Here is a 112,530-nt window from a genome sequence, read left to right on the forward strand (position 1 = left end):
CAGCGACTGGAGGGCGGCGGCCAGGCCGTCGCGCTGCAGCATCTCCGGGTAGGTGCGCCACGCGACGTCGCGCAGGTCGTCGAGGATGTGCTGCGTCTCGTCGCGCGCCGTCCGCAGCAGGGGAGCGCCGTCGGACGCGCCGGAGCGCTCGACGCGGGCGAGCAGGATCGAGAGCGCGACGACCCGCTGCTGCACCCCGTCGTGGATGTCGCGCTCGATGCGACGTCGCTCGGCGTCGACGGCATCCACGACCTCGTCGAGTGTGGCGTGCAGGCGCACGACCTCCTGCGAGAGCTCGCCGGCTCCTGGGCGCTGGAACGCGTCCCACATCCGGCGTTCGAGCCAGGCGATGCCGCCGAGGCCCGAGAGCGCGAGGAACAGCAGCACGAGACCCGGCACGACGAACAGGCCGATGGTCGCCCAGGTCACACGCCCCGGCCGGGCGCTGAACAGATCGACGGGACCACCCGTGGCCGCCGCGACGAGCATCTGCACGCCCACCACGACGCCGGCGCCGATCAGCAGCAGGATGCAGAGCACGACCAGCTGCAGCAGGGCGGACACCGCGAGCAGTCCGCGGGTGCGTCGCGCTCTCGGAGGCGTGCGGCGGGGGATGCCGTCGATCCGCGTCAGCCGTGCGGCGAGGGCATCCAGCACGCGAGGGGCCGGCGGGCGCGGGGTCGTGGCGACCGCGACGAGAGCGGCGGGCAGCATCAGGATCCCGGAGGCGGTTCCGCCCAGCATCCGCAGCACGTCCCGCACGAGGGGGCGGGGGTGGGGCGCGGCGTCAGCGGACGTCATACTGCCATTCTGCCGGTCAGGCCGTGGGAGTGCCCTGCACGCGCGCCCGCACCCGCATCACGACGAACACCGACACGGCGGCGATCACGGCCGCCACGACCACGAGCTGCAGGCCGTCGGCGTACTGCTCGATGCGGTGCCACTGCTCGCCGAGCAGGTAGCCGGCCATCACGAAGACCGTGTTCCAGATCGCGCTGCCCGCGGTCGTGAGCAGGGTGAAGCGGAGCAGCGGCATGCGCTGGATGCCCGCGGGGATCGAGATCAGGCTGCGGAAGATGGGGATCATCCGCCCGAAGAACACGGCCTTCGACCCGTGCTTCGCGAACCACGCCTCGGCGCGATCGACGTCGCTGACCTTCATGAGCGGCACCCGGTCGACGATCCGCCGCAGGCGCGCAGGTCCGAGCCAGGCGCCGAGACCGTACAGGGCGAGCGCGCCGACGACCGAACCGACCGTGGTCCAGAGGAGCACCTCCCACAGCACGATCGATCCCTGGCTGGCGGTGAAGCCGGCGAGCGGCAGGATGACCTCGCTGGGGATCGGCGGGAACAGGTTCTCGATCGCCACCGCGACGCCCGCCCCGATGCTGCCGAGCGTCTCCATGAGGGCGATCGCCCAGTCCGCGAACAGGCCCAAACCCTCAGAAGTGTCCATGTTCTCGACGCTACGCACGCGGACGGATGCCGTCACTGCGGCTGCCCCTCGACCGAGGTGCGGAAAACCGGAAGAGCGAGGCGGCCCGCTCGCCTCGGGGTCGCGACGCGGGCGTAGGGTCGAAGCATGGCCACGGTTGCAGAGAACATCGTCAGGACACTGGGCGCCAACGGGATCGAGCGGGTCTACGGACTTCCGGGCGACTCGCTCAACGGCTTCACCGACGCGCTGCGCAAGGACGGGAGCATCCGCTGGGTGCACGTGCGGCACGAGGAGTCGGCGGCGTTCGCCGCGGCGGCGGATGCTGCGCTCACGGGCGACCTCGCTGTCGTCGCAGGCTCCTGCGGGCCGGGCAACCTGCACCTCATCAACGGCCTCTATGACGCCAACCGCTCGCGCGTGCCCGTGCTCGCGATCGCCGCGCACATCCCGACGAACGAGATCGGCACGGGGTACTTCCAGGAGACGCATCCGCAGGAGCTGTTCCGGGAGTGCAGCGTGTACGTCGAGTACGTCGCCGACCCGAAGCAGATGCCCCGTCTGCTGGAGATCGCGATGCGCGCGGCGATCGAGCAGCGCGGCGTCGCGGTGCTCGTGATCCCCGGCGACGTCGCGCTCGCCGACATCGCAGACGACCGCGCCGTGGTGATCGAGCGCACGCGTCCCGTGGTGGTGCCGAGCGGTGACGAGCTCGAGCGTGCGGCGACTCTGCTGAACGCATCCCGCAAGACGACGATCCTCGCCGGCGCGGGCGTCGAGGGCGCGCACGACGAGGTGGTCGCCCTCGCCGACCGTCTGGGTGCCCCGATCGTGCACGCCCTGCGCGGCAAGGAGTTCATCGAGTACGACAACCCCTTCGACGTGGGGATGACGGGACTGCTCGGCTTCGCGTCCGGGTATCGGGCGATGGAGGCGGCGGACACCCTGCTCGTGCTCGGCAGCGACTTCCCGTACGAGCAGTTCTACCCCGAGCACGCCACGACGATCCAGGTCGACATCCGCGGCTCGCAGCTCGGCAAGCGGCATCCGCTCGATCTGGGTCTCGTGGGCGATGTCCGGGCGACCGTCGATGCGCTGCTTCCGCGGCTCGCCGAGACGTCCGACCGCGGACACCTCGACGACGCGACAGCGCACTACCGCAAGACCCGCGCGAAGCTCGACGACCTCGCGACCCCGACGAAGAAGGGGAGGCCGATTCACCCGCAGTACCTCGCCCGGCTCCTCGACGAGCAGGCGGCGGATGACGCGATCTTCACGGCCGACGTCGGATCGCCCACCGTCTGGGCGGCGCGCTACCTGTCGATGACGGAGGGACGCCGGCTCATCGGGTCGTTCACGCACGGCTCCATGGCGAACGCGCTGCTGCACGGCATCGGCGCACAGGTCTCGCACCCCGACCGACAGGTGGTGGCGCTCGCCGGAGACGGCGGCCTCGCGATGATGCTGGGCGAGCTGCTCACGCTCACGCAGAACCGACTGCCCGTGAAGTCGATCGTCGTGAACAACTCCTCGCTGAACTTCGTCGAGTTGGAGATGAAGGCCGCGGGTTTCGTGAACTTCGGCACCGGTCTCGACAACCCGAGCTTCGCGGCGATCGCCGAGGCCATGGGCATCTTCGCCCGGCGCGTGGAGAACAGCGAGGACCTGCCGGCCGCGCTCGCTGAAGTGCTCGCGCACGACGGACCCGCCCTGCTCGACGTCGTCACCGAGCGTCAGGAGCTGTCGATGCCGCCCGCCGTCGAGGCGGCGCAGGTCAAGGGTTTCGCGCTGTACGCGATCCGCACGGTCATGTCGGGCCGCGGCGACGAGCTGCTCGACCTCGCTCGGGCGAACTGGCGCCAACTGCTCTGAGGCAGTGCGGCGGCCTCGGCGCGAACCGGGCCTCAGCTGTCGAGCGGCGCCCGCACCTCCGCGGCGTCGCCGTGGCGGCCGAGCGCCTCGAGCACATCGCCGAGCTCCAGAGCCGCGACCTGCCGCAGGGGCGGATGCTCGGCGGCGTGCTCGATCGCGCTGCGATAGACCGGTACGGCATCCGACGGACGCTCGTTCGCCGCGAGCAGCCGGGCCGCGAACAGCTCCGAGCCTCCGGCCGAGTCCGCATCCCCGATCCCGGCGAACGCGTCCGCGGCGGTGAGGGCCGCGGCGACGGCCTCGTCGATCCGGCCGAACGACGCGAGCGCGCGTCCACGGGAGTCCTGCACGTCGGCCGCCAGCCACCCGGCCTCGTGCTCCTGCGCCAGCTGGGCGACCTCGTCGAGCAGCGCGAAGGCCCGCTCGTCCTGGCGCGCGCCATAGGCCTGCGCGAGGTTGTGCAGCACGTCGGCGCGAGCTCCGACGGCATCCGGGGCGGTGCGGACGATCTCCGAGGCCGCCTCCAGTGTCGCGATCGCCTCGTCGTGCTCCTCGAAGCGCGCCAGGATCTTGGCCCGCTCCGTGAGCACCACGGCCTGGTCTGCGGGCTCCCCGCCCTCGCCGAACAGCTCCGCCGCATAGCCGAACGCGCCGACCGCCTGCCCGAACTCCCCGGATGCCGCGAGAGCGCGTGCGAGCATCGACGCGGTCATCGCACGCGATGCCGCGGGCACCTCGTCCTCCTCCTCGCGCTGCAGCACCGTGCCGAACAGCTCGGCCGCTTCCTCGGCGTCGCCCTGCGCGAGCATGGCGCGCGCGAGACGGAAGTCCGCTCCGGCCCGGTCGCCGCCCTCCTGCGCGACGAATCGCGCAGTCACGCGGTAGCGCGACACGGCCTTCTCCGCATCGCCCGCGTCCTCCCACAACGCGCCGGCGAGCAGGTGCGCCGCGCCGAGCGCCGTCGTGGCGCCGAGGCCGGCGAGCAGGCGGCAGGCCTCGTCGGCATCCGTGGCGCCGCCCGCGAAGTCATCGCGCCCGCCGCGCACCCGGGCGCGCGTCTGCAGCGCCTGCGCGCGGTGTCCCTCGCTGAGGTCGTCCTGTGAGAGGAAGCGGTCGAGCAGCGCCGACGCCGCCTCGATGTCGCCCTTCTGCAGCACGGCGGTGATCGCGATCAGCGTGGTGGTGTTCGACAGGCGCGCATCCTCGGCCTCGGCGAAGGCGCGGGCCGCGATCTCGGCCATGTCGAGCGCGGCATCCGGCTCTTCGGCGTGCATGTGCATCGACGCACGGCTGATCGCCAGGTCGCCGCGCGACCACGCCGGGAGGGATGCCGCGGCGGCGAGTTCGTCTTCGAGCGCCGCGGCCGTCTCGGGCGTGCGCAGGCCGAAGGTCGCGAGCCCCAGGCGCTGCTCGAGGTCGGCCTGCTCGGGCTTCCCCGCGGCGCGGAGCGCCTCGATGCGGGCGGGGAGGATCTCGCGAGCCTCGTCGGCCCGGTCCAGCGCGATGAGGATGCCGATGCGCATCGACAGGAGCTGCGACAGCTTGGCGGGGTCCTCGACCTCGAGCGCCTTCGGCAGAGCCTCGAGCGTCTCGTGCTCGGCGCCGAACTGCGCGAGGTTCATGGCCCGCTCGAACCAGCCGTCGGCGTCGGTGGGTGTCGTCGCGTCGGTCGTAGCGACGAACGCGTCCGAGCGGATCGGCACGTCGTAGCTCGTGTCCTCCAGCGCACGGAGCCGCGCGAGGCTGCGGGCATGGCCGTCGGTGCCGTCGCGGCGGTCGAACTCGGCTCCGATGCGCTCGGCCGCCGCCCACGCCGCTGCCGCGAGCGAGGCCGCATCCCACACGCCCTCGTGGGCGCCGAAGAACGCCGCGAGAGCGGGGGCATCGGCGCCTCGCACGGGCGTCTCCCCGTGCCCGACAGCGGTGACCCGGTCGAGCGCGACGGCGATCGCACCGAGGGCGGCGAAGTGCGCGTCGACGTTCAGCCCGTCATGTGCGAGCCAGGCGATGTGACGCTCGACCATCGCGAGGGCGCGCGCCTCGTTGCCGGTGACGGCTGCGAACACGATGTTGTTCGCGACGATGCGCAGGTTGTCGGCGTTGTCCTTCGCGAGACGGTAGCTGCGCAGATGCGCGCTCTTCGCCTCGTCCAGCCGGCCGGCGCGCAGGTAGGGGAGGAGCGCGCGCGACAGGGCGTGCTCGGGCTCCTCGCCGCAGGAGAAGCCGCCCTCGAGCATCTCCTCCACGAGGCGGATCGCGTCGGCGTCCCTGTCGGTCTCCGCGAAGAATCCGGCGAACTGGCTGCGTCCGCACGCGTCGCAGTGGCTGTGCTCGTCGCGGGGCGTCGCCTCCAGCTGCACGCGCAGCGCCTCGGCGTCGTCCAGGCGTCCGGCATCCCAGGCGTCCTCGAAGCGTGCCGTCAGGACGCCGCTCTGCCCGAGGCCCGCCGCGCGGTAGTGCGACTCCATGTCGTCGAGCACGGCAGCGATCTGCTCGACCGAGAACGCCGGCGAGGAGCGCAGCGCCGAGGCCATCCACTTGAACTGCCACATGAGGTCGGCGCCGCCGTACTCGAGGTCGGCGGGGAAGCGCTGCGGATCGGCATCGTGCCGGGCGAGGCACCACGCGAAGGAGTTCAGCATCACATCGGTGGCGCCGTTCATGTTCGCGGACGCGGTCTGCCGCATGCGCGCCTCGTACTCGAGACGCTCGTCGCCGAGCTCGACCGCCAACGCCACGGCATCCGCCACCAGAGCCTGCTCCGCGGGGCCCCACGGCGTGCGGTCGATCTCCTCGATCAGCTGCGCGAAGCGCTTCTTCGGACGTGCCATGCGTGGTCCCTTCGGAGGATGCGGGTCAGACGGCGTCGCCGAAGGAGACCGCGTCCCCCTCGATGCCGGCCGAGAGCGAGACGAGGTCGGTGAGCGCCGAGGTCATGAGCGCACGGTCGGCATCGGTGAGCGGATGGTGTCCTGCGAGGAGCGCCTGGATGTAGAGCAGCTGCACGGTGCGGGAGAACACCGCGTCGTCCTGCACGCGGACGAGCGCCCGGACGACGCGGTTCGCCCAGTTGAGGCACAGGCGCGCGCTGAGGTCGTCGTCGCGCGAGGCGGAGATCGTCGCGTCGATGCGGTCGAGCACGCCGCCCCACAGCGACCCCGTGATGCCCTTGGTGCGTCCGCGGTCGATGCGCCGGAGCACCTCGGGGTCTGCGACGTACAGGGCGGCGAGCTCGGGCTGGTCGATCGAGCGCACGGTGACGGCGCAACCGGATGCCGCGAGCACGGCGCCCGCCCGCGACTCGAGAGCCACCGCGGCGTCGCGGTCGTCGAGAGGTGGCGGGTCGAGCCGGTCGAGCTCTCCGGTCACGTCGACCGCCTCGACCGTGACCTGCGGGTAGAGCTCTGGCAGCATCCGCACGAGGTCGGAGTCGTACAGGTAGCCGCCGTTCACCAGCACCTCGGATGCCGGGGAGATGCCGGCCACCTGCCGGAACTCGTCCACGGTCTGCGCGAACCGCACGTGGGGGTAGCGCTCGACGAGGTCGCCGATCCGCATCGTGCCGTGCGTGGTCTCGAGCGTGAGCCATCGCGTGATGAACCGCGCGAGCTCCTCGTCGTGGCGCACGAGGGACTTCAGCCCGACCTCGTGGATCGCGACGAACTGCGCGAGTCGGTGCGGTTCGCGCAGCCCGAGCTCGAGAACCCAGCGGCGGATGCCGGCGCCGAGCTGTTCGCGCACCCGTTCGAGCGAGGCGTCCTCGACGAGCGACTCTCGGCTCGCGGTGGGGGAGAGGCCCGTCGAGTCGATCACGGCGCGCACGAAGAACGCCCAATCGGGGAGCACGTCGTCGACGCGCTCGCCCAGCAGCATCCGTCCGAGGTACATCCGGGTGGCCTGCCGCGCGCCGGGTGGGGGAGCGAAGGGGAGCACGTAGGCGAGGCCGCGTGTGCCGGTCGCCGGCTCGCTCAGCTCGATCACATCGAGCGGGGAGGCGCCGAGCAGGTCGCGCCCGTACTGCACGGCGGCATCCGGGTCGTCGCCGGGGTCGAGGAAGGGCGCGGTCCGCGTGAGGTCGACGTCGCCGCCCTGAGCGTCCAGCGTGACCCGCACCGGCAGGAACTCCGCGAAGGTCGTGGCGAGCTCGCGCACCGCGGGCGCGCGGAGCAGCTCGTCGGCGTCGAAGCGCGGCACCAGGTGCACGCTCGTTCCGATCGGGAGGTCGTCGTCGATCTCGGTCACACGGAACGTGCCGTCCGCGCTCCCGGACCACTCGACGGCCGGGCCGCCGCGGGCGCTGCGGGAGCGGATGACGATCGTGTCCGCCACCATGAAGCAGCTGAGCAGTCCGATGCCGAACTGGCCGAGGTAGTCGCTGCGGGGCAGGTCGAAGATGTCGCGCTTGGAGCTGCGTCCGACGGTCGCGAGCAGATCGGCGACCTCGGACGCGGTGAGGCCGACGCCGTCGTCGCGGAGCACGAACTCCCCCGTGGCCTCGGAGAGGGGCGTGATGCGGATGCGACCGCCCTGGCCGTCGAGCTCGCGCCGCGCCGTGATCGCGTCCCGCGCGTTCTGCAGGAGTTCGCGGAGGTAGACGCGAGGGCTGGAGTAGATGTGCCGGCTGAGCAGATCGACGACCCCGCGCAGATCCACCTGGAACTGCTGCACCTCAGCGCTCACCGGCATCCCTCCTGTTGCTCCGCCCGCCGAGCCTAGCAACTGTGCCGATGGCGCCGCCGGTTCGGCAGGGCGCGACGGATGCCGTATGCTGGACCAGCAGTTGTTGTCTGCATTCTTTCGCCGTGCCCCGGATCTCAGGACTCGGAACGGTGGCAGGATGGGACGACACCCCGAGGCCTCCAGGTCTCTAGGGCGGTAGCTCAATTGGCAGAGCAGCGGTCTCCAAAACCGCAGGTTGCAGGTTCGATTCCTGTCCGCCCTGCGCGTCAGTGCAACGCTGGCACACGAAAGGTACATTCAGGATGGATCAGGACGAACCGCGCGGCGAGGTCGTCGCGGCCGGCGCCACCCGCGAGAAGAGCGGCAACGCCTTCTCCCGGTTCTTCGGGGGCATCGCCCTGTTCTTCCGCCAGGTCATCGCAGAGCTTCGCAAGGTCGTCACGCCGACTCGCAAGGAGCTGGTCAAGTTCACCGCGGTGGTGCTCGTCTTCGTCATCATCGTCATGGGCATCGTCTACGGACTCGACACTCTGTTCGCATGGGTGACGCACATCGTGTTCGGGGTCCCCGACGCGTGATGCCCTGCGGCCCTGGCTGCAGTGATTGGAAAGAGACAACGTGTCTGAACGATATTCCGACGACGCCGACTGGGCGACCGCCGCAGAGCAGTCCAGCGAGGAGGACGAGGCCCAGGAGGGCAACGTCCTCGCCGCTGAAGAGCGCTCCGTGACGTCCGCCGAGCACGTCGCCCTCCACGTGGAGGACGAGGACGGCAGCGACGACGCCGGCGCAGACGACGACACCGACATCGAGATCGACGACCCGGAGGCTGACGCGATCGTGAACGACGCCCTCAACCTGGACGAAGCAGCGGAGTCCGAGGCTGCCGCAGAGGTCCTCAACGACGCCGTGGCGGAAGACACCGCGGAGCAGGCAGCCGAGGCGGCCGACGAGGTCACCCCGTACGACGGCCCGGACGTGAACGGCGAGGACGACCGTCCCGCGGCCGAGTCCGACGAGGACGCCGACGAGTCCGAGGAGGACCCGTACGAGGCATTCCGCATGGACCTGCGGATGCTGCCGGGCAAGTGGTACGTCATCCACTCGTACGCGGGCTTCGAGCGCAAGGTCAAGGCGAACATCGAGCAGCGCAAGTCGACGCTCGAGGTCGAGGACGAGATCTACCAGATCGAGGTCCCGATGGAGGACGTCGTCGAGATCAAGAACGGCCAGCGCAAGATGGTCACCCGCGTGCGCATCCCCGGCTACGTGCTGGTGCGCATGGAGCTCACCGAGGACACCTGGTCGGTCGTCCGCCACACGCCCGGCGTCACCGGCTTCGTGGGCAACGCCCACAACCCGACGCCGCTGCGCTTCGAAGAGGCCTTCAACATGCTGAAGTCGCTCGTCGAGGTCAAGGACGTGCCGACCGCCAAGAACATCGCGGCCAAGGGCGGCGTCGCCGTCGCCCGTCCGCTGCCCGCCGAGGTCGACTTCGAGATCGGCGAGACCATCACGATCAAGGAGGGTTCGTTCGCGGGTCTTCCCGGTTCGATCAGCGAGATCAAGCCCGAGAGCGGCAAGCTCACGGTGCTCGTCTCCCTGTTCGAGCGCGAGACCCCCGTCGAGCTGTCGTTCGACCAGGTCACCAAGATGATCTGACGCTCCGCGTCGCACGAAGAGGCCGTCCCGTCGGGGCGGCCTCTTCGCGTTCCCGGGCGCACGGGAGATGGAAAACGTCGCGGAAAGCATCCGTTCCCGAGCGTTTTCCATCCATCGTCGCATCGGGTAGACTGTTGTGGTTTGTGCGCCGCTTTTGCGTGCGCTCAGACGACCACGGTCCGGAGATGCCGGCTCTGTGGGAGAAGCGGATGCTCCGGCATCCGATTCGACGAAAGGAAAGAGAATGGCACCGAAGAAGAAGGTGACCGGCCTGATCAAGCTTCAGATCAACGCCGGTGCAGCCAACCCGGCGCCGCCGATCGGCCCCGCGCTCGGTCAGCATGGCGTCAACATCATGGAGTTCTGCAAGGCGTACAACGCCGCGACCGAGTCGCAGCGCGGCAACGTCATCCCCGTGGAGATCACCGTCTACGAGGACCGCAGCTTCACGTTCATCCTGAAGACCCCGCCGGCTGCGGAGCTCATCAAGAAGGCCGCCGGCGTGCCCAAGGGCTCGTCGACCCCGCACACCGTCAAGGTCGCGAAGATCACCAAGGACCAGGTCCGTCAGATCGCCGAGCAGAAGCAGGCCGACCTGAACGCGAACGACATCGAGGCCGCCTCGAAGATCATCGCCGGCACCGCCCGTTCCATGGGCATCACGGTCGAGGGCTGAGGAGAATAATCATGGCTACCAAGTCCAAGGCTTACAAGGCTGCCGCCGAGAAGATCGAGGCAGACCGTTTCTACACCCCGACCGAGGCTGTGACCCTCGCGAAGGAGACCGGCTCGTCGAAGTTCGACGCCACCGTCGAGGTCGCGCTCAAGCTCTCCGTCGACCCGCGCAAGGCGGACCAGATGGTGCGCGGCACCGTCATCCTCCCGCACGGCACCGGCAAGACCGCCCGCGTCATCGTGTTCGCCACCGGCCCCGCGGCCGAGGCAGCGATCGCCGCAGGTGCAGATGAGGTCGGCGGCGCCGAGCTCATCGAGAAGGTCGCCGGCGGCTGGACCGCGTTCGACGCGGCCGTCTCCACCCCGGAGCTCATGGGCCAGGTCGGTCGTCTCGGCAAGGTGCTCGGCCCGCGTGGTCTGATGCCGAACCCGAAGACCGGCACGGTGACCCCGAATACGGCGAAGGCCGTCGAGGACATCAAGGGCGGAAAGATCGAGTTCCGCGTCGACAAGCACGCCAACGTGCACTTCGTCGTCGGCAAGGCGTCGTTCTCGGCCGAGCAGCTCGACGAGAACATCAAGGCCGCTCTCGAGGAGATCGTCCGCCTGAAGCCGTCGAGCTCGAAGGGCCGTTACATCCAGAAGGGCGCCGTGTCGACCACGTTCGGCCCCGGCATCCCGCTGGACGTCAACGCCATCTGAGCATGACCCTGGAAAGGCCCCCGCGCATCGCGCGGGGGCCTTTCTCGTGCCTCGGCCCGCTCGCTGCGACATGCGACGTCATCTCGACTGGGATGCCGGTGCACAACGCGCGTAGGGTGAGGGAGTCCCGCGCGTCACAGCATCCGCGCCACCGCACCCCAGGAGGGTAACCCCATGTCCCGTCGTCTCATCGCCGTCACCGCTCTCGTCCTCGGCGCCGCCGCCCTCACCGCGTGCAGCGGCAGCACGGCTCCGGCGGAGTCCGAATCCTCGCAGGAGGCCGGCGACGACTACGGGCTCGTGACGGGCGGCACGCTCACGGTCGCCACCGAGGGCACCTACCGCCCCTTCAGCTTCCACGACGACAACGGCACCGGCCCGCTCACCGGGTTCGACGTCGAGATCATCCAGGCCGTCGCCGACAAGCTGGACCTGAAGGTCGATTTCCAGGAGACGCAGTGGGACGCGATCTTCGCCGGACTGGATGCCGGCCGCTTCGACGTGATCGCGAACCAGGTCAGCATCAACGACGAGCGTGAGGAGAAGTACCTGTTCAGCACGCCGTACACGGTCTCGCCCGGCGTCATCGTCGTGAACGAGGACGACGACTCGATCTCGTCCTTCGCGGACCTCGCCGGCAAGACGACCGCGCAGTCGCTCACGAGCAACTGGTACGACCTCGCGACCGAGTCCGGTGCGAAGGTCGAGGGCGTCGAAGGGTGGGCGCAGGCCGTCGAGCTGCTGCGTCAGGGCCGTGTCGACGCGACCGTCAACGACAAGCTCACGTTCCTCGACTACGAGACGACCAACAAGGACTCGGGTCTGAAGATCGCCGCCGAGACGGACGAGGCCGGCGAGCAGGCGTTCGTGTTCACGAAGGACAAGACCGCGCTCGTCGAGGCCGTCGACAAGGCCCTCGAGGAGCTGCGCGCCGACGGCACTCTCGCGAAGATCAGCGACAAGTACTTCGGCGAGGACGTCACCCAGTAACCGGGCGACGCCGCGACCCATGGACACTCCCTGGCAGCTGTTCCTCGACTCCCTCGGGCCGATCGCCCTGGCGGGGCTGACAGCGACCGTGCCGCTCGCGTTCGTGTCGTTCGCGCTCGGGCTCGTGATCGCGATCGTGGTCGCGCTGATGCGCATCTCGGTCAACCCGATCGTGTCGAACGTCGCCCGGTTCTACATCTCGGTGATCCGCGGCACGCCGATGCTCGTGCAGCTGTTCGTGATCTTCTACGGGCTGCCGTCGATCGGACTCAAGCTCGACCCCTGGCCGAGCGCCATCATCGCGCTGTCGCTCAACGTCGGCGGCTACGCGGCGGAGGTCGTGCGCGCCGCGATCCTCTCGGTGCCGAAGGGTCAGTGGGAGGCTGCCTACACCGTGGGCATGAACCGTACGCACACGCTGACGCGCATCATCCTGCCGCAGGCTGCGCGCGTGTCGGTGCCGCCGCTGTCGAACACGTTCATCTCGCTGGTGAAGGACACGTCGCTCGTCTCCCTCATCCTTGTGACCGAGCTTTTCAAGGTGGCGCAGCAGATCGCGGCGACGACCCTGCAGTTCATGACGATCTACCTCGCGGCCGCGCTCGTGTACTGGGTGTTCTGTCTCGTGCTGTCGTTCGGGCAGAGCGCCTTGGAGAGGAGGCTGGACCGCCATGTCGCCCACTGACCCCCGACCCGCAGGTGAGGCGCTGCTCACCGCCCGCGGCCTGCGCAAGAGCTTCGGCGACAACGAGGTGCTCCGCGGCATCGACGTGACCCTGCACCGCGGCGAGGTGGTGGTGCTGATCGGGCCCAGCGGTTCGGGCAAGACCACGGTGCTGCGCTCGCTCAACGGACTCGAGACGCCGGATGCCGGGACGCTGGAGGTATCCGGTGGGCCTGCGATCGACTTCGCCTCGGCGGGGAGGGGGAGTGCCCGCGAGCAGAAGCAGAAGCGCTACGCGCTGCGCGACCGCTCAGCGATGGTGTTCCAGCAGAACAACCTGTTCCCGAACCTCACGGTGTTGGAGAACGTGATCGAGGGGCCGTGGCGGGTGCAGAAGCGCCCGAAGGCCGAGGTCGTCGCCGAGGCGCGCACGCTGCTCGCCCGGGTCGGCCTCGCCGACAAGGAGGGCGCCCGCCCGCACGAGCTCTCGGGCGGACAGCAGCAGCGCGTCGGTATCGTGCGCGCACTCGCGTTGCGCCCCGATCTGCTCCTGTTCGACGAGCCGACCAGTGCGCTCGACCCCGAACTCGTCGGAGAGGTGCTGCTCGTGATCAAGGAGCTCGCCGACGAGGGGTGGAGCATGGTCGTCGTGACCCATGAGCTGAGCTTCGCGCGCGAGGCCGCCGACCGGGTGCTGTTCCTGGACGGCGGTGTGGTCGTCGAGGAGGGCCCGCCCGCGGAGATCTTCGGCGCACCGCGTCACGAGCGCACGCAGCGCTTCCTCACCCGCATCCTGCGCCCGCTCGACGGCGACTGACGGCGGCCCGGCCCGGTCACCAGGGGCGACCATGCAGGTCCACATCCCCTTCGGGCCATTCGGACGCATCCCGTGACGCGGAGCAGATCATGATCGGCGAGTCGTCGCGCTCCCGCACCCGTCGTCCGGCGAGGTCGTCGTGGTACTCAGTCGGGCTGATGCGCACCCAGCCCGCGCGCTCGTAGAACGGCACGACGCTCGGGGCGCATCCGAGGTAGCCGAACTCGGCGTCGGCGTCGATCATCGCGGCTCGGAGCTCGCGCAGCACCCGTTCGCCGCGTCGGGCACCGCGAGCCGACGGTGCGACGAGCATCCCGCCCGTTCCTCCGACGACGACCGTGCGGTCACCGACGGTGATCGCACGCCTCTGGAATCCGACGTGGGCTAGAACGGGGTCGTCGCCGTCGATCACGTGCACATCCGCCGGGGCGTAACCATAGGGCGCATCCGGATCCCACTCGCCGTGCGAGCGACGGTACTCCGCGTCGAAGAGTGTGCGGAGACCGGAGACGTCGCTCGGGGACAGGTGGTCGTGAGGGATGCAGCGAGGGTCGGACATTGTCGTCGTATCGTATCCGCCGCGCGGACTGGTTGTACGTCAGGCGAGGACCGGCAGCACGAGACTGATCGCGAGCGCGATCATGACGACCGCGATGATGCCGTCGAGCATGCGCCAGGAGCGCTCGGTGCGCAGCCAGCGACCGAGGAAGCGCGCCCCGAAGCCGAGGGCCGTGAACCACAGGATGCTCGCGGTGACCGCTCCCGCCGCGAACAGCCAGCGCTCCTCGCCGTGCGTCGCGGCGATCGAACCGAGCATCAGCACGGTGTCGAGGTACACGTGCGGGTTGAGCCAGGTGAGGGCGAGCACCGTGAGGAGCACGGGGGCCAGGCGACTGCTGGTGCGCGTCGCTGCGGAGATCCCGCCGCCGGACTGGTCGACCGGCTCCTCATCGGCAGCCTCCACGCGCAGCTCCTCGCCGCCGCGCCACGCCCTGCGGGCCGCCAGCACGCCGTAGGTCGCCAGGAACAGCGCACCCGCCCAGCGGGCGACGACCACGAGCCAGGGCGCGGCCGAGATCACGAAGCCGAGTCCCGCGACGCCTGCGACGATCAGTACGGCGTCGGACAGCGCGCAGACGATCACGACGGGCAGCACGTGCTCGCGGCGGATCCCCTGGCGCAGCACGAAGACGTTCTGCGCGCCGATGGCGACGATGAGGGAGAGTCCGAGTCCGAGACCCGAGAAGACCGAGAGCATGCCTCCACGCTAGGCATCGGTGAGCATGAGCGCCAGCGAGGATTCCTGATGAACCATTAGCATCGCTCATGTGAAGATCGATCCGGAACTCGCGGCCACGGTCGCCGCCGTCGCCGACGAGGGCACGCTCGACGCGGCCTCCCGCGTGCTCCGCATCACGCCCTCGGCCGTGAGTCAGCGTCTCAAGGCGCTCGAGCAGCAGCTCGGGCGCGTGCTCGTCGTCCGCAGCAAGCCGGCACGGCTCACCGAGGCCGGCGAGGCCGTGGTGCGGCTCGCACGTCAGATCGCCCTCCTCGAGCACGATGCGCTGGGCGGGCTCGGGCTCGACGGCGAGACGCCGCGCCCCCGCATCCCGCTGGCCGTGAACGCCGACTCGATGGCCACCTGGTTCCTCGCGCCGCTCGCCCGGCTGTCCGTCGCGCACGGCATCGATGTCGACCTGCACCGCGACGACCAGAACTTCACGGCGCGGCTGCTCGAATCGGGCACGGTCATGGCGGCGGTGACGAGCGAGGCGACGCCCGTCGCCGGATGCTCCGTGTCGCCGCTCGGCGTGCTCGAGTACCGCGCGATGGCCGAGGCCGGTTACGCCGAGCGCTGGTTCGCGGGCGGTGTGACCCCCGAGGCGCTCGCGCTCGCGCCGTTCGTGGACTTCGACCGCCGGGACACGCTGCAGCACGAGTGGCTCGCGACGAGGGGCATCGCGGCACAGGGGATCCCGCGGCACTACGTCCCGGCTTCCCACGATTACGCTCTCGCGGTGCGGCTCGGCCTCGGCTGGGGGATGGTGCCCCGGCTGCAGGACGACGGCGACCTCGTCGACCTCGGCGGCCCGCCACTGCGCGTCGCCCTGTTCTGGCAGCAGTGGAACCTGCGCTCGGAGCTCCTCGACGCGATCGCGGCCGAGGTCGCCGATGAGGCGCGCAGGGTGCTGGCGGTCTAGTCCTCGCGGCCCGGCGTCGCCCCCGAGCTCAGTGCGTGCAGCAGCCGGGTCAGGCTGTCGATGTCCGCAACGCTCCAGTCCGCGAGGTTGCGCATCAGCATCCCCTCCTGCGGCTCCCGGGCTTCGAGCAGCTTCGCCTCGCCGTGCGGGGTGAGGCTCAGAAGAGAGGAGCGGCCGTCGCTCGGATCGGGGGAGCGGCGGATGAGGTCGAGCTCCTCGAGGTCGCGCACGGTGCGGCTCAGTTGGCCCTTGTCGACAAGCATCCGCTCCGCCAACGCAGACGAGGTGACGCTGCCGCAGCGCGCGATCGTCGTGAACGTCTTATAGGCGCCGGGGAGCATGCCGGGGCTCACGCGGTTCGCGTTGTCCATGATGAGGCGGCGGAAGTGGGTGATGAGCTCGCTGAACTCCGCCTCAAGCGCGCGGACCGCAGCGGTCCGCGCCCCCTCGGACGCTTCGACGTCAGCGGCCATCGGAGTCGTCCGCCGCGCGGCGCACCACCGTCACCGAGCCGGTGCGCGGGGCGCCCGACAGTGCTTCGGCGTCGGAGAGCGCCACGTCAGCGGCATCCTCCACCGAGCCTCGATCCTTCGCGGCATCCGCCGTCGCGCGTTCGCTCGTCGTCATGCGCGTGAGCGGCTTGTTCGGCAGGAACAGGATCGCGATCAGGCTGATGATCGCGAGCGGGATGCCGATGAGGAACGCGTGCGAGATCGCCTGGGCGTAGAAGTCCTCGATGATCGAGCGCACGGGCTCGGGGAGCAGGCGCACCTCGGGCAGCGTTCCGCTGGAGAGCTGCGCCGCGACCTCGGCGCCCTTGTCGCCGAGCTGGGCGATCGCGGCGCCGAGCTTCTCCTTGCCGTCGGCGAAGAGGTTGGTCAGGGAGTTCGCGAGGACCGCGCCCATGACGGAGACGCCGACCGTGCCGCCCAGGCTGCGGAAGAACGTGACGCCGGAGCTCGCGACACCCATCTCCGCGGGCTTCGCGACGTTCTGCACGATGAGCACGAGGTTCTGCATGGTCATGCCGACGCCCGCGCCCGTGAGGAACATGTAGATCGAGACGAGCACGAAGTCCGTGTCGTAGTGCAGCGTCGACAGAAGGGTCGAGCCGGCGATCAGCAGCACGGATCCGAGGATGAGGTAGCCCTTCCACTTGCCGAAGCGCGTGACGAGCTGGCCGACGACCATCGACGAGATGAGGAGCCCGGCCATCATCGGCAGCGTCATGAGGCCGGCCTCGGTCGGCGAGGCGCCGCGGGACAGCTGCATGTACTGCGCGAGGTACACCGAGGTGCCGAACATCGCGACGCCGATCGAGATCGACGCGACGACCGACAGGGTGAAGGTGCGTCCGCGGAACAGCGAGAGCGGGATGAGCGGCTCGCGCACCTTGAGCTCGACGACGATGAACGCGATGGTCGCGAGGATCGCTCCGCCGACCATGAGCGCGGTCTCGGTGCTCCACCAGTCGAAGTTCGACCCGGCGTTCGTGACCCAGATCAGCAGCAGCGAGACTGCGGAGGACAGCAGGACGATGCCGAGGTAGTCGATCGACGCCTTGCGGGTGCGCTCGGTGCTGATGTGCAGGGTCTTCTGCAGGATGATCAGTGCCGCCACCGCGAACGGCAGCGCGACGAAGAAGTTCCAGCGCCAGTTGATCGTGTCGGTGACCCAGCCGCCGAGCAGCGGGCCGCCGACCGTCGCGACGGCCATGACGGCGCCGAACAGTCCCATGTAGCGGCCGCGCTCGCGCGGGCTGATGATGTCGGCCATGATGACCTGGCTGAGGGCTGCGAGCCCGCCGCCGCCGAGGCCCTGGATCGCGCGGAACAGGATGAGCATGTTCGTGTCCTGCGCGAAGCCGGCCGCGGCCGTCGCCCCCACGAAGATGATGATCGCGAGCTGGATGAGCAGCTTGCGGTTGAAGAGGTCGGCGAGCTTGCCCCAGATCGGGGTGGAGATGGCGGTCGTCAGCAGGGTGGAGGTGATGACCCAGGTGTACGCGGCCTGGTCGCCGCCGAGGTCGTGCACGATGACGGGCATCGACGTCGAGACGACCGTCGTCGCGATCATGGAGACGAACATGCCGAGCAGGAGGCCGGTCAGGGCCTCCAGCACCTGGCGGTGCGTCATCCGGGCGGGGGAGTCCGTGGTCATGCGGAGCCTTTCGTGATTCGCAGGAAGGGATGCTGCGACAGCTCTGGCGCATGCGAAGTAGTTGAACTTCGTCAACCATACGCCTGTGGTTGATTTCCGTCAACTAGTTCTGGTGTTCGGTCGTGGAGCGTCTAGAGCGTGAAGAGGCTGAAGGGGCGTTCAATCGTTATGCCCGCACCTCTTGTGGCGTGGGAGCGCTTCCGCAAAGATTGCCGGAACGCATGGGAGCGCACCCACAGGGATCGCAGACCGGATGCGCCCGTGCGACCGACAACGCATCCTGAGGGGGTTGCAGCATGGTTACGAAAGATCGGAAGCGGAAGACTCTGGCGGTTCTCGCCGGCGGACTGGTCCTCGGAGTGGGCGTCGCGGTCACTCTCGCCGCCTGGAACGACTCGGAGTTCGCGCAGGGCACGTTCACGTCCGGCTCGTTCAATCTGCAGGGCTCGGTGGCCGGCGACGTGGACGCCAGCTACAGCGACCACAACGTCGACACCGGCGGCACGGCCGCCACGCTCGCCTTCACCCTGCCCACCGGACTCGTCGGCAACATGTCACCGGGCGACGCGGTCTACGCCGGCTTCTGGGTGCGCCTCGCAGCCGGCACGACCACCGGTGCGAGCCTCTCGGCCAACGGCACGACGGCCGACCCCGCAGCGAGCTCCAACACCGGCAACCTCTCGTACCAGGTGTACCAATTGGCTCCGGGCGCCACATGCAACGCGGCATCCGCGACCGGCACCCCCGTCGCGAGCGGCGCCACCCTCGATGTGCAGACGGGCGTGACGCCGATGACCCTGACGAAGGGCGCGAACGCCACGACCGCCGGCACCGCGGTGCAGCTGTGCTTCAAGGTCACGGCCGGCGCAGCGCTCAAGCAGGGCCTCGCCACGACCGCGACCTGGAAGTTCACGGCGACGTCGACGACCTGAGTCCGACATGCAGACCCGCAGAGCCATGCGGGAGGCGAAGCGGCTCCGCTCCCGCCGGATCCGAGCCCTCCTCGCAGGAGGACTCGTGCTCGGCGTGGGGGCCGCGATGACCCTGGCCGCATGGAACGACTCCGAGTACGGGACGGCGACGTTCACCGCCGGGCGCTTCGACATCGTCGGTGCCACCGACGGCGCGACGTTCTCGAGTCACGCCACGGCCGGTGCCGCCGCAGCGCTCAGCTTCACGGTCGCGCCCACCGCGATGGTGCCGGGTACGACGACGTACGCGCTGTTCAGCGTGAAGACCGCGAACCCGTCCGCCGCCGGCACCCTCCAGCTGACGGCGGGGACGCCCGGAGGCACCGGACTCGCTTCGTACCTGACCTACGGTGTGCGGCTCGTCCCCACCGCCGCGACGCCGAGTCTGTCGTGCACTGCCGTGACCTACGCCGCCGCGTCGGCATCCACCAGCGTCGTCGTCGCCGACGGCTCGGCACTCACGGTGAGCGGCGCGCCCACCACGACCGTCCCGCAGGCGGTCACGGCGAACGGCGGCACCCAACTCAACTACTGTGTCGCCGTCACACTCCCCACGACCGCGGCCAACGGAGCGCAGGGGCTCACCATGACGCAGACGTGGCAGATCCAGGGGACCTCGTCGTAGCGGCGGTGGGAACCGGAGAGGGGGACGCGATGAGCACGCCGACGACGCGACGCAGCCTCAGGGAGCGCATGGATGCCGACGCCGCTCCGGCGACGGCATCCGCCCCGGCGATGCCCCGGCGCGGCCGGGGCATCGGGCGGATGCTCGGCGACGTGCTGCTGTGGATCGCGGCGCTCGGCGGGGTCGTTTGTATCGTGCTCGTGATCCTCGCGTTCACGGCGCACATCACCCTCATCATGTTCTCCACCGGATCGATGTCGCCCACGATCCCCGCGGGCTCCGTCGCGGTGGTGCAGCGCGTGCCGGCTGCCGAGGTCGAGGTCGGGGACGTGGTCACGGTCGACCGCGCGGGGGAGCTGCCCATCACCCACCGCGTCACGTCGATCTCCGGCGGCGAGTCGTCGGCCGAGCGCGTGATCACGATGCGGGGGGACGCGAACGCCGCCGACGACCCGTTCCCGTACTCGGTGACCTCGGTGCGGATCGTGCTGTTCTCGGTCCCGGGCATCGCGACCGTGATCGCCGGGATGGGGAACCCTCTCGTGCTCGGCGGTCTGACCGCTGCGGCGACCGTGCTCGTCGTGTGGGCGTTCTGGCCGCGCTCGCCCCGACGAGGAGAGGCCGGAGTCACATGAAGGCCCCCCGACTGCTCGTCTGCGCCACCGCCCTCGCTGTCGGGCTCGTCGCCGTCTCAGTCGGTGCCTCTCCGGCCTGGGCGGCGCCGACGACAGAGGTGGTCCAGGGGCGGATCCTGCGGCTGGTGTCGGTCGCGGACTGGGATGCCGCCTCGAGCCTCCTCCCCGGGGCGCGCGTGCGGTGGGACGTCGCGGTCAGTGCGGACGCTCCCGATCCCGGCCGGGTCACGCTCGCGGTGAGTGCGAGCGGAGATGCGCCCATACTCGTCGACGCCGAGCTGTGCATGCAGCCGTGGGAGGGGAGCGGATGCCCGGGCGGAGCCACCGCGCTCGAGTCGGCATGGGACATCCCGCGCGACGGCTCCGAGATCGCGCTGGCGGAGTTCGCCTCGGAGGAGACCGCGTACCTGCGACTGTGGGTTGCATTGGATCCGGCGGGTCCGAGCGACGACGGCACGATCACGGACATCCGCGTCCACGCGCGCGGCGCGGGGGAGAGCGTGGTCGCCGGATCCGACGGGCTGCTCCCCGCGACCGGTGGCACCGCGACGCCGTGGGCGATCGGAGCCGGAGCCGCGCTCGCCGCGATCGGCGCCGGTCTGTTCGCCCTGCGCTCGCGTGGCGCGCGGGCGAGCGCGACTGACACGCAGGGCACGTCGCGGGCTAGGGGCCGGCCGTGAGCGCCTCTCGGGCCCCGGCGGTTCCGGTGCGCAGGAGGCTGCTCGTCGGCATCCTCGGGCTGTCGCTGTTCGCCGGGATCGGGCTGCTCGGCTCCGCGAGGGTGACCGAGGCGCGTTTCACCGACGTCGAGTTCACGTCGTCGGGCACGTTCACGGCGTTCACGGTGCCGGTGCCGACGATCACGGGATGCACGGTCGCGCTCAACGGGTTGGGCATCTTCCAGAGCGTCACGCTCGTGTGGACCTCGCCGTATCCCGCGAACGGTGTCCGCCTCACACTCACGCAGGGCACGACGAGCGCGGTGGTCCCGGCCGCGAACATCACGACGACGGGCCCGGCGGGCGGCCTCTACACGCACACCGCCGTGCTCTCGCAGGGGCTGCTCGCGAGCCTGATCGCGAACCTGCTCGGCAGCACCACGACCATGACGGTGAACAACCTGTTGTCCGGCACGTCGTGGATCTCGACGGGAGCGACGAGGCAGCTCGCCGTCGGAGCGCTCGGGATCGGAGGGTCCTGCACCTGAGGACGCCTGTGCGGGCGGATCGCGCGCGTGGATGGTGCGCGCGGGAATCAGTCCGCGAGGGCGAGCGCGCGGAAGGCGTCGCGCTCGCGGAGGTGCTCGCGACGGCTCGTCACGGCCGACGGCATCCGGGAGGGGATCTGCTGGCCGGTCGTGCGCCGGTACAGCTCGTCGATCAGGTCGGTGGCGAGACCGACGAGCTTCGCGATCTCGCGCTCGTCGCGGTCGATCCACACGCAGCGCGGCTCGTCGTGCACGGGGGCGAAGTCGACGTGCTCCTCCCACACGAACAGGGTGCGCTCGGCGCCGAGCACGTGCTGCTGCCACCACACCTGACGCAGGTAGGTGCGGGGGATGCCGCGGAACGCCTTGTTCGTGGTCTTGATCTCGGCGAGCTGCACGCGTCCGCCCGCGTCGACCGCGATGCCGTCGGGGGTCGCGAGGTGCCGGTGCTCGACCTCGGCCCGGAACAGCGCCGACGAGGGCATGATGCCGTGCGTGGCGGCCACCCAGGCGGCGATCTCGGGTTCGCGGCGTCGACCGTGATCCGTGTAGGCGTTGCCGCCGAAGCGGGGCCCGCCGCCGAGCTTGGAGTCCGCCGCGCGGGCGATCGACTTCTCGCTCGTGAGTCCTGCGACATCGGTCGCCGTGATGCCACGCGACCTCGCCCGCATCCACGCCACGCGGTCGCGGGAGTCCGCAACGATGCGCGCTTGGAGTTCCGGGGTCACCCTTCGACCCTAACCCCGCCCGCCGACGCTCCTGCCCTCCCACGCCGCCGTGCCCCGCCGCGCCGCCGTGCCCGCCACGCGTCCAGACCCAGCATCCCCGTCAGTCTCCGCATCCCCGCCCCGCGCCCCCGCCCCGCCCCGCATCCTTCCCTCTTGCGCCGACGCCCCTGCCCACCTACGACGCCCCTGATGAACTACGTGACTGAGCAGGGGCGTCGGCGCTGAGCAGGGGCGTCGGCATCGGGCAACCTCTCCTGCACAACTGCTCGACGGGCCGCATCCGGGCGGCCGGGGTGTGAAGAAGCGCTGTGCGGTCCCATGTCGCGGGACGATCGGCGGATGCCGAGGAACATCGACGCCGCCACCGCCCGCGCATTGCTGCAGACGCGGGACGACCTTCGACGCAGCGGATGCACCGAGCGCGACATCGAACGGCTGGTGCGGGACCGAGTGGTCAGGCGCGTGCGCAACGGGCGCTACGTATCGGCCGACGCGTGGAACGGGCTGTGGAACGAGGGGCGCCACATCGTCGAGGTCGTCGCCACTCACCTCAACTCGGATGCACCGGGCCCGGTGTTCTGGGGGCCGTCGGCGGCGGTGCTGCACGGTCTGCCGCTGTACCGGCTCGCGCCGAAGCAGGTCCACACCGCGATCATCGGCGCGCGCCACGGGCGCACGTGCGCCGGCGTCGTGTGGCACAACGTCGAGGTCGTTTCGTCGGACATCGTGGAGATCGACGGCATCCGGTGTACCTCTCTCGACCGCACCGTGCTCGACCTCGGCCGCGCCACGGCAGCAGGTGTCGCCGTCTCCGCCGCGGATGCGGCACTGCGGAGCGAGGCTGTGTCGGGGCACGTGCAGGATGCCGACGCTGCCGCGGCATGGGCCGGCCGGATGTCGGCACGAGCCGAGCGTTCGCACGGTCGCGGAATCAGGCAGGCCCGCAGGATCATCGAGTTCGCCGACGGAAGGGCCCAACTCCCCGGGGAGAGCGTGAGTCGTCTGCAGCTCGCCCGACTCGGATTCGTCAGGCCGCAACTCCAAGTGCATGTCGTGGGGCCGTCGGGCGAGGACTACTGGCTGGATTTCGGATTCCCTCGGGCGCAGTGCTTCGGTGAGTTCGACGGCGCAGGGAAGTACCTCGACGGCGAGGTGCGCGGCGAACGCACAGCCGAGGAGGTCGTGATGGCCGAGAAGACGCGAGAGGATGCCGTGCGCGGTGTCACCGGGTGGAGAACGGTGCGCTGGGGTTCGTCGCACATCCTGTCGACGGATGCCTTCGGGGCGACGCTCGCCGCGTTCGGCATCCGTCCGCCGGGGTGAGTCCTTCGCCGACGCCCCTGTTCCGCTCCGACGCCCCCGCTCATTCGCGTCAGCCAGATGGGGCGTCGGCGCCCAGCAGGGGCGTCGGCGGGGGAGGAAGCGGGAGGGGCGCGGATTTGGGGGATGACTGGGCGTGAGGTAGAGTTGTCGCAACCGAAGACCGCTGGTCATCGTGCGTGTGCGAACACGCAGGATCGAAGCTCTGCTCAGCAGGGGCCCGCGCAGGACACGAACTTCCCGAAGCTCCGTGCGCTTGCGCCGGAGCTTTTCTGTTGCATGCGGTCGAGGTCGGCGCCTCACCGCCGTGAGGCGCCTCGTACACACCAAGGAGTGACCATGGCGCAGAAGGATGCATCGGTCGCCGAGCTCACGAAGTCATTCGAGGACTCGACTGCCGTTCTGCTGACCGAGTACCGCGGTCTGACGGTTGCCCAGCTCAAGGAGCTGCGCAACAGCATCCGTCAGGACGCTGAGTACGCCGTGGTGAAGAACACGCTGACCAAGATCGCCGCCAACAAGGCCGGCATCACCGCACTGGACGCGGACCTCAAGGGTCCGTCGGCCGTCGCGTTCGTGCACGGTGACTTCGTCGCCACTGCCAAGGCTCTTCGTGACTTCGCCAAGGCCAACCCGCTTCTCGTGATCAAGGCCGGCATCTTCGAGGGCAACGCCCTCACCGCCGACGAGGTCAACAAGTACGCCTCGCTCGAGAGCCGTGAGGTTCTGCTGGCGAAGGCTGCGGGCATGATGAAGGCGACGATGGGCAAGGCTGCCGCCACCATCGACGCGCTTCGCGAAAAGCTCGAGACCGCCGAGGCCGCGTAAGCGTCCGACGTTCTCGTACAACAACCCCATCTATCTAGGAGATACATCATGGCGAAGCTTTCCACTGAGGAGCTGCTCGAGCAGTTCGCTGGCCTGACCCTCGTCGAGCTCAACGACTTCGTGAAGGCGTTCGAGGAGAAGTTCGAGGTCACCGCTGCTGCACCCGTCGCCGTCGCCGGCGCCGGTGGCGCTGGTGCTGCTGAAGAGGTTGAGGAGAAGGACTCCTTCGACGTCATCCTCGAGGCTGCTGGCGACAAGAAGATCCAGGTCATCAAGGCCGTCCGCGAGCTCACCTCGCTCGGCCTCGGCGAGGCCAAGGCTGTCGTCGACGGCGCTCCCAAGGCCGTCCTCGAGGGCGCGAACAAGGAGACCGCCGACAAGGCGAAGGCCGCTCTCGAAGAGGCCGGCGCGACGGTCACCCTCAAGTAATCCCGTCCGGGTCGCGGTTCACGCCGCTGCCTGAACGTCTGCGAAAGCCCCGGGCTCCGGCCCGGGGCTTTCGTGCGTCCGGGTGCGGATGCGGGTGCGGGTGCGAATGCGGATGCCGCATCCGGAGACCCGCGGGATCAGCGGGGCGCGGCGGTCGAGCTGCGCACGACGAGCACGGATGCCGTCACGGTGCGCTCGAGCGGAGCATCCGGCTCGTCCATCCGCTGCTGCAGCAGCCGCACGGCCTCGTGTCCCTGTTCGCGTGGCGACTGCTTGATGGTCGTGAGGGCGAACATCTCGGCGTGCTGGTGGTCGTCGACTCCGACGATGCTGAGTTCGGTCGGCACCGCGATGCCGAGCCGGCGCGCGGCGATCATGGCCCCGATCGCGGCCTCGTCGCAGACCCCGACCACCGCGCTGGGTCGTCCCCGTCGGTCGCCGAGCAGTTCGACTGCTGCGGCGTAGCCGCCGGGCATGGTGGGCGGCGAGTCCGCGATGCGAGCGCGGTCGGCGAGTCCGGCCGCGGTCAGCGCCTCGCGGTACCCGTCGATGCGGCGCGCGTCGCCGAAGCTCAGGGACGCGGCGTCGTTCGATCCGCCGACGAAGGCGATGTCGCGGTGCCCCAGCTCGATCAGGTGCTCGGTCGCGATGCGGGCGGCGGCGACGTCGTCGATCGACACCGCGCTCGATCCCTCGCTGTAGGGCCCGACGCTGACGAGCGGCCGTTCGGAGCGGTGCAGGCGCTCGAGCTCCTGCGCGCTGGGTTGGATGCCGACGGCGATGATGCCGTCGAAGCGTCGTCCCGGGAGGACGACGTCGAACAGCCGCTCGCGGGTCTCGGTGCCCTCGCGGATGCCGTAGAGCGCGAGCTCGTAGTCGAGGTCGAAGAGCGACTCCTGGATGCCGGCGAGCAACTCGGAGAAGAACCAGCGGTCCACCGGCGGCATGATGACGCCGACCGTCCCGGTGCGTCCGGTCGCGAGGCTCGTGGCGGAGGAGTGGGCGACGTAGGCGAGCTCGTCCGCGGCATCCGCGACCCGCCGCCGAGTGTCCTCCGAGACGTAGCCGCGTCCGGTGAGGGCGCGGCTCGCGGTCGCCTTGGACACGCCGGCACGTGCCGCGACGTCCGCGATCGTGCTCATCGGTCCTCCTCGACCAGGCGCTCGCGTGCTCGACCCTGTGCACGCCGAAGTCATCGTAACCGTTCGGATGGAGGAAGGGAACCGGTTCCACACGATTGCTGTGGGATCGCTCCCATAGCACATGTCGAGCCGCGAGGAATGGTTGCACGCTTGTGATACTCGCCTGTTGTGTCGGGGTGCTGCGCGCCGGTAGGTTGTCCTGGAATCGGTTCCCGATCCGCGCCGAGGGGCGGCGCGATCAGCAGGGAGTCGTGAAACTCGAAGAGGAGAATTCACATGGGTCTGTCACAGCGTTCTCGGCGTTACGCGCCGATCGCCCTCCTGGGTGTCGCGGGCATCGCGCTCGCGGGCTGCGGTGCTCCGGGCGCCCCCGGCGGCGGCAGCGGCGGCGGAGGCGGGGACAACACCGTCACGATCTACGGCACCATCGTCGACTCCGAGGCGGAGCTCCTCCAGGAGTCCTGGAAGGACTGGGCCGAGGAGAACGACATCACCATCAAGTACGAGGGCAGCCAGGACTTCGAGACGCAGCTCGGCACCCGCGCACAGGGTGGCAACCCGCCGGACATCGCGATCTTCCCGCAGCCGGGTCTGTTCGCCGACTTCGCGAAGCGCGACTTCCTGAAGCCCGCGCCCGAAGAGGTCGAGAAGAACGCCAACGAGTACTGGACCGAGGACTGGGTCAACTACGGCACGGTCGACGACACCTTCTACGGCGCTCCGCTCATGGCCAACGTCAAGGGCTGGATCTGGTACTCCCCGGCGAAGTTCGCCGAGTGGGGCGTCGAGGTCCCGACCACGCTCGACGAGATGCAGGCGCTGACCGACACGATCCAGGCCAAGACCGGCGGTCCCGCCTGGTGCGCCGGTTTCGAGTCCGGCACCGCGACCGGCTGGCCGGGGACGGACTGGGTCGAGGACTACGTCCTGCGCCAGGCCGGCCCCGACGTCTACGACCAGTGGGTGACCAACGAGATCCCGTTCACCGACCCGCAGATCAAGACCGCGTTCGACTCCGTCGGCGAGATCCTGCTCAACCCGGCCAACGTGAACGCGGGCTTCGGCGACGTGCGCTCGATCAACTCGACCGCGTTCGGCGACGTGGCCCCGGCTCTCGCCGGCGGCACCTGCGCGCTGACCCACCAGGCGTCGTTCCTGTCGGGCTTCTTCCCCGAGGGCACCAACATCGCCGAGGACGGCGACGTGTGGGCGTTCATGCTCCCGGGCGAGTCCGCTGACGACAAGGCCGTCACCGGTGCCGGTGAGATCGTCGGAGCGTTCAGCGACTCCGAGGCCACGCAGAAGGTGCTCGCGTACCTGTCCAGCCCCGAGTGGGCGAACAGCCGTGTGAGCCTCGGCGGCGTCACCTCTGCGAACAACGGGCTCGACCCGGCGAACGCGAAGGACCCGATCCTCCAGGAGACCATCAAGATCCTGCAGGACCCGGACACCACCTTCCGCTTCGACGCGTCCGACCTGATGCCGGGTGCCGTCGGCGCCGGCACCTTCTGGAAGGGCATCGTCGCCTGGGTCAACGGCACCTCGACGGACGAGGTCCTGACGCAGATCGAGACCGGCTGGCCGTCCAGCTGATCGGATGAGGAGGGCCGCCCCGTCCTGGGGCGGCCCTCCTGCACCGAACGGTCGGCGCAACGAGGCGCCGCCCGATGATCCACCCGCGTCATGAAGGGGAATCCGTGAACGCGACTCTGTTCTTCCAATGGGTCGGCATGCTGCCGCCGGTCCTCCAAGCCCTCGTGGTGGTGGTCGCCTTCGTGGTGGTCGTCGCCGTCATCCTGCTCCTCGTGGACATCGCTCCGCGCAAGGGCACCCTCTACACCTTCGTCCGGCTGGCGATGTGCCTGCTCATCCCGCTCGCCGTGATGCTGTTCTTCAACTCCTGGTACTGGGCCATGGGCGTCGCCGTCGTCGTCGGCGCCGTGTTCTTCCTCCTGGACTACCGGTCGCGCGACGGCGTCGGGTACCTGATCCAGCTCGTGGCCTTCATGGCCCCGGCTCTGCTCCTGCTGCTCGTCGGGCTCATCCTCCCGTCGATCCAGACCATGTACTCGTCGTTCCGCAACTCCTCGAACAGCGACTTCGTCGGGTTCGCGAACTACGTGTGGATCTTCACGCAGTCCGACGGCGTCACCTCGGTGGTCAACTCGATCATCTGGGTGCTGCTCGTGCCGACTGTGTCGACGATCGTCGGCCTCGCGTACGCCGTGTTCATCGACCGCACGCGCGGCGAGAAGATCTACAAGGTGCTCGTCTTCATGCCGATGGCGATCTCGTTCGTCGGCGCCAGCATCATCTGGCGGTTCATGTACGAGTACCGCGGCGGCGACTTCAAGCAGATCGGTCTGCTCAACCAGATCCTCGTGTGGTTCGGCGGGACGCCGCAGCAGTGGCTGCTCAATGAGCCGTGGAACAACCTGTTCCTCATCGTCGTGCTGATCTGGGTGCAGACCGGTTTCGCGATGGTGGTCCTCTCGGCATCCATCAAGGGCGTGCCGGCCGAGCTCCTCGAAGCCGCCGAGCTCGACGGCGCGAACGCCTGGCAGCGCTTCCGTTCCGTCACGGTGCCGTCGATCCGCCCCGCGCTCATCGTGGTGCTCACGACGATCTCGATCGCCTCCCTGAAGGTGTTCGACATCGTGCGCACCATGACCGCCGGCAACTACGGCACCTCGGTGCTGGCGAACGAGATGTACACGCAGTTCTCGAAGTTCGAGGCCGGACGCAGCGCCGCGCTCTCGGTCATCCTGTTCGTGCTCGTGCTGCCGATCGTCATCTACAACGCCCGACAGATCAAGAAGCAGCGGGAGGTGCGCTGATGAGCGACACGCTGAAGACTGAGACCCCGGCCTCCACCCGCGCGATCACCACGGGCGGAGGGCTGGATGCCGCGGCGGGCCGAGCCCGCAAGAAGCTGTCCCGTCCGTGGGCGTCCGTCGGATCCATCGTCATCGCGGTGCTGTGGACCATCCCGACGCTGGGGCTGTTCATCTCGTCGTTCCGCCCGCGGGACGACATCCAGTCCAGTGGATGGTGGGAGTTCTTCGCGAACCCGCAGGTGACGTTCGACAACTACGTGCAGGTGCTGCAGTCGGGCACCACGCAGCTGACAATCCTCGAATCCTTCGTGAACTCGATCGCGATCACGATCCCCGCGACCATCATTCCGCTGATGATCGCGGCGATGGCCGCGTACGCGTTCGCGTGGATCGACTTCAAGGGTCGCAACGCACTGTTCATCTTCGTGTTCGCGCTGCAGATCGTGCCGATCCAGATGGCCCTGGTGCCGCTGCTCAGCTCGTTCTCGCGGGGCATCAACCTCTTCGGTGTGCAGGTGACCGAGCCGCTGGGCGCCTCGTCCGGGTACGCACAGGTGTGGATCGCCCACACGATGTTCGCGCTGCCGCTCGCGATCTACCTGCTGCACAACTTCATGTCGGAGATCCCGGGGGAGATCATCGAGGCCGCGCGCGTCGACGGAGCCTCGCGCGGACAGATCTTCTTCCGCGTGGTGCTGCCGCTGACGATGCCGGCGATCGCTTCGGTCGCGATCTTCCAGTTCCTCTGGGTGTGGAACGACCTGCTCGTGGCCCTCGTCTTCGCCGACGGGGCGGCGGCGCCGATCACGAAGCTGCTGGCCGAGATCACGGGAACCCGGGGCAACGACTGGTACCTGCTCACGGCTGGTGCGTTCGTGTCGATCATCATCCCGCTGATCGTGTTCTTCGCCCTGCAGCGCTACTTCGTCCGAGGGCTGCTGGCGGGGTCGACGAAGGGCTGACCGACAGCACGCGGGGACAGGATGCCGCGGCCGGGTGCAACACAACCCCGGCCGCGGCATCCGCACGTCTACCCTGAAGTCATGAAGTATGCGCACTCGATCGTCGACCTCGTCGGCGACACGCCCCTCGTGAAGCTCCAGCGCGTCACGGAGGGCATCGCGTGCACCGTGCTCGTGAAGCTCGAGTACCTGAACCCGGGCGGTTCCGCGAAGGACCGCATCGCGTCCCGCATCATCGACGCCGCCGAGGCATCGGGCGAGCTGAAGCCGGGCGGGACGATCGTGGAGCCGACCAGCGGGAACACCGGAGTGGGTCTGGCGCTCGTCGCGCAGCAGCGCGGCTACTCCTGCGTCTTCGTCGTGCCCGATAAGGTCGGCGACGACAAGATCGACGTGCTGCGCGCCTACGGCGCCGAGGTCGTCGTGACCCCGACCTCGGTCGCGGCCGACAGTCCCGAGTCGTACTACAGCGTGAGCGACCGTCTCGCGCGGGAGATCCCCGGGGCGTTCAAGCCGAACCAGTACGAGAACCCCAACGGACCGCGCAGCCACTACGAGACCACCGGCCCGGAGATCTGGCGCGACACCGACGGCGGCATCACGCACTTCGTGGCCGGCGTCGGCACCGGCGGCACGATCACCGGCACCGGACGCTACCTGCGCGAGGTATCGGACGGCCGGGTGCGCATCGTCGGCGTCGACCCCGAGGGCAGCGTGTACAGCGGCGGCACCGGCCGCCCCTACCTCGTGGAGGGCGTCGGGGAGGACATCTGGCCCGGCGCCTACGATCCGACGGTTCCGCACGAGATCGTCGCGGTCGACGACGCCGAGGCCTTCGCGATGACCCGTCGGCTGGCCCGGGAGGAGGGCATCCTGGTCGGCGGATCGAGCGGCATGGCCGTCGTCGGTGCGCTGCGCGTCGCGCGGGAGCTGCCGGCTGAGGCTGTGATGGTCGTCCTGCTGCCGGACGGAGGGCGCGGCTACCTGGCGAAGATCTTCAACGACGGATGGATGCGCTCCTACGGCTTCAGCGACGTCGATGAGGGCGAGACCGTCGCCGACGTGCTCGCCGCCCGTGCGCCGCGGCAGGGGGAGGGCATCCCCGACCTCGTGCACGCGCACCCGACCGACACCGTGCTCGAGGCGATCGGCCTCATGACCGAGTACGAGGTCTCACAGCTCGTCGTGCTCAGCGCCGAGCCGCCCGTCATGATGGGCGAGGTCGTCGGCACGGTCGACGAGAAGGGTCTGCTCGACCTGCTGTTCCGCGGGGAGGCGAAGCCGACGGATGCCGTGGGAGCGCACGTGGGGGAGCGGCTGCCGCTCGTCGGCATCCATGCTCCGCTCGCGCAGGCCCGGGCGGCGCTGGCGGACGCGGATGCGCTGCTCGTGACCGATGGCGGCAAGCCGCACACCGTGCTCACGCGGCAGGATCTGCTCGCGTACCTGTCGCGCTGACCCCGGGCGTAACGCGGGGGCCTCCGACGGGGAGGCGGACGTAGGCTGAGGGAATGTCCGAGCACTCCTTCGCCACCCGAGCCATCCACGCGGGTCAGGAACCCGACCCGACGACCGGCGCGATCATCCCGCCGATCTACCAGGCCTCCACGCACGTGCAGGACGGCATCGGCGGGTTCCGCGAGGGCTACGAGTACAACCGGGCGGGCAACCCGACGCGCTCCTCGCTCGAGACGCAGCTCGCGGCGCTCGAAGGGGGAGTCCGCGCCCTCTCGTTCGCCTCAGGTCTCGCCGCGGAGGACGCGCTGCTGCGCGGCATCCTCTCACCCGGCGACCACGTGGTGCTCGGCAACGACGTCTACGGCGGCACCTACCGGCTGTTCGCGAAGGTGCTCGCCAAGTGGGGCATCCTCTCGACGGTCGTCGAGCTCTCCGACACCGATGCCGTGCGTGCGGCGATCCGCCCCGAGACGAAGATCGTCTGGATCGAGACCCCGAGCAACCCGCTGCTGAAGATCGTCGACATCGCGCTGATCACCGAGATCGCGCACGCGGCCGGGGCGATCGCCGTGGTCGACAACACGTTCGCCTCGCCCGCGCTGCAGCAGCCGCTGTCGCTCGGCGCCGATGTGGTCGTGCACTCCACGACCAAGTACCTGGGCGGACACTCCGACGTGCTCGGCGGCGCCGTGATCTTCGGCGACGACCGCTTCGTCGAGGACGTGAAGTTCCAGCAGTTCGCGGTCGGCGCGGTCTCGGCGCCGCTCGACGCCTGGCTCACGACCCGCGGCATCAAGACGCTCGCCGTGCGGGTGCGTCAGCACTCCGAGAACGCGCAGGCCGTGGCCGAGTGGGCGGCGGAGCGCCCGGAGTTCGCGCAGGTGTTCTACCCGGGTCTCGCTTCGCACGCGGGGCATGACATCGCGGCACGCCAGATGAGCGGCTTCGGCGGGATGCTGTCGCTCGGTCTCGCGGCCGGCGCAGACGCGGCCAAGGCCTTTGCCGAGTCGACCGAGCTCTTCCAGCTCGCGGAGTCGCTGGGCGGGGTCGAGTCGCTGATCGGGTACCCGCCGGACATGACCCACGCCTCGGTGCGCGGCACCGAACTCGCCGTGCCCGAGAACGTCGTGCGCCTCTCGGTCGGCATCGAGGACGCGGCCGACCTGATCGCCGACCTCGAGCAGGGGCTCGCCCGCATCGCACGCTGAGGCACGGCATCCGGGGGAGTAGCATGGGGGCTTCGCTCGAATCGTTTCGAGCAGACTCCCCTCGATCCGGAAGAACCTGTGTCTGACGCGCCCCGCACCGACTCCGTGCCCACTGACTCCGTGCCCACCACTCCCGCTCCCGAGCGCACCGCGACCGGCAGCATCCGCGTGCCCTCGTCGACCGGTGCGATCCGCACGCTCGGGTCCAACCCCGCGACCGCGCCGATCATGCTGCACCCCGGCGACTCGATCTCGAACGGGCGTCGTGCGCTGTACATCGTGCTGCTCGGCGCGCTGACCGCGCTCGGACCGTTCACGATCGATCTCTACCTTCCGGCGTTCCCGGTGCTCGAGGAGGACTTCCAGACCACCGCGGCGGCCGTGCAGCTCACGCTCACGGGCACCATGATCGGCTTCGCGCTCGGCCAGCTGATCGTCGGACCGCTCAGCGACAAGATCGGACGTCGCATCCCGCTCATCGCCGTCACCGCGCTGCACGTGCTCGCGAGCGCGGCGGCCGCCTTCGCCCCGACGCTGCCGCTGCTCGGCGGGGCGCGCGTGCTCATGGGCGTCGGGGCGGCTGCCGGAGGCGTGGTCGCGATGGCGATCGTGCGCGATCTGTTCGGCGGACGCCGCCTGGTCGTCATGCTGTCGCGCCTCGCTCTCGTGTCGGGCGTCGCGCCCGTGGTGGCCCCGCTGATCGGCTCCTGGCTGCTCACGCTCATGCCGTGGCAGGGCATCTTCATCGTGCTCGCCCTGTACGGGGTGGTCATGCTCGTGTCGACCCTGTTCTTCATCCCCGAGACTCTGCCGGTGGCGCGGCGGCAGGAGCGCGGCGGCGCCACCGTGCTGCAGCGCTACCGTTCGGTCTTCTCGGACCGGGTCTTCATCGGCGTCCTCATCATCGGCGGCATGACGTTCTCTGGCCTGTTCTCGTACCTGTCGGCCTCGCCCTTCCTGTTCCAGCAGACCCACGGGCTCGACGCGCAGCAGTACGGCCTGCTGTTCGCCGTGAACTCGCTCGGCGTCGTGCTCGGCGTGCAGACGGCCTCGCGCCTGGCCGCCCGCTTCGGGCCGCAGTGGGTCATGGCCTACTCGACGGCCGTGCTGCTGCTCGCCGGCACGGCGATCATCGTGACCGACCAGCTCGGACTGGGGTTGTGGGGCACGGTCGTCCCGCTGTTCTTCTTCATGACGGCGTGCGGGTTCACGTTCCCGAACGTGCAGGTGCTCGCGCTCGACCGCCACGGCAAGGCGGCCGGAACCGCGGCATCCGCGATCGGCGCGACGAACTTCGGCGTCGCCGGACTCATCTCGCCGATCGTGGGCTGGATCTCGAAGGGCGCAGGCATCACCGCCACGACGATGGCCTCGGTCATGGTCGGCTGCGCCGTGATCGCGATCCTCTCGCTGTGGCTGATCGTGCGTCCGCGCACGGTCGCGATGCTGGCTCCCTGATTCTCAGCATCCACCCGGCAGAATGGTCGGATGAGATCGCGGACGATGCTGTGGTGGGGATTCGGGATGCTGGCCGCGGCCGCACTTCTCGGAGCCGTGATCGTGTTCGGGTACACCGAGCCGCCCGGGTTCGACCGCTGGTGGAACAGCGAGATCGTCGAAAACCGTGCGGACTGGATGCTGTCGTTCGCCCTCGTGCTCGATCACATCGGGGGCGGCTGGGTCGCGATCCTCGGTGTGCCGCTGCTCGTGATCCTCGCCTTGCTGCTCGCACGACGATGGCGGGGCGCGCTGTTCGCCGCGATGGCCTTCCTCGCGAGCGCGGGGATGGTGCAGCTGCTCAAGCACTTGTTCGGCAGGGCGCGCCCCGAGGACATGATCGTCGCGAGCGACTTCGGATCGTTCCCCTCCGGCCACACCGCGAACGCCGCGACGATCGCCCTCGTGCTGTACCTGCTGTTCCCGCGGGTCTGGGTCGCGATCGTGGGTGCGGCGTGGATCGTCGCGATGGCGCTCTCGCGCACCCTGCTCTCGGTGCACTGGACGACTGACACCGTGGGCGGAGCCCTCGTCGGTGCGGGCGTCGTGTTCGTGCTCGCGGGGTTCGTGCTGCCGTGGGCGCGCACGATGTCGGAGCGCATCCCACGATCGCGGACCCCGGCCGCGCCGATAGGCTGACGGCATCCCCACTCATCGAGGAGTCTCCGTGTCGCGCATCCGCCCGTACCGTCCGTCCGACCGCGCCGCCCTGTACGAGGTGTGCGTGCGCACCGCGGATGCCGGGGGAGATGCGACCGGAATCTTCACGGATGACGAGCTGTGGGGCGACCTGTTCGCGGTGCCGTACGTCGAGCGGCATCCCGACCTCGCCTGGGTGGTCGAGACCGACGACGAGCGCGTGATCGGCTACATCGTCGCGACGGACGACACCGAGGCGTTCTCGACCTGGTTCCGCGACGAGTGGTGGCCCGCCCTGAACGCCAAGTACCCGCGCGCCACGGAGCCGTCGACCCGCGAAGAGAAGATGGTCGAGTACGGCTACGCCCAGGCGCCCGGGAAGAACGCGAACGCGGGGGACTACCCCGCCCACCTGCACATCGATCTGCTGCCCGAGACGCAGGGCCAGGGACTCGGACGCCGTCTCATCGAGACGCTGTTCGCCGAGCTCGAGCGCCGCGGCGTGAAGGGCCTGCATCTCGGCATGGACCCCAAGAACACGGGAGCGGCCGCGTTCTACGAGCGTCTCGGCATGACGCGGCTGCCCGCGGAGCCCGGCGGGCAGAGCTACGGCGTGACCTTCGGCTGAAGCGTGACCCCCGGTCGTTGAGCGAGGAGCCCAGGGTTCTTCCTCGGTCGTTGAGCGAGGAGCGCAGGGTTCCTCCTCGGTCGTTGAGCGAGGAGCGCAGCGACGAGACGAAACGCGTCAGGTCGCGCGGTTCGGCTCGCCGCGTTTCGTCTCGCGGAGACCTGCACGGAGCGAGCGGAGCGAGTCGAAGTGTCGCTCAACGACCGGGGTTCTACTGACTGACGCTGGCAGTTCGGTGCGAACGGTTCTTGGAGTACACGCGGGATCTGACTGCGAACCATGCACCCGAGCCCAGGAACGGCACTGCGAAGATCGCCACCGACCAGAGGATGACCAGTAGTGACGAGAGCCCTCTCGTCATCATGAGCGACACGAACGCGACGATCGTGAGCACAAAGCCAAGGGCAAGAACGGACACGAATACGCCGTCCAAGAACGCCGGAACAAGTGGATTCATGAGATTCCCCTTCGACGGTAGCCGCGCGTAGGCCCTGTAAGAATGCCAAGCGGGCCTACGCGTGCACATGTGTCGCGACTATCGCCAACCACCCGATACGTACGCTTCCATGCCAACGCCAGTGACGTACTGGATGCCTGACGAGGCGCTCCAGGAAACAGTACTCCGGCACGAGCACAGCATCAGGTAAACGTCACACAGCCCCCGCTTCGTGAGGCCTTCAGGCGTTTGGCGGTGACGGCGGGACTCCGCTCTTCGCTGCGCTCAGGGCTCCCCGAATCCCCAGCATCAGATAAACGTCAAACGGCCCCCGCTTCGCGAGGGCCGTTTGACGTTTGGCGGTGACGGCGGGATTCGAACCCGCGGTTGCTTGCACAACACACGCTTTCCAAGCGTGCTCCTTCGGCCGCTCGGACACGTCACCAGGGAACAACCTGAACAGTCTATCCGATCGCGCCCGATGCCCATGACCAGCCGCCTCCGAGCCGCGGCCCCGCGGACGCGACGTAAAATCTCCAGGTGGCAACCCCCAAGATCGTGCTCTTCTACGTGTTCACTCCGCTCGCCGACCCCGAGGCGGTACGGGTGTGGCAGCGCGACCTCGGCGAGGCCCTCGGACTGCGCGGACGGCTGCTGATCTCGAAGGATGGCGTCAACGGCACGCTCGGCGGCGACCTCCCTGCTCTCAAGAAGTGGGCGCGCTCGTTCCGTTCGTATGCGCCGTTCCGCGACGTCGACCTCAAGTGGAGCGAGGGCACGGGGGTGGATGCCGAGGGGCGCAGCCTCGACTTCCCGAAGCTCAGCGTCAAGGTGCGTGAGGAGATCGTGTCCTTCGGCGCCCCGGACGAGTTGCGCGTCGACGAGAACGGCGTGGTCGGGGGCGGTACGCGCCTGAGCCCGGAGGCGTTGCATGAGCTGATCGGCGAGCGTGGCGACGACGTCGTGTTCTTCGACGGGCGCAATGCGCTGGAGGCTCAGATCGGCCGGTTCCGCGGCGCGGTGGTGCCCGACACCGACACGACCCGCGACTTCGTGCAGCTGCTCGACTCCGGCGCCTACGACGACCTCAAAGGCAAGCCGGTCGTGACCTACTGCACCGGCGGCATCCGCTGCGAGGTGCTGTCGAGCCTCATGACGTCTCGCGGCTTCGGAGAGGTGTACCAGCTCGAGGGCGGCATCGTCCGCTACGGCGAGACCTACGGCGACGAGGGGCTCTGGGAGGGCTCGCTGTACGTGTTCGACAAGCGCGGCTCGGTCGACTTCTCCGACCAGGCGGCCGTGATCGGCGAATGCGCGGGATGCGGCGCGGCGACCAACCGCACAGCCAACTGCCCCGATCCGTCGTGCCGCACGCAGTTCGTGGTCTGCGCCGCATGCGACACCGTGCGCTGCACCGTGCACGCCGCCTGACCGGCTCGCAGCGAGACCACGACACCCTCGGCTCAGGCGAGCAGTGGGGAGTCCTGCCCGCGGGAGGCGAACAGCGACCGCGGCACGAGCAGCGCCCGAGCCCGCGATGGACGGTCCACGCTGTGGCGGAGGCGGGTGAGCACCGAGCCGAGAGCCTCGTCGAGGCCGTGCGCCGTCGCCTCGGTCGGGCGCGCGTAGCTGGCGCGTTCGACGGCATCCGTGAGCACGCGCATCGCCTCGGCATCCACCCCGTTGTCGCGCACGAGATCGGCACCGCGCATGCGCGGCGACTCCGCATCGGAGACCGCGACTCCCAGATCGAGCATGGTCGCCCGCAGCTCGGCCCAGGCGGATGCCGCGTCACCGCGTCGCGCCCGCCCGCGGCGGACCGCCCGCTGGGACAGGCGGATCAGCGCCGGCATCAGCAGCACGACGAGGACCCCCAGGGTCGTGAACAGGACCGGGGAGGGATCGAGCGAGCGCAGCTGTCCGGTGGCGCCGGCGTTGTCGCCCGCGTCCGGGCGCTCGACCTCCGGGCCCGTGGTCGGCGCGGCCGTCGGGGCCGCCGAGGGCTCGGTCGGCGTCGCGCCGCCGGTGCCGCCGCCCGTGGTCGCGCCGGCCGCGAAGGCAGTGGGCACGCCGAGCGAGGCCGTCGGCTCGAACGGCACCCATCCGATGCCGGGGAAGAGCACCTCCGGCCAGGAGTGCAGCTGGTCGCTCGACACCGAATACACGGCCTCTTCGCCGCGCGTGGTCGTCGTCCGTGCACCCGGGAGGTATCCGACGACGATGCGCACCTCCATGTCGAGGCTCTGCGCCATCAGGGCGAAAGCACCGGCGAAGTGGATGCAGTACCCCGACCGTACGTCCAGGAACTGCGCGACAGCATCGGCACCGGTGCCGTCGAAGTCCTCCTCGACCGGGGTCTCGAGCGAGTACGTGAACTCGCTGCGGAACCACGATTGCAGCGCGATCAGGCGGTCGTAGTCGTTGTCCGCGTCGGCCGTGACCTCGTCGGCGGTCTCGCCGATCACGGCGGGCAGCTCGACCGGCTCGGCATCCGGGTCCGTCGTGAGGGGCGCAGCGGGAGTCTCGCGGATCTGCTCGAGCGTCGGCTCCACGTCCAGGGAGCGCACCGTGTAGTCGTTGCCGGCGGCATCCGCGGTCCTCGAGGCGATCGTCCGGTTGTCGGGGCTCAGCCGCCACGCCGCAGGAATGCCCTGCACGCTCGTCGCCGGATACGGCACCGGCAGCCACGAGCTCGACATGCGGATCACCCGGATCGACGTGCTCTGCTCCTCGACCGGGATCCCGGGTCCCCAGTCTTCCGCGCCGAAGCCCTCGCTCTGGGCCTGCAGGTCGCCGCGGTCGGGCCGCCACACCTGACCATCGAACTCCGAGAGGGTCGTGAGACGCAGGTAGGGCGCGGTGTCGGCCGTCGTCGCGAGCGTCAGCACCTCGACAGGGTTCGGCTGACGGAGGTCGTCCCCCAGCCGCAGGGAGGCGTCGACCGACACACCCGTTCCCGTGCCCGTCAGGCTGGCCGACACAGGCAGCACGGGGGCCACGATCATGGTCGAGGCGAGCGCCGCGGCGCCGACACCTGCCGTGACCGCCGCAGAGGAGCGACGCGGGGCCTCGGGATGCTGGGCGGCGGTCTGCCGGAGGAGCAGGATCAGCAGGACGGCCAGCATCACGAACCACACGACGTTCACGCCGCTGACCGTCACGATCATCGGCATCGCGCCGATCACTCCGGTGAGGAGGAAGGCGATGACGGCGCCGCGCTGCGCGACGAGCTGATCCAGGAGGATCGCGACGACCGCGAAGCCCGCGCCGAGGACCGCCTGCAGACCGGGAGACGCACTGAGGGGCGCAGAGCCGAAGGTGATCTGCTCGGCGGCCGAGGCGAACAGGGTCTGGAAGACCACCAGCGTGGTGTCGGTCGGGATCACGCCGAAGACCGCGGTCTCGCCCGCCACCAGCTGGGTGACGGTCGCCGCCGCGACCACGATCTGCGCGCCGAGCGTCACGAGATCGCGCACCCAGACCGGTCGGCGCTTGAGCAGCGTGCGGGTGAGCATCCCGGTCAGGCCCGTCACCACGATCACGACGACGACCGTGAGCGACCAGGATCCCGGAGCGATCACGGACGTGTACGGCCACATCGCCACGATGCCGGCGGCTGCAGCCATGACGGCCGGCCACAGGACGCCGGTCGGGAGATCGTGCTCCCGATGCCAGCGCGGCGCCGCCTGCGCGGCCGTGCGCTCACGCCGAGACATCGCCGGCTCCTCGCCGTTCCGCAGGGGTCAGCCCGACCCGCTCGGGGAGGGCGTCCTCCCAGGCCTCGGCGACGTCGTCGCCGAGGGTCGCGACCCGCCATCCGTGAGGCTCGGCGGCCTTCGCAGCCCCCGGTTGCGGGTCGGTCGTGAACAGGAGGGGAGCCGCCGCGCCGGCGGGACGCAGCAGCGCGGCATCCTCTTCGTCGAGACGACCCGTGATGTAGACGAGCGGTCCGGGCGGGGTGCCGCCGACGAGCGACGCGAGATCGCGGGCCTCTCCGCGCGGGGTCACCAGAGCCAGCGCCACGAGCAGGCCATCGCGGTCGTCCTCATGGCCCCGCAGCGTGCCGAGCAGCGCTCCGGTGGTGTCGATCACATCGACTCCGTACCCCTCCTGCATGAGGTGCACCGCGGCCGATGCGCACAGCGACACCGCGGCCTCGAACGCAGGGTCGGCCTGATCGCCCGACGCCGACCACCGCCCCGCGCTGCGGTCGAGCACGACGAGGGCGTCGGGGCTCGACTCCTCCTCTTCCTGTCGCACCATGAGCTGGCCGCGGTGGGCTGTCGCGCGCCAGTGGATGCGGCGCATGCTGTCGCCCGGGATGTACACGCGCGGTGAGAGATTGTCGCTGCCCTGGCCGAGACGACTCGAGGAGGTCTGCGCCGTGCCGCCGGCCGCGCCCACGCGGACGGCGAGAGGGGAGAGCGTGAACACCTCGGGCACGACCGTGACCGTGCGGGTCTCCCCGAACTCCTGCTCGCGCTGCGCGAGCCCGAAGGGGTCGACCGTCCGCAGCAGCAGCGGTCCGATCGGCCACACCCCGCGCCGGACGCCGGTGATGAGGTAGCTCAGTTGACCGGTTTCCGGCGGATACTCGCCGGCGGCGTCGCCCGAGACCGCGTCGGGGAGCACGTCGCGCCACAGACCGCGCGGCACCCGCAGGGCCCGCAGGGAGAAGCGCAGCGAGACGCGCGAAGTCTCCGAGACCGTGAGCAGATCGGTCGAGATCTGCCTCGTCACGGTGCCGGAGCGGCGCGGCGCCCGCACGACGATCACGGCGAGGATCGTCAGCGCGAAGAGGAGGATGCCGAGGTACAGGAGGACGACCGCGCCGAGGAGATTCGCCGCGACGAGGCAGCCCGTGCCCGCGATGAGCGCACCGGTGCCCCGCAGAGTGAGCATCCGGCGGCGGGGCATGACGGCCTCCCGGTCAGGATCGCGCGGCGATCGGCACGCGCACGCGGTCGACGATCTGCCGCAACGCGGACTCGACGGGCTGGGCGCCGGCGCGGTGCGCGCCTCGTGCGGGCAGGAGGCGGTGGGCGAGCACCGGGGCGAGGAGCGCGGACACGTCGTCCGGGATCACGAAGTCCCGACCGTCGAGCGCCGCCCACACCTTGGCCGCGCGGATGAGCTGGAGCGTGGCCCGAGGGCTCGCGCCGAGATGGAGGCTCGGGTCGGATCGCGTCGCCTGCGCCAGCGCGACCGTGTACTCCTCGATCGCCGGTGCGACGTGCACCGAACGCGCCCACGCGATGAGCGCCGTGATCGAGGCGGCGTCCGCGACGGACGTCACCGAGGACAGCGGGTTGACGGTGTCGCGCTGCCGCAGCATCTCGGCCTCGGCCGCGGCATCCGGGTAACCCATCGAGATGCGCATCATGAACCGGTCGCGCTGCGCCTCCGGGAGAGCGTACGTGCCCTCCATCTCGAGCGGGTTCTGCGTCGCGACCACGAGGAACGGGTCGGGGAGCGGGTGCGTCGACCCGTCGACCGTGACCTGCCCCTCCTCCATGGCCTCGAGCAGGGCGGACTGCGTCTTGGGCGAGGAGCGGTTGATCTCGTCGGCGATCACGATGTGCGCGAACACGGCGCCGCGCTTGAACTCGAACTCGCGATCGACCGGGTTGTAGACGCTCACGCCCGTGATGTCGCCGGGCAGCAGGTCGGGCGTGAACTGGATGCGGCGCACCGTGGCGTCGACGCTCGCGGCGAGAGCGCGGGCGAGCATGGTCTTGCCCACGCCCGGCACGTCCTCGATCAGCAGATGGCCCTCGGCGAGCAGGCAGACGAGCGCGCTGCGCACCGCATCCGGCTTGCCGTCGATCACGCGCGAGACCGAGTCGATGATGGCCGAGGTCTGCGCGGCGAACTGCGCGGCGTCGGTCACGGGTGGTCTCGGGGGCGGGTTCTCTGGCATGCGTTCCCTCTCGCGTGGGCGCAACGATGCGCGCGTGCACCGATCGTAACCCGAGCGGCAGGGAGCGGGCTCCGGATCGGCTAGACTTGTCCACGGCTCTCCGCGTGGCGGCATCCAGGCCAATTCCCCCAGGGCGGAAACGCAGCAAGGGTAACCGGGCTCTGCTGGGTGCGCGGAGGGTCACTTTCTTTTTCAGGGTCTTCCGGGGCGCACCTGCCAGGATCGAGACGTGACGAGCTCCGATGTGACCCGCAGCACCCGCGGACCGCGACCGCTCGGGCGCTTCGCCTCGCCGATCCTGCTCCTCGCGGTGATGTGGGTCGTCCAGGCAGCCGATGCGATCCTGCCGGGGTCCTTCACCGGCTTCGGACTGCGGTCGTGGGACCTCGAGGGTCTCCTGGGCATCCTCGTCGGTCCGCTGCTGCACGCGAACTGGCAGCACCTGATCGCCAACTCCCTGCCGCTTCTCGTGCTCGGCTGCCTCGTCGCGGTCGAGGGGGCACGCCGGTTCTGGACCGTGACGCTGCTCGCCGCCGTCGTCGGCGGTCTCGGGACCTGGCTGCTCAACGCACCGGGCACGCTCACGGTCGGCGCCTCCGGCCTGGTGTTCGGATACTTCGGCTACACCGTGCTGCGCGTGTTCGCACCGGGGCGGGTCTCGCACCGCATCCTCTATGCCGTGGTCGCGGTGATCGTGATCGCCCTGTACGGCGGCTCCATGCTCGCGGGGGTCGTAGGCGTGCGCGAGGGCGTGTCGTGGCAGGCGCATCTGTTCGGCGCGATCGGCGGAGGACTGGCGGTGTTCCTCGGACGCGGAGGGTCCCGCGCGACATGAGTGGCGCCACGAAGAGCCGGAGCACGCGACGGCGGACGACGGGCCGACGCCCCTCGGGTCGCGCGCGCCGCCGCCGGGTGTCGCCGCGCCGGCGCGCGCAGCGGCGGATGCAGCGGAGACGGGCGCTCGTCCGGCTCGCGATCGCCGCGGGGGCTGTGGCGATCGCCGCGCTCGCCGCGATCCTCCTCCCGCTCGGACTCGCGCACGAGAAGCCCATGGCGATCTGTCTGAGCGACCCGACCACGTTCCCCGAGTCGGGTATCGCCGGGTGGGAGGGCGAGCAGCTCGACAACGCCGCCACGATCATGCAGACCGCGACGACACTCGGGTTCGGACGGGACGGTCAGATCCTCGGCGTCATGACCGCGATGGGGGAGAGCAGCCTCCGCAACATCGACTACGGCGACTGGGAGACGAGCGGGTTCACGAACCCGGACGGAAGCCGCACGACCAGCATCGGGCTGTTTCAGCAGCAGGACTGGTGGGGGAGCGCGGAGCAGCGGATGGATCCCGCGACCGCGGCGAGGCTGTTCTATCAGCGACTCGCCCGCGTGCCGGGATGGCAGGATCTCGACCGATCGCTCGCGATCCACCGGGTGCAGATCAACCTCGACCCGACCTACTACACGCGCTACACCGAGGATGCGGTCGCCGTGGTCGACGCGATGTCGGAGCCCTGCTGACCGGCGTCCGCGCCGGGGCGGTTCTCACGGCCGACGCCCATGATCCGCGGGTGAGGTGCACCTAAGCTGGAGCCGTGGCGCAGAGCATCTACATCACCTCGGCCGAAGGCCATACCGGGAAGTCCACGATCGCCCTCGGAGTGCTCGATGCGCTCATGAGGGTCACCCCGCGGGTCGGCGTCTTCCGGCCGATCGCCCGCTCGGTCACAGAACGCGACGAGGTTCTCGAGCTCCTGCTCGCCCACGACGGTGTTCAGCTCGCGTACGACGACTGCATCGGCGTGACCTACGACGACGTCCGCGACGACCCCGACCGCGCACTGTCGACCATCGTCGCCCGGTTCAAGGCCGTCGAGGCGCAGTGCGACGCGGTCGTGATCATCGGCAGCGACTACACCGACGTCGCGAGCCCCGCCGAGCTCGGCTACAACGCGCGGATCGCCGCGAACCTCGCCGCCCCCGTCCTGCTCGTACTCAGCGGCCGCGACCAGCAGCGCCAGGCCGAGCAGCTCGGCACGACCACGGCCCGCACGCCCGCCGCGGTCGGGCAGATCGCCGCACTCGCACTCTCCGAGCTCGAGGTCGAGCGCGCCGAGCTCCTCGCGGTCGTCGTCAACCGCGCCGACCCCGAGCGCCTCGGCGAGATCGAATCCGCGGTCGCCGCAGTGCGTCCGGCGCGCACGACGCCCGTATGGGCCATGCCCGAGGACCGCACCCTCGTCGCGCCGTCGATCCGCGGCATCCTCGCGGCGGTCGACGGCCGCCTGATCAAGGGCGACCCCGACCGGCTGGCCCGCGAGGCGCTGACGATCGTCGTCGCCGGGATGTCGATGGTGAACGTGCTGCCGCGGCTCACCGAGGAAGCGGTCGTGGTGATCCCCGCCGACCGCACCGAAGTGCTGCTCGCGACGTTGCTGGCCGACGCCTCCGGGACGTTCCCGCGGGTGGCCGGCATCATCCTCAACGGACCGTTCCCGCTGCCCGAACCCATCGTGCAGCTGCTCGACGGCGTCCCCTCGACGGTGCCGATCATCGCGACGGACCTCGGCACCTACGACACCGCCGTGCGGGTCATGGGTGCACGCGGACGCATATCGCCCGAGTCGCGTGCGCGCTACGACCGCGCGCTCGGCCTGTTCCAGACGCACGTCGACATCACCGAGCTGACCACCCAGCTCGGCCTCGCCGAGTCGAAGGTCGTCACGCCGCTCATGTTCGAGTACGGCCTGATCGAGCGGGCGCGCGCGGACCGTCGCCGCATCGTGCTGCCGGAGGGCGACGACGACCGCATCCTCCGTGCCGCCGCCACGCTCCTGGCGCGCGAGGTCGCCGATCTCACGATCCTCGGCGACGAGTCGGCGATCCGGGCGCGGGCGGTCGAGCTCGGCGTCGACATCGCGGCGGCCGACATCGTGAGTCCCAACGATCCGGCACTCGTGGAGCGCTTCGCGGCCGAGTACGCCCGGCTGCGTGCGCACAAGGGCATCACGCTCGCCCAGGCCGCCGACACCGTCACCGACGTGTCGTACTTCGGCACCATGATGGTGCATACAGGTCTCGCCGACGGCATGGTGTCGGGGGCCGCGCACACGACGGCGCACACGATCCGCCCCTCGTTCGAGATCATCAAGACCCGCCCCGGTGTGAAGGTCGTCTCGAGCGTGTTCCTCATGGCGCTCGCCGATCGCGTGCTCGTGTACGGCGACTGCGCCGTGATCCCCGATCCCACGGCCGAGCAGCTCGCCGACATCGCGGTCTCCTCCGCCGCGACCGCGACGCAGTTCGGGATCGACCCGCGCATCGCGATGCTGTCCTACTCGACGGGGGAGTCGGGTTCCGGTGCCGACGTCGACAAGGTGCGCGAGGCGACCGCCCTCGTGCACGAGCGCGCTCCCGAGCTGCTCGTGGAGGGCCCGATCCAGTACGACGCGGCGGCGGACGCCGCCGTCGCGAAGGCCAAGCTCCCCGACTCCGCCGTCGCCGGACGCGCCACCGTGTTCGTGTTCCCCGACCTCAACACGGGCAACAACACGTACAAGGCCGTGCAGCGCTCCGCCGGCGCCGTCGCGATAGGTCCGGTGCTGCAGGGCCTCAACAAGCCCATCAACGACCTGTCGCGCGGCGCGCTGGTCGACGACATCGTCAACACCGTCGCGATCACCGCGATCCAGGCGCAGGGGGCCGCATCGTGACCACCATCCTCGTGATCAACAGCGGGTCGTCCTCGCTCAAGTACTCCCTGATCGACATCGAGGACGAGCGGGAGCTCGCGAGCGGGCTGATCGAGCGCATCGGGCAGGACGTCAGCGCGATCGCGCACACGGTACGACCGGATGCCGCGGGCGAGGCCGTCGTCACGATGCTCGACGCCACGCACGAGACCGAGAGACGGGTCGCCGACCACGACGAGGCCTTCGCGGTGATGCTCGAGCAGTTCGCCGAGCACGGACCGTCGCTCGACGAGCATCCTCCCGCCGCCGTCGGCCATCGCGTCGTGCACGGAGGAGCGCGGTTCTACGCGCCGACCCTCGTGACGCCGAACGTCGAGGAGCAGATCGCCGAGCTCGCGGTGCTCGCGCCCCTGCACAACCCGGCGAACCTCGCCGGGATCGTGGCCGCGAAGGCGGTCTTCCCGGACGTGCCGCACGTCGCGGTGTTCGACACGGCCTTCCACCAGACGCTTCCGCCCGCCGCGTACACCTATGCGATCGACGCCGAGCTGGCGGCGGAGCACCGGGTGCGTCGCTACGGCTTCCACGGCACGAGCCATCAGTTCGTGAGCGAGGCGGCCGCCGCGTTCCTCGGGCGTGACCTCGGCGCGCTCCGCCAGCTGGTGTTCCACCTCGGCAACGGCGCCTCGGTCACCGCGATCGACGGCGGACGCTCGGTCGAGACGTCGATGGGGCTCACCCCGCTCGAGGGGCTCGTGATGGGGACCCGTTCCGGCGACCTCGACCCCGCCGCCCTCGTGCACCTGTCGCGACGTGCCGGATACTCGATCGACGACCTCGATGCGCTCCTCAACACCCGCAGCGGTCTCCAGGGCCTCGCGGGGCGCAGCGACATGCGCGACATCCTCGCCGGGCGCGACAGCGGCGACGCCGCGGCGACCCTCGCGTTCGACGTGTACATCCACCGCCTGCGCGCCTACGCGGGTGCGTACATCGCCCAGCTGGGCGGGGTCGACGTGATCTCGTTCACGGCGGGGGTGGGAGAGAACGCGGCGGCCGTGCGCGCGGAGGCCCTCGCGACCCTCGGGTTCGCGGGCATCGAGATCGACCACGGGCGCAACGTCGAACGGCGCCGCGGCATCCGTCGCATCTCCACGGACGCGTCCCGGGTGGCGGTTCTGGTGGTGCCGACGAACGAGGAGCTCGAGATCGCACGGCAGACCTCCCGGATGCTCTGAGCCCGACCGCATCTGGGGGTTTCCGCCGCTCGCCGAGCCGCACTACGCTTGCACAGTGGCACGGAGATGGTGCCGGAACCCTCGTCCCTCTCCTGGAGGCTCCCGTGCCCGACGCACTGCCCGATCTGCTCCGCACCGACGGGGTCCTGTTCGACCTCGACGGCGTGTTGACGCCCACCGCCGAAGTGCACATGCGCGCCTGGAAGCACGTGTTCGACGAGGTCTTCGCGCAGTGGGGCATCGAACCCGCCTACACGGATGCTGACTACTTCGACTACGTCGACGGCAAGAAGCGCTACGACGGGGTCGCGAGCCTCATGCAGAGCCGCAACGTCGAGGTCCCGTGGGGCGCGGTCGACGACCCGCCTGAGGCCGAGACGATCTGCGGCATCGGCAACCGCAAGAACGCGGCCTTCGCCGCCTCGCTGCGTGCCGAGGGCATCGCGCCCTTCCCCGGATCGCTCGCTCTCGTCGAGCAGCTGACCGCCGCCGGCATCCCGCTGGGTGTCGTGTCGAGCTCGAAGAACGCCGAGGAGGTTCTGGGTGCCGCCGGCCTCCGCGACTTCTTCCGCGTCGTCGTCGACGGCGTCGTGGCCGAGCGCGAGGGACTCGCCTCCAAGCCCGCCGCCGATATGTTCCGCGCCGGCGCCGTCGCACTGGGCGTCGATCCCGCGCGCAGCGTCGCGGTCGAGGACGCCACCTCGGGCGCCGCCTCGGCTGCCGCTGCGGGCTTCGCGACCGTCGTCGGCGTCGACCGCGGCGCCGGTGCCGAGGCGCTCCTCGCCGCCGGGGCGACCGTGGTCGTCGAGGACCTCGATGCGTTCCTCCCGGCATCCGATCCCACCCCGACCCCCTCGTCCGCACCCTCCGACTCCGAGGAGACCGCATGATCGACCGCGACCGCTTCCCCGTCGACCCCTGGCGCCTGATCGAGACCCGCTACTCCGAGGACGGGGTGGGCGAGACGCTCTTCGGCGTCGGCAACGGCTACCTGGGCCTGCGCGGCAACCACATCGAAGGACGCGGCGCGCACGAGCACGGCACGTTCGTGAACGGACTGCACGAGACCTGGCCGATCCGCCACGCCGAGCAGGCGTACGGGTTCGCGGAGGTCGGCCAGACCATCGTCAACGCGCCCGACGCCAAGGTCATGCGCGTGTACGTCGACGACGAGCCCATCTCCTTCGACGTCGCCGACGTGCGCGAGTACCGCCGCACGCTCGACATGAAGACGGGCGTGCTCGAGCGCGTGCTCGTGTGGGAGACGCCGTCCGGCAAGCGCGTGCGTATGCGCGACGAGCGCATCGTGAGCTTCGAGGAGCGCCACCTCGCGATCCTGCGGCTCGAGGTCGTCGTCGAGAACTCCGACGCCCCGGTCACGATCAGCTGCCAGCTGCTCAACCGCCAGGACGGCGCCGGCGTATACGCGGGCATCCCGACCGAGGCGAAGAAGGGTTTCGACCCGCGCAAGGCCGAGAAGATCGCCGAGCGCGTGCTGCAGCCGGCCGAGCACTGGCAGGACGGCCTGCGCTCCGCGCTGTCGTACACCGTCGCGGCCTCCGGCATGACGGTCGCGGTGGTCGCCGACCACATCATCGAGACCGAGAACGAGTACACCTCGCGCACGCTCATCGAGGAGGACATCGCCAAGAACGTCTTCCGGGTGCAGGCGAAGGCCGGTGTGCCGATCTCGATCACGAAGCTCGTGAGCTACCACTCCTCGCGCGGTGTGCCGCCGCGCGAGCTCGTCGACCGCTGCCGCCGCTCGCTCGACCGCGCGATGTCCGAGGGCGTCGACGAGCAGTTCCGCCGTCAGGCCGACTGGCTCGCCGCGTTCTGGGAGCGCAGCGACGTGCGGATCGACGGGCAGGATGCCGTGCAGCAGGCGACCCGGTGGTGCCTGCTGCAGCTTGCACAGGCGTCGGCCCGCGCCGACGGCACCGGCGTGCCGGCCAAGGGCGTCTCGGGCTCGGGCTACAGCGGCCACTACTTCTGGGACACCGAGATCTACGTGCTCCCGTTCCTCACCTACACCTCTCCGCAGTGGGCCCGCAACGCGCTGCGCGCGCGCGTGCACATGCTCCCCGCGGCCCGTCGGCGCGCGGCGCAGCTCAACGAGGCAGGGGCGCTGTTCCCGTGGCGCACCATCAACGGCGAGGAGGCCTCGGCCTACTACGCGGCCGGCACCGCGCAGTACCACATCAACGCCGACGTGAGCTTCGCGCTCGGCAAGTACGTGCGGGCGACCGGCGACGAGGACTTCCTGCGGCGCGAGGGCATCGACGTCGCGATCGAGACGGCGCGGCTCTGGGCCACCCTCGGGTTCTGGCGCTCCTCGCACGCCGTGCCGGGGGCGGAGGGCGCGATCGAGACCTTCCACATCCACGGCGTCACGGGGCCGGACGAGTACACGACCGTCGTGAACGACAACCTGTACACGAACGTCATGGCGCGGTACAACCTGCGCTATGCGGCCAAGGTGGTCCGCGAGGCCGAGGAGGCGAACGGCGAGGAGTTCGCGCTCGTGCGCGAGCGCACCGGGCTGCAGCCGGGCGAGGCCGAGGGATGGGAGCGGGCGGCCGACGCCATGTTCATCCCGTACAGCGAGGCGCTCGGCATCCACCCGCAGGACTCGCTGTTCCTCGAGCGCGAGGTCTGGGATCTGGCGCACACGCCCGACGATCAGCGCCCTCTGCTCCTGCACTTCCACCCGCTGGTGATCTACCGGTTCCAGGTGCTCAAGCAGGCCGACGTCGTGCTCGCGCTGTTCCTGCAGGGCAACCACTTCACGCCCGAGGAGAAGAAGGCCGACTTCGACTACTACGACCCGCTGACCACGGGCGACTCGACGCTCTCCGCCGTGGTGCAGTCGATCCTCGCGGCTGAGGTCGGGTACCAGGACCTCGCGCTGGAGTACTTCGAGCAGTCCCTGTTCGTCGACCTCCACGACCTGCACCACAACGCGGCCGACGGCGTGCACGTCGCCTCCGCCGGCGGCGTGTGGACGGCGCTCGTGTGCGGCTTCGGCGGCATGCGCGACTGGGCGGGCGAGCTGAGCTTCGACCCGCGCCTCCCCGCGGACTGGCCGTCGCTGTCGTTCCCGCTGCAGTGGCAGGGCTCGGCTCTCGAGGTCACCGTCACGAAGGACGAGCTCCGCGTGCACGTGCGCTCGGGCGAACCCGTCCCGTTCACGGTGCGCGACGTCGCCTACATCGCGACGACGGAGGACGACGTCGTGGTGCCGCTCGCCGACCAGGGGCCGCTGATCCCCGGGCGTCCGACGCTGCGGCAGTTCGCCGATGCACGCCGGGAGGACGGAACCCGGCTGTCGGCCTCCGTGCCCGTCATCACGACGGCGATCCCGGTCATCGACTCCCAGGACTGAGCCGACTCTCCGCGACCGCTTCCACCGACGCCCCATCTTGCCGCCCACGCCCCATCGTGCGGACCGCGCTCAGGTGGGGCGTCGGCGCGCAGATGGGGCGTCGACGGGGGAGCGAGGCGGAACATCGGATGCCGGAGCCCGGGCTGCCTCGATGTCGGCGGCACGCCGTAGGCTGTTCTGGTGACCACAGCCCTCTACCGCCGCTACCGCCCCGAGTCGTTCGGCGAGATGATCGGGCAGTCCCAGGTGACCGATCCGCTGATGACCGCGCTGCGCGGGGACCGTGTCGGCCACGCCTATCTGTTCTCCGGTCCTCGCGGCTGCGGCAAGACCACGTCGGCCCGCATCCTCGCGCGCTGCCTGAACTGCGCGGAGGGTCCGACCGACGTCCCGTGCGGCACGTGCCCGAGCTGCGTCGAGCTCTCTCGAGCGGGCGGCGGGTCCCTCGACGTCGTCGAGATCGATGCAGCGAGCCACAACGGCGTCGACGACGCGCGCGACCTCCGCGAGCGCGCCACCTTCGCCCCGAGCCGCGACCGCTACAAGATCTTCATCCTCGACGAGGCTCACATGGTGACGCCGCAGGGGTTCAACGCGCTGCTCAAGCTCGTCGAGGAGCCGCCGCCGCATGTGAAGTTCATCTTCGCGACGACCGAGCCCGAGAAGGTGCTCGGCACGATCCGCTCGCGCACCCACCACTACCCCTTCCGTCTCGTGCCGCCCGCCGCGATGCTCGAGTACGTCGAGAAGCTCTGCGCCGAGGAGGGCGTCGTGGCCGAGCGCGGAGTGCTGCCGCTCGTCGTGCGCGCCGGAGGCGGTTCGCCCCGTGACACGCTCTCGCTGCTCGACCAGCTCATCGCCGGTTCGGATTCGCCGGCGGGCTCCGAGACCGTCACCGTGGCCTACGAGCGCGCCGTCGCTCTTCTCGGGTACACGCACGCGGCCCTGCTCGACGAGATCGTCGACGCTCTCGCCGCGGGCGATGCGGCTGCCGCGTTCCCCGCGATCGACCGGGTCGTGCAGACCGGGCAGGACCCGCGCCGCTTCGTGGACGACCTGCTCGAGCGCCTGCGCGACCTCATCGTGATCGCGGCCGTGGGCGACGGTGCGTCCGCCGTGCTCCGCGGCATCGCCGCCGACGAGCTCGCGCGCATGCAGACGCAGGCCCGGTCGTTCGGCGCGGCACGCCTGTCGGGCACCGCCGACGTCGTGAGCGCCGCGCTCGACGACATGTCCGGGGCGACCTCGCCGCGTCTGCACCTCGAACTGATGGTGGCGCGGGTCCTCGCCGGATCCACGGATGCTGCCGCTGCGGGGCCTTCCGCCGGCGCGGCTCCGGCCGCGACCGCCGCTCGAGCGAGTGCGCCGTCGGCTCCCGCATCGAACCACACGGCACCCGCATCGACCTCGCCGGTCGCTCCGCGAGGGAGCGCCGCGCCCGAGACGACGGTCGAATCTGCGGCAGAGCCCGCCCCGGCATCCGAGACACGCACCCCGGCATCCGACGGCCCGGCATCCGAGCCCTCGACGCAGCCCGAGCCCGCACCCGCCCCCTCCGGCCCGGTCACCTTCGATCGCATCACGGCATCCTGGCCTGCGATCCTGACGCGTCTCGAGGACATCAGCCGCGCGTCCTGGCTGCTCGCGACCGCCGTGCAGCCCCTCGCGTTCGTCACCGAGACCGAGGTGCTGACGCTCGGGTTCACGAGCCAGCACGATGTGGCGAAGTTCAAGGGGACCACGCCGGGATCGGGGCCCTCCGATCATCTGCGCACCGCGATCGAGCAGGAGGTCGGCGTCAAGGTCAAGTACCTCCCCGCGCCGATGCCGTCAGGCGGCGCACCGAGGCAGTCCTCGCCGTCGGCCTCCAGCGGGCCGACCGCCGATGCTCCCGCATCGGAGCCTGCGTCAGCCGGCCCCTCCCGCTCCCAGACCCGCAGCGACTCCGCGACCCCCGTGACGGACTGGGCGGTCGCCCCCATCCCGTCGTCGGCCGAGCCGACGAGCGCTGAGCCTGGAGTCCCCGCGGTGGAGCGGGCGGCCCATCCCTCGCCCCCGGACGCGGCCCAGGTCGCCCGAGGCGACGCCACGGGTGAATCGGCGACCGTGACCACGCCGTCGGAGCCTGCGTCGCCTGCCCCAGCGGTCCCAGCCCCCGCCGCATCGTCACCGACCGCGTCCGCCCATGCGCCGTCGCCGACCGCGCCGAACGGGCAGACGGCACCGAACGGGCAGACGGCGCCGTCCGGACCCGGGACCGACGACGTCCCCCCGCCGTACGACGATGAGCCTCCGCCCTACGACGACGAGCCGCCGTACGACCCCTCGTACGAGCCGGTGCCATCCTCCGCTGGCGGGTCGACCGCGGCCCGGAGCGCGTCCGCACCGCGAACCCAGGTTCAGGGGTCCGTGGTGTCTCCCACCCCGCGCGCCGCCCAGGCATCCGCCCCGGTCGTCACCGAGCGCACCCCGTCCGGTGGCGTGCAGCGCTACGGTGAGGCAGTCATCCGCCAGGTGCTCGGCGCGACGTTCGTGCGCGAAGAGCCCTACGAGCCCCCCGCGAGGTTCTCCTGATGTACGACGGAATCGTCCAAGAGCTCATCGACGAGTTCGGTCGCCTGCCCGGCATCGGGCCCAAGTCGGCCCAGCGCATCGCGTTCCACATCCTGCAGACGCCGACTTTCGACGTCGCGCGTCTGTCCGAGCTGCTCACCGAGATCCGTGTGCGCGTGCGCTTCTGCGAGATCTGCGGCAACGTCGCGGAGCAGGAGCGCTGCGCGATCTGTCGCGATCCCCGGCGCAACACCGCCCTGATCTGCGTGGTCGAGGACGCGAAGGACGTGGCGGCGATCGAGCGCACGCGAGAGTTCCGCGGTCTGTACCACGTGCTCGGAGGCGCGATCAGCCCGATCGCGGGCATCGGCCCCGACGATCTGCGCATCGCCCAGCTCATGACGCGTCTGGCCGACGGCACGGTGCAGGAGGTCATCCTCGCCACCAACCCGAACCTCGAGGGCGAGGCCACCGCCAGCTACCTCAGCCGCCTGCTCACCACCATGCAGATCACGGTGTCGCGTCTCGCCTCGGGCCTTCCGGTCGGCGGCGACCTCGAGTACGCCGACGAGGTCACCCTCGGACGCGCCTTCGAGGGCCGGCGCGTGCTGTGAACGCCCAGGGCGGCTTCTCCCGACGCGGCTGGCTGCTCTTCGGGGCGATGGCGCTCCTGTGGGGCGTGCCGTACCTGTTCATCAGCGTCGCGGTCGAGTCGTTCTCCCCGCCGGCGATCGTCGCCGGCCGCACGCTGATCGCGGCGCTCCTGCTGCTCCCGTTCGCGCTCCGCGGCGGTGCCCTGAAGGCGGCGTGGCGGCACTGGCCCTGGGTGCTCGCCTTCGGCCTGGTCGAGATGGCCGGTCCGTTCGTGCTGCTCGGCCACGCGGAGATGACGCTGCCGTCCGGCATGACCGGGCTGCTGGTCGCGACCGTCCCTCTGTTCGCTGCGCTCATCGCCCTGGGCGGCGGCGACCGCGGCGTGCTCCGCCCGGCCCGCGCGATCGGACTCCTCGTCGGATTCCTGGGTGTCGCGATCGTCGTCGCGGGGCCCGGGCTGTTCGGCGGTCGGGTCAGCCTGCTGGCGGCGGGAGAGGTGCTCCTCGTCGCAGTGCTCTACGCGATCGCCCCGTTCATCGTCGCGCGCAAGCTCGTCGACGTGCCTTCGCTCGGCACCATCACACTGTCGCTCCTCATGATCGGCATCCTGTACCTCCCGATCGGCCTGCTCACACAGCACGAGGTGCCGACCCCCACCGCGATCGGCGCGCTCCTCGCGCTCGCGGTCATCTGCACGGCCGTCGCCTTCCTGGCCTTCTTCGCGCTGATCCGCGAGGTCGGTCCCGTGCGCGCGCCGCTGTTCACCTACGTGAATCCGGTCGTGGCGATCGTCCTCGGTGCGATCGTGCTGTCGGAGCCGCTCACCCCCGGGCTGCTCATCGGCTTCCCGCTCATCATCGCCGGCTGCTGGTTCGCCGCGACCGGCGGGCGACTCCGTCCTCCGGCCTCCGCTCCGGCGGGGCTCGCGCCGGGGCCGGTGCCTCCCGCCCCCTGACGCGCCGCCCCTTCGACTCTCCTGCCGACGCGCCGCCCCCTCGACTCTCCTGCCGACGCGGGGCATTCGCGGCTCCGTCCTCACGCGCACAGATTCGGATGCCGGGCCCGACTCGCCGCAGCATCCCGATGTCCTGCGGCGTGTCGCGTGCCGTCTCCGAAGTCGTGCACGCGCGGACGCCGCTGAACGCCCGGTCGTCACATGCGCGGGCGGGTATATGCGCCGATCGTAGAATGAGCGTGGGCGGATCCGCCCGACATCCCAGGGAGTGAACGTGGCCCTCATCGTGCAGAAGTACGGCGGCTCGTCCGTCGCCGACGCAGAGAGCATCAAGCGCGTCGCCAAGCGCATCGTCGACACCCGTCGTGCCGGGCACGACGTCGTCGTCGCCGTGAGCGCCATGGGCGACACGACCGACGAGCTGCTCGACCTCGCGAACGAGGTCGCGCCGATCCCCGCGCCGCGCGAGCTCGACATGCTGCTCTCGAGCGGCGAGCGGATCTCGATGGCGCTCCTCGCGATGGCCATCCACTCCATGGGCTTCGAGGCGCGCTCGTTCACGGGCAGCCAGGCCGGCATGATCACCGACTCCCAGCACGGCGCGGCGCGCATCGTCGACGTGACGCCCATCCGTCTGCGCGAGGCGCTCGACGAGGGGGCGATCGTGATCGTCGCCGGTTTTCAGGGCTTCAACCGCGACACCCGCGACATCACCACCCTCGGCCGAGGCGGCTCCGACACGACCGCCGTCGCGCTCGCGGCCGCTCTGTCCGCCGACGTGTGCGAGATCTACAGCGACGTCGACGGGATCTTCACCTCCGACCCGCGCATCATCCCGCGCGCGCAGAAGCTCGACCACATCTCGAGCGAGGAGATGCTCGAGCTCGCCGCCAACGGCGCCAAGGTGCTCTACATCCGCGCCGTCGAGTACGCACGCCGTCACGGCGTCCTGATCCACGCCCGTTCGACGTTCTCGTCGGCCGAGGGCACCTACGTTCTGGGCGAGGGCATGAAGAACCCCCGCGAAGCCGAGGGAGCAGACATGGAAGAACCGATCGTCGCCGGGGTCGCCACCGACTTCAGTCAGGCCAAGATCACCGTGGCCGGGGTCCCGGACGTGCCGGGCAAGGCCGCGGAGATCTTCAAGATCGTCGCGAAGTCGGGCGCGAACGTCGACATGATCGTGCAGAACGTGTCGGGCGCGACCACCGGCCGCACCGACATCTCCTTCACGGTCCCGAAGGCGGACGCGACCGGCGCGCTCAAGGCGCTCGCGGCCGAGCAGACCGAGGTGGGCTTCAGCAACCTCGTGCACGACGACCAGATCGGCAAGCTCTCGGTGGTCGGCGCCGGCATGCGCACGCACTCGGGCGTCTCGGCGATCCTCTTCGAGGCGCTGTCGGCCGGGGGGATCAACATCGAGATGATCTCGACCTCCGAAATCCGCATCTCGGTCGTGCTGCGCGACAGCGACCTGGCCGAGGCCGCTCGCACCGTGCACACCGCCTACGGCCTGGACGGCGAGTTCGACGCAACGGTCCACGCCGGCACCGGCCGCTGACGCCGAATCGCTCGGCGCCTCCCTCCGTCTCCCCTGCCTCCGTCGCCACGACCATCGCGCGCAGGTAGGCGAAGGCGCCGGGGTAGGACGGTTCTGACGGAAACGTCCTACCCCGGCGCCTTCTCCTACGCCGGCGCGGGCATCCACGCTCACGCGCAGGTCCGGTTGCGGCCTCCGGCGCGATAGACTCACCGGAACCCTGACATCGGCGCCAGGCGCGGCATCCGCATCCCGACGTCGCGCCCGAAGCCTCTCTTGCAGTACTGCTCGACGCCAAGGAACATCATGACCCGCATCTCCGACTCAGGACTCTCCGTCGCCATCGTGGGCGCCACCGGCCAGGTGGGCACCGTCATGCGCGAGATTCTCGCCGAGCGGTCCTTCCCGATCCGCGACCTGCGCCTGTTCTCCTCGGCGCGCTCGGCGAGCACCGCGATCGAGTTCGGCGGCGCGACCGTCATCGTCGAGGACGTCGAGACCGCGGATGCCGCAGGCATCGACATCGCGCTGTTCTCCGCGGGGGCCACGGCCAGCCGTGCGTACGCGCCGCGCTTCGCCGAGGCCGGAGCGGTCGTGGTCGACAACTCCAGCGCCTGGCGCAACGACCCCGAAGTGCCGCTGGTCGTCAGCGAGGTGAACCCGCATGCGATCGACGACCGCCCGCGCGGCATCATCGCGAACCCGAACTGCACGACCATGGCCGCGATGCCGGTGCTCAAGGCGCTGGACGCCGAGGCCGGTCTCGAGCGCCTGATCGTGTCGACCTACCAGGCCGTGTCCGGCTCCGGCCTTGCCGGCGCGCAGGAGCTCCTCGGCCAGGTCGAGGGCGTGCTCGCCCAGGGCGACACCCTGCGTCTGGTGCACGACGGCTCGGCGGTCGACTTCCCCGAGCCCGAGAAGTACGTCGCGCCCATCGCGTTCGACGTCATCCCCTTCGCCGGCAACCTCGTCGACGACGGCCAGAACGAGACCGACGAGGAGAAGAAGCTCCGCAACGAGAGCCGCAAGATCCTCGAACTGCCCGGCCTGCGTGTCGCGGGCACGTGCGTGCGGGTCCCCGTGTTCACGGGCCACTCCCTGTCGATCAACGTCGAGTTCGCGAACGACATCACCCCCGAACGCGCGCGCGAGGTGCTGAGCGCGGCCCCCGGCGTCGTGCTCGACGAGGTCCCGACGCCGTTGCAGGCCGCAGGCAAGGACCCGAGCTTCGTCGGTCGCATCCGCGCCGATCAGTCCGCGCCGGAGGGCAAGGGCCTCGTGCTGTTCATCAGCAACGACAACCTGCGCAAGGGCGCGGCTCTCAACGCGGTGCAGATCGCCGAGATCCTCGCCGAGCGCCTGGCGGTCATAGCCTGACGGCATCCCCGCGATACCGAACCGGTCTGGTGGGACCGGCCCGCGTGGTCTGTCGCGCCGTGCCCGCGAACTAGACTGTCCTGGTGACAGAAAAAGTCGATGTCGTCTTGATCGGCGGTGGCATCATGTCCGCCACCCTGGGTACCCTGCTGCACGAGCTGCAGCCGGACTGGAAGATCGTCGCCTTCGAGCGACTCTCCGACGTGGCCCAGGAGTCGTCGAACCCGTGGAACAACGCGGGCACCGGCCACGCGGCCCTGTGCGAGCTCAACTACATGCCGCAGCAGGGGAACGGCCCGCTCGACCCCGCCAAGGCGATCTCGATCAACGAGCAGTTCCAGCAGAGTCGCCAGTTCTGGTCCTCGCTCGTCGAGAAGGGCGTGCTCGATGCGCCGTCGACGTTCATCAACGCGACCCCGCACATGACGTTCGTGCGCGGAGAGAAGGACGTCGCCTACCTCAAGGACCGCTACGAGGTGCTCAAGAAGCAGCCGTTGTTCGCGGGCATCGAGTACAGCGAGGATTCGCGCGTCATCAACAAGTGGGCGCCCCTGCTCATGCAGCAGCGTCGCAGGGGTGAGCCGTTCGCGGCGACGCGCGTGCCCGCCGGTACCGACGTCGACTTCGGAGCGCTCACGCACCAGCTCTTCGACCACCTCACCGACTCGGGTGTCACGCTCCGCACGAACACCGAGGTCAAGTCGCTCAAGAAGCGCAAGGACGGCACCTGGCGCGTCGGCTTCCGCAACACGGTCGGCCGCACGCCCGACGAGGTCGATGCGCGCTTCGTGTTCGTGGGCGCGGGCGGCTGGGCGCTCAAGCTCCTGCAGCGCTCCGGCATCCCGGAGATCAAGGGCTACGGCGTCTTCCCGATCGGTGGACAGTTCCTCAAGACCTCGAACCCGGCGATCGTCGCGCAGCACAAGGCCAAGGTGTATTCGCAGGCCTCGGTCGGCGCCCCGCCCATGTCGGTGCCGCACCTCGACACGCGCGTGGTCGACGGCGAGGCTTCGCTCATGTTCGGTCCGTTCGCGACGTTCAGCCCGAAGTTCCTCAAGAACGGATCGATGCTCGACCTCGTGACGCAGGTGCGCCCTCACAACCTGTGGCCCATGCTCCGCGTCGCGTTCGCGAACCCCGACCTCATCACGTACCTCGTCGGCGAGCTGCTCAAGAACCACTCCAAGAAGGTCGACAGCCTGCGCACCTTCATGCCGACCGCGAAGGGCGAGGACTGGACCCTCATCAACGCGGGTCAGCGCGCCCAGGTGATGAAGAAGGACCCCAAGAAGGGCGGCATCCTGCAGTTCGGCACCGAGGTCGTCGCCGCGGGCGACGGCTCGATCGCCGGGCTCCTCGGTGCGTCGCCCGGCGCGTCGACCGCCGTGCCGATCATGCTCGACCTGCTGAAGAAGTGCTTCCCGGCCGAATACCCGGGGTGGGAGTCCGAGCTGCGAGAGCTCATCCCGACGTTCGGCGAGAAGCTGAACACGGATGCCGCGCTGGCGGCGACCTCCACGTCGGCGACCGCGTCTGTCCTCGGCATCGACGAGTAGCAGCCCGGTGGCGAAGCTCTACTTCCGCTACGGCGCGATGAACTCGGGCAAGTCCACGGCTCTCCTTCAGGCCGCGTACAACTACGAGGAGCGCGGTCAGCATGTGCTGCTCGCGAAGCCCGCGATCGACACCAAGGCGGCCTCCGAGATCTCGAGCCGACTGGGGATGACCCGCGAGGTCGACTTCCTCCTCGGGCCCGAGGACGATGCGCGCGCGGTGTTCGCGGAGCATCGGGATCGCGTCCGCGCGTCGACGAGCGCCGAGGTGGCGTGCCTCCTGATCGACGAGGCCCAGTTCCTCACGGCGGAGCAGGTCGATGATCTCTTCCGCATCGCGATCGAGGAGAGCATCCCGGTCATCGCCTACGGCATCCGCAACGACTTCCTGACCCACGCGTTCCCGGGGTCGGCGCGTCTTCTGGCGATCGCGCACTCCCTCGAGGAGCTCAAGACGATCTGCCGGTGCGGACGCAAGGCGGTCTTCAACGGTCGTGTGGTCGGCGGACGCTTCGTGTTCGACGGCGATCAGGTCGCGATCGACGAGGGGGCGAACGGCGACTCGGCTCCTGAGCTGACGACCTACGAGTCCCTGTGCGGTGCCTGCTACCTCCAGGAGTCGGGCGGACGCCTGGGCTGATCCGTCGGCTCGCCCTGCTCTGTCAGAGGGTGCCGTCGGCGTGCTTGCGTTGCATGGTCTGACCACACGCGCTACTGTGGTCAGACCACAGAGTTCGACGGTGATCGGGAGGACGCATGCCGGAGCAGCCTGCACGCGCGTGGCGCCTGGTGCTCGAGCACATCGAACGAGATCTCCTCGACGGCCGTCTCGGTCCCGGCGACCGCCTGGCGTCCGAGCGCGACCTCTCCGCGGACCTCGGCGTCGGCCGATCGAGCGTCCGTGAAGCGCTGCGAGTGCTGGAGGTCATGGGTCTCATCCGCACGGCCACGGGCTCGGGCCCTCAGGCCGGCGCGATCGTGATCGCCACCCCCAGCGGGGGCATGTCGACCCTTCTGCGACTTCAGGTCGCAGCTCATGGTTTCCCGCTCGACGACGTCGTCCGCACGCGGCTGCTGCTCGAGGATGCCGTGGTCGCCGACCTCGCGGTGCAGTCGCATCCCGATCTCGACCCCGCACACCGGATGCTGGACGCCATGGATGCCGAGGGCCTGACGCCCTCCGAATTCCTCGCCCTCGACGCGCAACTGCACCTCGCTCTCGCCGAGGCGAGCGGCAACTCCGTCGTCGCCGCGATGATGGCGGGGCTCCGCACCGCGATCGAGTCCTACGTCCAGCAGGGCGCCGAGGCGATCGAGGACTGGAGCGGCATGGTCGACGTCCTCCGCGCCGAACATCGCGCCATCGTCGAGGCGATCGCGCGCGGAGACGCCGAGAACGCTCGCTCCCGCGTGCACGCGCACATCACCGGCTACTACACCGCGGCGGGACTCACCCGCCCCCTCCCGTCCGTCGTCTGAGAGGCACCATGGTCCAGCGCCAGCTCCCCAACCCCGCCGAGCTCCTCGAGCTCATGAAGTTCAAGAAGCCCGAGCTCGACGGGCGCAAGAGGCGGCTCGACGCCGCGCTCACGATCGCCGACCTGCGGACGGTCGCGAAGCGCCGCACCCCCAAGGCAGCCTTCGACTACACCGACGGGGCCGCCGAGGGGGAGCTGTCGCTGACGCGGGCACGCCAGGCTTTCCAGGACGTGGAGTTCCACCCCGGCATCCTCCGTCCCGCGCCGACCGTCGACACGTCCGTCGAGATCCTCGGTGGCCCCTCGGCGCTGCCGTTCGGCATCGCGCCGACGGGTTTCACGCGCCTGATGCAGACCGAGGGCGAGGTCGCCGGTGCCGGAGCAGCGGCTGCCGCCGGCATCCCGTTCACCCTCTCGACGCTCGGTACGACCTCGATCGAGGACGTGAAGGCCGCGAACCCGCACGGGCGCAACTGGTTCCAGCTGTACGTCATGCGCGACCGGGAGATCTCCTACGAGCTCACCCGTCGTGCCGCCGCCGCGGGCTTCGACACGCTGCAGTTCACGGTCGACACCCCGGTCGCGGGAGCGCGCCTCCGTGACAAGCGCAACGGCTTCAGCATCCCGCCGCAGCTCACCCTCGGCACGATCGTCAACGCGATCCCGCGTCCATGGTGGTGGTACGACTTCCTCACGACGCCCAAACTGGAGTTCGCGTCGCTGAGCACCACGGGCGGCACGGTCGGCGAGCTGCTCGACGCCGCGATGGACCCGACCATCAGCTATGACGACCTTGCCGTGATCCGCGACCTGTGGCCCGGGAAGATCGTCATCAAGGGCGTGCAGAACGTCGAGGACTCGGTGCGTCTGCGCGATGCGGGCGTCGACGGCATCGTCCTGTCCAACCACGGCGGACGGCAGCTCGATCGTGCGCCGATCCCGTTCCACCTGCTGCCCGAGGTGCGTCGCGCGGTGGGGGACGATTTCACGGTCATGATCGACACGGGCATCATGAACGGCGCCGACATCGTCGCCTCCGTGGCCCTCGGCGCCGACTTCACGTTGATCGGTCGCGCCTACCTCTACGGTCTGATGGCCGGCGGTCGGCAGGGCGTGGACCGGACGATCGCCATCCTCCGCACCGAGATCGAGCGCACGATGCGTCTGCTCGGGGTCTCCTCGCTCGCCGAGCTCGAACCCGCGCACGTCACGCAGCTCACACGCCTCGTTCCGGTCGCCAGAGACGCGTCGGACGTGGTCGTGCGCTGAGGCCGTTCACGCCGCGGGCTCTGCCACGGGACGGGTCCGCGGCGGCCACGGCACCAGCATCGACGTCGTGCGCCGGTAGTCGGCGTACGCGGGGTACTTCGACGCCGTGATCGACTCTGTGAAGATCGTCGATCCGATGAACAGGATGCTGAGCAGGAACGCGCCGAGGATCGAGGCATTCAGCGCCCCGCCCAGGAATCCCGCGCCCGAGGCCACGGCGGCCGTCGCGCCGAGCGCGTAGAACGCCCACCATTGGCTCTGCTCGAAGAAGAAGTTCGGGTGGCGGCTGTAGCGGAACAGTCCTGTGGTCGCGAACCCCGGAGCGAGCGTTCCGCCGGCTCGCTTCTTGCGCTGGTGGAACGCCCACTGCTGCTGATCCGCGATGGTCTCGCCGACGAGCAGGGCGAGGAAGAGCGCCGCGAACACGACATCCCATCCGGTCAGGGGCGCGGGATGCTGCAGGGCGACGTTCGCCGGAAGCGTGATGAGCACGAGCAGCGCCATCTGGTAGGCGACGATGAAGAGCAGGTTGAACAGCTGGAACTGCCAGGGGCGCATGCGTCCGCGGAGGATGGCCCAGCGATAGTCCTCCATGCCCGTGTAGCCGCCCTTGCGCGCGAAGTTGAACGTCAGGCGTGCGCCCCATGCGGTGACGAGCAGCGCCATGAGCACGAGACGCGCCGCATCGACTCCCTTGGCGAGACCGGCGATCGCGAAGATCCACACGTATGCGACCGGGACGAGTGACCATGCACGGTCGACCCAGGAGGTGTCGCGGGTCAGCAGCGACAGGATCCAGCAGGCGGCGCTGGCGATGCCGGCGGTGACGAGGACGAGCGCGAGGGGATCCATACCGACAGGGTAGGACCCGGCGAGGACATCGTGGTGGAGCCGGGCGTCCGCCGAAGTCAGAGTCCGGCGAGCAGCGCGTCGAGCTTCGCCGCTGTGTCCTCCCAGCCGTCCACCGCGACCGAGGGCACGCCGAGCGCGAGGACCGGGTAGTCGTTGCCACCCTCGTCGAGGCGGTCGCCGTAGAACAGCATCGACGCCAGCGGGATGCCGGTCAGCTCGGCGAGTCGCTGCATGCCGAAGGCCTTGTCGATGCCGGCGCGCGTGATGTCGATCGACGTCGATCCGCCCGAGCGCACCTCGAGGCCGGGAAGACGCGGTGCGACCGCAGCCCGCAGAGCCTCGCGCTTCGCACCCGTCGGATCCCAGTCGTGCTTGGCGTCGACGGGTGCCTTCTGCCCGAGCGCGGAGAACGTGATCTGCGAGCCGCGGTCCTCGAGGATCTCGCCCCAGGGGTCCGCCTCCCACAGCCCCAGACGCTCTGCCTCCTCGCGCAGTGCCGTCAGCGCATCGGACTTCTCCGTCTCGTTGAGGTCGTGCGCATAGACGGCGACGAATTCGGCACCGTCGTGGCGCAGATAGCGGGTGCCGCACGTGGGCAGCAGATGCAGGCGCGCGAGCTGCGCCGCATCGACGGCGCGGAGCTGGGCGATCACCTGAGAGCGGAACTGCTGCTCGTTGCCGCCCGAGATGATCGCGACGTCGACCCTCTGCAGGAGGGCGACGAGCAGATCGGCGATCCGCGGGTCGATCGTCGCCTTGGACGGCGCGAGCGTGTCGTCGAGGTCGAACGCGACGAGGGCAGGCGTGGTCATGGTGCCTCCAGGGTACGTGTAGCGGTCGCACGCGGCGCGAACAGGAGTGTGCAGCAGACGGCGAGGGCGACCCCGATCAGAGCTCCGCTCGAGTTCGCGATCACATCGCTCACGGTCGCCGCGCGGTGGGGGAGCGCGAGCCGCTGCGCGAGCTCGATCCCGAGGGAGATCGCAGGCCCCAGCAGCACGGCCAGAAGCCAGAGTCGGCGAGGCATGAGCACGAACGCGAAGATTCCGACGGGGACGAAGACCAGCACGTTCGCCAGGATCTCGAGGCGCGTGAAGTCGAGCGAGTCCCAGCCGATTCGGTGGGCTGTTGCGAGCACGAGATCCAGCAGGTCCGGCATCCGCTCCTCTACGCGCGTGGGGGTGAGGGTCAGGAGTGCGAGTCCGACGAGGAAGGGGACGGCGAGCGCCGCGGCGATGCCCCGCGTGAGACCACGCGGGGCAGGGAGCAGTCGGTGCACGCGTTCCCTTCCGCTGATGTCCCGATACAGAGAAGGCCGCCCGTGAGGGCGGCCTTCCGATGTTACTGGTCGGGGTGACAGGATTTGAACCTGCGACCTCTTCGTCCCGAACGAAGCGCGCTACCAAGCTGCGCCACACCCCGTTTTGCAACCCTCCGAGTCTACAAGGAAAATCCCGCAGCACCGAATCGGCTGATCAGTCGCGTGCCGTGAGGGTGAGCAGCGTCGCCTCGGGGCGGCACGCGAAGCGCACGGGCGCGTAGATCGAGTGGCCGCAGCCCGCGCTCACGTTGAGGGGAACGGTGTGGCCCTCGCTCGACCACGTGCTGAGTCCCTTCGCCTGGTCCAGCGGGATGTCGCAGTTCGCCACCAATGCGCCGAAGCCGGGAAGGCAGACCTGTCCGCCGTGCGTGTGGCCGCCGAAGATGGCGTCGGCGCCGAGGTCGATGAAGCCGTTGAGGATCCGTTGGTAGGGCGCATGCGTCACACCGAGCACAGAGGCACCGGCATCCCGCTCGCCGAGTCCGTCGATCGCCGCGGGCAAGGCCTCGAGTTGGTCCCAGTCGCGGTGCGCGTCGCTCACACCGAACAGATCGACCGTGTTCCCGGCCACGGTGAGGCGGGTCGCCGTGTTGTTCAGTCCGATCCAGCCGAGCTCGTCCGTGAAGTACGCGTCCATCGCACCCGTGTCGAGCAGCGGAGCCGGCTTCCTGCTCTTGCCGGATGGCCCGGCGAAGTACAGGAACGGGTTCCGCGGCGAAGGCGCGTTGACGTCGTTCGAGCCGTGCACGAAGACTCCGGGGATCCCCGCGAAGGAGTCGAACGCGCGGCGGATGCCGGCCAGCCCATCGCGGTGCCCGAGGTTGTCGCCCGTGTTGACGATGAGGTCGGGCTCCAGCTGTGCCAGCGACGCCAGCCAGTCCTGCTTGCGGTGCTGCCAGGGCGCCATGTGCGCATCCGAGATGTGCAGCACCCGGATCGGTGCGGAACCGGGTGCGAGGGCGGATGCCGTGACCTCGCGCACCGTGAAGAGGTAGCGCTCGATGCCGAAGCCCCAGACCGCGGCCGCAGCACCAGCGGCCCCCACCGCGCCGAGCGCGATGAGGGCCGGGTGAGCCGGACGGCTGGACGTCACTGGCACGAGACCGTGATCGGCGTGGCGCGGTTCGCCGCGGTGTTGGCTGCCGGGTTGGTGGACGACACCACCGCGTTGCCGGGGTTGCACGAATTGTCGAAGTCGACGGTCGAGAACCCGGCTCCCGTCAGCGCCGCGAACCCGGCGGCCTTCGGCTGACCCGTGACATCGGGAACCGTGACGCCCTGTCCGTTGCTGGGGGAGATCGTCACCGTCGCGCCGCTCGGAGCCTGACCTGCGGGGTCCTGGGCCATGATCACGTCACCGGCGGGGCCGTCGACAGCGGGGCCGACGACGACCTGGAAGTCTGCGTTCTGCAGCGTCGCGGTCGCGGTCGCGGTGTCCATGCCGACGACGTTCGGCACGTCAGTCAGCACCTGCTTGCTGAGATTCGCGTCCGGCTGGGGGAAAGCATCTCCGCCGTAGATGCCGTTCGCCGTCCGCTGCATCGTGCGCGCGAGACTATATCGCATCTCGTTCAGGTTGAAGCCGTTTGCACGCTGACGAAGAATGCTCGCCTGTCCCTGCCAACGACCGACCCACACCGCGGTGGTCACCTTGGTGCTGGACTCGATCATCATGGTCCCCCACGATTCGTGCGTTCCGGTCTTGCCAAGCAGAGGGGTGCCGTCGTTGGTGTTAGCCCTGTTCCCGGTTCCCCCCGAGTTCATGACTCCCTGGAGGGCGAAGGCGGCAGTGGCGGCGACCTCGGGGGAGATCACCTGCGAGCACTTGGACTCAGGCACGGGGAGTTCGTTACCCGCAGCGTCGACCACGCGGTCGATGGACTTCGGCGTGCAGTAGATGCCGTTGTTGGCGACGGTGGCATAGGCGCCGGCCATCGCGAGCGGCGAGATGTACTTCGGGCCGAGAATGTCGTACGGCGCGGCGTTGCCGTCGGTGGTTTTTCCGCCATTGGAGAGCGTCACGCCCATGCGGTCGGCGACCGCGTTGATGTTGCAAAGGTCGAGCTTCTCCGCCATCGCCAGATATCCGCTGTTGAGCGAGTCGGCGGTGAACTTCATCACCGTGCCGGTGTATCCGCCAGCGTTGTTATAGTTCTGGATCTTGGTGTTGTTCCGGATGCGATCGTCGCCGCACTTGAAGTTCTGGAACACCCGGTTCGAGCCGTTCAGGGTTTCCCGCACCGAATGGCCCTCTTCCAGCCAGTCGATCAGTGTGAACAGCTTGTACGTCGAGCCCACGGAGAAACCGTTCGAGCCGCCGTGCTCCTTGTCCGTCGCGAAGACGAGGGAGCTGTACGCCTGGTCGCCCTGGATGGTCTCGCTGAACGTGGTGTTCTGGGTGATCGCCAGCACGCGCCCGGTTGTGGTCTCGAGCGAGACGCCGGCGGAGCCGAAGTACTGGTTGTCGTAGTTGCCCGGCACAGTCTCGAGCATCGCCTGCGCGCCGGCGTTCTGGATGTCGACGTTCATGGTCGAGTAGATCTTGAGGCCGCCCTGACGCAGCAGGTCGCGCCGCGCATCGGGGGTGTCGCCGAACGCCGGGTCGGTCAGGACGACCGACTTCACGTACTCGCAGAAGTAGGCGCTCCTGGCCACGTTGTTCGCGGAGACGCAGCCCTGCGTCGGCGGGGTGATGGCCGGGGTGATCGGCGTCGCCTCGGCCTCGTCGTACTGCGCCTGCGTGATCTTGCCGTCCGTGAGCATGCGGCCGAGCACGTAGTGCCGACGCTCGAGGGTCTGCGCGTAGCCGTCGGCCTCGCTGTTGTGGCCGACGCCGTCGTCGTCGGTCCAGGTGCCGTTCGGCATGTCGATGCGGTACTGGTTGGGGTTCTGCACCATGCCCGCGATGGTCGCGGCCTGCGCGATCGTGAGGTTCGCGGCGGTGGTCGAGAAGTAGTAGTTGGCGGCCGACTCGATGCCGTAGACCGTGCCGCCGAAGTTCGCGATGTTGAGGTACCCGAGGAGGATGTCGTTCTTCGAGTACTCCTTCTCGATCTGCAGCGCGTAGCGCATCTCCTGCAGTTTGCGCTCGATGCCCTTCGAGCCGGTCGCGTTGGTCGCGTCCAGCCAGCACTGACGCAGATCGTCGGAGTAGGTCTCGGATGCCGGATCGGCCTTCTGCTCGCACTCCTGGATCAGCACGTTCTTGACGTACTGCTGGGTGATGGTCGATGCGCCACGATCGCTCGTGCCGCGGAGGTTGTCGACCAGCGCCTTCGCGGTCGCACCCACGTTGACACCGCCGTGGCTGTAGTAGCCCTTGTCCTCACTCGAGAGGACTGCGTCGTACACGACGGGGTTGATCTGCTCGAACGTCACCGGCACACGGTTCTGCTCGTAGAACGAGGCCAACTCGATGGGGTTGCCGTCGGAGCCCGTCGCGTAGATCGTCGACTGCTCCATGGGAGCGGTGACGTCGAGCTTGGCGGGGAGCTTCTCGAAGATCGTGAGAGCCTGCGAGCCGGCGATCCCCGTCATGGCGAGGACCGGGGTGACGCTGGCCGTGACGAGGAGGCCGGCGACCGCGCTCAGGCCGACGAGCCCGAGGACCCCGCCGAGCGCACCCCTCACCGTGCGATTCTTTGTAGGCATACGCTGATCGTAGGGGAGTTCCCTGAAAAACCACCTTTGACGCATCCGTGCACGGATGCCGCGAGACAGGAGAGCCATGACCACGTGGGAGTACCTCACCACGCCGCTGCTGATCCACAACACGGCCGCGATCCTCAACAACTGGGGCAAGCAGGGCTGGGAGCTCGTGCAGGTCGTCCAGGGGCCGGAGGGCGGCCTCGTCGCCTACTTCAAGCGCCCGGTCGGCGGCGACGCCGCGGGCAATGCCGGACTTGCGGCCGCCGAGCAGGCGTCTCGCCAGTTCGAGGGAGGTGCGGCATGAGCGTCTCCGCACGCCTCGCCGAGCTCGACATCGAGCTCCCCGCCGTCGCCGCTCCGGTCGCCGCCTACGTGCCCGCCGTGGTCCGCGACGGACTCGTGTACACCTCCGGCCAGCTCCCGTTCGCCGGTGGGGCGCTGCCCACCACCGGCAAGGTGGGGGCCGAGGTCACCGCCGAGGATGCGAACGCCTACGCCCGCACGTGCGCGCTGAACGCGCTGGCTGCGGCTGCGGATGCCGCGGGTGGCGTGGACAGGATCGCCGGCGTGCTGCGGGTCGGCGGCTTCGTGGCATCCGTCCCCGAGTTCACCGGGCAGCCGGGCGTCATCAACGGCGCAAGCGTGGTGCTGGGGGAGATCTTCGGCGACGCAGGGCGTCACGTCCGCGCCGCGGTCGGCGTGCCCGTGCTCCCGCTCGACAGCCCGGTCGAGGTCGAGGTCACGTTCATCCTCGCCTGACGGTCGCCCACCCCGACGCAGAACGCCCCCTCCCGACCGGGAGGGGGCGTTCCTGCATCCGTCCTACTTGACCTGCGCCGAGATGATGCTCATGACGGCGGTGTCGGCCAGCGTGGTGGTGTCGCCGACCTCGCGTCCCTCGGCCACGTCGCGCAGCAGGCGGCGCATGATCTTGCCCGAGCGGGTCTTCGGCAGCTCGCCCACGATGTACACGTCGCGCGGGCGTGCGATCGCGCCGATCTGCTCGCCGACCCAGAGCCGCAGCTGCTGGGCGAGACCCGCGGGATCGTGCGCCGACAGGTAGCTCTCCTTGATGATCACGAACGCGACCACGGCCTGTCCGGTGGTCTCGTCCGAGGCGCCGACGACCGCGGCTTCGGCCGTGGCCTCGTGCGCGACGAGCGACGACTCGATCTCGGCGGTCGAGAGGCGGTGGCCTGACACGTTCATGACGTCGTCGACCCGGCCGAGCAGCCACAGGTCCCCGTCGTCGTCGAGTCGTGCGCCGTCACCGGCGAAGTAGTAGCCCTGCTTCTCGAACTTCTCCCAGTACGTCTCGCGATACCGCTCCGGGTCGCCCCAGATGCCGCGCAGCATGCTGGGCCACGGCTCGGTGATCACGAGCAGCCCGCCGTTGCCGTTGCCGACCTCGACGCCGGACTCGTCGACCACGTCGATCGAGATCCCGGGGAGCGGCACCTGGGCGGAGCCCGGCTTGGTGGCGGTGACTCCGGGGAGCGCCGAGACCATGATCGCCCCGGTCTCGGTCTGCCACCATGTGTCGACGATCGGGGTCGTGCCGGCACCGATCACGTCGCGGTACCAGATCCATGCCTCCGGGTTGATGGGTTCGCCCACCGAGCCGAGCAGACGCAGCGACGAGAGGTCGAACTTCTGCGGCACGCTGCGGCCGATCTTCATGAACGAGCGGATGGCGGTCGGCGCCGTGTAGAAGATCGAGACCTTGTACTTCTCGATGATCTCCCACCAGCGGCCGGGATGCGGGGAGTCGGGCGTGCCCTCGTAGATGACCTGGGTCGCACCGTTGGCGAGCGGCCCGTAGGTCACGTAGCTGTGGCCGGTGATCCAGCCGATGTCGGCGGTGCACCAGTACACGTCGGTCTCGGGATGCAGGTCGAACACGTACTTGTGCGAGTAGGCGGCCTGCGTGAGGTAGCCGCCGGACGTGTGCAGGATGCCCTTCGGCTTCCCGGTCGTGCCGGATGTGTAGAGGATGAACAGCGGGTTCTCGGCGGGGAACGCCTGCGCCTCGTGCTCGGCGGACGCCGCGGGCACGACGTCGTGCCACCAGAGGTCGCGCTCGTCGTCCCAGTCCACCTCGTTGCCTCCGCGCTTGACCACGAGGACATGCTCGACGGTCTGCTGCTCGCCCTCGCCACGGTCGGACAGGGCCTGGTCGACCGCGGGCTTGAGCGCCGAGACCTTGCCCTTGCGGTACCCGCCGTCGGCGGTGATGACGAGCTTCGCGCCGGCGTCGTCGATGCGCGCCCGGAGGCTGTCGGCGCTGAAGCCGCCGAACACGACCGAGTGGATCGCGCCGACGCGGGCGACCGCGAGCATCGAGGCCACGGCCTCGGGGATCATCGGCAGGTAGATCGCGACGCGGTCGCCGTGGCCGACGCCGAGGCCCTCGAGCACGTTCGCGACCCGCTTGACCTCCTCGGTGAGCTCGGCGTAGGTGATGCTTCGCGAGTCGCCGGGCTCGCCCTCCCAGTGCAGGGCGACACGGTCGCCGTTGCCGGCCTCGACGTGCCGGTCGAGGCAGTTGTACGCGACGTTGAGCTCGCCGTCGTCGAACCACTTCGCGAAGGGCGGGGTCGACCAGTCGAGCGTGCGCGTGAAGGGCGTGCTCCAGGTGAGGAGTTCGCGCGACTGCTCCGCCCAGAAGTCCAGGCGGTCGGCGGCGGCCCGCTCGTACAGCTCCGGCGAGGAGACGGACTGGGCGACGAACTCGTCGGACGGCGGGAATCTGCGGGTCTCGTCGAGGAGATGGTCGATCTGGCTGCTCATCGGCAGGCGCTCCTTTGCGGCATGGCGGGGTCGTGCGGGCGCGATCGGGCGGGTGACCCGGTCTCGTGAGGGCGAATCTAGTAGGGGTGGAGGGCACCCAGTACTGCCGGAAGTCGGTAGTGCGCAGGGTTTTGTCAGGACGGCTGCCACCCGTACACTCGACGACAGCCGAATTCTTCATTCCGGCCTCGGCGCGCCCGATTCCCCCGACAGGGCCGCCCTGGGCGGCATCCCATTCCCCCCGTGAGATGCCGCCCTTCTCCGTATCCGGCCTTCTTCTCCTTGTCGGGGGCGGACTTCCGGTGCGTTTCATCTCTCCTGCACGGATGCCGTCCACGAGGCGTTCTGCACAGCCGCCGGCGATGCGCGTCGAGGGGAGACCCCGGCGGCGGATCCCGTGCGTACCGTCGGGGCATGAGCGAACCTTTCGTCATCGAACCCCGGGTCCGGGAGGGCCTCGACGATCGTGGCGCGCTCGAGCTCGACCCCGCCTTCGGTCCTCTCGCCATGCACTGCGCCGACGACGAGGTGACGGACGTGTTCGTGAACGGCACGACGGGCCTGTTCGTCGACCGAGGGCACGGGGCGCAGCCCGTCGCGGGATGGCGAGCGTCCGAGCGTGAGGTGAGGGACCTCGCCGTCGCGCTCATCGCACTCGGCGGACGGCATCTCGACGATCAGGCGCCGTGCGTCGACGTGCGACTCGTCTCCGGGATCCGCGTGCACGCCGTGCTCGCCCCCGTCGCCGCATCGGGTACCGCGCTGTCGATCCGCATCCCGCGGGTGCGCGCGGCCGATCTCGAGGCGCTCGCCGCTCTCGGAGCGTTCGACGCCCGACAGCACGGCCGCCTGCGCGACATCGTGGAGCGCCGGACCAACGTCCTCATCTCGGGAGGGACCGGGACCGGGAAGACCACGCTGCTGTCGGCATTGCTGACCGCGGCGCCCGACTCCGAGCGGGTCGTCACGATCGAGGACGTCGCCGAGCTCCGGCCGCGGCATCCGCATCACGTGGCCTTGGAGGCCCGACAGCCCAACCTCGAAGGCGCCGGCGGGATCAGCCTCGCCCGGCTCGTGCGCGAATCGTTGCGGATGCGGCCTGATCGACTGGTCGTCGGGGAGTGCCGCGGCGAGGAGGTGCGCGAGCTCCTCAGCGCGCTCAACACGGGGCATGACGGGGGAGCGGGGACCCTGCACGCGAGCGGCCTGTACGACGTGCCCGCACGGTTGGAAGCGCTCGGCGCCCTCGCCGGCCTCGATGCGACCGCGCTCGCGCGGCAGGCGGTGAGCGCGTTCGGCATCGTGCTGCACCTCGACAGAGCGCCCGACGGCCGTCGTCGAATCGCGTGTGCGGGGACCCTTCAGCTATCGCGCGATCGTCTGGCTGTGGAGGAGGTGCAGGGATGGTGAGGGCATCGCCCGCGCCGACGACCGAGGTCTCGGATGCCGCGGACACCGTGCAGACCCTCGCAGTGCTGCTGCAGGCGGGGGCCGCGCCGACGGTGGCATGGCGCCATCTCTCCGACGTCGGCGACCGGACCGCCGCGGCGATCGTGAGCACGGTCGATCGCGGCGCCACGCTGGTCGGTGCGATCGAGGCGCAGAAGGGAGCCTGGTGCGATGTCGCGGCTGCGTGGGAGATCGCGAGCGTGGTCGGGGCACCGCTCGCCGACGTGCTGCGCTCGATCGCCGGCTCGCTGCGCGACGCGGCGACAGCGGCGGACGACGTGCGGATCGCGCTCGCGGAGCCCGCCGGGACCGCGCGGATGCTGCTCTGGATGCCCCTGGCCGGACTTCTGCTCGGTTTCGCGTTCGGCTTCGACACGGTCGGCGTGATCCTCGGCACTCCGGCCGGCGGGGCGTGCGTCGTGCTCGGCCTCCTGTTCGTGTTCGCCGCACGGCTCTGGACATCTCGGCTGCTGCGGCGCGCACAACCGGAACCGGGCACCCCGGGGCTGCGGTCCGAGCTGGTCGCGGTCGCGCTGTCGGGCGGTGTCTCGATCGAACGAGCGCTGGCCCTCGTCGCAGACGTCAGTGCGTCGCTCCCTGCCGACGCCCACCACGACGAGCGGCTGCGCTCGGTCCTCGAGCTGTCGCGCGCAGCAGGGGTTCCCGCCGTCGAGCTGCTCCGCGCGACCGCGGCGCACGAGCACCACGCGGCGCGTGTGCAGGGACGGCTCAGAGCTGCGGCCCTGTCGACGCGGCTCCTCGTGCCGCTCGGCGTGTGCACGCTGCCGGCCTTCCTCCTCCTCGGCGTCGCTCCGCTGCTGCTGAGCGTCCTGGGATCCACTCCGCTGCCGATCTGACGACACCGCCGGGCTTCAGACCCCATTCGGACGCCTTCGCGTCCCCGACACAGAGAGTAAGGACACACCATGATCACCGCACACACGACGACCGCTGCGCCTAGGATGACCGCTGCGCCCAGGATGGCTACTCCGCACAGGATGGCCACTCCGCACAGGATGACCGCGGAGAACAGGACGGCGGCCGCGACCGGGGGAGGCGGCGCGACCACCAGAACGACCATGAGCTGCTCGGCTGGTGCTCTTCCGAGCCTCACGCGCCGACGCGCCGCCGACCTCTTCGGCGACGAGAGCGGCGCGGCCACCGCCGAGTACGCGATCACCACCATGGCTGCCGTGGCGTTCGCGGGGTTGCTCGTGGTCATCATGAGGTCCGACGAGGTGCGCGGGATACTCACCGATCTCGTGCGGCGCGCGCTCACGGTGTCGTGATGAGTGCACGACACCGCCACCGTCGGTCGCGCCGACATCCCCTTTCCGACGACCGCGGTTCGGCCGCCGCCGAACTCGCGCTCGCGCTCCCGGCCGTCGTGCTCACCCTCCTGCTCGGGGTCGGCGCGCTGAATGCGGCGGCACGCCAGGTGGCTCTTCAGGACGCCGCGTCCGATGCGGCGCGACTGCTCGGACGAGGTGAGGATGCCGGCGCAGCGGAGGCCGCGGTGTCCGCCGCGGCTCCCGGCGCCTCGTTGTCGAGTCGGGTGTCCGGCGACACGGTGTGCGCCACAGCTCGCGCCGATGCGGCCGTGGTCCTGCTGCGGGTCACACTGCAGGCGTCGAGCTGCGCGCTCGACGGCGGGCGGTGACCCGTGGCGGGCACAGCGCTCTCCGCGGGTGTGCTCGCAGTCGTCGCCGCGCTCGCGCTGGGCCTGGCTGCCGCAGGCGGAGCGGCGGTCACGGCGCAGCGCGCCGCGGGTGCGGCCGATGCGGCTGCGCTCGCCGCAGCGGATGCGGCGAGCGGGGCGATCCCGACGGTCGACACCCCGTGCGGCCTCGCTGCGCGCGTCGCCGCGGCCTCCCACACGCGCCTCATGGAATGCACCGTGACCGGCCTCGTGGCGACCGTGCGTGTCCAGGCGGCGTACGCTGGACTCGCCGCCGTCTCCCGAGCCCGCGCCGGGCCGCCCGAGGACAGATGACGGCGGCGCGAAGCGCTGTCCCGCTCCCCGTGGGCCGCCGCTGTGACCAACCCATCACAGCGGTGTGTATGGTGTGCTTCGAAGAAAGGATGCTCCCTTGGCTCAAGGCAAGAAGCTCGTCATCGTCGAGTCTCCGACGAAGATGCGGTCGATTCAGGGGTACCTCGGCGACGGATACGAGGTGCTCAGCTCGGTCGGGCACATCCGCGACCTCGCCGACAAGAAGGACATCCCCGCGGCCGACAAGCAGGCGTACGGGAAGTACTCGATCGACGTCGACAACGACTTCGACCCGTACTACGTCGTCTCCGACCGCAAGACGAAGACCGTCGCCGAACTCAAGCGCGCTCTCAAGACCGCCGACGAACTCCTGCTCGCCACTGATGAGGATCGCGAGGGTGAGGCCATCGCCTGGCATCTCCTGGAGACGCTCAAGCCGAAGATCCCGGTCAAGCGCATGGTCTTCCACGAGATCACCAAGGACGCTATCCAGGCCGCCGTCGGCAAGACCCGCGAGCTCGACATCGACCTCGTCGACGCGCAGGAGACCCGTCGCATCCTTGACCGTCTCTACGGCTGGGACGTGTCGCCCGTGCTCTGGTACAAGGTCAAGACGGGTCTGTCCGCCGGCCGCGTGCAGTCCGCCGCGACGCGCATGATCGTCGACCGTGAGCGCGAGCGCATGGCCTTCGTTTCCGCGGAGTACTGGGACGTGGAGGCGCTCGCTTCCTCATCATCCGGATTCCGCGTGCGTCTGGTGCGCGTCGACGGCGGCCAGCTCGCCCGCGGAACCGACTTCGACGACCTCGGGACGCTCAAGAAGGCCGTCGTCGTCCTCGACGAGAAGAAGGCGGCAGCGCTCGCTCAGGCCGTCGAGACCGCCGGCGTCGGAACGGTCACGAAGGTCGAGGCGAAGCCCGGAACCCGCAGCCCCTACGCCCCCTTCACGACTTCCACCATGCAGCAGGAGGCGGGACGCAAGCTCTCGATGAGCGCCAAGCAGGCGATGAGCGTCGCCCAGCGCCTCTACGAGAAGGGATACATCACCTATATGCGCACCGACTCCACGGCGCTCAGCACCCAGGCGGTGCAGGCGGCGCGGGGCCAGGCCGTGTCGTTGTACGGCGACAGCGCCGTGCCGCTCAAGCCGCGGGTCTACAAGTCCAAGAGCAAGAACGCGCAGGAGGCGCATGAGGCGATCCGCCCCTCGGGGGAGAACTTCCGCACGCCCTCCTCGGTGTCGTCCGAGCTCGACCGCGAGGAGTTCCGCCTCTACGACCTCATCTGGAAGCGCACGGTCGCTAGCCAGATGGCCGACGCGAAGTACGAGACCACGACCGTCACGATCGCGGTCGACGCCGGGGGCCAGAACGCGGAGTTCACGGCATCCGGCACCGTCTACACGTTCAAGGGGTTCCTCGAGGCGTACGAGGAGGGGCGCGACGAGAAGCGCAACTCCCAGGACACGTCCGACGACCAGTCGCTCCCCGCCGTCGCCGTGGGCGACGAGCTCGGGATGTCGGATGCCGAGGCCAAGGGGCACCGCACGACGCCGAAGCCGCGCTACACCGAGGCGTCCCTCGTCAAGGCTCTCGAGGAGCACGGCATCGGCCGCCCCTCGACGTTCGCGAGCATCATCGGCACCGTGATCGACCGCGGCTACGCGACCAAGCGCGGCCAGGCGCTCGTGCCGACCTGGCTCGCGTTCAGCGTCGTGCGTCTGCTCGAAGAGCACTTCGCCGACCTGATCGACTACGACTTCACCGCCGCGCTGGAAGACGACCTCGACGCGATCGCGCGTGGCGAGCAGAAGCGCGTCGAGTGGCTGCGCTCGTTCTACTACGGCTCCGACTCGCAGGTCGGACTGCGTCAGGTCGTCGACAACCTCGGCGAGATCGACGCGCGCGCGCTCAACTCGACGCGCATCACCGACACGGCGACGCTGCGGTTCGGCAAGTACGGCCCCTATCTCGAGGTCGCGAACCCCGATGCGCCGGACGAGAAGCCGCGCATCGTGAACGTCCCGGAGGATCTTGCCCCCGACGAGCTCACGGCGGACAAGGCGCAGGAGCTCATCGACGCCCCCGTCGCCGGGGACCGTGTGCTCGGCGTCAACCCCGACAACGGGAAGGTCGTGGTCGTCAAGGACGGTCGTTTCGGGCCGTACGTGCAGGAGAACGAACCCGTCTCCGAGGACGCGGACGTCGACGAGGCCACCGGCGAAGTGGTCGAGAAGCCCAAGCCGAAGCGCGGGGCAAAGAAGGAGACGGCGCCCAAACCGCGCACGGGCTCTCTGTTCCGCTCGATGTCGGTCGACACGATCGATCTCGACACAGCCCTGCAGCTGCTCAACCTGCCGCGCGTCGTGGGAGCCGACCCCGAGTCCGGCGACGAGATCACAGCGCAGAACGGGCGCTACGGTCCCTACTTGAAGAAGGGCACCGACTCCCGGTCGCTGGAGAGCGAGTCGCAGATCTTCGACATCACGCTCGACGAGGCGCTCGCGATCTACGCGCAGCCGAAGTACGGAGCGGGATCCCGGCGTGCGTCGAGCGCGCTGGCGGAATTCGAGGCCGACCCCGTGAGCGGCAAGCCCATCCGCATCCGTGACGGGCGCTTCGGCGCCTACGTGACGGACGGCGAGACGAACGTGACGATCCCGCGCGGCCAGAAGCCGGAGGACATCACGTTCGAGATCGCCGTGCAGATGCTCGCCGACAAGCGCGCGAAGGGGCCGGCCCCCAAGCGCGGCGCCCGCGGCGCGGCAGCCAAGAAGGCTCCCGCCAAGAAGGCTCCCGCCAAGAAAGCCCCCGCGAAGAAGGCCCCGGCGAAGAAGGCTCAGACGGATGCCGAGAAAGCCGCCGCTCGCTCGGCTGCGGCGAAGAAGGCCGCGGCGACCCGAGCCGCGAACGCGGCGAAGAAGAGCGCGGAGTGAGCGGACCGACGCGAGGTGACGACTCATCCGTGACCGCCGAGCGCGGGGTGTGGATCACGCTCGAAGGCGGTGACGGGTCGGGTAAGACCACCCAGGCCGACCTGCTCGCGACCTGGCTCGAAGAGGCCGGGCGCACCGTCGTCCGCACTCGGGAGCCCGGCGGTTCGGAGGTCGGACAGCTGATCCGCGACATCGTGCTGCACCACCGCGGCGACATCGCGCCCCGCGCCGAGGCGCTGCTGTACGCGGCGGATCGCGCGCACCACGTCGCCACGGTCGTCCGCCCGTCCCTCGCGCGCGGCGAGGTCGTGCTCCAGGACCGCTACCTCGACTCGTCGGTGGCGTACCAGGGCGCGGGTCGGGTGCTCGACGGCACCGAGATCCGCAACCTGTCTCTGTGGGCGGCCGAAGGGGCGCTGCCCGACCTCACCGTGCTGCTCGACCTCGCTCCGGAGGTCGCGCGGGTGCGACTCGACTCCGCCGACAAGCCGTTCGACCGTCTCGAGGCCGAGAAGAACGAGTTCCACGCCCGAGTGCGCGAGGCCTACCTGGCGCTCGCCGCAGCCGAGCCCGAGCGGTTCCTGGTGGTCGACGCCACCCTGTCGCCCGAGGATCTCGCGCAGCGGGTCCGCGCGCGAATCGTCGACCTCCTCGGGTGATCACAGCCGGCGCGACAGCATCCGGCGGTGCCGATTCGCAGGATGCCGCGCACGTCGGTGCTCCCGATTAGGCTGAGTGCATGACGCAGACCCTCGCCGCCCCTTTCCCCTGGGCGGACGTGTGGGGTCAGGATGCGGCGGTCGAGACGCTGCGGGGCGCCGCATCGGATCCTGCCGCGCTGTCGCATGCGTGGCTCATCACCGGCCCGCCGGGATCGGGCAGGTCGACGCTCGCGTACGCCTTCGCCGCCGCACTCGTCGCGGATCGTCCCGACGACGAGGCGACCATGCGCCAGGTGCTGGCCGGGACGCACCCCGACGTGACGGCGCTCCGCACCGACAAGGTGATCATCACGATCGCCGAGGCGCGCTCCCTCGTCGAGCGCTCCTACTTCGCTCCGTCGGCCGGTCGCTATCGCGTGATCGTCGTCGAGGACGCGGACCGCATGGTCGAACGCACCTCGAACGTCCTGCTCAAGGCTCTCGAGGAGCCGCCCGAGCAGACCGTGTGGATCCTCTGCGCGCCGAGCGAGGCGGACCTGCTGCCCACCATCCGTTCGCGCGTGCGGTCGCTACGGCTGCGTGAGCCCGATGTCGCAGACGTCGCGCGTCTGATCACGATGCGCACGGGGGTCGACGAGGCGGTCGCGGAGCAGGCGGCGCGACACGCGCAGCGGCACATCGGCATGGCGCAGCGCCTCGCCACAGACGAGTCCGCACGCCGCCGTCGCGACGACACGCTGCGATCGGTTCTCGGGGTGCGGGGCGTGAACGACGCGGTCGAGGTCGCCGGACGCATCATCCAGGCGGCGACGGACGATGCGAAGGCTCTCACCGCCGAGCGCGACGCCGCGGAGCGGGCGACGCTGCTGCGCACCGTCGGCATCGCGGAGGGGCAGGCCGTGCCCCCGGCTCTCCGCTCGCAGATCTCCGCCCTGGAGGACGAGCAGAAGAAGCGCGCGACCCGCAGTCTCCGCGACGGCATCGACCGCGTGCTCACCGACCTCCAGTCGCTGTTCCGCGACGTCGTGATGCTGCAGTTCGGCCGCGACTCCGAGCTGATCAACCGCGAGCTCCACGCCGAACTCGCCGCACTCGCGGCCGCATGGCCCGAGACCCGCACCCTCGTCGTGCTCGACCACCTGGCGGACACCCGTCAGTCGTTGGAGCGCAACGTCGCACCACTGCTCGCCCTCGAGAGCTTGCTCGTGACCGTCACGAGCGGGAGGACACCGTGAACACTCGATCGACTTCTCGCCTGCGACGCGTCCTCGGGGCGGTCGCCGGCCTCGCCGTGGCATCCGTCGCCCTGTCCGGATGCCTGTACTCGATGATCCCGGAGGGGGCGGAGTCGAAGCCCTCCGTCACGAAGGCGCCGGACACGGACGGCGTCGCAGCAGACCTCCTGCCCTTCTACAATCAGACGCTCACCTGGACCGACTGCGGCGGGACGGGCTTCGACTGCACCGATGTGACGGCACCGCTCGACTGGGAGAACCCGGGCGCCGGCGAGATCACGCTGTCGGTCGTGCGGCACCAGGCGACCGGGACCGCGCAGGGCTCGCTGCTCACGAACCCCGGCGGCCCCGGCGCGAGCGGCGTGGAGCTCATCCGTGACAGCCTCGACTTCGCGGTCGGCGCCGACCTCATCGAGAACTTCGACGTCATCGGGTTCGATCCCCGCGGCGTCGGCGACTCGACGGCCGTGAGGTGCTTCGATGCAGCCCAGATGGACGACTACCTGTACGCCATCCCGGAGGCCCCGCGCGGCAGCGCCGAGTGGGAGACCGAGCTGCTCGAGGGTCACAAGGCGTTCGCCGACGCATGCGAGGCCAACAGCGGCGGCATCCTGCCGTACATCACGACCATCAACGCCGCGCGGGACATGGACCTCCTCCGTGCCGTGCTGGGGGACACCCAGCTCAACTACCTCGGCTACTCGTACGGCACCTTCCTCGGTGCGACGTACGCGAACCTGTACCCGGAGAAGGCCGGCCGGCTCGTGCTCGACGGCGCCATCGACCCTGCGGTGTCCGGCCTCGACGTGGGCGCGACGCAGGCGCTCGGCTTCGAGTCCGCGCTCCGCGCCTACATGCAGGACTGCCTCGACTCGGGCCAGTGCCCCTTCGCGGGCTCGGTCGACGACGCCATGGCCGACCTCGGGGCGCTGCTCGCGAGTGTGGACGCGGTGCCGTTGAAGAACGGCGACGGACGGATGCTGGGCGCGGATGCGCTCATGACCGCGATCATCGCCGCACTGTACTCGGCCGACAGCTGGACCTACCTCACGCAGGCGTTCGACGAGGCGCTGCAGGGCGACCCGTCGACGGCGTTCCTGCTCGCCGACTTCTACAACGGGCGGGAGAACGGCTCCTACCTCGACAACTCCTCCGAGGCCTTCCGTGCGTACAACTGCATGGACTATCCGGTGGAGAACGACCCTGCGGCCGAGGCGGCGACGAACGCCAAGATCGCCGAGGGCGCCCCGACGATCGCACCGTACTGGGCCGGTCCCGACTCCTGCTCCGTCTGGCCGTACCCGCCCACCGGCACGCGCGGCGAGATCACGGCCGAAGGCGCGGGTCCCATCGTCGTGGTCGGCACCACCAACGACCCGGCGACCCCCTACGAGTGGTCGGAGTCCCTCGCCGACCAGCTCTCGGAGGGCGTCCTCATCACCCGCGTGGGGGAGGGGCACACGGGCTACAACAAGGGCAACAGGTGCGTCGACAGCGCCGTGGAGGCGTTCCTCCTCGACGACACGGTGCCCGAAGACGGACTGCGCTGCGAGTGAGTCGGTCTCGATTCGCGGTGCGGCCCCGGAACGGGTAATATCGATGATCGCGCCGCTTTAGCTCAGTCGGCAGAGCATTTCACTCGTAATGAAAAGGTCGTCAGTTCGATTCTGACAAGCGGCTCCACCAGGCCCCGTGATGCGAAGAACATCACGGGGCCTTCTGGTATCCCGTCCCGGGCTGCACGCGCGTACGCTCGGAGCATGAGCAGAGCGCTTCTGATCGTCGACGTCCAGAACGACTTCACCGAGGGCGGTGCACTCGCCGTCGCCGGAGGCGATGCGGTCGCCTCCGCGGTGTCGGCCTTCCTCGCGACGCATGCCGGCGGGTACGACGTCGTCGTCGCGTCGCGGGACTGGCACGACGCGACCGGCGACAACGGCGGGCATTTCGCCGAACAGCCCGACTTCGTCGACACGTGGCCGGTGCACTGCGTCGCGGGGACCGATGGCGCGGAGTACGACACTCTGCTCGTCACCGACGCGATCACGCACCATGTGCACAAGGGGCAGGGCGAGCCGGCCTACTCGATGTTCGAGGGTGCCACCGTCTCCGGCGAGACCGTCGGCGCGCTGCTCACGGCGGCCGGCGTGCTGAGCGCCGATGTGGTGGGACTCGCCACCGACCACTGCGTGCGTGCCTCGGCGCTCGACGCGATCGCGCACGGCGTGCACGTGCGCGTCTTCACCGACCTGATCGCCGGGGTCGGGGCGGAGTCGAGCGAGGCCGCGCTCGCCGAGCTCGTGCACGCCGGGGCCGTCCTCGCGGAGAGCCGCGACGCGTGAGCCGCAGCGTCCTGCTCCTGCGCGCCGTCAACGTGGGCGGTCGCGGAACGGTGCCGATGGCGCGGCTGCGCGAGGTGCTCGCCCCCGAGCTGGGCGACGACGTCTCGACGTACATCGCGAGCGGGAACGTCATCTGCGAGCATCCGGATGATCCGGATGCCGCCTGCGCCCGCGTCCGCGCACTGATCTCCGCGGAGTTCGACGTCGACACCCCGGTGATCCTGCGCACCCACGACGCGCTCGAGAAGGCGTTGAGCCGGGTTCCCTTCGAGGATGCCGCCGAAAAGATGCTGCACGCGATGTTCCTCGAGGCGGCGCCGAAGGCCGGAGCGCTCGACGCGCTGCGCGAACGTCTCGTGCCGGGGGAGCGCATCGCTCTCGTCGGTCACGACCTCTGGATCGACTACGGCGAGAGCGGTGTGCAGGGCACCAAGCTCACGAAGGCCGTTCTCGACCGGGCGCTCGGTGTCGCCGGGACGGCGCGCAATCTGCGCACGACGCGAAAGCTGCTCGACCTCACGGCGTGACCGGGGTCAGGCGGGGAGCTCCGCGCTGAGCGCCACCGGGGGCATAGTCGACCGAGCCTGCAGATCGACGCGTCGCGTGCCGCAGTCATGGCAGCGGACGTAGACGACCACACCCTCGCTCGTCGAGTGGCGGGATTCGGCGATCCAGGCGTGCTCGTGCGGCCGAGTGGTCTGGTGGGGGATCGGAAGCGTGTGCAGGGAGGTCATGTCACCAGCGTGATGTAATGGCCTTATGCATCTCAACCCTTACGGAGAGTACGCGGTTCTCCTCGCGGCATCCCTCGCCGACGACTGGCCGGAGGATCGCGCGGGAATCGAGCGCCGCACCCTCGACATGGGCATGACGATGACGTTCCCGGTCGAGTCCGACGACCATGCCCGCGTTCGAGAGGTCATCGACGACTGGCTGCGGATCGTCGACGAGACCGATCCCGTTGAGCGTGCGCGACTGCTCAACGCGCAGATGGCTCAGGCCGCCGCCTATCCGCGCCTCACCGACCACGACGGGGAGGGATGGCACCTGCACTACCGGGACGACGTGCAGTCGCTGCCGTCCGTGCTGCGCGCGATCATCGCTGTCGGCACCTCCCTGCATCTCGTCACGCGAGGCATGGACCGTCTCGCGCGCTGTGCAGCGGCTCCCTGCACGAACGTCGTGGTCGACGTCACCCGCAACGGCCGCCAGCGCTTCTGCTCGGTGCGCTGCGCGAACAGAGCGGCGGTCCGCCGCCATCGCGCCCGAGCGAGCGGATGACGGCGGACCGCCGGATGCTGAGGGTCAGGCCGTCTGCTCGGAGTGCTTGCCCTCGGAGATCTCCTCGACGAGCTTGGCGTTGAAAGCCGGCAGATCGTCCGGGGTGCGGCTGGACACGAGGCCGTTGTCGACCACGACCTCTTCGTCGACCCAATCGGCTCCCGCGTTGCGGAGGTCCGTCTTCAGGCTGGGGTAGCTCGTGAGCGTGCGTCCGTCGACCACACCGGCCTCGATGAGGATCCACGCGCCGTGGCAGATGACGGCCACGGGCTTGTGCTGCTCGAAGAAGGTGCGTGCCAGCGCGATCGAGGGCTCGTCCATACGCAGATGGTCGGCGTTCACGACGCCACCGGGCAGCACGAGCGCGTCGAACTCGTCGGCGGACGCGGAGGCCGCGGTGAGGTCGACGTGCTGCACGTGGCCGTTCTTGCCCGTGATCTGCTGCCCCTCGGGGGCGATGAGCGTCGCGCTCGCGCCCTCGGCCTGCACGGCCTCCCACGGGCTGGTCAGCTCGCTGTCCTCGAATCCGTCGGTCGCGAGGAATGCCACTCGGCTGTCGGTCAGAGTCGCCATGATGCGTCCTTTCGTGGGGGTCTCGCCCCCGGTTCTCGGGGACGTCTCGACCCTCTCGCAGGAGGCGGGCGCGGGGAAGGGGGTGGCCCCGTCGCACCCTGGATGCTAGACGGTCGTGGCAGGATGCGACGGTGAGCTCCTCGCACTCGAACCATTCCGCGTACTGGAATCACAATGCCGCCTACCATCCCTGGATCCTGCGTCGCGCGGCCCGGTGCCCCCGCGGCCGCGCCCTCGATATCGGATGCGGTGACGGCCTCCTCGCGCAGCGCCTCGCCGACGCGGGTCTCGACACGGTCGGCCTCGAGCCCGATCCGGTCGCGGCGGATCGGGCGCGTGAGCGGACGAGAGAACTGCCGCGCGTGACCATCCTGGAGTCGGATCTCGACTCCTTCGACGGTGCGCCCCGCTCGTTCGACATCGTCACGATGGTCGCGACCCTGCACCACATGGACTCGCGCGCAGCGCTCGGCCGCGCTGTCGACCTGCTCCGCCCGGGCGGGGCGTTGCTGGTCGTGGGGCTCGCCGCGAACCGGTCCGTCGCTGACCGGGCGTTCTCGGCCGCCACGTTCCCCGCGGCATGGCTCGGGTCGCTCGTGCATCGCGAGACCCGCGATGTCGGAGTCCGCACGGCTCTTGCGCAGGAGACGCTCACGGACATCCGGGCGCTCGCACGAGACATCCTGCCCGGAGCCCGCATTCGTCGCGGTCTCTATTACCGCTACCTGCTGTCCTGGCAGCGTTAGGCGTTGATGAACTGAAATCCCGTGTAGGCGCCGCAGTTCCTGAAGGCGGTGCCTCTCGGAGAATGGTAGAACCAGATCGCTCGACGGAAGCGCGTGCCGCAGGGGTCGTTGGGCCGATTGACGCTTCCGTTGTAGATCAGGAGCTTTCCGACGTAGCCAGGTCGGGACGTGTCCCTGATCCAGACAGGGCGGTTGCCGTAGTACACGAGCGCGGACACCTGAAGGTCGTCCTCGGTCGCCATCTCCTCGATGACGTCCTCGGCGTCCTCCGCGCCGTCGAGGACGTCATCCGTGAGGTAGTCCCCGGACCACCCCTCGACACCGGCCATCAATTCGGTCGTGTCCTTGCGAACCTGTGCGATATCCAGTTCCATCGCGATTCTCCTTCTGCACTTGTTACCGCTCGATCAGACCCCTCAGTCCGTGGCCGCCGGCTTCAACAGCGTCAGAGCGCCGGCGAGCCAACCGATGAAGGTCACGCCGTAGACCTGCAGCGCGTCGAAACCGCCTGCGCCCCACGGCATCGCGCCCGTGAGGAAGACGAGGAGACCGAGCACGAAATAGACGATGGCCGAGACGACCGCGGGGATGCCGATGGTCGTGATCTCGTCGCCGAGGGTGAAGGTGTTTCCGGCGTTCCGTGCCGCGGCGAGTTTGGTCTTGACCTCGTGGATGCCGAATCCGAACGCGGCGGCGGTGCTCGTTCCCAGCGCGGTGAGAAGCGTGCCCGCCGCCCAGAACAGCGTGCCGTGTGGCTCGTAGGGCTCGACGCCCTCACCCGTCGGGGAGCTCCAGATCTGAATCAGAAGCGCGATCCAGACGATGAGCGTCGCCCCGAGGATCGCATAGATCAGACCTTCGTAGACAATGCTCGATCTCATGCTGCACGCCCCAGAGTGCTCCAGGCGAACTCGTCAGCGAGTTCGCGTGCGCAGAGAATATACCCGGCTCGAGCGCTCTCACAAGAGGCCACTACCTAGTCGTGGATCGCGCCGCCGACGTGAATCCCCGCCTGCTCCGCCATCACGCGCGACCGCCAGTTCGCGCCCATCCGCTCGTAGGTCGCGATCGCATGGCAGTTGCGACAGCGGACGTCGCACTTGGCGATCTCGGTGAGCAGAGCTTCGCGTGAGAAACCGTTGCGGACCATCGCCATCACGCCATCACGCTTGGACTCCCCGGGTCGGTGGTCGAAGTCGAGGACACGGATGTCGGATGTCCCGCAATCGGCGCAGGGGTGCGTCAGAAGGTGTGCGGCCACGAGGGCGATCGCAGCGGCGCGCTGAGCGGTCGTCCGTGCGCGCACCGCGGCGAGGTGGTGGTCTCGGTGTCGCCGGTAGTACCGGCGTGAGGACTCCCGATTGCAATCGCGGCAGGCCTCCTGCAGCCCGTCGGATCGGGAGGCCTTGCGGTTGAAATCCGCCCGCGTCTTGGTGACTCCGCACGATCCGCATCGCCGCGCATCATCGTTCGCATCAGACCCGGACATGGCGCTCCTCACTGTGGTGCGCCGAAGGTAGCGCGAAGCGCCGACATCCGTACCGTCCTACTGGTGGGCCCTGTGGGGATCGAACCCACAACCCGCGGATTAACCTGCCACTTCGGCTTTCGCCGCCATCCGTGCGGATGTTCGTGGTCTGGACTGTCCCTTCACCCTGGCTTGCGCTGTAGGTGCCACCCGTCCAGTCTCTACACCTTCCGGACCGGGGTCCGGCTTGGCTCGGGATCGCCATCTGTCTCCAGGAAGGGTTCCCCGACTTTGAGTGGTGTCATCCCCGGCGTTTCCCCCGGGGCGCTCCTATTTCGTTGAAGTCCGCTGCTCTGCCAATTGAGCTAAAGGCCCGTGCGTCGACCGCGAGGCCGACCCACATCATCCTAGCCTGCCTTGTCCTTCGCCTACCGCCCGCCCGCGGGGCGCGAAGAAGGGGCCGCCGACGAAACTCCCATCGTCGACGACCCCTCGCGTCTCACCGTCCTCCCCCTGAGTGGTGAGACATGTGCCGAGCGTTACGCTCGGCCACCGTTGATCACATCGGGGGCATCAGCACCGAGTCGATCAGGTACACGGTCGCGTTGGCCGTGGTCACGCCGCCGCAGATGACCGAGGCGGAGTCGTTGACCATGATGTCGTCGCCGCTGCCGGTGACGGTGAGGTCAGCACCCTGCACGGTGGTGTGCGTGCCGTCGATGTCGGACGGAGCGATCTGGCCGGGAACCACGTGGTACGTGAGGATCGACGTCAGGGTCGCGCTGTCGGTCTTGAGCGACTCGATCGTCGCGGGGTCGATCTTCGCGAACGCGTCGTCCACCGGTGCGAAGACCGTGAACTCGCCGCCGTTGAGCGTGTCGACGAGGTTGACGTCGGGGTTCAGCTGGCCGCTGACGGCTGCGACGAGCGTCTTCAGCAGCGGGTTGTTGGACGCCGCGGTGGCGACCGGATCCTTGGACATGCCCTCGACCGAGCCAGCGCCGTCCGGCACGGCCTCGGCGTATGCGGCGCAGCCGGGACCGACGAGGTCGCCCATGGCCGGGTCCATCGTCTCGGGAGCCGTCGACTCCGACGTCTCGGGTGCCGAGGACTCCATCGGCTCATCGGAGGATCCGCCCATGGAACATCCGGCGAGCACGAACGCGCTTGCCAGACCGAGGGTGATCGCTGCGGTGATCTTCTTCTTGGTGCTGAACATCTCGAGCTCCTTCAGAACTGTGTGCCGCGGCCTCTCCGCGGCGTTGACAGGTGTTCGGAACCCCTCGGAGATCGGATGGGAAAAAGTTCGGATCGATTTTCAGACCCCTCGATCCAATCCGATCTCCACGTGTGCTGCGAAGAGTCAGAGACAGATGGAGCTTTTCCCTCACGTTCCGGTGACGGTTGCGCGGGAAAGGGAGGTGAATGCGGCATGCTGGTAGAGATGGTCATCGACGGTATGGACGTACCCGAGGACGGTACGGCACGGGATGCTGTCGCCGACCTCCTCCTGCGCGTCAGCGACGGAGACGAGCGCGCGTTCGCCGATCTGTACGACTCGCTCTCCAGCCGGGTGTTCGGCCTGATCCTCCGCGTCCTCGTGAACCGTTCGCAGAGCGAAGAGGTGCTGCAGGAGGTCTTCCTCGAGATCTGGCAATCCGCTTCCAAGTTCGCTCCGAACAAAGGGCAGGGAAGAACCTGGGTCATGACGATCGCGCACCGCCGCGCGGTCGACCGGGTCCGAGCATCCCAGTCCAGCGCGGACCGGGACGTCAAGGCCGGGTACCGGGACATCGGCGTCGCGCACGACAGTGTCGCGGAGCGGGTGGAGTTGGGGATCGAAGGCGAGAAGGTCGTGAACGCTCTCGCAGGACTTCCCGAGGCGCAGCGCGAGGCTCTCGTGCTCGCGTACTACGGCGGATACAGTCAGAACGAGGTTGCGGCGCTCGTGGGAGCGCCGCTGGGGACGATAAAGACTCGGATGCGGGACGGACTCAGCCGCCTGCGCATCGCACTGGGGGTGACAGCAGCATGAACGACAGCGAATTCAGAGAACTCGCGGCAGGAGCGGCGCTCGGCGCGCTGTCTCCCGACGACCAGCAGCGCTATCAGGCGGCGCTCGCGACGAATGCGGGACGGGGGGACGAAGTGAACGCAGATGCCGAAACCGCTGCGCTTCTCGCATACGCGGCGACTCCTGTCACACCGCCCGCGTCGATCCGTGCCTCCTTGCTGGAGCGCATCGCCACGACGCCGCAGAACGGGGAGTCCTACGTCGCCCCCGTGCAGACTCCGGACGAGTCGGCGGCTGACGCCGTCGACGGCATGCCGCAGCTCGCCGAGGAAGGCTCGAGCCGACACGTGCGCGCCGCGCACGCCAAACGTCCGGTGCGCCCGATGCGCATCCTGTTCGCGCTCGCCGCGTGCCTCGCGCTGCTCGTGGGCGTCGGACTCGGGACCGCCGCGCTCAACGACTACCTGAACCGGCCGGCGAGCGTCGTCGCCCTCGACGACATCCGCGGCGCGGACGACGCCCAGCAGGCGACCGTCGAGCTCGCCGACGGCGGCACGGCGACCGCCCACTGGTCGGCGTCGCTGGGCACCGCGGTGCTCGTCGCCGACGGCATCGCCTCGCTGCCCGACGACGAGACCTATGAACTGTGGTTCGTGCGCGGCGACACCCCGGTCTCGGCCGGTGTGTTCGACGCCGAGCAGGGCGGCGCGACCGCGCTCCTGAAGGGCGAGATGCACGAGGGCGACACGATCGCTGTCACGGTGGAGCAGGCGGGGGGCTCACCGAGCGGCACCCCCACCTCGGAGCCCATCGTCGCGATCCCGACCGCCTGACGCTACGACGCGCGTACCCTGGAGTGATGCCCGAGCAGTTCTCCCGCCCCGTGCGTCGTCCCTCCAGCGCCTTCGACAACATCGTCGGCACCCACGACCCCGCCGAGGAGACGCGGATCGCGCACGCGACGGCATCCGCGCTCCTCGCCAGGGTGCGCGCGGACGAGAGCGGTACGAGTGCGGACCGCCTCGTCGCCTTCACCGACGAGCACGGCATCGACGAGATCGCCGAGCTCTGGTCGAAGGCCCCGTCGCGCACGCTCCCCGGCGCGCTCTGGAGGCTCTACCTGCTGCAGCTCGCGATCCACGCCGACCCGCAGACCGCTGCGCTGCTGTACGAGCGCGGACGGGTCGAGCTGTCGTCGGCGGATGCGGTGATCGCCGGCGCCCCGGTGCCGGCCAACCCCGACGAGCTGGTCGCACTGATCGACACGATCCTGCGCGGGGCGTTCCGCGGGGACTTCGCCGTCGCGCTCGACCGGGCCGCCGCGTTCTGCCGCGTGCAGTCCTCGGGCGCGACGCACACGGCCGACGACTACGAGGCCACGGAGCCCGCACGAGCGAGCGAGCTCACGACCCGCGCCCTGCGGCTCAGCAGCTACGCGCAGGACCTCTCCGCATCCGCGGTGCTCTGGCGGATGGGTTCGCTCGCCTGAGAGGTCTGGCCGTGCTTCTCGCCGCCGGGCATGAGAAGACCGGGCCGCAAGAACGCCTCTCGGCGGAAGGCCGCTCGCAGCGGCGAAAATTGGAGCCCGGGGTTATGCGGCCCGGCCTGTACCAGTGTAACGCGATGCGGCGGCGGGTATTCCCCGCGTCGTAGGCTCTGAGCATGGCCCAGCGATTCGCCCTCATGATCGACCCTGCCGACGCCGACAGCACCCGCACCGACTTCGCCGACACGTTCACCGCCGTCGACGCCGCCGCCCCCGCGCTCAGCGTGGGCGAGCTCAGCACGCAGCGCGGCGACGGAGTCTTCGAGTCGATCGGCGTCGTCGACCGCCATGCGCAGGAGGTCGTGCCGCACCTGGAGCGCCTCGCGCACTCCGCACGGCTGTGCGATCTGCCGACGCCGAACCAGGCCCAGTGGCACCAGGCCATCGACGTGGCGGCGGCGGACTGCGGCGACGGCGAGTACGTGATCAAGCTCATCCTCAGCCGCGGCGTCGAGCACGGACCCACCCCGACGGCCTGGGTCACGGTGGCCCCCGCCGCCGATTTCTCGACGGTCCGTGAGAACGGCGTGCGGGTCGTGACGCTCGACCGCGGCTACGACCTCGACGTCGCGCAGAACGCCCCCTGGCTCCTGCTCGGCGCCAAGACCCTGTCGTACGCCGTGAACATGGCCGCGCTGCGCGAGGCGCACCGTCGCGGCGCCGATGACGCCGTGTTCCTGTCCCGTGACGGCTACGTGCTCGAGGCGCCGACGGCATCCCTCATCCTGCGGTTCGGCGACCGCTTCCTCACTCCGGCGCCGAACGGCGGCATCCTGCACGGCACGACGCAGCTGAGCGTGTACGAGCACCTCGCCGCGCGCGGTCTCGCGGCGGAGTATGCCCGCATCCCGGCATCCGATCTGCCGACGGCCGACGCCGCCTGGCTGGTGTCGAGCGTGCGCCTGGCCGCCCCGATCACGGCGGTCGACGGGGCCGAGCTCGCGGTCGACCGCGTCCTGACGCGCGAGCTCAACGAGTACCTCCTGTCGCCCCGCGACTGAGGGCCGGCCGCCGGTCGCCGGGGACACGCACTGCTGAGCGCAGACGACGAACGCCGTGCGACCGGAGGGTCGCACGGCGTTCGACAGGCGGATGCTTACCCGAAGCGTCCCGAGACGTAGTCCTCGGTCGCCTGGATCGACGGCGTCGTGAAGATCGTCGACGTGTCGTCGTACTCGATGAGCTTGCCGGGCTTGCCGGTGCCGGCGATGTTGAAGAACGCGGTCTTGTCGGAGACCCGGCTCGCCTGCTGCATGTTGTGCGTCACGATCACGACCGTGTACTGGGTCTTGATCTCGGCGATGAGCTCCTCGATCGCGAACGTCGAGATCGGGTCGAGGGCCGAGCAGGGCTCGTCCATGAGGATCACGTCGGGGGAGACGGCGATCGCACGGGCGATGCACAGACGCTGCTGCTGGCCGCCTGAGAGGCCCGATCCCGGCTTGTCGAGACGGTCCTTCACCTCGTTCCAGAGGTTCGCCCCGCTCAGCGACTTCTCGACGAGCGCGTCCTGGTCGCTCTTCGACATGCGCGAGTTGTTGAGCTTCACGCCCGCGAGCACGTTCTCCTTGATCGACATCGTGGGGAACGGGTTGGGGCGCTGGAAGACCATGCCAACCTGGCGGCGGACGAGCACCGGGTCGACGCTCGCGCCGTACAGGTTCTTGCCGTCGATCAGCACCTCGCCCTCGACGCGGGCGCCGGGGATGACCTCGTGCATGCGGTTCAGGGTGCGGAGGAACGTCGACTTGCCGCATCCCGACGGGCCGATGAACGCGGTGACGGTGTTGGGCTTGATGTCGATGCTGACGCCCTCGACGGCGAGGAAGTCGCCGTAGTAGACGTTGAGGTCGTTGACTTCGATGCTCTTGGACACGAGAGATCCTTCTTGTTCTGTCGGGTGGGACGGCTCAGCGGCCGGCAGTCTTGGGGGCGAACACCTTGGCGATGATCCTCGCGAGGAGGTTCAGCACCATGACGATCACGATGAGGGTGAGGGCGGCGGCCCAGGCCCGGTCGAGGTAGGCGTCGACCGGGATTCCGGGATACTTGGCCTGCATGTAGGAGAACACGGGCAACGTCGCCATCTGCCCGCTGAACATGTTGGTGTTCATGCCCTGGACGATGCCGACGGTCAGGAGCAGCGGCGCGGTCTCGCCGATCACGCGCGAGATCGCGAGCATGATCGACGTCGTGATGCCGGCGATCGCCGTCGGGAGGACGACCTTGAGGATCGTCAACCACTTCGGCACTCCGAGGGCGTAGGCCGCCTCGCGCAGCTCGTTCGGGACGATGCGCAGGAGCTCCTCCGAGCCGCGCACCACCACCGGGATCATGAGCACCGACAGGGCGAGCGAGCCCATGATGCCCATGCGCGTCCCGGGTCCGACGAGGAGCGCGAACACCGAGTAGATGAACAGACCCGCGACGATCGAGGGGATGCCGGTCATGACGTCCACGAGGAACGTGATGCCGCGCGCGAGCTTGCGCCCCTCGCCGTACTCGACCAGATAGATCGAGGTCATGAGGCCGATCGGCACCGAGATGATCGTGGCGCCGAGCGTGATCAGGAGCGTTCCCCAGATGGCGTGCACGGCGCCGCCGCCCTCGCCGACGATGTTGCGCATCGAGAAGCTGAAGAACTCTCCATCGAAGCGCATCAGGCCGTTCACGACGACCGTATACAGGAGCGAGATGAGCGGGAGGAGCGCGACGACGAAGGCGCCGGAGACGAGAGCCGTCATGAGGCGGTCGACCGCGTGGCGGCGGCTCTCGACCACCGACGAGATGACGAAGATCAGCGCCATGTAGAACAGCAGGCCCACGACGAGCGTGAGGGCGATGTTGAAGTCGGCGGGGTCGCCGCCGGCGTTCATGAAAGCGAAGATGGCCGCGGATACCGCGAAGGCGACGCCGAGCAGAGCCCAGGGGCCCCACGTGGGAAGGTGGCCGGCCGAGGTCGTGTGCGTGGTCGCCGCGACCGGGGTGGGGGTCATGGTGGCGGTCATGTCAGTTGGCTCCCGAGAACTCGGCGCGACGCGAGACGATCCAGCGGGCGATGAAGTTGACCGCGAAGGTCACGATGAACAGGATCAGACCCGCGGCGATGAGGGTGTTGACTCCCTCGTCGTGGGCCTCGGGGAAGCGGAGGGCGATGATCGCGGGGATCGTCGTCGGGTTCTCCGGGTTGATCAGGTTGAAGGTGATGATGCCGAGCGGCGACAGCACGAGGGTCACGGCCATCGTCTCGCCGAGAGCACGGCCGAGGCCGAGCATCGCGCCCGAGACCATGCCGCTGCGCGCGAAGGGGAGCACGGCCATGCGGACCATCTCCCAGCGCGTGGCGCCGAGCGCCAGCGCTGCCTCTTCGTGCAGCTTCGGCGTCTGCAGGAACACCTCGCGGCAGATGGCGGTCATGATCGGGAGGATCATGACCGCGAGCACGAGGGATGCCGTGAGGATCGTCTTGCCGGTGCCGGACGGCGTGCCGCCGAAGATCGGGATCCAGCCGAGGTTCTCGTTCAGCCACTTGTAGAAGGGCACCAGCATCGGGGCGAAGGTGAGGGCGCCCCAGAGACCGAAGACCACGGAGGGGACCGCGGCGAGCAGGTCGATCACGTAGCCGAGCACGCCGGCCAGGCGACGCGGCGCGTAGTGCGAGATGAAGAGCGCGATGCCGATCGCGATGGGTGCCGCGATGACGAGGGCGATGAGGCTCGACCACAGCGTGCCGAACACGAAGGGCCACACCCAGGACAGGAAGGACTGCCCTTCGAGGATGTGGTTGTTCGAGGTGTCGGGCGACAGCGCGGGGATCGCCTGGACGATGAGGAAGATCGCGACCGCGGCGAGGGTGATGAGGATGACGATGCCGGCGCCGAGGGCGGTGCCGGAGAAGACGAGGTCGCCCCGGCGGCGCAGCGAGGTGCGCGACTGGGGTGAACGGGTATCGGGTCCCGCCTGGGTGGTGGTCATCTGAGCTGCTCCACGGTGTGCTCTGAGGGGCTTTCGGGTGTTCTCATGCGGGTGCCCCCGGGTGTCGGTCGAGGTCCTGTCGACCGACACCCGGGGGCGCCGGGACCGGAGCTCAGCGAGTGGCTGAGCGTCCGATCACTCGGTGACGATCGCGTCGATCGCGGTGTTGATCTGGTCGCGCAGGCTGTCCGAGATCGGGGCGCTGCCCGCGGCCTCGGCGGCTGCATCCTGGCCCTCGGCCGAGGCGACGTACTGGAAGTACGCCTTCACGAGACCGGCGGTCTCGGCGTCGTCGTACTCGACGCAGCCGATCAGGTAGGAGACGAGCGCGATCGGGTACGAGCCGGCCGGGGCGGCTGCCGGGTCGACCGCGAACGCGAGGTCGTGGTCCGAGCGGCCCTCCTCGAGCGGCGAGGCCTCGACGAGCGCGGCGGCGGCCTCGGCGGAGTACGCGACGTACTCGCCCTCGACCTGCACGGCGACCTGGCCGAGGTCCGCGGTGCGCGAGGCGTCGGCGAAGCCGATGTAGCCCGAGCCGTTGGTGATCGCGTCGACGACGCCCGAGGTGCCGTCGCCGGCCTCACCGGTCGACAGCGGCCACTCGTCGCTGGCCTCGTAGGTCCACACGTCGGGGGCGACGGCGCTGAGGTACTTGGTGAAGGTCTCCTGCGTGCCCGAGGCGTCGGCGCGGTGCACGGGGACGATCGCCTGGTCGGGGAGCTCGACGCCCTGGTTCTGGTCGGCGATGGCCGGGTCGTTCCACTTGGTGATGGTGCCCGCGAAGATGCCCGCGATGGTCTTGCCGTCGAGGTTCAGCTCGTCGATGCCGTCGAGGTTGAACGCGACCGCGACGGGGGAGATGTAGACGGGGATCTCGACGATCTCGTCCGAGGCGCAGGAGCCGAAGCCGCCCTTGGCGAGCTCGTCGGCGTTGAACGCGCGGTCCGAGCCGATGAAGCTGGAGGAGCCGGCGATGAAGTTCTCGCGGCCGGTGCCCGAGCCGGTTGCCGTGTAGTTCACGGTGACGTCGGGGTTGGCGGTCTGGAAGGCGGCGACCCAGGACTGCTGCGCGGCCTCCTGCGAGGAGGCGCCGGTGGCGTCGAGGCTGCCGGACAGGGTGGAGTCGTTGGGAGCGTCGGACGACCCGCCGCTCGGCTCGTTCGCGGCGCAGCCGGCGAGAGCGAGAGCGGCGACGGCGCCGACGGCGCCGATACGTGCGATTCGGGAGATCTTCACTGTGGATCCTTCGATCATGGATGGGTGGGGCCCGGTGCAGGGCACACAGTGACGCTAGGTGCGGCGGTTAACGAGACTCGACCGCGCAGGTGAACGGGAGGTGAACGAGCGGCGACTCTCTAGGGTCGGCGGCGACGGTCGGAGGAGCCGCGTTCCCGCGCCAGCACTGGGATCGAGCCGCGGGTCGACGGGGGGATCAGACCTGAGGGACGTGCGTCTCGATGGCGATGATCCCGGAACCGGGGTGGGAGGCGGAGAGGTGCACGACGGAGAACGCGCCCGGCTCGAGGTCGGCGGCGCTCGAGATGTAGGAGCCCTGCATGGTGCCCGTCGCGAGAGCGATCTCCGACAGGATGCCGGGGAGCACCGGGCCGTGGCTGCAGATCACGGCCGGCTTGCCCGCACGCACGCGGCGGCCGATGACCGAGCGCAGGTCGTCGGTGCCGTCCTCCCACGCGTCCTGACTGATCTTCTCGGTCTTCACAGGCTTGCGGTCGAGAGCCTTGGCGAGCGGTTTGACGGTCTGCACGCAGCGCACTGCGTCGCTCGTGACGATCTTCCGCACGCCGAACGCGCGCAGCGGTCCGACGATGGAGTCGGCCTGACGGCGTCCTCGCTCGGTCAGCGGCCTGGCGGCATCGGCCCCGTCCCACTCGGAGCGGGGGAGTGCCTTGGCGTGCCGCAGCGCGACGACCGGGAACGTGCGCAGCACGCCGTCGTCGACGAGGTTGGCGAAGAAGTCGAGGATCTCGAGGTCGACGGGGTAGCTCAGGCGTGCGCGCGCCTTCTTGACGCTCACCCATTCGAGGGCGGCGATCTCGCGGTTCGGAACGAAGGTCGACGCCCGCACCGCCTCGTCCGTCGCCTCCGCGGCCCAGTAGTGCACGACCTTCTGCTTGTTGGAGGGCAGATGGTAGCGGCTCACGCCCACCGGCACACCGAGCGAGACACGGATGCCGGTCTCTTCGTGCACCTCCCGCACGGCGGTCTCGGCGAGCATCTCGCCCGGGTCGACCTTGCCCTTGGGCAGGGTGATGTCGCGGTACTTGGTCCGATGGATCAGGAGGATGCGCAGCTTGCCGTCGATGACGCGCCACACCACGGCGCCCGCCGCGTAGACGGCCTTGTCCGTCCATTTCGCGCGGGTCGCGCCCTTCGCCGGTGCCTGCCGGACCGTCATCGCACCGCCCGGGCGCGGCGCCGCCGCTGGATCAACCCCATGGTCTTATCCTGCAGGTCGACGAGGGGGTTGCCCTCCGCATCCTCGGCGTGGCGCGTCCACACGCCCTCTGCGCCCAGGTGCCACGAGGTCGTCCCCGGGTCCATGGCGAGGTCGAAGAACGCGAGCAGCTCCGTCATGTGGTTCGGGTCGGTCACTCGCACGAGCGCCTCGACGCGGCGGTCGAGGTTGCGGTGCATCATGTCGGCGCTGCCGATGTAGATCTGCGGGTCGCCGTCGTTGTGGAACGCGAAGATCCGCGAGTGCTCCAGGTACCGGCCGAGGATGCTGCGCACCGTGATGTTCTCGCTGATGCCCTCGAGGTCCGTGCGCAGGCTGCAGATGCCGCGCACCCACACGTCGACCTTCACGCCCGCCGCGCTCGCGCGGTACAGCGCGTCGATGATCTCCTCGTCGACCATCGAGTTGACCTTGATGCGGATCCCCGCGGGCTTGCCGTTCTCGGCGTTGCGGCGCTCGTGGTCGATCTGCCGGATGAGTCCCTTGCGCAGGTGGAGCGGCGCGACGAGCAGGCGCTTGAACTTCTTCTCGATCGCGTAGCCGCTGAGCTCGTTGAACAGGCGCGTGAGGTCCTTGCCGACCTGCGGGTCGGCCGTGAACAGGCCGAAGTCTTCGTAGATGCGACTGGTCTTCGGGTTGTAGTTGCCCGTGCCGATGTGCGAGTAGTGGCGCAGCACGCCCTCCTCCTCGCGGATCACGAGGGCGAGTTTGCAGTGGGTCTTGAGGCCGACGAGGCCGTACACGACGTGCACGCCGGCCTTCTCGAGCTTGCGCGCCCACACGATGTTGTTCGCCTCGTCGAAGCGGGCCTTGACCTCGACCAGCGCGAGCACCTGCTTGCCTGCTTCGGCCGCGTCGATCAGCGCCTGCACGATCGGACTGTCGCCCGAGGTGCGGTACAGGGTCTGCTTGATCGCGAGCACGTGCGGGTCGCGGGCCGCCTGCTCGAGGAACGCGACGACGCTGGTCGTGAAGGACTCGTAGGGGTGGTGCACGAGGACGTCGGACTTGCGGATCGCCTTGAAGATGTCGGCGCGGGTCTCGTTGCCCCCGGGCTGGAACGCCACGGGTGTCGTGGGCAGGTGCGGCGGGTAGCGCAGGTCCGGGCGGTCGATGCGCGAGAGGTCGAACAGGCCGCGCAGGTCGAGCGGTCCGGGGAGGCGGTAGACCTCCTGGTCGGTGATGTCGAGTTCGCGGACCAGCAGGTCCATCGTGACCTCGTCCATGTCGTCGGTGATCTCGAGGCGGATCGGCGGACCGAAGCGCCGCAGGCGCAACTCGGCCTCGAGCGCCTGGATCAGGTTCTCGCTCTCGTCCTCCTCGATCACGACGTCCTCGTTGCGCGTGAGCCGGAACGCGTGGTGGTCGAGCACCTCCATGCCGGGGAACAGGTCGCCGAGGTGGTTGGCGATGAGCTCCTCGAGGCGCAGGAAGCGCTTGATCTCGCCGGCGCCGGGCACCTCGACGAAGCGGGGGAGCATGGGCGGCACCTTGAGGCGGGCGAACTCCTGACGCCCGGTGCGGGCGTTGCGGATGCGGATCGCGAGGTTCAGGGACAGACCGGAGATGTAGGGGAAGGGGTGCGCGGGGTCGACCGCGAGCGGCATGAGCACCGGGAACACCTGCGCCTGGAAGTACTCGGTGAGCCCGGAGCGCTCGTCGTCCGTGAGATCGGACCAGTCCGTCACCTCGATCCCGGCATCCGCGAGGGCGGGACGCACCAGCGACTTCCATGCGTCCGCGTGCCGCAGCTGCAGCGCGTGCGCCTCGCGGGAGATGTCGGCGAGCGCGTCGACGGGCGACCGGCCGATGTTCGTCGGCACGGCGAGGCCCGTCACGATGCGGCGCTTGAGGCCGGCGACGCGGACCATGAAGAACTCGTCGAGGTTGCTCGCGAAGATGGCGAGGAAGTTCGCGCGCTCGAGCTCGGGGAGCGACGGGTCCTCGGCGAGCTCGAGCACGCGCTGGTTGAACGCGAGCCAGCTGAGCTCGCGATCGATGTAGCGGTGGTCGGGCAGGAGCGAGTCCGGCGCCTCGATGGCGTCGAAGTCGTCGTCTTCGGCATCGCCGAGACCGGCGTCGGCGAGAGCGGGATCGATCATGGGGTACATCTAAGCACCGTGAGGTGACGCGCGTGTGAACGAAAGGCCGCGGTCAGCGGGTCGCCGGGACCGTCTCGTCCTCGTAGACGTTGAAGCGGTAGCCGACGTTGCGCACCGTGCCGATGATCTGCTCCTGGTCGCCGAGCTTGGCGCGCAGTCGCCGGACGTGCACGTCGACGGTGCGGGTGCCGCCGAAGTAGTCGTAGCCCCACACCTCGCTGAGCAGCTGCTCGCGCGTGAACACCCGTGAGGGATGCGTAGCGAGGAAGTGCAGGAGCTGGAACTCCTTGTAGGTGAGATCGAGCGGGCGTCCGTGGAGCTTGGCCGAGTAGGACTGCTCGTCGATCGTCACCCCGGACGCCTGCACCCTGGTGGGCTCGGCGACCTCGTCGCGTCGTGCGATCGCGAGGCGCACGCGGGCGTCGGTCTCGGCCGGGCCCGCGGTGGCGAGCAGCACGTCGTCGATGCCCCAGTCGCCGGACAGCGCGCTCATGCCGCCCTCCGTGATGACGAGAAGCAGCGGCGCCTCCTGGCCTGCCGCGCGCAGGAGACGGCACAGCGACTTGGCGCCGACGAGATCCTGACGGCCGTCCACGATCACGATGTCGTAGTCGGGGGCGCTCACGAGCTGCGCAGGCTCCGCGGGAATCTGCCGGATGCGGTGGCTGAGAAGCTCCAGCGCGGGGAGAACCGGCTCCGCGATCGGAGCATTGGTCAACACCAGCACCTGGGCCACGCGCACTCCTTCCGGACGGCGGGGGACGCCGTGGGGCCATGATACCGGGCGTTGAGAGGTGCGTTTCGCGCCGATGGGTGACAATGGAGTCATGACGGAACCTGCCCTCGCGCCGCGCAACGCGTTCGTCGGTGTGCTCGTCGTGTGGGGCGTCGCGTTCGCGGCGGCGATCGCGGTGGGCCTCTTCGTGCCCGAGGATTGGCGCGTGCCGTGGCTGATCGTGGCGTTCGGCGGCGTCGTGCTCCTGTCGTTCGCGGTGCAGCTCTGGTACGGGCGGACCCAGGGCTTCATCCTGCGCGTGGCAGGCGGCGCACTCGGTGCGCTGCTGGTGATGGGCGTCGTCTCGGTCGGCTTCGGTCTCGCCGCCCTCGTCTCCTGACGCGACAGCCGCGGGCGCGGAGGGTAAAGTGGTCGTCATGGACCTCATGGCTCTCGAACTCTTCTTCATCGGCCTGCTGGGCCTGGCGAGCCTCGCGATCGTGTTCGTCTCGGTCGTCGTGCTTCGCAATCTCTTCCGCGGCCAGCGCTGAGCCGACCGTGCTCGAGCTCCCCACGGATCTCCCCGCCGACCTCGCGCCGCTGTCGTGGCTGATCGGCGTGTGGGAGGGCACCGGCGTCATCGACTACCCGGTCGGCGATGAGCGCCTGCAGGGCGAGTTCACGCATCGCGTGAGCTTCAGCCACGACGGCGGTCCGTTCCTGAACTACTCCGCCACCGCGATCTTCACGCGGGACGAGGGCGAGACGTCTCTCCCTCTGGTCGCCGAGAGCGGCTTCTGGCGGCTGAGTCGTCCCGCGACCGACTCCGACGCGGGCCCCGGGCTCCTCCCTCCCGTCGCCGAGTCGTCGCCGCGCGGCGTCGACGACGTCGAGGCTCTGCGCGCGGCATCCGGCGGGTTCCCGATCGAGGTCTCGATCGCCCACGCCGACGGGATGCTGGAGCTCTACCTCGGCGAGATCAACGGCCCCCGCATCGACATCGCAACGGACGCCGTCGTGCGCGGCGCCGGCGCGAAGGAGTACGGCTCGGCCTCACGTATGTACGGACTGGTCGACAACCACCTGCTCTGGGCGTGGGACATCGCCGCGCTGGGAACGCCGCTGCGCTCGCATGCGTCGGCCCGGTTGGCGAAGATCTGACATGGCCGGGATCTGACGTGGCCGGCTTCCGCGACATCGACGGCGCCGTGGTCGGCGAGAGCGGCATCGAGCACTTCGGCGACGTGTTCCGCGAACAGCGGCGTCTGGCGGCGGGCGACGCGCTCGTGCCGCTCGACGACCGCGCCGTGATCGAGGTCGCCGGGCCCGAGCGTCTCGGCTGGCTGGATTCGATCACCTCGCAGGCGCTGGGCCGCATCGGCGCGGGCGAGAGCACAGAGCTGCTCGTGCTCGACCCGCAGGGACGCGTCGAGCACGCGGCCGGTGTCCTCGATGACGGCACCTCGACCTGGCTCATCGCGGACGCCGCGGATGCCGAAGGGCTCGCGACCTGGCTGCAGCGCATGAAGTTCCGCACGCAGGCGACGGTCGAGCTGCGCCCCGACCTGGCTCTGCTCGGCTTCGTCGACGGGGGCGCGGCGGCGACCCGCGCCGACGAGATCGCCTCGCGCCCCGCCGGGACGGCGCTCGTGTGGACGGATCCCTGGCAGCGCGTGAGCGCGGGCGGGCACCAGTACGCCGAGGTCGCCGAGCATCCCGGTGCCGGCCTCGCCTGGCGTGCGGCGATCGTGTCACGCGAGACCGCGGACGCGCTCGCCGCCTCGCTCGGATCCGCGGACGTCGCAGGTCTCCTCGCGGCGGAGGCTCTCCGCGTCGCGGCGTGGCGTCCGCGCTGGTCGGCCGAGGTGGACGAGCGCTCGCTGCCGCACGAGTCCGACTGGATCCGCACGGCCGTGCACCTGAACAAGGGCTGCTACCGCGGACAGGAGACGGTCGCGAAGGTGCACAACCTCGGCCACCCGCCGCGCCGTCTGGCCGCTCTGCACCTCGACGGGAGCGACGCTGTGCTCCCCGCCGCCGGCGATCCGGTGTTCGCGGGAGACGACGAGGTGGGTCATGTGACCTCGGTGGCTCGGCATCACGAGGACGGCCCCATCGCTCTCGCGATCCTGTCGCGCCGCGCCCCCGTGGGAGACCTGGTCGTGCGCACGGACGGCGGAGACATCGCCGCGGCACAGCAGGTCATCGTACCCGGGGATGCCGGCGCTACGGCCGACATCCCTCGACTGACGCGCCTGTCGCGTCGCCCGAGCGCGCCGGATCCGCGCCGCGCCGGCTGAGCGCCTTTCGTAACTCGCCCCGGTCGTTGAGCGAGGAGCGCAGCGACGAGACGAAACGCGTCACCCCCGGGGAGCGACCGCCGCCCATGGCAGCGTGAGCTCACCCAGCCGCCACCGCGTGCGCCCGCCCTCGACCGGCCACCCCTGATCGCGCAGCGCGGTCACGGCCGCCAGGAACCGCTGCGTCGCGCCGAACGTCGAGAGGGCCGCCGCGCGGTCCCATTCGCGGTCGAGGTCCGCCAGGAAGGCGTGCACACGCTCGCCCGGCACGTTGCGGTGGATGAGCGCCTTCGGCAGCCGCTCGGCGACGACGGAGGGATGCTCGAGCCCGGCGAGTCGCAGCGAGATCGTGAGACGGAGCGGCGTCCCGGCGGCATCCACGTCGATCCAGCTCGCGATGCGGCCGATCTCGTCGCAGGTGCCCTCGATGAGCAGACCCCCGGGATCCAGACGCGACGTCATGGTGCCCCATGCGCCCGCGACATCCGCCTCGTCGTACTGGCGCAGCACGTTCATGGCGCGGATCACGGCGGGTCGGCGTCCGTCCGCCAGCGGCACCTCGAAGCCGCCGCGCGCGAACGACACCCGCAGGTCCGGAGAGAAGGGTGTGCGCCCCGCCCGCACCTCGGCGAGCTGCGCGTCAGCGCTCGCCACGCGCGCCGGGTCGATCTCGAGACCTCGCACCTCGGCATCCGCCCGCACCCGCTGCAGACGGGTCGCGAGCTCGAACGCGGTGACCCCGCTCGCGCCGTAGCCGAGGTCGATCACGAGCGGATCAGACGCGCGGAGGAAGGCGCGTGAGGCGGCGATCCAGCGGTCGTTGCGACGCAGCCGGTTGGTCCCCGTGGTGCCGCGGGTGGGTCGGCCGAGGGGAGAGGACGCCATGTGCCCATCCTTCCAGTCACGTGCCGACTCCGAGGCGTGTCCGCGACCCCGCGCGGATAAACTGGCGGCATGACTGCGAAGCGCACCCTGATCCTGCTCCGTCACGGCCGGAGCGAGTGGAACGAACTGAACCTCTTCACCGGCTGGGTGGACGTCCGCCTGAACGAGCAGGGCAAGGCCGAGGCCCAGCGGGGCGGCGAGCTGCTGGCCGAAGCCGGCATCCTGCCCGACGTGCTGCACACCTCGCTGCTGAGTCGCGCGATCCAGACGGCGAACATCGCGCTCGACGCGGCGGACCGCCTGTGGATCCCCGTGACGCGTTCGTGGCGCCTCAACGAGCGTCACTACGGCGCGCTGCAGGGCAAGGACAAGGCCCAGACGCTCGAGGAGTTCGGTCCCGAGCAGTTCCAGCTGTGGCGCCGGTCGTTCGACGTGCCGCCGCCCGTGCTCGACGACGACAGCGAGTTCAGCCAGGTGGACGACCCGCGCTACGCGGGCATCGACGGGGAGGTGCCCCGCACCGAGTCCCTCAAGCTCGTGATCGACCGTCTCCTGCCGTACTGGGAGAGCGCGATCGTCCCCGACCTCGAGGCCGGCAAGACGGTGCTCGTGACGGCGCACGGCAACTCGCTGCGCGGTCTCGTGAAGCACCTCGAGGGCATCAGCGACGCCGACATCGCCGAGCTGAACATCCCGACCGGCATCCCGCTCGTGTACGAGCTCGACGAGAACAACGTGCCGACGGGCCCGGGCCGCTACCTCGACCCGGAGGCCGCCGCGGCGGGCGCCGCAGCCGTCGCCGCGCAGGGCAAGAAGTAAGACAGACGACGAGGGGGTGGATGCCGTTCGGCATCCACCCCCTCGTCGTCTGTCTGTGATCTCGGCTCAAGCGTGGCCGAGGGTCTGCTGCTCGGCGGCGAGGGCGATGTCCTCCTCGCCGGCCTGCCAGTCGCCGGTCGCGAGGTACACGACCTTCTTCGCGACGGCGACGGCGTGGTCGGCGAAGCGCTCGTGGTACCGGCTCGCGAGCGTCGCGTCGACGGTCGCGGTGGTCTCGCCCTTCCAGTTGTCGCTGAGCACCTTCTCGAAGACGCTCGCGTGCAGCTCGTCGACGTCGTCGTCCGCGTTGCGGATCTGGTCGGCGAACTTGAGGTCCTGCGTGCGCAGCAGCTCGGTGAGGGTGCGGGAGATCTCGACGTCCAGCTCGCCCATCTTCACGAAGGTGCCCTTGAGGCCCTTCGGGATCGCGCGCTCGGGGAAGCGCAGGCGCGCGAGCTGGGCGATGTGCTCGGACATGTCGCCCATGCGCTCGAGCGAGGCGCTCACTCGAAGCGCGAACACGACGATGCGCAGGTCGCGGGCGACCGGCTGCTGGCGGGCGAGGATCTCGATGGCCTGCTCGTCGAGCGCGACGGCCAGCTCGTCGATCTTCGCGTCGTCCGCGATGACCTCTTCGGCCAGGGCGACGTCGCTCGTGGCGAAAGCGCGGGTGGCCTTGTCGATCGAGACGGTGACGAGGTCGGCGATCTCGACGAGACGGGACTGCAGATCCTCGAGGGACTGGTGGAAGACTTCGCGCATAGGGGCGCAACCTTTCATTCGGGTCTCGGCTGTCAGGCCAGCGCGAGACGGCTGGGTCGTCCGCGCGAGAGGAGGACCTCGCTCTCGCACAGGCCCGAAAGGGATTCTCTGCCCCGAAGGTTAACGAACGGTGCCCAGCACGTGAATAGTACTTCTCCGCTTTCGTCGCGGGGCGGCGAACCCGCCGTGCGGCCGGTGAACGCACTCTACGCTGGTGTCATGACCCTGCCGCAGATCGCGCTGTTCGCGCTGTTCGTCGGCCTCGTGATCGGCGTCGGACTGTCGTTGGTCGTGGCGTGGGCGTATCGCACGCGGGCCAGGATCGCGGACGAGACGTCCCTCGTGGTGCCCGAGGGCGTGACCGCTGTGCTCGGCAGCATGGACGACGCGGCCTGCGTGGTCGACCCCTCGGGTCTCGTGCTCGCTGCCTCCAAGGCGGCGAGCCGCTTCGACATCGAGGTGGGCGCTCCGCTGGAGAACCCGGAGCTTCGGCAGCTGCTGCGCAGTCTGCGGGTCGACGGCGGATCGGTCACCGAGTCGTTGCGCATCACGCGCGGCGGACTCAGCCTCGACCCGCGTCTGGTCTCGGCGCGGGCCAGCGCGATCAGCCCCCGGATGTCGCTCCTGGTGATCCGCGACGTCACCGAGCAGGAGCGGCTCGACCAGATGCGACGCGACTTCGTCGCCAACACTAGCCACGAGCTCAAGACTCCGGTCGGCGCGATCACCCTGCTCGCCGAGGCGATCGAGTCGGCGGCGGACGACGCCCAGCAGGTGCGCCACTTCGCGACGCGCATCTCGGCGGAGGCCGTGCGGCTGGGGCAGCTCACCGGACGCATCATGAGCCTGTCTCGTCTGCAGACCGACGACGCGCTCTCCTCCGCCCGGGCGGTGTCGATCGACGAGGTGCTGGCATCGGCGATCGAGGCCCACGCCGTGCAGGCCGATTCGGCCGGGGTGGAGATCGCCCGCGGCGGCGACCGCGGCGTGTGGGTGCACGGCGATTCGCAGATCCTCATCGAGGCGTTCGGCAACCTCATCGCGAACGCGATCGTCTACTCGCCCAAGGGCTCCCGCATCGGGGTGGGTGTGAAGGCCGACGACGAGGTCGTCGAGATCGCGGTCTCCGATCAGGGGATCGGCATCTCCGAGGCGGACCGCGAGCGCATCTTCGAACGCTTCTACCGTGCCGACGAGGCGCGCTCCCGACGCACCGGCGGCACCGGCCTCGGCCTCTCGATCGTCAAGCACGCCACCCAGCGTCACGGCGGCGAGGTGCTGCTGTGGTCGCGGCCGGGCCGCGGCTCGACCTTCACCATCCGACTTCCCATGATCGAGGCGCCCGCACGCCTCGCGAAGGACAAGAAGAGCAAGAAGAAGCGCGAGCGCAAGGCGGCCAAGGCCGACGCTCGCGTCCGAAACGGAGAGAACGCATGACCCGCATCCTTCTCGTCGAAGACGAACCCGACCTCGCCGACCCGCTCGCGTACCTGCTGCGCCGTGAGGGGTACGAGGTGGAGATCGCCGAGGACGGCCCCGGAGCGCTCACGGCGTTCCGCGAGCGCGGTGCCGACGTGGTGCTGCTCGACCTCATGCTGCCGGGGATGCCCGGCACGGAGGTGTGCCGTCAGATCCGCTCCACCTCGGCCGTGCCGATCATCATGCTGACAGCCAAGGACTCCGAGGTCGACATCGTGGTGGGCCTGGAGCTCGGCGCCGACGACTACGTCACGAAGCCGTACTCGTCCCGGGAACTTCTCGCGCGCATGCGAGCCGTGCTGCGCCGGGTCGTGCAGGCCGAGAGCGAGCTCGACGAGCGCGTGCTCGACGGCGGTCGCGTGAGTCTCGACATCGACCGGCACACCGTCTCGGTCGCGGGCGAGCAGATCAACATGCCGCTCAAGGAGTTCGAACTGCTCGAGGTGCTGATGCGCAATTCGGGGCGGGTGCTCACCCGCGGACAGCTGATCGACCGCGTGTGGGGCAGCGACTACTTCGGCGACACCAAGACGCTCGACGTGCACATCAAGCGGATCCGCTCGCGCATCGAGGAGAACCCCGGCGAACCGGTCATGCTGGTGACGGTGCGCGGACTCGGCTACCGCTTCGAGGGCTGAACAGCACCCTCGGCTGAACGCCGCAGACGCGAAGAGGCCGGCACCCCGCGGGGTGCCGGCCTCTTCCGTTCCGTCGAGCGGAGCGGGTCACTCCTCGGGAGCGGGCGCCGCGGTGTCGGTCGGCATCGGGGTCGGCTTCGGAGTCGTGCTGCCGGTCGTGCTCGGCACGAGGTCCTTGTAGTAGGGGAGGGTGCCGTCGAGGACCGGGATCTCGGTCTTGGTGCCGGCGCCGTCGCCGGACTGGAAGTGCACCTCGACGGTCGAGCCGGGCATGGAGTCGAGGCCGACGATGCGCAGCGGCTCCTCGTCGGCGCCGAAGCTGATGGTCTTGCCGGCCGGCACGGTCACGGTGAAGGGATCGATGCCCACGAGCGTGATCGTGAGCGTCGCCTTCTCGGTGGTCGGGTTGACGACCGCCCCGATGAAGTTGCCGACCGAGCCGTCCTCGTTCGCGACGATGAACGCGTTGCGCACGTCGATCGGGCCGTCGGAGTCGGAGACGTTCACACCGTCCGAGGCGGCGTACTCGATCTTCGTCGACTGCGGCGTGATGAACGTGCAGCCCGTCGCGCCGAGAAGAACGAGGGCGCTGAGAGCGGCAGACGCGACAAGGCGCGATTTCACGGGTCCTCCTGAGGTCCGACGGGATATCCGCATCCCATTCTATGCGCATGCCGCACCGGGCCCGTGGACGCCGGGGCGCGAACCTTAGCGCATATCCCCTGTGGTATCCTTGAGGTTGCCGAAAGGACACGTTTTTATGCTTTTTGAGGTTGGCGAGACCGTCGTCTATCCGCACCATGGCGCTGCGACCATCATCGAGGTCAAGGAGCGCATCATCAAGGGCGAGACGAAGAAGTACCTGAAGCTCAACGTCACTCAGGGTGACCTCATCATCGAGGTCCCCGCTGAGAACGTCGATCTCGTGGGTGTGCGCGATGTGATCGGCAAGGAGGGCCTCGACCACGTGTTCGAGGTGCTGCGTGCGCCGTTCACCGAGGAGCCGACCAACTGGTCGCGTCGCTACAAGGCGAACCTCGAGAAGCTCGCCTCAGGTGACGTCATCAAGGTGAGCGAGGTCGTGCGCGACCTGTGGCGCCGCGACCAGGACCGCGGGCTCTCCGCGGGGGAGAAGCGGATGCTGGCCAAGGCGCGTCAGATCCTCATCTCCGAGCTGGCGCTCGCCGAGAAGATCGACGAGGACAAGGCGGGCGCTCTGCTCGACGAGGTCCTCGCGTCCTGAGCGGATTGCAGAAGAAGGCGGATGCTTCGGCATCCGCCTTCTTCGTCTGCACGGGTAACGTGAAGGCGTGAGCATGCTTCCCGTCCCGACCGCCGCGATCATCGTCGTCGCCGCCGGATCGGGGACACGACTGGATGCCGGGGCGCCGAAGGCGTTCGTCGGCATCGACGCGCATTCGATCCTCCGCCACGCACTCGACGGCGTGTTCGCCGCGGCACCTATCCAGGTCGTCGTGGTCGCACCGGCCGGTTTCGAGGGCGACGCCGAGACCGAGGTGCGCGCCGCCGCGGGCGACCGAGCCGACCTGACACGGGTGGTGACGGGTGGGAGCACGCGGCAGCAGTCCGTCGCCGCGGGGCTCGCGGCTCTGTGGGGCGACGTCCGCACCGTGCTCGTTCACGACGCCGCGCGCGCTCTCACCCCGCCCGCCGTGATCGACGCCGTGATCACCGCGGTCGATGACAGCACCGGGATCCTCCCGACCCTGCCCGTGATCGACACGCTCAAGCGCGTCGAGGGGGCGACCGTGATAGCGCCGGTCGACCGTTCCGAGCTCGCGGCCGCCCAGACGCCGCAGGGGTTCCCGCGCACGCTGCTCGAGCAGGCCTACGCGCGGGCCGAGCGCGACGGCATCGAGTACACCGATGACGCCGCCCTCTTCGCCGCCGCGGGCCACCCTGTGCGGCACATCGACGGATCGTCCCGGGGATTCAAGATCACCACCCCCGACGACCTGGTGCGCGCACGTCACCTTCTCGCGGCGACAGCCGTGCAGTCGCTCGCACAGCCGGTCGCGCAGCCCGTGGCACAGCCGGTGGGCGTGCCACGGGTGGGTATCGGCACGGACGCGCACGCGTTCGGCGGCGACGGCAACCTGTGGCTCGCGGGTCTCGAATGGCCGGGGGAGCAGCCGCTGTCCGGCCACTCCGACGGCGACGCGGTCGCGCACGCGATCGTCGACGCCCTGCTCGGCGCCGCAGGCCTCGGCGACATCGGCGAGCACTTCGGCACCGCCCATCCCGAGTACGCGGGCGCGCACGCCGAGGTCTTCCTCGCGCGCACCCGCGAGCTGCTCGCGCAGTCCGGGTTCGGCATCGGCAACGTCTCGGTGCAGTTCCAGGGCAACCGGCCGAGGTTCAGCGCGCGCCGCCGAGAGGCCGAGGGCGTCCTGTCCGACGCGCTCGGCGGGGTGCCCGTGTCGGTCACGGCCACCACCACCGACGGACTGGGATTCCCCGGTCGCGCGGAGGGAATCGCCGTCACCGCGATCGCGATGGTGATGGCCCAGGTCGACGCGAACAACGCGCACGACCCCGAGAGCAACGAGAAGGAGCAGTCATGAGGATCCTCGTCATCGGAGCGAACGGACTCGTCGGAGGCACCGCGGTCGACGCGCTGCAGGGTCACGAGATCGTCGCCGCCTCGCGCAGCGGCGAGCCCGCGGTCGACGCCACCGACCCGGCATCCGTCGCGCGTCTGTTCGCCGAGGTCGGCGAGGTGGATGCGGTGGTCGTGGCGCTGGGAAGCGTCGCGTTCCGCCCGCTCGGCGAGCTCACGCGCGAGGACTACGACGCGGCGTTCCGCAGCAAGGTGCTCGCGCAGCTCGACATCGTCCGCCTGGGCACCCCGTTCGTGCGCGACGGCGGATCGTTCACCCTGACCTCCGGCATCCTCGCACGGGAGCCCATCGCGACCGGGGCCGCCGCTTCGCTCGTGAACGGCGCGATCGAGTCGTTCGTGCTCGCGGCCGCGACCGAGTTGCCTCGCGGCATCCGCATCAACGCCGTCAGCCCCTCCGTGCTCGAGGACGCGCCCTCCTATCACTCGTCGTTCCCCGGCTTCGTGCCCGTGTCGTCGCATCGGGTCGGCCAGGCCTTCGCCAAGAGCGTTCTCGGCGTGCAGACCGGCCAGGTCCTCCCGGTCGACTGACCGGAGCCGCCGGGGCGCCCGGAAAGCCGCCCGATCCGCTGACCGTGTCCCGATTCGCGTGCAGTGTGACATGTGCGGTCCGCGAATCGGGACGGAGTCCGTGAATCGGGACCCTGCTGCGCGCCCAGACTCGGGAATCCCGCGCCCGGTAGGCTTGACCGGTGACTCTCCGCCTCTACGACACCCGCGAGCAGCAGCTGCGCGATTTCGTGCCTCTCGACCCCGAGAACATCACGATGTACGTGTGCGGACCCACGGTGCAGTCCGGCCCGCACATCGGGCACGTGCGCGCCGCGCTGAGCTTCGACCTGCTGCGCCGCTGGCTCGACGTCCGCCACGGGCGCGTCACGTTCGTGCGCAACGTCACCGACATCGACGACAAGGTCCTCGCGAACGCCACCGAGGTCGAGCCCTGGTGGGCGCTCGCGTACCGCATGGAGCAGGAGTTCACGCAGGCGTACTCGGCGATCGGCATCCTCCCGCCGACGTACGAGCCCCGCGCGACGGCATCCGTGCCGCAGATGCAGGAGCTCATCCAGACGCTCATCGAGCGGGGCCACGCGTACCCCGCCCCTGACCGCTCCGGCGACGTCTACTTCGACGTGCGCTCGTGGCCCGCGTACGGCACGCTCACGAACCAGTCGGTCGACGCGATGGAGGCAGCGGAGGACGCGGACCCCCGGGGCAAGCGCAACCCTCAGGACTTCGCGCTCTGGAAGGGCGCCAAGGAGGGCGAGCCCGCGGATGCCGTATGGCAGTCGCCCTGGGGCCAGGGCCGACCCGGCTGGCACATCGAGTGCTCGGCCATGTCCCGCCGCTATCTGGGCGACGAGTTCGACATCCACGGCGGCGGCCTCGACTTGCGCTTCCCGCACCACGAGAACGAGCTCGCGCAGTCGACCGCTGCGGGCCTCGGCTTCGCACGGTACTGGGTGCACAACGGCCTCGTGACGGTCGGCGGGCAGAAGATGTCGAAGTCCCTCGGGAACTTCACGCTCGCCGCCGACGTGCTGAAGGAGCACGACCCGCTCGTGGTGCGCTACGCCCTCGCAGCCGCGCACTACCGATCGAGCCTCGACCTCACGGCGTCGTCCTGGACCGAGGCGGAGGCGGCCCTGGGGCGCATCGGCGGGTTCCTGCAGCGGGTCGGCCGCATCGCGGGCGGCGGCATCGGCTACTTCGTGGGGCAGAGCCTGCCCGCGCCCTTCACAGAGGCGATGGACGACGACCTCGGCGTGCCCCAGGCACTGGCCGTGCTGCACGAGACCGTGCGGGCCGGCAACTCCGCACTCGACTCCGGCGACACGGATGCCGCGCTGGACGCGGCCCGCGCCGTGCTCGCGATGACCTCGGTGCTGGGGCTCGTGCCGTCCTCCGCGTCGACGGCATCCACCGCTCACGCGACGGCGTTGGACTCGCTCGTGCAGGAGATGATCACGCAGCGCGCGCAGGCGCGCGCCGACAAGGACTGGGCGGCGGCGGATCGCATCCGTGACGCGATCGCCGCCGCAGGAATCACGCTGGAGGACACTCCAGCCGGAACTCATTGGAGTATCGATGGCTAAGCCAGGCAACCCCTCAGCGGGCAAGGGCAAGAAGAAGGGCCCCACCAAGGGCTCCGGCGGCAAGGGGCGCAGCTCCCTCGAAGGGCGCGGACCGACGCCGAAGGCCGAGGATCGCGCGTGGCACCCCGCGGGCAAGCGCAAGGCCGCGGCCGAGCGCTACGCCGCCGCGGGCGGACGCGGCAAGCCGGGCGGGCGTCAGACGTCCGGCGGCAACCCGAACCGCACGGCGCGTGTGAAGGACAACACGACCGACACCGAGACCGTCACCGGGCGCAACTCCGTGCTCGAGGCGCTGCGCGCCAGGATCCCGGCATCCGCGTTCTACATCGCGCAGCGCGTCGAGATGGACGACCGCGTCAAGGAGATGTTGTCGATCGCGACCAACCGCGGTATCCCGGTGCTCGAGGTCACGCGTCAGGAGCTCGACCGCATGGCCGGCTTCGACGGCGTGCACCAGGGCGTCGCGATCAAGGTGCCGCCCTACGAGTACGCGCACCCGCAGGATCTCCTCGAGCAGGTCATCGACAAGGGCGAGGTACCGCTGTTCGTGGCGCTCGACGGCATCACCGACCCGCGCAACCTCGGGGCGATCATCCGCTCCACCGGTGCCTTCGGCGGACATGGCCTGATCCTTCCGCAGCGTCGCTCGGCCGGCGTGAACTCCGCGGCCTGGAAGACGAGCGCCGGAGCGGCCGCCCGGGTGCCGGTCGCGCTGGCCTCGAACCTCACGACGCAGCTCAAGGAGTTCAAGAAGCAGGGCGTGTTCGTGCTCGGCCTTGACGGCGACGGGGACGTGCTGCTGCCTGACCTGCAGCTCGCCGACCGGCCCGTCGTGATCGTCACGGGATCCGAGGGCAAGGGCCTCTCGCGCCTCGTCGCCGAGACCTGCGACCAGATCGTGTCGATCCCGATCTCGGCCGTGACCGAGTCCCTGAACGCCGGCATCGCGACGTCCGTCGCGCTCTACCAGGTGTCCACGATCCGCAACGCGAAGTAGGAGAGACCTCATGGCCCGCATCGTCGTCCTCGGAGGGACCGGCTACGCCGGGAAGCACATCGTCACGGAGGCGGTGAGCCGCGGGCACGATGTCATCGCGATCTCGCGCTCGGTCCCGGAGGACGCCGTCGACGGCGCGTCGTATGTGCAGGGCTCCGCTCTCGACATCGCCTCGCTCGCGAACGCGTTCGACGGCGCGGATGCCGTCGTCTCGGCGCTGTCGCCGCGCGGCGACATGACCGACCGCGTGCTCGAGGCGCTGCAGAACGTGATCGCCGAGCTCGCCGACACCTCGACGCGTCTCGGCGTCGTCGGGGGAGCGGGCGGGAGCCTCGTCGCCCCGGGCGGCCCGCGGCTGTTCGACCTCGACTTCCCCGAGGAGTACAAGCACGAGGCCCAGGTCGGCATCGACTCGCTCGCGCTCCTCGAGCAGACGGATGCCGGACTGGACTGGTTCTTCATCCACCCGGCCGAGGTCTTCGGTCCGTGGGCCGAGGGCGAGCGCACCGGCCACTACCGCGACGGCGGCGACGTGCTCGTGCGCGACGCCGACGGGAAATCCTTCATCTCGGGTGCGGACTTCGCGGTCGCGGTCGTCGACGAGATCGAGCAGGGCAACCACCGCCGCGAGCGGTTCACGGTCGGCTACTGACACGAGCCGACCGGCTCCGGGCCTCAGACGAGGTCGCGCCAGTCGACCCCGTCGTCGTCCTCGTCGCTCACCGAGGTAGCGCCCGTGATGACGGGCAGGCTCATGGTCTCGGTGGGCGGCCCCATGATCGTCGCCTCGTCACGACGGTGGCGGAGCACCTCGTTGATGTAGCTCGTCAGCACCTCGGCCAGCGGCACCGAGCGCCCCTGCGCCTGCGACAGGTACCAGCGGTGCTCGAGCACCTGGTGGAACACCTCGGCCGGTTCGAGCTTGGCGCGCAGTTCGTAGGGGATCGCGCGCACGACCGGTTCGAAGACCCGGGTCAGCCACTCGTGCGCGTACATCTCCTCATCCGCCCACTGCTTGGTGGAGCGGGCGCGGAACTCGTCGAGGTCGTTCAGCAGCCGCCGTGCCTGGTTCTCCTCGACGTCGAGACCGGTGAGGCGGATGAGGCGCCGCTGGTGGTGTCCGGCGTCCACGACCTTGGGCTGGATCTCCACGACCGTGCCGTCCGACGTCGTCGACATCGACATCTCGTCGATGTCGAACCCCAGGGCGTTCAGCCGCTCGACGCGCTCCGTGATGCGCCACGTCTCGGCAGCCGCGAACGACTCCTGCGCCGTGAGCTCGGCCCACAGCGAGCGGTACGACGACACGATCCCGTCGGCGATAGCGATCGCGTCCACACCGTGCTCGAGGCGTCCGCCGGCGGCGAGGTCCATGACCTCTCCGGCGATGTTGGTGCGGGCGAGGTCGAGGTCGTAGGCGCGCTGGCCGTCGGTCAGGCCCTCCTCGTGCAGCTCGCCGGTCTCGGCGTCGACCAGGTAGGCGGCGAAGGCTCCGGCATCGCGTCGGAACAGCGTGTTCGACAGGGACACGTCGCCCCAGTAGAAGCCCACGTTGTGCAACCGCACGAGCAGTAGGGCGAGTGCGTCGACGAGTCGGGTCGCGGTATCCGGGCGCAGCACGCGCGTGAAGAGCGCCCGGTACGGCATCGAGAACCTCAGGTGCGAGGTGACGAGGGCTGCGGGGAGCGGCTCGCCCTCGGCATCCGATCGGCCCGCGATGACCGCCACGCGGTCGACGCACGGGACGTCCAGGCGAGCGAGGTTGCCGAGCATCTCGTACTCGCGGCGCGCCATCTCATCGGTCGTCTCCTTGACGGCGACCACACGCCCCGAGAGGTCGGCGAAGCGCACGAGATGCCGCGATAGACCCTTCGGGAGCGACACGATGCTCTCCGACGGCCAGGCGGCGAGAGGCGTCGACCACGGCAGGGCGAGCAGGCCGGGGTCGATCGAGCTCGCGGTGATGCGCAGCGCGTCGTGCATGTGACTCCAGGGTGTGCGGGGGAGAAGCAGAAGCGGCGCGGGCGACCGAAGTCAGCCCGCGCCGCATCTGCGGTTCCGATCAGGCGGAGACGACCGGCTTGTCGTTCAGGCGGTCGCCCGACTCGATGTCGAACGCGTGCACGTGGCCGGCGTTCGCGGCGAGCGTCACGGTCTCGCCGGCGTTCGGGTGGTTGCGTCCGTCGACGCGCGCGACCAGGTCGGTGCGCTTGCCGTTGATGTCGGTGTGACCGTACAGGTAGCCGTCGGCGCCGAGCTCCTCGACGAGGTCGACGACGACCGAGAGGCCCTTGCCGTCGGCCGGACCGACCGTGATGTCCTCGGGGCGCACGCCCACGGTGACCTGCGAGCCGTTTGCGCGACCCACGGTGTCGCGGTCGAGCGGAACGGTCTCGGTGCCGAAGAGCACGCCGCCGTCCGCGAGGTCGGCCGAGAACAGGTTCATGGCGGGCGAGCCGATGAAGCCGGCGACGAACACGTTGTTCGGCTTCTCGTACAGGTCACGCGGCGAGCCGACCTGCTGCAGCAGGCCGTCCTTGAGCACCGCGATGCGGTCGCCCATGGTGAGCGCCTCGGTCTGGTCGTGCGTGACGTAGACCGTGGTGACGCCGAGACGACGCTGGAGGGAGGCGATCTGCGTACGCGTCTGCACGCGGAGCTTGGCGTCGAGGTTCGACAGCGGCTCGTCCATGAGGAACACCTGCGGCTGACGCACGATCGCGCGGCCCATCGCGACACGCTGACGCTGACCACCCGAGAGGGCCTTCGGCTTGCGGGTCAGATACTGCTCGAGGTCGAGCAGCTTGGCGGCCTCGAGGACGCGGGAGGCG

General features: G+C 69.7%; 109 protein-coding genes, 4 tRNA genes and 1 other RNA gene (2 of these 114 only partly in view). 75 read left to right on the forward strand and 39 right to left on the reverse strand.

Translation table 11 applies throughout. The annotated features are described in order from the left end of the window. Both AKH00_RS09930 and AKH00_RS09935 read right to left on the reverse strand, forming a co-directional pair. On the reverse strand, positions 1-801 hold the 5' portion of the coding sequence (locus tag AKH00_RS09930; protein ID WP_050722544.1) for a sensor histidine kinase. It extends 330 nt beyond the left edge of the window; only the first 801 of its 1,131 coding nucleotides appear in the window; the start codon lies at positions 799-801; the stop codon falls past the left edge of the window. Between the two features lie 16 nt (positions 802-817). Then, the gene (locus AKH00_RS09935) at positions 818-1,456 is read right to left on the reverse strand and encodes a DedA family protein (RefSeq protein ID WP_050722929.1); all 639 of its coding nucleotides are present in this window, start codon (positions 1,454-1,456) and stop codon (positions 818-820) included. Positions 1,457-1,582: 126 nt separating this feature from the next. On the opposite strand from AKH00_RS09935, the gene poxB reads away from it, so the two are divergent. Continuing rightward, entirely contained in the window at positions 1,583-3,307 is a 1,725-nt protein-coding gene (poxB, locus tag AKH00_RS09940) for a ubiquinone-dependent pyruvate dehydrogenase (protein WP_050722545.1), read from the forward strand. A gap of 32 nt (positions 3,308-3,339) precedes the next feature. On the opposite strand, the gene AKH00_RS09945 is transcribed toward poxB, so the two are convergent. Then, positions 3,340-6,138, reverse strand: a complete 2,799-nt coding sequence (locus AKH00_RS09945) for a tetratricopeptide repeat protein (protein ID WP_050722546.1) — start codon at positions 6,136-6,138, stop codon at positions 3,340-3,342. Positions 6,139-6,163: 25 nt separating this feature from the next. Next, positions 6,164-7,987 carry an HSP90 family protein gene (locus tag AKH00_RS09950; RefSeq protein WP_161804387.1) on the reverse strand — a complete coding sequence of 608 codons (1,824 nt, stop codon included), beginning with the start codon at positions 7,985-7,987 and terminating at the stop codon, positions 6,164-6,166. Positions 7,988-8,176: 189 nt separating this feature from the next. Here AKH00_RS09950 and AKH00_RS09955 point away from each other — a divergent pair. The 8 genes from AKH00_RS09955 (at position 8,177) to AKH00_RS09990 (ending at position 13,497) form a co-directional block, all read left to right on the forward strand. Further along, positions 8,177-8,249: transfer RNA gene (locus AKH00_RS09955), tRNA-Trp, on the forward strand. Positions 8,250-8,289: 40 nt separating this feature from the next. Then, a complete protein-coding gene (secE, locus tag AKH00_RS09960; RefSeq protein WP_050722548.1) occupies positions 8,290-8,565 on the forward strand; it encodes a preprotein translocase subunit SecE in 276 nt (91 codons plus the stop codon). A 40-nt stretch (positions 8,566-8,605) separates the two neighbouring features. Then, positions 8,606-9,649: a transcription termination/antitermination protein NusG gene (nusG, locus tag AKH00_RS09965; protein ID WP_050722549.1), complete on the forward strand. Its 1,044-nt coding sequence runs from the start codon at positions 8,606-8,608 to the stop codon at positions 9,647-9,649. Between the two features lie 244 nt (positions 9,650-9,893). Beyond that, on the forward strand, positions 9,894-10,325 hold the full coding sequence (rplK, locus tag AKH00_RS09970; RefSeq protein WP_050722550.1) for a 50S ribosomal protein L11: 432 nt from the start codon (positions 9,894-9,896) through the stop codon (positions 10,323-10,325). 11 nt (positions 10,326-10,336) lie between these two features. After that, positions 10,337-11,026: a 50S ribosomal protein L1 gene (rplA, locus tag AKH00_RS09975; protein WP_050722551.1), complete on the forward strand. Its 690-nt coding sequence runs from the start codon at positions 10,337-10,339 to the stop codon at positions 11,024-11,026. Positions 11,027-11,200: 174 nt separating this feature from the next. Further along, positions 11,201-12,016 (forward strand): amino acid ABC transporter substrate-binding protein, encoded by an 816-nt coding sequence (locus AKH00_RS09980; protein ID WP_050722552.1) that lies wholly within the window; start codon positions 11,201-11,203, stop codon positions 12,014-12,016. 19 nt (positions 12,017-12,035) lie between these two features. After that, positions 12,036-12,701: an amino acid ABC transporter permease gene (locus AKH00_RS09985; RefSeq protein WP_050722553.1), complete on the forward strand. Its 666-nt coding sequence runs from the start codon at positions 12,036-12,038 to the stop codon at positions 12,699-12,701. Then, complete coding sequence (locus AKH00_RS09990; protein WP_050722554.1) at positions 12,688-13,497, forward strand: amino acid ABC transporter ATP-binding protein; 810 nt, start codon at positions 12,688-12,690, stop codon at positions 13,495-13,497. The genes AKH00_RS09985 and AKH00_RS09990 overlap by 14 nt, the downstream gene beginning before the upstream one ends. A gap of 16 nt (positions 13,498-13,513) precedes the next feature. Here the strand turns inward: AKH00_RS09990 and AKH00_RS09995 are convergent, their stop codons facing one another. Both AKH00_RS09995 and AKH00_RS10000 read right to left on the reverse strand, forming a co-directional pair. Next, positions 13,514-14,056, reverse strand: coding sequence for a GNAT family N-acetyltransferase (locus AKH00_RS09995; protein ID WP_050722555.1), 543 nt, complete (start codon positions 14,054-14,056; stop codon positions 13,514-13,516). A gap of 39 nt (positions 14,057-14,095) precedes the next feature. After that, complete coding sequence (locus tag AKH00_RS10000) at positions 14,096-14,755, reverse strand: LysE/ArgO family amino acid transporter (protein ID WP_050722556.1); 660 nt, start codon at positions 14,753-14,755, stop codon at positions 14,096-14,098. 70 nt (positions 14,756-14,825) lie between these two features. On the opposite strand from AKH00_RS10000, the gene AKH00_RS10005 reads away from it, so the two are divergent. Next, positions 14,826-15,698, forward strand: coding sequence for a LysR family transcriptional regulator ArgP (locus AKH00_RS10005; RefSeq protein WP_050722557.1), 873 nt, complete (start codon positions 14,826-14,828; stop codon positions 15,696-15,698). Here the strand turns inward: AKH00_RS10005 and AKH00_RS10010 are convergent. Both AKH00_RS10010 and AKH00_RS10015 read right to left on the reverse strand, forming a co-directional pair. Beyond that, complete coding sequence (locus AKH00_RS10010; RefSeq protein ID WP_050722558.1) at positions 15,695-16,171, reverse strand: MarR family winged helix-turn-helix transcriptional regulator; 477 nt, start codon at positions 16,169-16,171, stop codon at positions 15,695-15,697. The genes AKH00_RS10005 and AKH00_RS10010 overlap by 4 nt on opposite strands. Beyond that, positions 16,161-17,858, reverse strand: a complete 1,698-nt coding sequence (locus AKH00_RS10015; protein WP_082297541.1) for an MDR family MFS transporter — start codon at positions 17,856-17,858, stop codon at positions 16,161-16,163. Before AKH00_RS10015 ends, AKH00_RS10010 begins: the two co-directional genes overlap by 11 nt. Before the next feature lie 296 nt (positions 17,859-18,154). On the opposite strand from AKH00_RS10015, the gene AKH00_RS10020 reads away from it, so the two are divergent. The 5 genes from AKH00_RS10020 to AKH00_RS10040 are packed head-to-tail and all read left to right on the forward strand — an operon-like array spanning position 18,155 to position 21,296. After that, a complete protein-coding gene (locus AKH00_RS10020) occupies positions 18,155-18,790 on the forward strand; it encodes a SipW-dependent-type signal peptide-containing protein (RefSeq protein ID WP_050722559.1) in 636 nt (211 codons plus the stop codon). 7 nt (positions 18,791-18,797) lie between these two features. Then, positions 18,798-19,454, forward strand: a complete 657-nt coding sequence (locus AKH00_RS10025; RefSeq protein WP_050722560.1) for a SipW-dependent-type signal peptide-containing protein — start codon at positions 18,798-18,800, stop codon at positions 19,452-19,454. Between the two features lie 29 nt (positions 19,455-19,483). Next, a complete protein-coding gene (locus tag AKH00_RS10030; RefSeq protein WP_050722561.1) occupies positions 19,484-20,089 on the forward strand; it encodes a signal peptidase I in 606 nt (201 codons plus the stop codon). Continuing rightward, positions 20,086-20,769: an LPXTG cell wall anchor domain-containing protein gene (locus tag AKH00_RS10035; RefSeq protein WP_050722562.1), complete on the forward strand. Its 684-nt coding sequence runs from the start codon at positions 20,086-20,088 to the stop codon at positions 20,767-20,769. Before AKH00_RS10030 ends, AKH00_RS10035 begins: the two co-directional genes overlap by 4 nt. Beyond that, positions 20,766-21,296, forward strand: coding sequence for a hypothetical protein (locus AKH00_RS10040; protein ID WP_152926153.1), 531 nt, complete (start codon positions 20,766-20,768; stop codon positions 21,294-21,296). Before AKH00_RS10035 ends, AKH00_RS10040 begins: the two co-directional genes overlap by 4 nt. 47 nt (positions 21,297-21,343) lie before the next feature. Here the strand turns inward: AKH00_RS10040 and AKH00_RS10045 are convergent, their stop codons facing one another. After that, on the reverse strand, positions 21,344-22,024 hold the full coding sequence (locus AKH00_RS10045; protein ID WP_050722564.1) for a YqaJ viral recombinase family protein: 681 nt from the start codon (positions 22,022-22,024) through the stop codon (positions 21,344-21,346). A 339-nt stretch (positions 22,025-22,363) separates the two neighbouring features. Here AKH00_RS10045 and AKH00_RS10050 point away from each other — a divergent pair, with 339 nt between their 5' ends. The 3 genes from AKH00_RS10050 to rplL all read left to right on the forward strand — a co-directional run bounded on the left by AKH00_RS10050 (position 22,364) and on the right by rplL (position 24,601). Next, positions 22,364-23,347, forward strand: coding sequence for a hypothetical protein (locus AKH00_RS10050; RefSeq protein WP_050722565.1), 984 nt, complete (start codon positions 22,364-22,366; stop codon positions 23,345-23,347). A gap of 336 nt (positions 23,348-23,683) precedes the next feature. Beyond that, positions 23,684-24,172, forward strand: coding sequence for a 50S ribosomal protein L10 (rplJ, locus tag AKH00_RS10055; RefSeq protein WP_050722566.1), 489 nt, complete (start codon positions 23,684-23,686; stop codon positions 24,170-24,172). A 48-nt stretch (positions 24,173-24,220) separates the two neighbouring features. Next, positions 24,221-24,601 carry a 50S ribosomal protein L7/L12 gene (rplL, locus tag AKH00_RS10060; protein WP_050722567.1) on the forward strand — a complete coding sequence of 127 codons (381 nt, stop codon included), beginning with the start codon at positions 24,221-24,223 and terminating at the stop codon, positions 24,599-24,601. A 137-nt stretch (positions 24,602-24,738) separates the two neighbouring features. On the opposite strand, the gene AKH00_RS10065 is transcribed toward rplL, so the two are convergent. Beyond that, a complete protein-coding gene (locus tag AKH00_RS10065) occupies positions 24,739-25,743 on the reverse strand; it encodes a LacI family DNA-binding transcriptional regulator (RefSeq protein ID WP_050722568.1) in 1,005 nt (334 codons plus the stop codon). A 276-nt stretch (positions 25,744-26,019) separates the two neighbouring features. On the opposite strand from AKH00_RS10065, the gene AKH00_RS10070 reads away from it, so the two are divergent. The 8 genes from AKH00_RS10070 to AKH00_RS10105 all read left to right on the forward strand — a co-directional run bounded on the left by AKH00_RS10070 (position 26,020) and on the right by AKH00_RS10105 (position 34,972). Then, positions 26,020-27,336, forward strand: a complete 1,317-nt coding sequence (locus AKH00_RS10070) for an ABC transporter substrate-binding protein (protein WP_050722569.1) — start codon at positions 26,020-26,022, stop codon at positions 27,334-27,336. A 104-nt stretch (positions 27,337-27,440) separates the two neighbouring features. Beyond that, a complete protein-coding gene (locus tag AKH00_RS10075) occupies positions 27,441-28,580 on the forward strand; it encodes a carbohydrate ABC transporter permease (RefSeq protein ID WP_235556738.1) in 1,140 nt (379 codons plus the stop codon). Next, positions 28,580-29,542, forward strand: a complete 963-nt coding sequence (locus tag AKH00_RS10080) for a carbohydrate ABC transporter permease (RefSeq protein WP_050722571.1) — start codon at positions 28,580-28,582, stop codon at positions 29,540-29,542. The genes AKH00_RS10075 and AKH00_RS10080 overlap by 1 nt, the downstream gene beginning before the upstream one ends. A gap of 81 nt (positions 29,543-29,623) precedes the next feature. After that, positions 29,624-31,000, forward strand: a complete 1,377-nt coding sequence (locus AKH00_RS10085; RefSeq protein ID WP_050722572.1) for a cystathionine beta-synthase — start codon at positions 29,624-29,626, stop codon at positions 30,998-31,000. 53 nt (positions 31,001-31,053) lie between these two features. Further along, positions 31,054-32,208 (forward strand): cystathionine gamma-synthase, encoded by a 1,155-nt coding sequence (locus AKH00_RS10090; protein ID WP_050722573.1) that lies wholly within the window; start codon positions 31,054-31,056, stop codon positions 32,206-32,208. 78 nt (positions 32,209-32,286) lie between these two features. Then, the gene (locus AKH00_RS10095) at positions 32,287-33,666 is read left to right on the forward strand and encodes a multidrug effflux MFS transporter (protein WP_082297542.1); all 1,380 of its coding nucleotides are present in this window, start codon (positions 32,287-32,289) and stop codon (positions 33,664-33,666) included. A 30-nt stretch (positions 33,667-33,696) separates the two neighbouring features. Continuing rightward, on the forward strand, positions 33,697-34,344 hold the full coding sequence (locus AKH00_RS10100) for a phosphatase PAP2 family protein (RefSeq protein ID WP_152926154.1): 648 nt from the start codon (positions 33,697-33,699) through the stop codon (positions 34,342-34,344). 28 nt (positions 34,345-34,372) lie between these two features. Beyond that, on the forward strand, positions 34,373-34,972 hold the full coding sequence (locus AKH00_RS10105) for a GNAT family N-acetyltransferase (RefSeq protein ID WP_050722575.1): 600 nt from the start codon (positions 34,373-34,375) through the stop codon (positions 34,970-34,972). A 793-nt stretch (positions 34,973-35,765) separates the two neighbouring features. On the opposite strand, the gene AKH00_RS10115 is transcribed toward AKH00_RS10105, so the two are convergent. Beyond that, a tRNA-Ser gene (locus AKH00_RS10115) sits at positions 35,766-35,853 on the reverse strand. A 95-nt stretch (positions 35,854-35,948) separates the two neighbouring features. Between AKH00_RS10115 and trhO the strand changes: the two genes are divergently transcribed. Next, positions 35,949-36,839 carry an oxygen-dependent tRNA uridine(34) hydroxylase TrhO gene (trhO, locus tag AKH00_RS10120; RefSeq protein WP_050722577.1) on the forward strand — a complete coding sequence of 297 codons (891 nt, stop codon included), beginning with the start codon at positions 35,949-35,951 and terminating at the stop codon, positions 36,837-36,839. Between the two features lie 32 nt (positions 36,840-36,871). Here the strand turns inward: trhO and AKH00_RS10125 are convergent, their stop codons facing one another. Genes AKH00_RS10125 through AKH00_RS10135 form a run of 3 tightly spaced genes read right to left on the reverse strand, consistent with a single transcriptional unit; the run spans position 36,872 to position 41,328 of the window. Then, on the reverse strand, positions 36,872-39,124 hold the full coding sequence (locus tag AKH00_RS10125; protein WP_050722578.1) for a transglutaminase family protein: 2,253 nt from the start codon (positions 39,122-39,124) through the stop codon (positions 36,872-36,874). Continuing rightward, complete coding sequence (locus AKH00_RS10130) at positions 39,111-40,325, reverse strand: DUF58 domain-containing protein (protein ID WP_050722579.1); 1,215 nt, start codon at positions 40,323-40,325, stop codon at positions 39,111-39,113. The genes AKH00_RS10125 and AKH00_RS10130 overlap by 14 nt, the downstream gene beginning before the upstream one ends. A gap of 13 nt (positions 40,326-40,338) precedes the next feature. Beyond that, complete coding sequence (locus AKH00_RS10135; protein ID WP_050722580.1) at positions 40,339-41,328, reverse strand: AAA family ATPase; 990 nt, start codon at positions 41,326-41,328, stop codon at positions 40,339-40,341. Positions 41,329-41,419: 91 nt separating this feature from the next. On the opposite strand from AKH00_RS10135, the gene ffs reads away from it, so the two are divergent. From ffs to AKH00_RS10210, 16 genes are all read left to right on the forward strand, one after another. Then, positions 41,420-41,516, forward strand: an RNA gene (ffs, locus tag AKH00_RS17660) — signal recognition particle sRNA small type. Positions 41,517-41,557: 41 nt separating this feature from the next. Further along, a complete protein-coding gene (locus tag AKH00_RS10140; RefSeq protein ID WP_235556739.1) occupies positions 41,558-42,163 on the forward strand; it encodes a rhomboid family intramembrane serine protease in 606 nt (201 codons plus the stop codon). Continuing rightward, positions 42,160-42,846: a hypothetical protein gene (locus tag AKH00_RS10145; protein ID WP_050722581.1), complete on the forward strand. Its 687-nt coding sequence runs from the start codon at positions 42,160-42,162 to the stop codon at positions 42,844-42,846. Before AKH00_RS10140 ends, AKH00_RS10145 begins: the two co-directional genes overlap by 4 nt. A gap of 74 nt (positions 42,847-42,920) precedes the next feature. Then, complete coding sequence (gene pta, locus AKH00_RS10150; protein WP_050722582.1) at positions 42,921-45,038, forward strand: phosphate acetyltransferase; 2,118 nt, start codon at positions 42,921-42,923, stop codon at positions 45,036-45,038. Then, on the forward strand, positions 45,035-46,255 hold the full coding sequence (locus AKH00_RS10155) for an acetate/propionate family kinase (protein ID WP_050722583.1): 1,221 nt from the start codon (positions 45,035-45,037) through the stop codon (positions 46,253-46,255). Before pta ends, AKH00_RS10155 begins: the two co-directional genes overlap by 4 nt. Before the next feature lie 104 nt (positions 46,256-46,359). Further along, positions 46,360-47,145, forward strand: coding sequence for a beta-phosphoglucomutase family hydrolase (locus AKH00_RS10160; protein WP_050722584.1), 786 nt, complete (start codon positions 46,360-46,362; stop codon positions 47,143-47,145). Beyond that, on the forward strand, positions 47,142-49,640 hold the full coding sequence (locus tag AKH00_RS10165) for a glycoside hydrolase family 65 protein (RefSeq protein ID WP_050722585.1): 2,499 nt from the start codon (positions 47,142-47,144) through the stop codon (positions 49,638-49,640). The genes AKH00_RS10160 and AKH00_RS10165 overlap by 4 nt, the downstream gene beginning before the upstream one ends. Positions 49,641-49,820: 180 nt before the next feature. Continuing rightward, a complete protein-coding gene (locus tag AKH00_RS10170) occupies positions 49,821-52,214 on the forward strand; it encodes a DNA polymerase III subunit gamma and tau (protein ID WP_200903834.1) in 2,394 nt (797 codons plus the stop codon). Next, the gene (recR, locus tag AKH00_RS10175; protein ID WP_050722587.1) at positions 52,214-52,807 is read left to right on the forward strand and encodes a recombination mediator RecR; all 594 of its coding nucleotides are present in this window, start codon (positions 52,214-52,216) and stop codon (positions 52,805-52,807) included. Before AKH00_RS10170 ends, recR begins: the two co-directional genes overlap by 1 nt. Then, positions 52,804-53,742: a DMT family transporter gene (locus tag AKH00_RS10180; RefSeq protein ID WP_082297580.1), complete on the forward strand. Its 939-nt coding sequence runs from the start codon at positions 52,804-52,806 to the stop codon at positions 53,740-53,742. The genes recR and AKH00_RS10180 overlap by 4 nt, the downstream gene beginning before the upstream one ends. A 274-nt stretch (positions 53,743-54,016) precedes the next feature. After that, on the forward strand, positions 54,017-55,303 hold the full coding sequence (locus AKH00_RS10185) for an aspartate kinase (protein ID WP_050722934.1): 1,287 nt from the start codon (positions 54,017-54,019) through the stop codon (positions 55,301-55,303). Between the two features lie 285 nt (positions 55,304-55,588). Further along, the gene (locus AKH00_RS10190; RefSeq protein ID WP_050722588.1) at positions 55,589-56,659 is read left to right on the forward strand and encodes an aspartate-semialdehyde dehydrogenase; all 1,071 of its coding nucleotides are present in this window, start codon (positions 55,589-55,591) and stop codon (positions 56,657-56,659) included. Between the two features lie 125 nt (positions 56,660-56,784). Further along, entirely contained in the window at positions 56,785-58,215 is a 1,431-nt protein-coding gene (gene mqo / locus AKH00_RS10195) for a malate dehydrogenase (quinone) (RefSeq protein WP_235556762.1), read from the forward strand. Between the two features lie 7 nt (positions 58,216-58,222). Beyond that, positions 58,223-58,852, forward strand: coding sequence for a thymidine kinase (locus AKH00_RS10200; RefSeq protein ID WP_050722590.1), 630 nt, complete (start codon positions 58,223-58,225; stop codon positions 58,850-58,852). A gap of 116 nt (positions 58,853-58,968) precedes the next feature. Further along, positions 58,969-59,691 carry a FadR/GntR family transcriptional regulator gene (locus AKH00_RS10205; protein ID WP_050722591.1) on the forward strand — a complete coding sequence of 241 codons (723 nt, stop codon included), beginning with the start codon at positions 58,969-58,971 and terminating at the stop codon, positions 59,689-59,691. An 8-nt stretch (positions 59,692-59,699) separates the two neighbouring features. Then, positions 59,700-60,959 (forward strand): alpha-hydroxy acid oxidase, encoded by a 1,260-nt coding sequence (locus AKH00_RS10210; RefSeq protein ID WP_050722592.1) that lies wholly within the window; start codon positions 59,700-59,702, stop codon positions 60,957-60,959. A gap of 6 nt (positions 60,960-60,965) precedes the next feature. Here AKH00_RS10210 and AKH00_RS10215 read toward each other — a convergent pair whose 3' ends face one another. The 6 genes from AKH00_RS10215 to AKH00_RS10240 all read right to left on the reverse strand — a co-directional run bounded on the left by AKH00_RS10215 (position 60,966) and on the right by AKH00_RS10240 (position 66,783). After that, positions 60,966-61,811, reverse strand: a complete 846-nt coding sequence (locus tag AKH00_RS10215; protein WP_050722593.1) for a DUF1295 domain-containing protein — start codon at positions 61,809-61,811, stop codon at positions 60,966-60,968. A gap of 56 nt (positions 61,812-61,867) precedes the next feature. Beyond that, positions 61,868-62,623, reverse strand: a complete 756-nt coding sequence (locus AKH00_RS10220; protein WP_050722594.1) for an HAD-IIB family hydrolase — start codon at positions 62,621-62,623, stop codon at positions 61,868-61,870. Next, complete coding sequence (locus AKH00_RS10225; protein ID WP_050722595.1) at positions 62,620-63,090, reverse strand: VanZ family protein; 471 nt, start codon at positions 63,088-63,090, stop codon at positions 62,620-62,622. The genes AKH00_RS10220 and AKH00_RS10225 overlap by 4 nt, the downstream gene beginning before the upstream one ends. 66 nt (positions 63,091-63,156) lie before the next feature. Beyond that, positions 63,157-63,233, reverse strand: a tRNA-Pro gene (locus AKH00_RS10230). Between the two features lie 53 nt (positions 63,234-63,286). Further along, complete coding sequence (locus AKH00_RS10235) at positions 63,287-64,231, reverse strand: metallophosphoesterase (RefSeq protein ID WP_442922385.1); 945 nt, start codon at positions 64,229-64,231, stop codon at positions 63,287-63,289. Continuing rightward, positions 64,222-66,783, reverse strand: coding sequence for a transglycosylase domain-containing protein (locus AKH00_RS10240; RefSeq protein ID WP_050722597.1), 2,562 nt, complete (start codon positions 66,781-66,783; stop codon positions 64,222-64,224). The genes AKH00_RS10235 and AKH00_RS10240 overlap by 10 nt, the downstream gene beginning before the upstream one ends. A 76-nt stretch (positions 66,784-66,859) precedes the next feature. On the opposite strand from AKH00_RS10240, the gene AKH00_RS10245 reads away from it, so the two are divergent. After that, the gene (locus AKH00_RS10245) at positions 66,860-67,084 is read left to right on the forward strand and encodes a hypothetical protein (protein ID WP_050722598.1); all 225 of its coding nucleotides are present in this window, start codon (positions 66,860-66,862) and stop codon (positions 67,082-67,084) included. Further along, positions 67,081-67,539, forward strand: coding sequence for a RidA family protein (locus tag AKH00_RS10250; RefSeq protein ID WP_050722599.1), 459 nt, complete (start codon positions 67,081-67,083; stop codon positions 67,537-67,539). The genes AKH00_RS10245 and AKH00_RS10250 overlap by 4 nt, the downstream gene beginning before the upstream one ends. Positions 67,540-67,602: 63 nt before the next feature. Here the strand turns inward: AKH00_RS10250 and acs are convergent, their stop codons facing one another. Then, entirely contained in the window at positions 67,603-69,570 is a 1,968-nt protein-coding gene (gene acs, locus AKH00_RS10255) for an acetate--CoA ligase (protein ID WP_050722600.1), read from the reverse strand. 414 nt (positions 69,571-69,984) lie between these two features. Between acs and AKH00_RS10260 the strand changes: the two genes are divergently transcribed. The 12 genes from AKH00_RS10260 (at position 69,985) to AKH00_RS10315 (ending at position 80,713) form a co-directional block, all read left to right on the forward strand. Beyond that, complete coding sequence (locus AKH00_RS10260) at positions 69,985-70,980, forward strand: TadA family conjugal transfer-associated ATPase (protein WP_152926155.1); 996 nt, start codon at positions 69,985-69,987, stop codon at positions 70,978-70,980. Then, complete coding sequence (locus tag AKH00_RS10265) at positions 70,974-71,876, forward strand: type II secretion system F family protein (RefSeq protein ID WP_050722601.1); 903 nt, start codon at positions 70,974-70,976, stop codon at positions 71,874-71,876. Before AKH00_RS10260 ends, AKH00_RS10265 begins: the two co-directional genes overlap by 7 nt. Positions 71,877-72,098: 222 nt before the next feature. Then, complete coding sequence (locus tag AKH00_RS10270; protein WP_050722936.1) at positions 72,099-72,308, forward strand: DUF4244 domain-containing protein; 210 nt, start codon at positions 72,099-72,101, stop codon at positions 72,306-72,308. After that, positions 72,308-72,679 (forward strand): TadE family type IV pilus minor pilin, encoded by a 372-nt coding sequence (locus AKH00_RS10275; protein WP_050722602.1) that lies wholly within the window; start codon positions 72,308-72,310, stop codon positions 72,677-72,679. The genes AKH00_RS10270 and AKH00_RS10275 overlap by 1 nt, the downstream gene beginning before the upstream one ends. Positions 72,680-72,682: 3 nt before the next feature. Continuing rightward, positions 72,683-73,012: an Rv3654c family TadE-like protein gene (locus AKH00_RS10280; RefSeq protein ID WP_050722603.1), complete on the forward strand. Its 330-nt coding sequence runs from the start codon at positions 72,683-72,685 to the stop codon at positions 73,010-73,012. Between the two features lie 97 nt (positions 73,013-73,109). After that, positions 73,110-75,947, forward strand: a complete 2,838-nt coding sequence (gene topA / locus AKH00_RS10285; RefSeq protein WP_050722604.1) for a type I DNA topoisomerase — start codon at positions 73,110-73,112, stop codon at positions 75,945-75,947. A gap of 29 nt (positions 75,948-75,976) precedes the next feature. Further along, positions 75,977-76,606, forward strand: a complete 630-nt coding sequence (gene tmk / locus AKH00_RS10290) for a dTMP kinase (protein WP_050722937.1) — start codon at positions 75,977-75,979, stop codon at positions 76,604-76,606. Between the two features lie 80 nt (positions 76,607-76,686). After that, positions 76,687-77,844, forward strand: coding sequence for a DNA polymerase III subunit delta' (locus AKH00_RS10295; protein WP_050722605.1), 1,158 nt, complete (start codon positions 76,687-76,689; stop codon positions 77,842-77,844). Further along, positions 77,841-79,400, forward strand: a complete 1,560-nt coding sequence (locus AKH00_RS10300) for an alpha/beta hydrolase (RefSeq protein WP_050722606.1) — start codon at positions 77,841-77,843, stop codon at positions 79,398-79,400. The genes AKH00_RS10295 and AKH00_RS10300 overlap by 4 nt, the downstream gene beginning before the upstream one ends. 51 nt (positions 79,401-79,451) lie before the next feature. Continuing rightward, positions 79,452-79,527, forward strand: a tRNA-Thr gene (locus AKH00_RS10305). 77 nt (positions 79,528-79,604) lie between these two features. Next, positions 79,605-80,186, forward strand: a complete 582-nt coding sequence (locus tag AKH00_RS10310) for an isochorismatase family protein (RefSeq protein ID WP_050722607.1) — start codon at positions 79,605-79,607, stop codon at positions 80,184-80,186. Next, positions 80,183-80,713: a DUF1697 domain-containing protein gene (locus AKH00_RS10315; protein ID WP_050722608.1), complete on the forward strand. Its 531-nt coding sequence runs from the start codon at positions 80,183-80,185 to the stop codon at positions 80,711-80,713. The genes AKH00_RS10310 and AKH00_RS10315 overlap by 4 nt, the downstream gene beginning before the upstream one ends. Positions 80,714-80,719: 6 nt before the next feature. Here AKH00_RS10315 and AKH00_RS10320 read toward each other — a convergent pair whose 3' ends face one another. After that, on the reverse strand, positions 80,720-80,920 hold the full coding sequence (locus AKH00_RS10320; RefSeq protein ID WP_050722609.1) for a hypothetical protein: 201 nt from the start codon (positions 80,918-80,920) through the stop codon (positions 80,720-80,722). 25 nt (positions 80,921-80,945) lie between these two features. On the opposite strand from AKH00_RS10320, the gene AKH00_RS10325 reads away from it, so the two are divergent. Continuing rightward, positions 80,946-81,467 (forward strand): CGNR zinc finger domain-containing protein, encoded by a 522-nt coding sequence (locus AKH00_RS10325; RefSeq protein ID WP_050722610.1) that lies wholly within the window; start codon positions 80,946-80,948, stop codon positions 81,465-81,467. Positions 81,468-81,491: 24 nt separating this feature from the next. Here the strand turns inward: AKH00_RS10325 and AKH00_RS10330 are convergent, their stop codons facing one another. Beyond that, positions 81,492-82,040, reverse strand: a complete 549-nt coding sequence (locus tag AKH00_RS10330) for a type 1 glutamine amidotransferase domain-containing protein (RefSeq protein WP_050722611.1) — start codon at positions 82,038-82,040, stop codon at positions 81,492-81,494. A 131-nt stretch (positions 82,041-82,171) separates the two neighbouring features. On the opposite strand from AKH00_RS10330, the gene AKH00_RS10335 reads away from it, so the two are divergent. Then, on the forward strand, positions 82,172-82,786 hold the full coding sequence (locus AKH00_RS10335; RefSeq protein WP_050722612.1) for a class I SAM-dependent methyltransferase: 615 nt from the start codon (positions 82,172-82,174) through the stop codon (positions 82,784-82,786). Here AKH00_RS10335 and AKH00_RS10340 read toward each other — a convergent pair. From AKH00_RS10340 to AKH00_RS10355, 4 genes are all read right to left on the reverse strand, one after another. After that, positions 82,783-83,160, reverse strand: a complete 378-nt coding sequence (locus tag AKH00_RS10340; RefSeq protein WP_050722613.1) for a hypothetical protein — start codon at positions 83,158-83,160, stop codon at positions 82,783-82,785. The two genes, AKH00_RS10335 and AKH00_RS10340, sit on opposite strands and share 4 nt — an antisense overlap. Before the next feature lie 42 nt (positions 83,161-83,202). Beyond that, positions 83,203-83,667, reverse strand: coding sequence for a hypothetical protein (locus tag AKH00_RS10345; protein WP_050722614.1), 465 nt, complete (start codon positions 83,665-83,667; stop codon positions 83,203-83,205). 95 nt (positions 83,668-83,762) lie between these two features. Next, positions 83,763-84,275 (reverse strand): hypothetical protein, encoded by a 513-nt coding sequence (locus AKH00_RS10350; protein WP_050722615.1) that lies wholly within the window; start codon positions 84,273-84,275, stop codon positions 83,763-83,765. Between the two features lie 538 nt (positions 84,276-84,813). Further along, positions 84,814-85,473, reverse strand: a complete 660-nt coding sequence (locus tag AKH00_RS10355) for a fasciclin domain-containing protein (RefSeq protein ID WP_050722616.1) — start codon at positions 85,471-85,473, stop codon at positions 84,814-84,816. Positions 85,474-85,686: 213 nt separating this feature from the next. On the opposite strand from AKH00_RS10355, the gene sigK reads away from it, so the two are divergent. The 4 genes from sigK (at position 85,687) to AKH00_RS10375 (ending at position 88,815) form a co-directional block, all read left to right on the forward strand. Then, positions 85,687-86,289 (forward strand): ECF RNA polymerase sigma factor SigK, encoded by a 603-nt coding sequence (gene sigK, locus AKH00_RS10360; RefSeq protein ID WP_200903835.1) that lies wholly within the window; start codon positions 85,687-85,689, stop codon positions 86,287-86,289. Further along, positions 86,286-87,101, forward strand: a complete 816-nt coding sequence (locus AKH00_RS10365) for an anti-sigma factor (protein WP_050722618.1) — start codon at positions 86,286-86,288, stop codon at positions 87,099-87,101. The genes sigK and AKH00_RS10365 overlap by 4 nt, the downstream gene beginning before the upstream one ends. A gap of 26 nt (positions 87,102-87,127) precedes the next feature. Further along, on the forward strand, positions 87,128-87,757 hold the full coding sequence (locus tag AKH00_RS10370; RefSeq protein WP_050722619.1) for a hypothetical protein: 630 nt from the start codon (positions 87,128-87,130) through the stop codon (positions 87,755-87,757). A 173-nt stretch (positions 87,758-87,930) separates the two neighbouring features. Then, positions 87,931-88,815, forward strand: a complete 885-nt coding sequence (locus AKH00_RS10375; RefSeq protein WP_050722620.1) for an aminodeoxychorismate lyase — start codon at positions 87,931-87,933, stop codon at positions 88,813-88,815. Positions 88,816-88,910: 95 nt separating this feature from the next. On the opposite strand, the gene pstB is transcribed toward AKH00_RS10375, so the two are convergent. The 7 genes from pstB to AKH00_RS10410 all read right to left on the reverse strand — a co-directional run bounded on the left by pstB (position 88,911) and on the right by AKH00_RS10410 (position 97,103). Then, a complete protein-coding gene (pstB, locus tag AKH00_RS10380) occupies positions 88,911-89,690 on the reverse strand; it encodes a phosphate ABC transporter ATP-binding protein PstB (RefSeq protein ID WP_050722621.1) in 780 nt (259 codons plus the stop codon). A gap of 34 nt (positions 89,691-89,724) precedes the next feature. After that, the gene (gene pstA / locus AKH00_RS10385) at positions 89,725-90,822 is read right to left on the reverse strand and encodes a phosphate ABC transporter permease PstA (RefSeq protein WP_082297544.1); all 1,098 of its coding nucleotides are present in this window, start codon (positions 90,820-90,822) and stop codon (positions 89,725-89,727) included. 1 nt (position 90,823) lies between these two features. Next, positions 90,824-91,789 carry a phosphate ABC transporter permease subunit PstC gene (gene pstC, locus AKH00_RS10390; protein WP_050722622.1) on the reverse strand — a complete coding sequence of 322 codons (966 nt, stop codon included), beginning with the start codon at positions 91,787-91,789 and terminating at the stop codon, positions 90,824-90,826. Between the two features lie 135 nt (positions 91,790-91,924). Then, positions 91,925-93,025: a phosphate ABC transporter substrate-binding protein PstS gene (gene pstS, locus AKH00_RS10395; protein ID WP_050722623.1), complete on the reverse strand. Its 1,101-nt coding sequence runs from the start codon at positions 93,023-93,025 to the stop codon at positions 91,925-91,927. Positions 93,026-93,221: 196 nt separating this feature from the next. Next, entirely contained in the window at positions 93,222-94,205 is a 984-nt protein-coding gene (locus AKH00_RS10400) for an NUDIX hydrolase (protein WP_050722624.1), read from the reverse strand. Beyond that, complete coding sequence (locus tag AKH00_RS10405; protein ID WP_050722625.1) at positions 94,202-96,367, reverse strand: RNA degradosome polyphosphate kinase; 2,166 nt, start codon at positions 96,365-96,367, stop codon at positions 94,202-94,204. Before AKH00_RS10405 ends, AKH00_RS10400 begins: the two co-directional genes overlap by 4 nt. A 52-nt stretch (positions 96,368-96,419) precedes the next feature. Next, positions 96,420-97,103: a winged helix-turn-helix transcriptional regulator gene (locus AKH00_RS10410; protein WP_050722626.1), complete on the reverse strand. Its 684-nt coding sequence runs from the start codon at positions 97,101-97,103 to the stop codon at positions 96,420-96,422. Between the two features lie 91 nt (positions 97,104-97,194). On the opposite strand from AKH00_RS10410, the gene AKH00_RS10415 reads away from it, so the two are divergent. The 3 genes from AKH00_RS10415 to ygfZ all read left to right on the forward strand — a co-directional run bounded on the left by AKH00_RS10415 (position 97,195) and on the right by ygfZ (position 99,382). After that, positions 97,195-97,482: a hypothetical protein gene (locus tag AKH00_RS10415; protein ID WP_050722627.1), complete on the forward strand. Its 288-nt coding sequence runs from the start codon at positions 97,195-97,197 to the stop codon at positions 97,480-97,482. Between the two features lie 158 nt (positions 97,483-97,640). Then, on the forward strand, positions 97,641-98,243 hold the full coding sequence (locus AKH00_RS10420; protein WP_050722628.1) for an FABP family protein: 603 nt from the start codon (positions 97,641-97,643) through the stop codon (positions 98,241-98,243). 17 nt (positions 98,244-98,260) lie between these two features. Then, positions 98,261-99,382, forward strand: coding sequence for a CAF17-like 4Fe-4S cluster assembly/insertion protein YgfZ (ygfZ, locus tag AKH00_RS10425; RefSeq protein ID WP_050722629.1), 1,122 nt, complete (start codon positions 98,261-98,263; stop codon positions 99,380-99,382). 60 nt (positions 99,383-99,442) lie between these two features. Here the strand turns inward: ygfZ and AKH00_RS10430 are convergent, their stop codons facing one another. Continuing rightward, the gene (locus AKH00_RS10430) at positions 99,443-100,267 is read right to left on the reverse strand and encodes a class I SAM-dependent methyltransferase (protein ID WP_050722630.1); all 825 of its coding nucleotides are present in this window, start codon (positions 100,265-100,267) and stop codon (positions 99,443-99,445) included. A gap of 69 nt (positions 100,268-100,336) precedes the next feature. On the opposite strand from AKH00_RS10430, the gene AKH00_RS10435 reads away from it, so the two are divergent. Continuing rightward, positions 100,337-101,086, forward strand: a complete 750-nt coding sequence (locus AKH00_RS10435) for a phosphoglyceromutase (RefSeq protein ID WP_050722631.1) — start codon at positions 100,337-100,339, stop codon at positions 101,084-101,086. 66 nt (positions 101,087-101,152) lie between these two features. On the opposite strand, the gene phoU is transcribed toward AKH00_RS10435, so the two are convergent. Continuing rightward, complete coding sequence (gene phoU, locus AKH00_RS10440) at positions 101,153-101,848, reverse strand: phosphate signaling complex protein PhoU (RefSeq protein ID WP_050722632.1); 696 nt, start codon at positions 101,846-101,848, stop codon at positions 101,153-101,155. Positions 101,849-102,067: 219 nt separating this feature from the next. On the opposite strand from phoU, the gene AKH00_RS10445 reads away from it, so the two are divergent. Beyond that, positions 102,068-103,285 carry a sensor histidine kinase gene (locus AKH00_RS10445; protein ID WP_050722633.1) on the forward strand — a complete coding sequence of 406 codons (1,218 nt, stop codon included), beginning with the start codon at positions 102,068-102,070 and terminating at the stop codon, positions 103,283-103,285. Continuing rightward, positions 103,282-103,965 (forward strand): response regulator transcription factor, encoded by a 684-nt coding sequence (locus AKH00_RS10450; protein WP_050722634.1) that lies wholly within the window; start codon positions 103,282-103,284, stop codon positions 103,963-103,965. The genes AKH00_RS10445 and AKH00_RS10450 overlap by 4 nt, the downstream gene beginning before the upstream one ends. Positions 103,966-104,052: 87 nt before the next feature. On the opposite strand, the gene AKH00_RS10455 is transcribed toward AKH00_RS10450, so the two are convergent. Next, positions 104,053-104,589 (reverse strand): hypothetical protein, encoded by a 537-nt coding sequence (locus AKH00_RS10455; RefSeq protein ID WP_050722635.1) that lies wholly within the window; start codon positions 104,587-104,589, stop codon positions 104,053-104,055. A gap of 136 nt (positions 104,590-104,725) precedes the next feature. On the opposite strand from AKH00_RS10455, the gene AKH00_RS10460 reads away from it, so the two are divergent. From AKH00_RS10460 to AKH00_RS10485, 6 genes are all read left to right on the forward strand, one after another. Next, positions 104,726-105,208 (forward strand): CarD family transcriptional regulator, encoded by a 483-nt coding sequence (locus AKH00_RS10460; protein ID WP_050722636.1) that lies wholly within the window; start codon positions 104,726-104,728, stop codon positions 105,206-105,208. A gap of 73 nt (positions 105,209-105,281) precedes the next feature. Continuing rightward, entirely contained in the window at positions 105,282-106,550 is a 1,269-nt protein-coding gene (gene ispD, locus AKH00_RS10465; protein WP_050722939.1) for a 2-C-methyl-D-erythritol 4-phosphate cytidylyltransferase, read from the forward strand. After that, a complete protein-coding gene (locus tag AKH00_RS10470) occupies positions 106,547-107,137 on the forward strand; it encodes a short chain dehydrogenase (protein WP_050722637.1) in 591 nt (196 codons plus the stop codon). Before ispD ends, AKH00_RS10470 begins: the two co-directional genes overlap by 4 nt. A gap of 161 nt (positions 107,138-107,298) precedes the next feature. Then, complete coding sequence (gene cysS / locus AKH00_RS10475; RefSeq protein WP_050722638.1) at positions 107,299-108,702, forward strand: cysteine--tRNA ligase; 1,404 nt, start codon at positions 107,299-107,301, stop codon at positions 108,700-108,702. After that, positions 108,695-109,699, forward strand: coding sequence for a 23S rRNA (guanosine(2251)-2'-O)-methyltransferase RlmB (gene rlmB, locus AKH00_RS10480; RefSeq protein WP_050722639.1), 1,005 nt, complete (start codon positions 108,695-108,697; stop codon positions 109,697-109,699). Before cysS ends, rlmB begins: the two co-directional genes overlap by 8 nt. A gap of 10 nt (positions 109,700-109,709) precedes the next feature. After that, a complete protein-coding gene (locus AKH00_RS10485; RefSeq protein ID WP_050722640.1) occupies positions 109,710-110,351 on the forward strand; it encodes an NAD(P)-dependent oxidoreductase in 642 nt (213 codons plus the stop codon). 23 nt (positions 110,352-110,374) lie between these two features. On the opposite strand, the gene AKH00_RS10490 is transcribed toward AKH00_RS10485, so the two are convergent. Together AKH00_RS10490 and AKH00_RS10495 are read right to left on the reverse strand one after the other, a co-directional pair. Beyond that, on the reverse strand, positions 110,375-111,682 hold the full coding sequence (locus AKH00_RS10490; RefSeq protein ID WP_050722641.1) for a DUF4032 domain-containing protein: 1,308 nt from the start codon (positions 111,680-111,682) through the stop codon (positions 110,375-110,377). A gap of 79 nt (positions 111,683-111,761) precedes the next feature. After that, positions 111,762-112,530 carry the 3' portion of an ABC transporter ATP-binding protein gene (locus AKH00_RS10495; protein ID WP_050722642.1) on the reverse strand. It continues 335 nt past the right edge of the window, so only the last 769 of its 1,104 coding nucleotides appear in the window; its start codon lies beyond the right edge, outside the window — the gene reads right to left on this strand; it ends in the stop codon at positions 111,762-111,764.

It is taken from the genome of Microbacterium sp. GCS4 (assembly GCF_001262495.1).
In the GTDB taxonomy this organism is placed as follows: domain Bacteria; phylum Actinomycetota; class Actinomycetes; order Actinomycetales; family Microbacteriaceae; genus Microbacterium.

What these genes read in the sequence shown, in the direction of transcription:
- AKH00_RS10260 (WP_152926155.1), top strand. Translation starts at nt 69,985, where the DNA reads ATGAGCGAACCTTTCGTCATCGAACCCCGGGTCCGGGAGGGCCTCGAC.
- AKH00_RS10240 (WP_050722597.1), bottom strand. Translation starts at nt 66,783, where the DNA reads ATGCCTACAAAGAATCGCACGGTGAGGGGTGCGCTCGGCGGGGTCCTC.
- AKH00_RS10190 (WP_050722588.1), top strand. Translation starts at nt 55,589, where the DNA reads ATGACCCGCATCTCCGACTCAGGACTCTCCGTCGCCATCGTGGGCGCC.
- AKH00_RS10090 (WP_050722573.1), top strand. Translation starts at nt 31,054, where the DNA reads ATGTCCGAGCACTCCTTCGCCACCCGAGCCATCCACGCGGGTCAGGAA.
- AKH00_RS10130 (WP_050722579.1), bottom strand. Translation starts at nt 40,325, where the DNA reads ATGCCCCGCCGCCGGATGCTCACTCTGCGGGGCACCGGTGCGCTCATC.
- AKH00_RS10330 (WP_050722611.1), bottom strand. Translation starts at nt 82,040, where the DNA reads ATGGCGACTCTGACCGACAGCCGAGTGGCATTCCTCGCGACCGACGGA.
- AKH00_RS10025 (WP_050722560.1), top strand. Translation starts at nt 18,798, where the DNA reads ATGCAGACCCGCAGAGCCATGCGGGAGGCGAAGCGGCTCCGCTCCCGC.
- secE (WP_050722548.1), top strand. Translation starts at nt 8,290, where the DNA reads ATGGATCAGGACGAACCGCGCGGCGAGGTCGTCGCGGCCGGCGCCACC.
- AKH00_RS10210 (WP_050722592.1), top strand. Translation starts at nt 59,700, where the DNA reads ATGGTCCAGCGCCAGCTCCCCAACCCCGCCGAGCTCCTCGAGCTCATG.
- AKH00_RS10295 (WP_050722605.1), top strand. Translation starts at nt 76,687, where the DNA reads ATGACGCAGACCCTCGCCGCCCCTTTCCCCTGGGCGGACGTGTGGGGT.
- AKH00_RS10100 (WP_152926154.1), top strand. Translation starts at nt 33,697, where the DNA reads ATGAGATCGCGGACGATGCTGTGGTGGGGATTCGGGATGCTGGCCGCG.
- AKH00_RS10365 (WP_050722618.1), top strand. Translation starts at nt 86,286, where the DNA reads ATGAACGACAGCGAATTCAGAGAACTCGCGGCAGGAGCGGCGCTCGGC.
- AKH00_RS10165 (WP_050722585.1), top strand. Translation starts at nt 47,142, where the DNA reads ATGATCGACCGCGACCGCTTCCCCGTCGACCCCTGGCGCCTGATCGAG.
- rplK (WP_050722550.1), top strand. Translation starts at nt 9,894, where the DNA reads ATGGCACCGAAGAAGAAGGTGACCGGCCTGATCAAGCTTCAGATCAAC.
- AKH00_RS09935 (WP_050722929.1), bottom strand. Translation starts at nt 1,456, where the DNA reads ATGGACACTTCTGAGGGTTTGGGCCTGTTCGCGGACTGGGCGATCGCC.
- rplJ (WP_050722566.1), top strand. Translation starts at nt 23,684, where the DNA reads ATGGCGCAGAAGGATGCATCGGTCGCCGAGCTCACGAAGTCATTCGAG.
- pstC (WP_050722622.1), bottom strand. Translation starts at nt 91,789, where the DNA reads ATGACCACCACCCAGGCGGGACCCGATACCCGTTCACCCCAGTCGCGC.
- AKH00_RS10340 (WP_050722613.1), bottom strand. Translation starts at nt 83,160, where the DNA reads ATGGAACTGGATATCGCACAGGTTCGCAAGGACACGACCGAATTGATG.
- AKH00_RS09945 (WP_050722546.1), bottom strand. Translation starts at nt 6,138, where the DNA reads ATGGCACGTCCGAAGAAGCGCTTCGCGCAGCTGATCGAGGAGATCGAC.
- AKH00_RS10010 (WP_050722558.1), bottom strand. Translation starts at nt 16,171, where the DNA reads ATGGCCGCTGACGTCGAAGCGTCCGAGGGGGCGCGGACCGCTGCGGTC.
- AKH00_RS10355 (WP_050722616.1), bottom strand. Translation starts at nt 85,473, where the DNA reads ATGTTCAGCACCAAGAAGAAGATCACCGCAGCGATCACCCTCGGTCTG.
- AKH00_RS09990 (WP_050722554.1), top strand. Translation starts at nt 12,688, where the DNA reads ATGTCGCCCACTGACCCCCGACCCGCAGGTGAGGCGCTGCTCACCGCC.
- AKH00_RS10085 (WP_050722572.1), top strand. Translation starts at nt 29,624, where the DNA reads ATGAAGTATGCGCACTCGATCGTCGACCTCGTCGGCGACACGCCCCTC.
- AKH00_RS10065 (WP_050722568.1), bottom strand. Translation starts at nt 25,743, where the DNA reads ATGAGCACGATCGCGGACGTCGCGGCACGTGCCGGCGTGTCCAAGGCG.
- AKH00_RS10275 (WP_050722602.1), top strand. Translation starts at nt 72,308, where the DNA reads ATGAGTGCACGACACCGCCACCGTCGGTCGCGCCGACATCCCCTTTCC.
- poxB (WP_050722545.1), top strand. Translation starts at nt 1,583, where the DNA reads ATGGCCACGGTTGCAGAGAACATCGTCAGGACACTGGGCGCCAACGGG.
- AKH00_RS10000 (WP_050722556.1), bottom strand. Translation starts at nt 14,755, where the DNA reads ATGCTCTCGGTCTTCTCGGGTCTCGGACTCGGACTCTCCCTCATCGTC.
- sigK (WP_200903835.1), top strand. Translation starts at nt 85,687, where the DNA reads ATGCTGGTAGAGATGGTCATCGACGGTATGGACGTACCCGAGGACGGT.
- AKH00_RS10310 (WP_050722607.1), top strand. Translation starts at nt 79,605, where the DNA reads ATGAGCAGAGCGCTTCTGATCGTCGACGTCCAGAACGACTTCACCGAG.
- AKH00_RS10350 (WP_050722615.1), bottom strand. Translation starts at nt 84,275, where the DNA reads ATGTCCGGGTCTGATGCGAACGATGATGCGCGGCGATGCGGATCGTGC.
- AKH00_RS10450 (WP_050722634.1), top strand. Translation starts at nt 103,282, where the DNA reads ATGACCCGCATCCTTCTCGTCGAAGACGAACCCGACCTCGCCGACCCG.
- AKH00_RS10415 (WP_050722627.1), top strand. Translation starts at nt 97,195, where the DNA reads ATGACGGAACCTGCCCTCGCGCCGCGCAACGCGTTCGTCGGTGTGCTC.
- AKH00_RS10125 (WP_050722578.1), bottom strand. Translation starts at nt 39,124, where the DNA reads ATGTCTCGGCGTGAGCGCACGGCCGCGCAGGCGGCGCCGCGCTGGCAT.
- AKH00_RS10215 (WP_050722593.1), bottom strand. Translation starts at nt 61,811, where the DNA reads ATGGATCCCCTCGCGCTCGTCCTCGTCACCGCCGGCATCGCCAGCGCC.
- AKH00_RS10320 (WP_050722609.1), bottom strand. Translation starts at nt 80,920, where the DNA reads ATGACCTCCCTGCACACGCTTCCGATCCCCCACCAGACCACTCGGCCG.
- AKH00_RS09980 (WP_050722552.1), top strand. Translation starts at nt 11,201, where the DNA reads ATGTCCCGTCGTCTCATCGCCGTCACCGCTCTCGTCCTCGGCGCCGCC.
- acs (WP_050722600.1), bottom strand. Translation starts at nt 69,570, where the DNA reads ATGAGCAGCCAGATCGACCATCTCCTCGACGAGACCCGCAGATTCCCG.
- AKH00_RS09995 (WP_050722555.1), bottom strand. Translation starts at nt 14,056, where the DNA reads ATGTCCGACCCTCGCTGCATCCCTCACGACCACCTGTCCCCGAGCGAC.
- AKH00_RS10035 (WP_050722562.1), top strand. Translation starts at nt 20,086, where the DNA reads ATGAAGGCCCCCCGACTGCTCGTCTGCGCCACCGCCCTCGCTGTCGGG.
- AKH00_RS10050 (WP_050722565.1), top strand. Translation starts at nt 22,364, where the DNA reads ATGCCGAGGAACATCGACGCCGCCACCGCCCGCGCATTGCTGCAGACG.
- rplA (WP_050722551.1), top strand. Translation starts at nt 10,337, where the DNA reads ATGGCTACCAAGTCCAAGGCTTACAAGGCTGCCGCCGAGAAGATCGAG.
- AKH00_RS10265 (WP_050722601.1), top strand. Translation starts at nt 70,974, where the DNA reads ATGGTGAGGGCATCGCCCGCGCCGACGACCGAGGTCTCGGATGCCGCG.
- AKH00_RS10460 (WP_050722636.1), top strand. Translation starts at nt 104,726, where the DNA reads ATGCTTTTTGAGGTTGGCGAGACCGTCGTCTATCCGCACCATGGCGCT.
- recR (WP_050722587.1), top strand. Translation starts at nt 52,214, where the DNA reads ATGTACGACGGAATCGTCCAAGAGCTCATCGACGAGTTCGGTCGCCTG.
- AKH00_RS10485 (WP_050722640.1), top strand. Translation starts at nt 109,710, where the DNA reads ATGGCCCGCATCGTCGTCCTCGGAGGGACCGGCTACGCCGGGAAGCAC.
- AKH00_RS10030 (WP_050722561.1), top strand. Translation starts at nt 19,484, where the DNA reads ATGAGCACGCCGACGACGCGACGCAGCCTCAGGGAGCGCATGGATGCC.
- AKH00_RS10250 (WP_050722599.1), top strand. Translation starts at nt 67,081, where the DNA reads ATGAGCGTCTCCGCACGCCTCGCCGAGCTCGACATCGAGCTCCCCGCC.
- AKH00_RS10220 (WP_050722594.1), bottom strand. Translation starts at nt 62,623, where the DNA reads ATGACCACGCCTGCCCTCGTCGCGTTCGACCTCGACGACACGCTCGCG.
- phoU (WP_050722632.1), bottom strand. Translation starts at nt 101,848, where the DNA reads ATGCGCGAAGTCTTCCACCAGTCCCTCGAGGATCTGCAGTCCCGTCTC.
- AKH00_RS10245 (WP_050722598.1), top strand. Translation starts at nt 66,860, where the DNA reads ATGACCACGTGGGAGTACCTCACCACGCCGCTGCTGATCCACAACACG.
- rplL (WP_050722567.1), top strand. Translation starts at nt 24,221, where the DNA reads ATGGCGAAGCTTTCCACTGAGGAGCTGCTCGAGCAGTTCGCTGGCCTG.
- AKH00_RS10325 (WP_050722610.1), top strand. Translation starts at nt 80,946, where the DNA reads ATGCATCTCAACCCTTACGGAGAGTACGCGGTTCTCCTCGCGGCATCC.
- AKH00_RS10405 (WP_050722625.1), bottom strand. Translation starts at nt 96,367, where the DNA reads ATGATCGATCCCGCTCTCGCCGACGCCGGTCTCGGCGATGCCGAAGAC.
- AKH00_RS10375 (WP_050722620.1), top strand. Translation starts at nt 87,931, where the DNA reads ATGGCCCAGCGATTCGCCCTCATGATCGACCCTGCCGACGCCGACAGC.
- AKH00_RS10205 (WP_050722591.1), top strand. Translation starts at nt 58,969, where the DNA reads ATGCCGGAGCAGCCTGCACGCGCGTGGCGCCTGGTGCTCGAGCACATC.
- AKH00_RS10435 (WP_050722631.1), top strand. Translation starts at nt 100,337, where the DNA reads ATGACTGCGAAGCGCACCCTGATCCTGCTCCGTCACGGCCGGAGCGAG.
- AKH00_RS10490 (WP_050722641.1), bottom strand. Translation starts at nt 111,682, where the DNA reads ATGCACGACGCGCTGCGCATCACCGCGAGCTCGATCGACCCCGGCCTG.
- AKH00_RS10070 (WP_050722569.1), top strand. Translation starts at nt 26,020, where the DNA reads ATGGGTCTGTCACAGCGTTCTCGGCGTTACGCGCCGATCGCCCTCCTG.
- rlmB (WP_050722639.1), top strand. Translation starts at nt 108,695, where the DNA reads ATGGCTAAGCCAGGCAACCCCTCAGCGGGCAAGGGCAAGAAGAAGGGC.
- AKH00_RS09985 (WP_050722553.1), top strand. Translation starts at nt 12,036, where the DNA reads ATGGACACTCCCTGGCAGCTGTTCCTCGACTCCCTCGGGCCGATCGCC.
- ispD (WP_050722939.1), top strand. Translation starts at nt 105,282, where the DNA reads ATGCTTCCCGTCCCGACCGCCGCGATCATCGTCGTCGCCGCCGGATCG.
- pstA (WP_082297544.1), bottom strand. Translation starts at nt 90,822, where the DNA reads ATGACCGCCACCATGACCCCCACCCCGGTCGCGGCGACCACGCACACG.
- AKH00_RS10370 (WP_050722619.1), top strand. Translation starts at nt 87,128, where the DNA reads ATGCCCGAGCAGTTCTCCCGCCCCGTGCGTCGTCCCTCCAGCGCCTTC.
- AKH00_RS10015 (WP_082297541.1), bottom strand. Translation starts at nt 17,858, where the DNA reads ATGACCACGGACTCCCCCGCCCGGATGACGCACCGCCAGGTGCTGGAG.
- AKH00_RS10270 (WP_050722936.1), top strand. Translation starts at nt 72,099, where the DNA reads ATGAGCTGCTCGGCTGGTGCTCTTCCGAGCCTCACGCGCCGACGCGCC.
- AKH00_RS10135 (WP_050722580.1), bottom strand. Translation starts at nt 41,328, where the DNA reads ATGCCAGAGAACCCGCCCCCGAGACCACCCGTGACCGACGCCGCGCAG.
- AKH00_RS10400 (WP_050722624.1), bottom strand. Translation starts at nt 94,205, where the DNA reads ATGACGGTCCGGCAGGCACCGGCGAAGGGCGCGACCCGCGCGAAATGG.
- AKH00_RS10080 (WP_050722571.1), top strand. Translation starts at nt 28,580, where the DNA reads ATGAGCGACACGCTGAAGACTGAGACCCCGGCCTCCACCCGCGCGATC.
- AKH00_RS10020 (WP_050722559.1), top strand. Translation starts at nt 18,155, where the DNA reads ATGGTTACGAAAGATCGGAAGCGGAAGACTCTGGCGGTTCTCGCCGGC.
- AKH00_RS10145 (WP_050722581.1), top strand. Translation starts at nt 42,160, where the DNA reads ATGAGTGGCGCCACGAAGAGCCGGAGCACGCGACGGCGGACGACGGGC.
- AKH00_RS10470 (WP_050722637.1), top strand. Translation starts at nt 106,547, where the DNA reads ATGAGGATCCTCGTCATCGGAGCGAACGGACTCGTCGGAGGCACCGCG.
- AKH00_RS10445 (WP_050722633.1), top strand. Translation starts at nt 102,068, where the DNA reads ATGACCCTGCCGCAGATCGCGCTGTTCGCGCTGTTCGTCGGCCTCGTG.
- AKH00_RS10345 (WP_050722614.1), bottom strand. Translation starts at nt 83,667, where the DNA reads ATGAGATCGAGCATTGTCTACGAAGGTCTGATCTATGCGATCCTCGGG.
- AKH00_RS10430 (WP_050722630.1), bottom strand. Translation starts at nt 100,267, where the DNA reads ATGGCGTCCTCTCCCCTCGGCCGACCCACCCGCGGCACCACGGGGACC.
- mqo (WP_235556762.1), top strand. Translation starts at nt 56,785, where the DNA reads ATGTCCGCCACCCTGGGTACCCTGCTGCACGAGCTGCAGCCGGACTGG.